Origin of the sequence: Micromonospora sp. WMMB235, from assembly GCF_001855515.1 — a bacterium.
Lineage (GTDB): Bacteria > Actinomycetota > Actinomycetes > Mycobacteriales > Micromonosporaceae > Micromonospora > Micromonospora aurantiaca.
Map to the genome: position 1 here is coordinate 3,849,764 of NZ_MDRX01000001.1, position 109,416 is coordinate 3,959,179.

At 71.7% G+C, this 109,416-nt stretch carries 116 protein-coding genes and 1 pseudogene (2 of these 117 only partly in view); 58 read left to right on the plus strand and 59 right to left on the minus strand.

Going from position 1 to position 109,416, the window contains the following annotated elements:
• Positions 1–699 carry the 3' end of a type VII secretion integral membrane protein EccD gene (gene eccD, locus BFV98_RS16540; protein ID WP_013283766.1) on the plus strand. The gene continues 699 nt to the left of window position 1, outside the view, so the window shows 699 of its 1,398 coding nt (coding positions 700–1,398); its start codon lies off the left edge, out of view; the stop codon is at positions 697–699.
• Here eccD and BFV98_RS16545 read toward each other — a convergent pair.
• Positions 683–1,855 carry a type VII secretion protein EccE gene (locus BFV98_RS16545; RefSeq protein ID WP_013283765.1) on the minus strand — a complete coding sequence of 391 codons (1,173 nt, stop codon included), beginning with the start codon at positions 1,853–1,855 and terminating at the stop codon, positions 683–685. The two genes, eccD and BFV98_RS16545, sit on opposite strands and share 17 nt — an antisense overlap.
• 162 nt (positions 1,856–2,017) lie before the next feature.
• Here BFV98_RS16545 and eccB point away from each other — a divergent pair, with 162 nt between their 5' ends.
• The 8 genes from eccB to BFV98_RS16585 all read left to right on the plus strand — a co-directional run bounded on the left by eccB (position 2,018) and on the right by BFV98_RS16585 (position 8,469).
• The gene (gene eccB / locus BFV98_RS16550) at positions 2,018–3,487 is read left to right on the plus strand and encodes a type VII secretion protein EccB (protein ID WP_071096995.1); all 1,470 of its coding nucleotides are present in this window, start codon (positions 2,018–2,020) and stop codon (positions 3,485–3,487) included.
• A 149-nt stretch (positions 3,488–3,636) separates the two neighbouring features.
• Positions 3,637–3,975, plus strand: a complete 339-nt coding sequence (locus tag BFV98_RS16555; protein WP_230651192.1) for a hypothetical protein — start codon at positions 3,637–3,639, stop codon at positions 3,973–3,975.
• Positions 3,968–5,254: a WXG100 family type VII secretion target gene (locus tag BFV98_RS16560; protein WP_013283762.1), complete on the plus strand. Its 1,287-nt coding sequence runs from the start codon at positions 3,968–3,970 to the stop codon at positions 5,252–5,254. The genes BFV98_RS16555 and BFV98_RS16560 overlap by 8 nt, the downstream gene beginning before the upstream one ends.
• A 159-nt stretch (positions 5,255–5,413) precedes the next feature.
• On the plus strand, positions 5,414–5,821 hold the full coding sequence (locus BFV98_RS16565; protein ID WP_013283761.1) for a hypothetical protein: 408 nt from the start codon (positions 5,414–5,416) through the stop codon (positions 5,819–5,821).
• 158 nt (positions 5,822–5,979) lie between these two features.
• Entirely contained in the window at positions 5,980–6,813 is an 834-nt protein-coding gene (locus tag BFV98_RS16570; RefSeq protein WP_013283760.1) for a hypothetical protein, read from the plus strand.
• 119 nt (positions 6,814–6,932) lie between these two features.
• On the plus strand, positions 6,933–7,268 hold the full coding sequence (locus tag BFV98_RS16575; protein ID WP_013283759.1) for a YkvA family protein: 336 nt from the start codon (positions 6,933–6,935) through the stop codon (positions 7,266–7,268).
• Positions 7,269–7,297: 29 nt separating this feature from the next.
• Positions 7,298–7,711, plus strand: a complete 414-nt coding sequence (locus tag BFV98_RS16580; protein ID WP_013283758.1) for a pyridoxamine 5'-phosphate oxidase family protein — start codon at positions 7,298–7,300, stop codon at positions 7,709–7,711.
• Positions 7,712–7,857: 146 nt separating this feature from the next.
• On the plus strand, positions 7,858–8,469 hold the full coding sequence (locus tag BFV98_RS16585) for a C39 family peptidase (protein ID WP_013283757.1): 612 nt from the start codon (positions 7,858–7,860) through the stop codon (positions 8,467–8,469).
• Between the two features lie 98 nt (positions 8,470–8,567).
• Here BFV98_RS16585 and BFV98_RS16590 read toward each other — a convergent pair whose 3' ends face one another.
• On the minus strand, positions 8,568–8,750 hold the full coding sequence (locus BFV98_RS16590; protein WP_013283756.1) for an antitoxin: 183 nt from the start codon (positions 8,748–8,750) through the stop codon (positions 8,568–8,570).
• A gap of 130 nt (positions 8,751–8,880) precedes the next feature.
• Between BFV98_RS16590 and BFV98_RS16595 the strand changes: the two genes are divergently transcribed.
• Complete coding sequence (locus BFV98_RS16595) at positions 8,881–10,032, plus strand: AI-2E family transporter (RefSeq protein ID WP_071096997.1); 1,152 nt, start codon at positions 8,881–8,883, stop codon at positions 10,030–10,032.
• 12 nt (positions 10,033–10,044) lie between these two features.
• Here BFV98_RS16595 and BFV98_RS16600 read toward each other — a convergent pair whose 3' ends face one another.
• Positions 10,045–10,698 (minus strand): dienelactone hydrolase family protein, encoded by a 654-nt coding sequence (locus tag BFV98_RS16600; RefSeq protein ID WP_030272895.1) that lies wholly within the window; start codon positions 10,696–10,698, stop codon positions 10,045–10,047.
• A gap of 407 nt (positions 10,699–11,105) precedes the next feature.
• On the opposite strand from BFV98_RS16600, the gene BFV98_RS16605 reads away from it, so the two are divergent.
• The 3 genes from BFV98_RS16605 (at position 11,106) to BFV98_RS16615 (ending at position 12,096) form a co-directional block, all read left to right on the plus strand.
• The gene (locus tag BFV98_RS16605; protein WP_013283752.1) at positions 11,106–11,498 is read left to right on the plus strand and encodes a MerR family transcriptional regulator; all 393 of its coding nucleotides are present in this window, start codon (positions 11,106–11,108) and stop codon (positions 11,496–11,498) included.
• Positions 11,468–11,815: a thioredoxin gene (gene trxA / locus BFV98_RS16610; protein WP_071096999.1), complete on the plus strand. Its 348-nt coding sequence runs from the start codon at positions 11,468–11,470 to the stop codon at positions 11,813–11,815. Before BFV98_RS16605 ends, trxA begins: the two co-directional genes overlap by 31 nt.
• A 101-nt stretch (positions 11,816–11,916) precedes the next feature.
• Positions 11,917–12,096 carry a hypothetical protein gene (locus tag BFV98_RS16615; RefSeq protein ID WP_071097001.1) on the plus strand — a complete coding sequence of 60 codons (180 nt, stop codon included), beginning with the start codon at positions 11,917–11,919 and terminating at the stop codon, positions 12,094–12,096.
• Positions 12,097–12,138: 42 nt separating this feature from the next.
• Here BFV98_RS16615 and BFV98_RS16620 read toward each other — a convergent pair whose 3' ends face one another.
• The 6 genes from BFV98_RS16620 to BFV98_RS16645 are packed head-to-tail and all read right to left on the minus strand — an operon-like array spanning position 12,139 to position 18,203.
• Positions 12,139–14,511, minus strand: coding sequence for a glycoside hydrolase family 65 protein (locus tag BFV98_RS16620; RefSeq protein ID WP_013473772.1), 2,373 nt, complete (start codon positions 14,509–14,511; stop codon positions 12,139–12,141).
• Positions 14,508–15,260 (minus strand): beta-phosphoglucomutase family hydrolase, encoded by a 753-nt coding sequence (locus BFV98_RS16625; RefSeq protein WP_071097003.1) that lies wholly within the window; start codon positions 15,258–15,260, stop codon positions 14,508–14,510. Before BFV98_RS16625 ends, BFV98_RS16620 begins: the two co-directional genes overlap by 4 nt.
• Before the next feature lie 47 nt (positions 15,261–15,307).
• Positions 15,308–15,775 carry a DUF4442 domain-containing protein gene (locus BFV98_RS16630; RefSeq protein WP_013283747.1) on the minus strand — a complete coding sequence of 156 codons (468 nt, stop codon included), beginning with the start codon at positions 15,773–15,775 and terminating at the stop codon, positions 15,308–15,310.
• 48 nt (positions 15,776–15,823) lie between these two features.
• A complete protein-coding gene (locus BFV98_RS16635) occupies positions 15,824–16,888 on the minus strand; it encodes an ABC transporter permease (RefSeq protein ID WP_071097004.1) in 1,065 nt (354 codons plus the stop codon).
• Positions 16,885–17,793, minus strand: a complete 909-nt coding sequence (locus BFV98_RS16640; RefSeq protein WP_013283745.1) for an ABC transporter ATP-binding protein — start codon at positions 17,791–17,793, stop codon at positions 16,885–16,887. Before BFV98_RS16640 ends, BFV98_RS16635 begins: the two co-directional genes overlap by 4 nt.
• Positions 17,790–18,203, minus strand: a complete 414-nt coding sequence (locus BFV98_RS16645) for a GntR family transcriptional regulator (RefSeq protein WP_013283744.1) — start codon at positions 18,201–18,203, stop codon at positions 17,790–17,792. The genes BFV98_RS16640 and BFV98_RS16645 overlap by 4 nt, the downstream gene beginning before the upstream one ends.
• A 109-nt stretch (positions 18,204–18,312) precedes the next feature.
• Between BFV98_RS16645 and BFV98_RS16650 the strand changes: the two genes are divergently transcribed.
• The gene (locus BFV98_RS16650; RefSeq protein ID WP_030272899.1) at positions 18,313–18,837 is read left to right on the plus strand and encodes a hypothetical protein; all 525 of its coding nucleotides are present in this window, start codon (positions 18,313–18,315) and stop codon (positions 18,835–18,837) included.
• Between the two features lie 84 nt (positions 18,838–18,921).
• Here BFV98_RS16650 and BFV98_RS16655 read toward each other — a convergent pair whose 3' ends face one another.
• The gene (locus BFV98_RS16655; protein ID WP_083395370.1) at positions 18,922–19,878 is read right to left on the minus strand and encodes a sulfotransferase; all 957 of its coding nucleotides are present in this window, start codon (positions 19,876–19,878) and stop codon (positions 18,922–18,924) included.
• Between BFV98_RS16655 and BFV98_RS32730 the strand changes: the two are divergent.
• Both BFV98_RS32730 and BFV98_RS32735 read left to right on the plus strand, forming a co-directional pair.
• A pseudogene (locus BFV98_RS32730) lies at positions 19,877–20,581 on the plus strand (AAA family ATPase); the annotation flags it as partial. The gene BFV98_RS16655 and the pseudogene BFV98_RS32730 overlap by 2 nt on opposite strands.
• 27 nt (positions 20,582–20,608) lie before the next feature.
• Positions 20,609–20,989, plus strand: coding sequence for a nuclear transport factor 2 family protein (locus BFV98_RS32735; protein ID WP_255368353.1), 381 nt, complete (start codon positions 20,609–20,611; stop codon positions 20,987–20,989).
• Between the two features lie 12 nt (positions 20,990–21,001).
• On the opposite strand, the gene BFV98_RS16665 is transcribed toward BFV98_RS32735, so the two are convergent.
• The 3 genes from BFV98_RS16665 to BFV98_RS16675 are packed head-to-tail and all read right to left on the minus strand — an operon-like array spanning position 21,002 to position 22,889.
• Positions 21,002–21,913, minus strand: a complete 912-nt coding sequence (locus BFV98_RS16665) for an aminoglycoside phosphotransferase family protein (protein ID WP_071097006.1) — start codon at positions 21,911–21,913, stop codon at positions 21,002–21,004.
• On the minus strand, positions 21,910–22,098 hold the full coding sequence (locus BFV98_RS16670; protein ID WP_013283739.1) for a DUF397 domain-containing protein: 189 nt from the start codon (positions 22,096–22,098) through the stop codon (positions 21,910–21,912). The genes BFV98_RS16665 and BFV98_RS16670 overlap by 4 nt, the downstream gene beginning before the upstream one ends.
• Complete coding sequence (locus BFV98_RS16675; protein ID WP_013283738.1) at positions 22,089–22,889, minus strand: helix-turn-helix transcriptional regulator; 801 nt, start codon at positions 22,887–22,889, stop codon at positions 22,089–22,091. The genes BFV98_RS16670 and BFV98_RS16675 overlap by 10 nt, the downstream gene beginning before the upstream one ends.
• A 157-nt stretch (positions 22,890–23,046) precedes the next feature.
• Between BFV98_RS16675 and BFV98_RS16680 the strand changes: the two genes are divergently transcribed.
• Together BFV98_RS16680 and BFV98_RS16685 are read left to right on the plus strand one after the other, a co-directional pair.
• Positions 23,047–23,316, plus strand: a complete 270-nt coding sequence (locus BFV98_RS16680) for a hypothetical protein (RefSeq protein ID WP_013283737.1) — start codon at positions 23,047–23,049, stop codon at positions 23,314–23,316.
• Positions 23,313–23,660 carry a hypothetical protein gene (locus BFV98_RS16685; protein ID WP_013283736.1) on the plus strand — a complete coding sequence of 116 codons (348 nt, stop codon included), beginning with the start codon at positions 23,313–23,315 and terminating at the stop codon, positions 23,658–23,660. The genes BFV98_RS16680 and BFV98_RS16685 overlap by 4 nt, the downstream gene beginning before the upstream one ends.
• Before the next feature lie 47 nt (positions 23,661–23,707).
• Here BFV98_RS16685 and BFV98_RS16690 read toward each other — a convergent pair whose 3' ends face one another.
• The 6 genes from BFV98_RS16690 to BFV98_RS16715 form a co-directional block, all read right to left on the minus strand.
• Positions 23,708–25,021 carry an ABC transporter ATP-binding protein gene (locus BFV98_RS16690; protein WP_013283735.1) on the minus strand — a complete coding sequence of 438 codons (1,314 nt, stop codon included), beginning with the start codon at positions 25,019–25,021 and terminating at the stop codon, positions 23,708–23,710.
• A 157-nt stretch (positions 25,022–25,178) separates the two neighbouring features.
• Positions 25,179–27,362, minus strand: a complete 2,184-nt coding sequence (locus BFV98_RS16695; protein WP_013283734.1) for a bifunctional glycosyltransferase family 2 protein/CDP-glycerol:glycerophosphate glycerophosphotransferase — start codon at positions 27,360–27,362, stop codon at positions 25,179–25,181.
• A gap of 16 nt (positions 27,363–27,378) precedes the next feature.
• Positions 27,379–29,280, minus strand: coding sequence for a DUF5941 domain-containing protein (locus tag BFV98_RS16700; protein WP_071097008.1), 1,902 nt, complete (start codon positions 29,278–29,280; stop codon positions 27,379–27,381).
• A complete protein-coding gene (locus BFV98_RS16705; protein WP_013283732.1) occupies positions 29,277–30,020 on the minus strand; it encodes an ABC transporter ATP-binding protein in 744 nt (247 codons plus the stop codon). Before BFV98_RS16705 ends, BFV98_RS16700 begins: the two co-directional genes overlap by 4 nt.
• Entirely contained in the window at positions 30,021–30,848 is an 828-nt protein-coding gene (locus tag BFV98_RS16710) for an ABC transporter permease (RefSeq protein WP_013473754.1), read from the minus strand.
• A 65-nt stretch (positions 30,849–30,913) separates the two neighbouring features.
• Positions 30,914–32,284, minus strand: coding sequence for an L-serine ammonia-lyase (locus tag BFV98_RS16715; protein ID WP_071097010.1), 1,371 nt, complete (start codon positions 32,282–32,284; stop codon positions 30,914–30,916).
• Positions 32,285–33,124: 840 nt separating this feature from the next.
• Between BFV98_RS16715 and BFV98_RS16720 the strand changes: the two genes are divergently transcribed.
• Positions 33,125–33,328, plus strand: coding sequence for a PspC domain-containing protein (locus BFV98_RS16720; RefSeq protein ID WP_013283729.1), 204 nt, complete (start codon positions 33,125–33,127; stop codon positions 33,326–33,328).
• Positions 33,329–33,408: 80 nt separating this feature from the next.
• Here the strand turns inward: BFV98_RS16720 and BFV98_RS16725 are convergent, their stop codons facing one another.
• The 7 genes from BFV98_RS16725 to pdxH all read right to left on the minus strand — a co-directional run bounded on the left by BFV98_RS16725 (position 33,409) and on the right by pdxH (position 39,336).
• Positions 33,409–34,185, minus strand: coding sequence for a DUF4230 domain-containing protein (locus BFV98_RS16725; protein ID WP_013283728.1), 777 nt, complete (start codon positions 34,183–34,185; stop codon positions 33,409–33,411).
• A 133-nt stretch (positions 34,186–34,318) separates the two neighbouring features.
• Positions 34,319–35,479, minus strand: a complete 1,161-nt coding sequence (locus BFV98_RS16730) for an acyl-CoA dehydrogenase family protein (protein WP_013283727.1) — start codon at positions 35,477–35,479, stop codon at positions 34,319–34,321.
• 31 nt (positions 35,480–35,510) lie between these two features.
• Positions 35,511–35,816, minus strand: coding sequence for a type II toxin-antitoxin system VapB family antitoxin (locus BFV98_RS16735; protein WP_013283726.1), 306 nt, complete (start codon positions 35,814–35,816; stop codon positions 35,511–35,513).
• A gap of 53 nt (positions 35,817–35,869) precedes the next feature.
• The gene (locus tag BFV98_RS16740) at positions 35,870–36,472 is read right to left on the minus strand and encodes a nitroreductase family protein (protein ID WP_013283725.1); all 603 of its coding nucleotides are present in this window, start codon (positions 36,470–36,472) and stop codon (positions 35,870–35,872) included.
• 2 nt (positions 36,473–36,474) lie between these two features.
• Entirely contained in the window at positions 36,475–37,401 is a 927-nt protein-coding gene (locus BFV98_RS16745) for an aldose 1-epimerase family protein (RefSeq protein WP_071097012.1), read from the minus strand.
• A gap of 16 nt (positions 37,402–37,417) precedes the next feature.
• Positions 37,418–38,710 (minus strand): MFS transporter, encoded by a 1,293-nt coding sequence (locus tag BFV98_RS16750; protein WP_013283723.1) that lies wholly within the window; start codon positions 38,708–38,710, stop codon positions 37,418–37,420.
• Positions 38,707–39,336, minus strand: a complete 630-nt coding sequence (gene pdxH, locus BFV98_RS16755) for a pyridoxamine 5'-phosphate oxidase (protein ID WP_047892554.1) — start codon at positions 39,334–39,336, stop codon at positions 38,707–38,709. The genes BFV98_RS16750 and pdxH overlap by 4 nt, the downstream gene beginning before the upstream one ends.
• A gap of 273 nt (positions 39,337–39,609) precedes the next feature.
• Between pdxH and BFV98_RS16760 the strand changes: the two genes are divergently transcribed.
• The 4 genes from BFV98_RS16760 to BFV98_RS16775 all read left to right on the plus strand — a co-directional run bounded on the left by BFV98_RS16760 (position 39,610) and on the right by BFV98_RS16775 (position 44,456).
• On the plus strand, positions 39,610–40,716 hold the full coding sequence (locus BFV98_RS16760) for a citrate synthase 2 (RefSeq protein ID WP_013283721.1): 1,107 nt from the start codon (positions 39,610–39,612) through the stop codon (positions 40,714–40,716).
• Between the two features lie 282 nt (positions 40,717–40,998).
• Positions 40,999–42,126 (plus strand): phosphoserine transaminase, encoded by a 1,128-nt coding sequence (serC, locus tag BFV98_RS16765; RefSeq protein ID WP_013283720.1) that lies wholly within the window; start codon positions 40,999–41,001, stop codon positions 42,124–42,126.
• A 191-nt stretch (positions 42,127–42,317) separates the two neighbouring features.
• Positions 42,318–43,406, plus strand: a complete 1,089-nt coding sequence (sepH, locus tag BFV98_RS16770) for a septation protein SepH (protein ID WP_013283719.1) — start codon at positions 42,318–42,320, stop codon at positions 43,404–43,406.
• Between the two features lie 63 nt (positions 43,407–43,469).
• On the plus strand, positions 43,470–44,456 hold the full coding sequence (locus BFV98_RS16775; RefSeq protein WP_013473747.1) for an aldo/keto reductase: 987 nt from the start codon (positions 43,470–43,472) through the stop codon (positions 44,454–44,456).
• Between the two features lie 85 nt (positions 44,457–44,541).
• Here BFV98_RS16775 and thpR read toward each other — a convergent pair whose 3' ends face one another.
• From thpR to BFV98_RS16800, 5 genes are all read right to left on the minus strand, one after another.
• Positions 44,542–45,105, minus strand: coding sequence for an RNA 2',3'-cyclic phosphodiesterase (gene thpR / locus BFV98_RS16780; protein ID WP_071097014.1), 564 nt, complete (start codon positions 45,103–45,105; stop codon positions 44,542–44,544).
• A 4-nt stretch (positions 45,106–45,109) separates the two neighbouring features.
• Complete coding sequence (locus tag BFV98_RS16785; protein WP_013283716.1) at positions 45,110–45,619, minus strand: hypothetical protein; 510 nt, start codon at positions 45,617–45,619, stop codon at positions 45,110–45,112.
• A gap of 75 nt (positions 45,620–45,694) precedes the next feature.
• A complete protein-coding gene (locus BFV98_RS16790; RefSeq protein ID WP_013283715.1) occupies positions 45,695–46,981 on the minus strand; it encodes an MFS transporter in 1,287 nt (428 codons plus the stop codon).
• 68 nt (positions 46,982–47,049) lie between these two features.
• Complete coding sequence (locus BFV98_RS16795) at positions 47,050–47,499, minus strand: MarR family winged helix-turn-helix transcriptional regulator (protein WP_030274920.1); 450 nt, start codon at positions 47,497–47,499, stop codon at positions 47,050–47,052.
• Between the two features lie 61 nt (positions 47,500–47,560).
• On the minus strand, positions 47,561–49,042 hold the full coding sequence (locus BFV98_RS16800) for an NCS2 family permease (protein ID WP_013283713.1): 1,482 nt from the start codon (positions 49,040–49,042) through the stop codon (positions 47,561–47,563).
• 92 nt (positions 49,043–49,134) lie between these two features.
• On the opposite strand from BFV98_RS16800, the gene BFV98_RS16805 reads away from it, so the two are divergent.
• Entirely contained in the window at positions 49,135–49,398 is a 264-nt protein-coding gene (locus BFV98_RS16805) for a DUF2530 domain-containing protein (RefSeq protein ID WP_013283712.1), read from the plus strand.
• 4 nt (positions 49,399–49,402) lie between these two features.
• Here BFV98_RS16805 and BFV98_RS16810 read toward each other — a convergent pair whose 3' ends face one another.
• On the minus strand, positions 49,403–50,242 hold the full coding sequence (locus tag BFV98_RS16810; protein WP_013283711.1) for a DUF3027 domain-containing protein: 840 nt from the start codon (positions 50,240–50,242) through the stop codon (positions 49,403–49,405).
• Between the two features lie 87 nt (positions 50,243–50,329).
• Between BFV98_RS16810 and BFV98_RS16815 the strand changes: the two genes are divergently transcribed.
• Together BFV98_RS16815 and BFV98_RS16820 are read left to right on the plus strand one after the other, a co-directional pair.
• The gene (locus BFV98_RS16815) at positions 50,330–51,946 is read left to right on the plus strand and encodes an MFS transporter (RefSeq protein WP_013283710.1); all 1,617 of its coding nucleotides are present in this window, start codon (positions 50,330–50,332) and stop codon (positions 51,944–51,946) included.
• Positions 51,943–52,656, plus strand: coding sequence for a futalosine hydrolase (locus BFV98_RS16820; RefSeq protein WP_071097015.1), 714 nt, complete (start codon positions 51,943–51,945; stop codon positions 52,654–52,656). Before BFV98_RS16815 ends, BFV98_RS16820 begins: the two co-directional genes overlap by 4 nt.
• A gap of 55 nt (positions 52,657–52,711) precedes the next feature.
• Here the strand turns inward: BFV98_RS16820 and BFV98_RS16825 are convergent, their stop codons facing one another.
• A complete protein-coding gene (locus BFV98_RS16825; protein ID WP_071097017.1) occupies positions 52,712–53,695 on the minus strand; it encodes an NAD(P)-dependent alcohol dehydrogenase in 984 nt (327 codons plus the stop codon).
• A 117-nt stretch (positions 53,696–53,812) separates the two neighbouring features.
• Here BFV98_RS16825 and BFV98_RS16830 point away from each other — a divergent pair, with 117 nt between their 5' ends.
• Both BFV98_RS16830 and BFV98_RS16835 read left to right on the plus strand, forming a co-directional pair.
• Positions 53,813–54,523 carry a TetR/AcrR family transcriptional regulator gene (locus tag BFV98_RS16830; RefSeq protein ID WP_013283707.1) on the plus strand — a complete coding sequence of 237 codons (711 nt, stop codon included), beginning with the start codon at positions 53,813–53,815 and terminating at the stop codon, positions 54,521–54,523.
• A gap of 34 nt (positions 54,524–54,557) precedes the next feature.
• Positions 54,558–55,388: a 1,4-dihydroxy-6-naphthoate synthase gene (locus BFV98_RS16835; protein WP_013283706.1), complete on the plus strand. Its 831-nt coding sequence runs from the start codon at positions 54,558–54,560 to the stop codon at positions 55,386–55,388.
• Here the strand turns inward: BFV98_RS16835 and BFV98_RS16840 are convergent.
• Both BFV98_RS16840 and BFV98_RS16845 read right to left on the minus strand, forming a co-directional pair.
• Positions 55,349–55,735 carry a cold-shock protein gene (locus tag BFV98_RS16840; protein ID WP_026267952.1) on the minus strand — a complete coding sequence of 129 codons (387 nt, stop codon included), beginning with the start codon at positions 55,733–55,735 and terminating at the stop codon, positions 55,349–55,351. The genes BFV98_RS16835 and BFV98_RS16840 overlap by 40 nt on opposite strands.
• 28 nt (positions 55,736–55,763) lie before the next feature.
• Complete coding sequence (locus tag BFV98_RS16845; RefSeq protein ID WP_013283704.1) at positions 55,764–56,387, minus strand: HAD family hydrolase; 624 nt, start codon at positions 56,385–56,387, stop codon at positions 55,764–55,766.
• Between the two features lie 37 nt (positions 56,388–56,424).
• Between BFV98_RS16845 and BFV98_RS16850 the strand changes: the two genes are divergently transcribed.
• Positions 56,425–58,887: a helicase-associated domain-containing protein gene (locus BFV98_RS16850; RefSeq protein ID WP_013283703.1), complete on the plus strand. Its 2,463-nt coding sequence runs from the start codon at positions 56,425–56,427 to the stop codon at positions 58,885–58,887.
• Position 58,888: 1 nt separating this feature from the next.
• On the opposite strand, the gene BFV98_RS16855 is transcribed toward BFV98_RS16850, so the two are convergent.
• Positions 58,889–59,125, minus strand: coding sequence for a hypothetical protein (locus BFV98_RS16855; RefSeq protein ID WP_013283702.1), 237 nt, complete (start codon positions 59,123–59,125; stop codon positions 58,889–58,891).
• Between the two features lie 121 nt (positions 59,126–59,246).
• Positions 59,247–60,122 carry a L,D-transpeptidase gene (locus BFV98_RS16860; RefSeq protein ID WP_071097018.1) on the minus strand — a complete coding sequence of 292 codons (876 nt, stop codon included), beginning with the start codon at positions 60,120–60,122 and terminating at the stop codon, positions 59,247–59,249.
• Between the two features lie 216 nt (positions 60,123–60,338).
• Here BFV98_RS16860 and BFV98_RS16865 point away from each other — a divergent pair, with 216 nt between their 5' ends.
• Complete coding sequence (locus tag BFV98_RS16865) at positions 60,339–62,018, plus strand: DNA repair helicase XPB (protein WP_047892553.1); 1,680 nt, start codon at positions 60,339–60,341, stop codon at positions 62,016–62,018.
• Positions 62,019–62,065: 47 nt separating this feature from the next.
• Here BFV98_RS16865 and BFV98_RS16870 read toward each other — a convergent pair whose 3' ends face one another.
• From BFV98_RS16870 to BFV98_RS16895, 6 genes are all read right to left on the minus strand, one after another.
• Complete coding sequence (locus BFV98_RS16870; protein ID WP_013283699.1) at positions 62,066–64,972, minus strand: hypothetical protein; 2,907 nt, start codon at positions 64,970–64,972, stop codon at positions 62,066–62,068.
• 150 nt (positions 64,973–65,122) lie between these two features.
• Positions 65,123–66,076, minus strand: a complete 954-nt coding sequence (locus BFV98_RS16875; protein ID WP_071097020.1) for a zinc metalloprotease — start codon at positions 66,074–66,076, stop codon at positions 65,123–65,125.
• Between the two features lie 92 nt (positions 66,077–66,168).
• The gene (locus BFV98_RS16880) at positions 66,169–66,492 is read right to left on the minus strand and encodes a hypothetical protein (protein WP_030274934.1); all 324 of its coding nucleotides are present in this window, start codon (positions 66,490–66,492) and stop codon (positions 66,169–66,171) included.
• A complete protein-coding gene (locus BFV98_RS16885; RefSeq protein WP_030274936.1) occupies positions 66,485–67,342 on the minus strand; it encodes a GNAT family N-acetyltransferase in 858 nt (285 codons plus the stop codon). Before BFV98_RS16885 ends, BFV98_RS16880 begins: the two co-directional genes overlap by 8 nt.
• A gap of 392 nt (positions 67,343–67,734) precedes the next feature.
• Positions 67,735–68,424 carry a TIGR03089 family protein gene (locus BFV98_RS16890; RefSeq protein ID WP_030274397.1) on the minus strand — a complete coding sequence of 230 codons (690 nt, stop codon included), beginning with the start codon at positions 68,422–68,424 and terminating at the stop codon, positions 67,735–67,737.
• A 27-nt stretch (positions 68,425–68,451) separates the two neighbouring features.
• Positions 68,452–69,030 (minus strand): TetR/AcrR family transcriptional regulator, encoded by a 579-nt coding sequence (locus BFV98_RS16895; protein ID WP_013283694.1) that lies wholly within the window; start codon positions 69,028–69,030, stop codon positions 68,452–68,454.
• Positions 69,031–69,118: 88 nt separating this feature from the next.
• Between BFV98_RS16895 and BFV98_RS16900 the strand changes: the two genes are divergently transcribed.
• Together BFV98_RS16900 and BFV98_RS16905 are read left to right on the plus strand one after the other, a co-directional pair.
• Positions 69,119–69,493, plus strand: a complete 375-nt coding sequence (locus tag BFV98_RS16900) for a DUF4267 domain-containing protein (protein ID WP_013283693.1) — start codon at positions 69,119–69,121, stop codon at positions 69,491–69,493.
• A gap of 95 nt (positions 69,494–69,588) precedes the next feature.
• Positions 69,589–70,671, plus strand: coding sequence for a hypothetical protein (locus BFV98_RS16905; protein ID WP_030274399.1), 1,083 nt, complete (start codon positions 69,589–69,591; stop codon positions 70,669–70,671).
• Here BFV98_RS16905 and ligD (BFV98_RS16910) read toward each other — a convergent pair.
• Both ligD (BFV98_RS16910) and ligD (BFV98_RS16915) read right to left on the minus strand, forming a co-directional pair.
• Positions 70,604–71,512: a non-homologous end-joining DNA ligase gene (gene ligD / locus BFV98_RS16910; protein ID WP_071097022.1), complete on the minus strand. Its 909-nt coding sequence runs from the start codon at positions 71,510–71,512 to the stop codon at positions 70,604–70,606. The two genes, BFV98_RS16905 and ligD (BFV98_RS16910), sit on opposite strands and share 68 nt — an antisense overlap.
• Positions 71,502–72,440: a non-homologous end-joining DNA ligase gene (ligD, locus tag BFV98_RS16915; protein ID WP_030274403.1), complete on the minus strand. Its 939-nt coding sequence runs from the start codon at positions 72,438–72,440 to the stop codon at positions 71,502–71,504. Before ligD (BFV98_RS16915) ends, ligD (BFV98_RS16910) begins: the two co-directional genes overlap by 11 nt.
• Before the next feature lie 87 nt (positions 72,441–72,527).
• Between ligD (BFV98_RS16915) and BFV98_RS16920 the strand changes: the two genes are divergently transcribed.
• Positions 72,528–73,520, plus strand: a complete 993-nt coding sequence (locus BFV98_RS16920) for a Ku protein (protein WP_013283689.1) — start codon at positions 72,528–72,530, stop codon at positions 73,518–73,520.
• Positions 73,521–73,568: 48 nt separating this feature from the next.
• On the opposite strand, the gene BFV98_RS16925 is transcribed toward BFV98_RS16920, so the two are convergent.
• Positions 73,569–73,961 carry a PPOX class F420-dependent oxidoreductase gene (locus BFV98_RS16925; protein WP_013283688.1) on the minus strand — a complete coding sequence of 131 codons (393 nt, stop codon included), beginning with the start codon at positions 73,959–73,961 and terminating at the stop codon, positions 73,569–73,571.
• 63 nt (positions 73,962–74,024) lie between these two features.
• Between BFV98_RS16925 and BFV98_RS16930 the strand changes: the two genes are divergently transcribed.
• From BFV98_RS16930 to BFV98_RS16950, 5 genes are all read left to right on the plus strand, one after another.
• Positions 74,025–74,777: an FKBP-type peptidyl-prolyl cis-trans isomerase gene (locus tag BFV98_RS16930; protein ID WP_013473608.1), complete on the plus strand. Its 753-nt coding sequence runs from the start codon at positions 74,025–74,027 to the stop codon at positions 74,775–74,777.
• 139 nt (positions 74,778–74,916) lie between these two features.
• Positions 74,917–75,765: a hypothetical protein gene (locus tag BFV98_RS16935; protein WP_176921775.1), complete on the plus strand. Its 849-nt coding sequence runs from the start codon at positions 74,917–74,919 to the stop codon at positions 75,763–75,765.
• 32 nt (positions 75,766–75,797) lie between these two features.
• The gene (locus tag BFV98_RS16940; protein ID WP_013283685.1) at positions 75,798–76,451 is read left to right on the plus strand and encodes an HAD family phosphatase; all 654 of its coding nucleotides are present in this window, start codon (positions 75,798–75,800) and stop codon (positions 76,449–76,451) included.
• Positions 76,452–76,492: 41 nt separating this feature from the next.
• On the plus strand, positions 76,493–77,629 hold the full coding sequence (locus BFV98_RS16945; protein ID WP_030274411.1) for a glutathione-independent formaldehyde dehydrogenase: 1,137 nt from the start codon (positions 76,493–76,495) through the stop codon (positions 77,627–77,629).
• A 90-nt stretch (positions 77,630–77,719) separates the two neighbouring features.
• Positions 77,720–78,733, plus strand: a complete 1,014-nt coding sequence (locus tag BFV98_RS16950) for an NADPH:quinone reductase (protein WP_013283683.1) — start codon at positions 77,720–77,722, stop codon at positions 78,731–78,733.
• A 180-nt stretch (positions 78,734–78,913) separates the two neighbouring features.
• Here the strand turns inward: BFV98_RS16950 and BFV98_RS16955 are convergent, their stop codons facing one another.
• Positions 78,914–80,548 (minus strand): fatty acid--CoA ligase, encoded by a 1,635-nt coding sequence (locus BFV98_RS16955; RefSeq protein WP_176921776.1) that lies wholly within the window; start codon positions 80,546–80,548, stop codon positions 78,914–78,916.
• 100 nt (positions 80,549–80,648) lie between these two features.
• Here BFV98_RS16955 and BFV98_RS16960 point away from each other — a divergent pair, with 100 nt between their 5' ends.
• Positions 80,649–81,140 (plus strand): NUDIX domain-containing protein, encoded by a 492-nt coding sequence (locus tag BFV98_RS16960; RefSeq protein ID WP_013283681.1) that lies wholly within the window; start codon positions 80,649–80,651, stop codon positions 81,138–81,140.
• 7 nt (positions 81,141–81,147) lie between these two features.
• Here BFV98_RS16960 and BFV98_RS16965 read toward each other — a convergent pair whose 3' ends face one another.
• Positions 81,148–82,815 (minus strand): MDR family MFS transporter, encoded by a 1,668-nt coding sequence (locus tag BFV98_RS16965; protein WP_071097027.1) that lies wholly within the window; start codon positions 82,813–82,815, stop codon positions 81,148–81,150.
• 53 nt (positions 82,816–82,868) lie between these two features.
• On the minus strand, positions 82,869–83,426 hold the full coding sequence (locus tag BFV98_RS16970) for a type 1 glutamine amidotransferase domain-containing protein (RefSeq protein WP_030274416.1): 558 nt from the start codon (positions 83,424–83,426) through the stop codon (positions 82,869–82,871).
• Positions 83,427–83,552: 126 nt separating this feature from the next.
• On the opposite strand from BFV98_RS16970, the gene rfaE2 reads away from it, so the two are divergent.
• Together rfaE2 and BFV98_RS16980 are read left to right on the plus strand one after the other, a co-directional pair.
• Positions 83,553–85,379, plus strand: coding sequence for a D-glycero-beta-D-manno-heptose 1-phosphate adenylyltransferase (gene rfaE2 / locus BFV98_RS16975; protein WP_071097029.1), 1,827 nt, complete (start codon positions 83,553–83,555; stop codon positions 85,377–85,379).
• Positions 85,376–86,248: a glycosyltransferase family 2 protein gene (locus BFV98_RS16980; RefSeq protein WP_013283677.1), complete on the plus strand. Its 873-nt coding sequence runs from the start codon at positions 85,376–85,378 to the stop codon at positions 86,246–86,248. The genes rfaE2 and BFV98_RS16980 overlap by 4 nt, the downstream gene beginning before the upstream one ends.
• Here the strand turns inward: BFV98_RS16980 and BFV98_RS16985 are convergent.
• Genes BFV98_RS16985 through BFV98_RS16995 form a run of 3 tightly spaced genes read right to left on the minus strand, consistent with a single transcriptional unit; the run spans position 86,223 to position 88,427 of the window.
• Positions 86,223–87,380: a glycosyltransferase family 9 protein gene (locus BFV98_RS16985; RefSeq protein WP_013283676.1), complete on the minus strand. Its 1,158-nt coding sequence runs from the start codon at positions 87,378–87,380 to the stop codon at positions 86,223–86,225. The genes BFV98_RS16980 and BFV98_RS16985 overlap by 26 nt on opposite strands.
• A gap of 7 nt (positions 87,381–87,387) precedes the next feature.
• Positions 87,388–87,924: an Hsp20/alpha crystallin family protein gene (locus BFV98_RS16990; protein ID WP_030274419.1), complete on the minus strand. Its 537-nt coding sequence runs from the start codon at positions 87,922–87,924 to the stop codon at positions 87,388–87,390.
• The gene (locus BFV98_RS16995) at positions 87,921–88,427 is read right to left on the minus strand and encodes a DUF2231 domain-containing protein (RefSeq protein ID WP_013473600.1); all 507 of its coding nucleotides are present in this window, start codon (positions 88,425–88,427) and stop codon (positions 87,921–87,923) included. The genes BFV98_RS16990 and BFV98_RS16995 overlap by 4 nt, the downstream gene beginning before the upstream one ends.
• 167 nt (positions 88,428–88,594) lie before the next feature.
• Between BFV98_RS16995 and BFV98_RS17000 the strand changes: the two genes are divergently transcribed.
• Positions 88,595–89,215, plus strand: a complete 621-nt coding sequence (locus BFV98_RS17000; RefSeq protein ID WP_013473599.1) for a pyridoxamine 5'-phosphate oxidase family protein — start codon at positions 88,595–88,597, stop codon at positions 89,213–89,215.
• A gap of 39 nt (positions 89,216–89,254) precedes the next feature.
• Here BFV98_RS17000 and BFV98_RS17005 read toward each other — a convergent pair whose 3' ends face one another.
• Positions 89,255–89,839 (minus strand): DUF3592 domain-containing protein, encoded by a 585-nt coding sequence (locus tag BFV98_RS17005; protein ID WP_071098901.1) that lies wholly within the window; start codon positions 89,837–89,839, stop codon positions 89,255–89,257.
• A 42-nt stretch (positions 89,840–89,881) separates the two neighbouring features.
• Entirely contained in the window at positions 89,882–92,056 is a 2,175-nt protein-coding gene (locus BFV98_RS17010; protein ID WP_071097031.1) for an acyltransferase family protein, read from the minus strand.
• Between the two features lie 129 nt (positions 92,057–92,185).
• Here BFV98_RS17010 and BFV98_RS17015 point away from each other — a divergent pair, with 129 nt between their 5' ends.
• The gene (locus BFV98_RS17015) at positions 92,186–93,013 is read left to right on the plus strand and encodes a TrmH family RNA methyltransferase (RefSeq protein ID WP_013283670.1); all 828 of its coding nucleotides are present in this window, start codon (positions 92,186–92,188) and stop codon (positions 93,011–93,013) included.
• 53 nt (positions 93,014–93,066) lie between these two features.
• Here the strand turns inward: BFV98_RS17015 and BFV98_RS17020 are convergent, their stop codons facing one another.
• Positions 93,067–93,504, minus strand: a complete 438-nt coding sequence (locus BFV98_RS17020) for an Atu4866 domain-containing protein (protein ID WP_236619346.1) — start codon at positions 93,502–93,504, stop codon at positions 93,067–93,069.
• 96 nt (positions 93,505–93,600) lie between these two features.
• Here BFV98_RS17020 and BFV98_RS17025 point away from each other — a divergent pair, with 96 nt between their 5' ends.
• The 4 genes from BFV98_RS17025 to BFV98_RS31945 all read left to right on the plus strand — a co-directional run bounded on the left by BFV98_RS17025 (position 93,601) and on the right by BFV98_RS31945 (position 96,880).
• Positions 93,601–94,461, plus strand: coding sequence for a helix-turn-helix transcriptional regulator (locus BFV98_RS17025; protein WP_036311684.1), 861 nt, complete (start codon positions 93,601–93,603; stop codon positions 94,459–94,461).
• 82 nt (positions 94,462–94,543) lie between these two features.
• Positions 94,544–95,266 (plus strand): hypothetical protein, encoded by a 723-nt coding sequence (locus BFV98_RS17030; protein ID WP_255368138.1) that lies wholly within the window; start codon positions 94,544–94,546, stop codon positions 95,264–95,266.
• 325 nt (positions 95,267–95,591) lie between these two features.
• Positions 95,592–95,894, plus strand: coding sequence for a hypothetical protein (locus tag BFV98_RS31940; RefSeq protein ID WP_143025335.1), 303 nt, complete (start codon positions 95,592–95,594; stop codon positions 95,892–95,894).
• A gap of 740 nt (positions 95,895–96,634) precedes the next feature.
• Entirely contained in the window at positions 96,635–96,880 is a 246-nt protein-coding gene (locus BFV98_RS31945) for a hypothetical protein (RefSeq protein WP_143025336.1), read from the plus strand.
• A 189-nt stretch (positions 96,881–97,069) separates the two neighbouring features.
• On the opposite strand, the gene BFV98_RS17040 is transcribed toward BFV98_RS31945, so the two are convergent.
• Positions 97,070–97,741 (minus strand): HNH endonuclease family protein, encoded by a 672-nt coding sequence (locus BFV98_RS17040; RefSeq protein ID WP_071097034.1) that lies wholly within the window; start codon positions 97,739–97,741, stop codon positions 97,070–97,072.
• A 203-nt stretch (positions 97,742–97,944) separates the two neighbouring features.
• Here BFV98_RS17040 and BFV98_RS17045 point away from each other — a divergent pair, with 203 nt between their 5' ends.
• The 3 genes from BFV98_RS17045 to BFV98_RS31525 all read left to right on the plus strand — a co-directional run bounded on the left by BFV98_RS17045 (position 97,945) and on the right by BFV98_RS31525 (position 101,098).
• The gene (locus BFV98_RS17045; RefSeq protein ID WP_143025337.1) at positions 97,945–98,304 is read left to right on the plus strand and encodes a hypothetical protein; all 360 of its coding nucleotides are present in this window, start codon (positions 97,945–97,947) and stop codon (positions 98,302–98,304) included.
• 344 nt (positions 98,305–98,648) lie between these two features.
• Entirely contained in the window at positions 98,649–99,560 is a 912-nt protein-coding gene (locus BFV98_RS17050; protein ID WP_071097038.1) for a hypothetical protein, read from the plus strand.
• 782 nt (positions 99,561–100,342) lie between these two features.
• Positions 100,343–101,098, plus strand: coding sequence for a DUF5131 family protein (locus tag BFV98_RS31525; protein ID WP_083395371.1), 756 nt, complete (start codon positions 100,343–100,345; stop codon positions 101,096–101,098).
• Here BFV98_RS31525 and tcmP read toward each other — a convergent pair.
• Complete coding sequence (tcmP, locus tag BFV98_RS17055; RefSeq protein WP_071097040.1) at positions 101,082–102,206, minus strand: three-Cys-motif partner protein TcmP; 1,125 nt, start codon at positions 102,204–102,206, stop codon at positions 101,082–101,084. The two genes, BFV98_RS31525 and tcmP, sit on opposite strands and share 17 nt — an antisense overlap.
• 300 nt (positions 102,207–102,506) lie before the next feature.
• Here tcmP and BFV98_RS31950 point away from each other — a divergent pair, with 300 nt between their 5' ends.
• Both BFV98_RS31950 and BFV98_RS17060 read left to right on the plus strand, forming a co-directional pair.
• On the plus strand, positions 102,507–103,289 hold the full coding sequence (locus BFV98_RS31950; RefSeq protein ID WP_143025339.1) for a hypothetical protein: 783 nt from the start codon (positions 102,507–102,509) through the stop codon (positions 103,287–103,289).
• A 760-nt stretch (positions 103,290–104,049) separates the two neighbouring features.
• A complete protein-coding gene (locus BFV98_RS17060) occupies positions 104,050–104,619 on the plus strand; it encodes an HD domain-containing protein (RefSeq protein ID WP_071097042.1) in 570 nt (189 codons plus the stop codon).
• Here BFV98_RS17060 and BFV98_RS17065 read toward each other — a convergent pair.
• Both BFV98_RS17065 and BFV98_RS17070 read right to left on the minus strand, forming a co-directional pair.
• Positions 104,607–105,077 (minus strand): NUDIX hydrolase, encoded by a 471-nt coding sequence (locus BFV98_RS17065; RefSeq protein ID WP_071097044.1) that lies wholly within the window; start codon positions 105,075–105,077, stop codon positions 104,607–104,609. The two genes, BFV98_RS17060 and BFV98_RS17065, sit on opposite strands and share 13 nt — an antisense overlap.
• Positions 105,078–105,081: 4 nt before the next feature.
• Entirely contained in the window at positions 105,082–105,840 is a 759-nt protein-coding gene (locus BFV98_RS17070) for an XRE family transcriptional regulator (RefSeq protein ID WP_071097046.1), read from the minus strand.
• A 180-nt stretch (positions 105,841–106,020) separates the two neighbouring features.
• Here BFV98_RS17070 and BFV98_RS17075 point away from each other — a divergent pair, with 180 nt between their 5' ends.
• From BFV98_RS17075 to BFV98_RS17100, 6 genes are all read left to right on the plus strand, one after another.
• Positions 106,021–106,341, plus strand: coding sequence for a hypothetical protein (locus BFV98_RS17075; RefSeq protein ID WP_030500671.1), 321 nt, complete (start codon positions 106,021–106,023; stop codon positions 106,339–106,341).
• Positions 106,342–106,585: 244 nt separating this feature from the next.
• A complete protein-coding gene (locus BFV98_RS17080) occupies positions 106,586–107,014 on the plus strand; it encodes a DUF3307 domain-containing protein (protein ID WP_071097048.1) in 429 nt (142 codons plus the stop codon).
• 34 nt (positions 107,015–107,048) lie between these two features.
• The gene (locus BFV98_RS17085; RefSeq protein WP_071097049.1) at positions 107,049–107,231 is read left to right on the plus strand and encodes a hypothetical protein; all 183 of its coding nucleotides are present in this window, start codon (positions 107,049–107,051) and stop codon (positions 107,229–107,231) included.
• A gap of 106 nt (positions 107,232–107,337) precedes the next feature.
• On the plus strand, positions 107,338–108,276 hold the full coding sequence (locus BFV98_RS17090) for a hypothetical protein (protein WP_255368139.1): 939 nt from the start codon (positions 107,338–107,340) through the stop codon (positions 108,274–108,276).
• Between the two features lie 86 nt (positions 108,277–108,362).
• Positions 108,363–109,235, plus strand: a complete 873-nt coding sequence (locus BFV98_RS17095) for an FtsK/SpoIIIE domain-containing protein (protein WP_071097051.1) — start codon at positions 108,363–108,365, stop codon at positions 109,233–109,235.
• Positions 109,232–109,416: the 5' portion of a hypothetical protein gene (locus tag BFV98_RS17100; RefSeq protein WP_071097053.1), read on the plus strand. The gene runs 25 nt beyond the window's last position; the window shows 185 of its 210 coding nt (coding positions 1–185); it begins with the start codon at positions 109,232–109,234; its stop codon lies off the right edge, out of view. Before BFV98_RS17095 ends, BFV98_RS17100 begins: the two co-directional genes overlap by 4 nt.

The window sequence follows — 109,416 nt, forward strand, 5'->3', positions numbered from 1 at the left end:
CCGCTCTTCCTCGGCGCGGTGGGCGTGGGCGCGGCGGTCGGCCTCGGCGCGGTGCTCAGCCTGGCCTTCGACATCGGCGCGGCGGCGGCTGCGGCGGTGGTGTCGACAGTCGCGTTCGGCGCGCTGCCCGCCCTGCCGATGCTCGCCTACCGCCTGGCCCGGCTGCCGGTGCCGTCCATCCCCACCGGCCCGGACGACCTCAAGACCGACACCGAGTCGGTGGACGGGCCGTCGGTGCTGCGCAACAGCGAGCGCGCCGACGCGTTCCTCACCGGTCTGCTCTGGACCGTCTCGCTGCTGGTGCTCGGCGGCGAGGTGGTGCTGGCCGAGAACGGCCGGCTCCCGGCGGTCCTGCTCTGCCTGGTGCTGGCGCTGCTGTCGCTGCTGCGGGCGCGCCCGTTCCTCAGCCGCGCCCAACGCACGCCGGTGCTGCTGTCCGGCACCGTCGGCCTGGGGCTGGTCGCCGCCGCCACGTTCGCCGCCGGCTCGCTGGCGGTACGCCTCGGGCTGATCCTGGGCGGCCTGGCCGTGCTGGCCGTGATCAGCCTGGTCTACGGCCTGACCGTGGCCGGCAAGCGGATCTCCCCGGTCTGGGGCCGGACCCTGGACATCGTCGAGATCCTGCTCATCATCGCGCTGGTGCCGCTGGCCGTCTGGGTCTGCGGCGCGTACGGCTGGATCGTCAACCTTCGACCGTGACGGTCCCCATCGCGGTGCCGACCGGCGCGGTGGCGTAGACGCCGGGGCCGTGCTGGCCGTCCAGCGGGCGGGCCGGCACGCCCGCGCGCCGCGCCATCTCGCGGACCGCCTTCACCAGCGCCTCGGCGTGCCCGTCCATGGCTGCCACCCGCAGCAGCGGCGGCACCCGCCGGCCGCCCGGGAGCACCACGGCGGCGACCGTGTGCGAGGGCGCGGAGGTGGCGGTGACCGCGTCGACCAGCGCGCCGAGTGAGCCGTTGGGGCGTACCCGCAGGGCCAGGCAGCGCTGCGTCCAGCCGCCCCCGCGCAGGCTGGTCCACGTCTCCACCGGGGACTCCGGTGCCAGGTCGAGCCCGGCCCCGGACACCACCGCCGCGTGCAGCTCGTTCCGGTCGAGCACCCGGTGACCGAGGCCGGCGGCGTTGAGCGCCTTGCCGAGCCGGCCCACCCCGGCCGCCACCGTGCGGTGCACGCCGCGCAGGCCGCCGCCCCGGCTCACCGCCTCGGCCCGCGCGTCGGACACCGACAGGCGCAGCGCCACCCACACGGTCCGGTACGCGGACGGCGGCGCGCCGGGCGCCGGGTACCAGACCAGGGTGTGCGAGACGACCTGGGTCTGGGTGACCGGGCCGGAGAAGTCGGCGAGCACCGCGAGCACGCGGTCCACCACCGCCGCCTCGATCGAGCCGGCGGGCGCGCCGGGCCGGCCGGTCAGCGCCAGCGCGGCGAACCAGCCCCGGTCGTCCTGCCCGATGCCGAGCCGGGTGCCGCGCTCGGTCAGCTCCACCACTGTCAGCTCCGGGGCGAGCGCGGCCAGTCTCGGGTCACCACCGGGCGCCGCGCCCCGGGCGCGGTCGCGGCGCCGGCGCAGCCGGCGGCGGAGCATCAGGTCCTCGTACCACCAGCGGCCGCCCCGGCGCGCGAACGCCGCGGCCACCGCCAGCAGCGCCAGGACGGCGACCACCGCGAGCAGCCACGCCGGGCCGGCGGTGGCGAACCAGACCGCGAGCGCCGCGCACTCCACCACCACGAGCTGCCCGACCACGACCGGGCCGAGGCGTCCCCGGCGGCGCTTGTCGGCCGGGGTGACCGGCCGGTCCGGCGGTACGGCGGGAGTGGTGGCGGTACGACCGGGTGGCGCCTGGAGCTGCGTCATCGGTGTGCGTCCCTTCTGGACATCCTGGGCATCCGCCGGGCGGGTGCGGTCGTTCGGTCGGCGGACGGGGTCCGGCGCACCCCCGACGGCCCCTTATCGTAGGGAAGCCCGCGGCGCTGTTCGGACCTGTCGCCGCGGACCCACCCCCGCCGGAGGTTAGTCATGCGGACCCGCCGCGATCAGGTGCAGGCGTACCGCTTCGTCACCCGCCGCATCGTCTCGGCGCTGCTCTCCGGTGATCCGGAGACAAACGATCTGCCGATGCGCCGCCTCGGCATGGCGGTGTTCGGCAGCGTCATCGCGGCCGCAGTGGTGCTCGGCGGCGTGGGCGCGTACGGCCAGCTCACCAGCAACTCCGCGCCGCTGGAGCCGAACACGCTGGTGATCGAGCGGGAGACCGGCGCGACGTACTACTTCGGCGAGGACAAGGTGCTGCGCCCGACGCTCAACTACGCCTCGGCGCGGCTGATCGTCAACGACGCCGCGGCGCAGCCGCGCACCATGTCCCAGGCGTCGATCAAGGACCGCCCACGCGGGCGGCTGGTCGGCATCGTCGGCGCCCCGGACGACCTGCCGGATCGCAAGTCGCTGGTCGGGCTCCCCTGGTCGGTGTGCGACGTGCCGGACCCGAACGACCCGCAGCGCTCCACCACCCACCTGGTGATCGACCGCGCGCTGCCCGGCGGCACGGCGCTCACCGACCGGGCCGTGGTGGTGCGGACCGGCGACGCGCGTTACCTGCTCACCGATGGTTCCCGGCTGCGGGTGGCCGGTGACGAGCAGGCGCTGGTGGCGTTGAAGATGGCCGGCGCGACGAACCTGACCGTCGGGCAGCAACTGCTGAACGCGGTGCCGGCCGGGCCGGTGCTGCGCAAGCCGGCGATCGCCGGGGACGGCGGCGCGAGCGGGCTCACAGTGGCCGACCGGCCGGCCCGGATCGGCCAGGTCTACCAGGCCGCCGGCCAGTACTACGTGCTCACCCGGCAGGGCCTGGCGACAGTCCGCGAGGTCACCGCGCTGCTGCTGCTCGGCGGGGGTGGCGAGGTGACGCAGATCACGCCGGATGAGGCGGGCCGGCTCCTCACCGACCAGCGGCTGGACGCGGACGGCCTGCCGGCCCGGCTGCCGACGCTGCACGAGGTCCGTCCGGGACGGACGGTGCTCTGCGCCACCTACCGGCCCGGCCCGGCCGGTCAGCCGCCGACCACCACGCTGGAGGTCTTCGACTCCCCGCCGGCCGAGCTGACCTCGGCGACCGCGATGCCCGCGCGGCAGGGCGCCCGGGACGCGGTACGCACCGCCGAAAGCGTGCTGCTGCCCGGCGGCAAGGGCGTGCTGGTGCAGGCCACGGCCGGGGAGAGCGGCAAGGCGGCGGCCGGTTCGACTGTCTACCTGATCACCGCGCAGGGCATCCGCTATCCGCTCGGCACCGCCGGGGGCGACGCGAAGAGCGCGCTCGGGTACGGCGACGTGACGCCGCTCGCCGTACCCGCCTCGCTGCTGGCGCTGGTGCCGACCGGACCGACGCTGTCCCGCGAGGATGCGATGACCTACTTCGATGCGTCGACGCCTCCGGGGGCCACCGCGACACCGTCGGCCGGTGGCGCGGAGGCGCAGGTCCAGGGCGGTTGACAGGCCCTGCGGCGATCCGAAGTGGAGGATCTCCGTCACGGGTCGCCCGGGTTGGCTCGCTTCGACTAACCTGAGTACGGCGAACGGTTATCGACGATGACTACGGGGATGCAGCCATGACGGGGCGCACGACAGTAGACGTACTGTCCTTGGAGGACTTTCACCAGCGGCTCGAGCGGCGTCTGCACGAGGCGGAGTCGGTGTTGCGCAAGCTCAACACCCAGATGCAGTGCCGCCCGCCGGCCCTCGGCACGTTCACCGACGCGACCGACAACGCACGTCGCTACTCCGAGACCCACCAGAGCTACGTCAACCACGTCGACCGGCTGCGCCGTGCGATCCTGGCCGCCCGCGAGGCGACCCACAAGATCATGACGAACTACAAGACCGCCGAGGCCCGCAACGCCGCCGCCGCGGCCGACATCGCCGCCGCCCTCTCCGGGCTGAACGAGGCGATGAAGCAGCCGAAGGAGGACCCGCGTGTCTGAGTACACCCGGCGCTACGAGCACGTCAGTCACGAGGAGCTCTACCAGGGCGTCAACGCCGGCGATCCGAAGCAGATCGAGGCGCTCAGCGCCCAGTGGACCTCCCTCAAGGGCACGCTCGACGATCTCGGCCGCGACCTGACCGCCGACCTGGAGGCGCTGGCGAAAACCTGGACCGGCGACGCCGCGCGGGAGTTCCACCGCCGGCTGGACATGGTCGTCCGCTACTCCGGCAACCTCGCCGAGGGCATGACGGGTATCCGACAGGGCCTCGACATGATGTCCAGCGAGCTGCGGGCCGCGCAGTCCAAGGCGGAGAGCCCGGAGAAGACCGACGACAACGACAAGCTGCTCTCCGGCGCCGGCAAGGGCTTCCTGATCGGCGGCGCACCCGGCGCGGTGATCGGCGGGATCGTCGGCCACCAGCAGGACAAGGCCGAGCAGGAGAAGGCGCACCAGCGGATGGTGCAGGTCGTGGCCAAGCTCGCCGAGGGCTACGACTTCTCGGCGTACGGCCGGATCGTCGTACCGGACCCGCCGGAGACCGAGCTGCCCGGCCACACCGGCAACGGTGACCCGACCCTGCAGAACGGGCCGTCGGTGAAGACGCCGTCGTCCGGCCCGAGCCTGGGCAGCTTCGGCCCGGGCGCCAACGCCACCGCCACCACGTCGGGCGTGCACCACACGGCCCCGACCGGCGGCACGCCGGGCGAGGGCACACCGGGTGCGGGCACTCCGGGCGGCCAGCCGGGCGCGGGCGCTCCGGGTTCGGTGCCGACCGGCGGCACCGTCGACCCGACTGGCACCTCGCTGGCCGGCGCCGCGCCGCTGACCAGCACCGCGGGCGGTCCGACGATCGGCGGCGGCCCGGGCTTCGGTCCCGGCGGCGCCGGACCGACGACGATGAGCGCCGGCGGACCGGGTGGCGGGCTCTACGGCGCCCCCGGTGTGCTGAGCACCGGCTCGCTCGCGGGCACCGGCGCCAACTCGGCGTCCTCGGCCCGCTTCGGCGGCATGTCCGGCGCGGAGAACCGCTCGGCGGCCGGCACGGGCCGGCTCACCTCCGGCCGTGGCCTCGTGGTCGACGCCGGGAGCAAGTCCGCCGAGCGCACCGGCGGCGCCACCGGGCGGCCCGCAATGGCCGGCCGCAGCGGCGTGCTGGGTGGGCGCGGCGGCCACGGCGACGACGAGTCCGACGGCCGGCTGACCTGGCTCACCGAGGACGAGATGGTCTGGGGCGACGGAGACGCCGCTCCGCCGCCGGTGCTCGGCGGCAACTGACCCGGCATCCACTGGACGGCGCGGCACCTCGGCAGGGGCGCCGCGCCGTCGCACGTCCGGCCCGCGTGGGTCTCCGTCCACACCGACCCGTGGGGTGGCTCACGTAAACCGCAAGATCCTTGAGCTGCGGGATCGTCCGTCGACCGATAGGTTGAATAGGTGCTGCCCGTAGCGTTCGCCCCGTCCACCTGGACGGCGACGCTGCGCCGGATCGCCCGCACGGCTGTGGCCGGCCTGGTGCTGATCGCCGGCCTCCAGGGCATCACCGCCGCACCCGCCCACGCCGCCGCGGCCTCGCACGCCACAGTCGCCTCGCACGCCGTCGCCTCGCACGTCGCGGCGATCGAGCACGTCGCGACGCGGCAGGCGGTCACGGCCGGCGCCGCGGAACTCACGGCGGCCGACGCCACGACCGCCGCCCTGCGGACCACCGGCCCCGGCACCCGCCCGGCCGGCACCGAAGGCCTTTCCGCCGACTCCGCCGGGCGCGTTCCCGGCGTCGAGGTCGTCGCCGCCGCCGACCCAGGCCGGGCGCACATCGCCCGTCGCGGTCCGCCGCGCGCCTGACCGGGCAACCCTTCCGGTACGCCCCGGCGCGGTCCCACGGGCCGCACGCCTCGCGCCCTGCCGCGCGTCCCGTCGCGTCCGAGTCACGACGCGCACCCGCCCGGATGTCCGGGCCACAACCGTCGATCGTCCTACGTTCCACCCACGAGGTGCTGGTAATGCAGACCGTCTTCTCCTCCGTCCTGCCCGACATGCCCGCGGCCGCCGTGATCTGGCTGGTCCTGCTCGCCGTGGCCGCGACAGTGGTCGCCGCGCTGATCGTCCGCCCGTCCCGGTTCCGTTCGGAACTGGTCGACCGGATCAGTGACGCCGCCCGCCCGAGCAGCATCGAACGCGCCGAGCGCGCCCGCGTACGGGACCAGGAGCGGATCCGCTACGCCGACGAGGTGGCAGTGGCCGCCTCCCGTGCGACGGCGACCGCCGAGCGGAGCCGCGCCGAGTGGCTGACCGCCCAGGAGGAGGCCGAGGCTGCCTGGCAGGCGTACCAGGCGGCCGAGGAGGACGTCCGGCGCCTGACCGCCGCCGCGGCGCTGCCGCTGCCCCGGACCGCCCGGACCCCGGCCGAGTACGCGGACCGGGAGCGCTGGCTGCACCGGGCCGCGATGGACGCCCAGTGGCGCGACGAGATCACGGTGCGGCAGCTCAGCGACATCCTCGGCGGCAACGGCTGGGATCCGAGCCGGCACCCGGTGGAGCAGGAACTGCTGCTGCGCCGGCTCGTCCGGGACAACATGGCGGCACGGCACCGGGCCGCCGCGCAGCGGGAGCAGGCCGCCTGGCAGACCGCCGAGCTGGCCGCGGCGGCGGCGCAGAGCCTGCGCGACGAGGCGTTCGCGGCGCTGCACCCGGTCGCCGAGCCGCAGACGGAACTCTCCATCGTCGGGTTCGCCGGGCCCGAGGCCACCCGGGAACTGCCGACCGGAACGGCGAGCCCCGAGGTCACCCGCGAGCTGCCGCCCGTGGCTCGCGGCCGGGCGGCCGTCGCGGCCTGAAAGCCCGTCACCGGCAGCGGCCCGACAGGCCGTCGCCCGGTGCGGGCGCCGAAGGCGAGCGCCCCCGCGGCGGGGACGACCGCCGCGCGTGGCGGGCTCGGCTCGGCTAGCGTGGTGGCGTGTCCCGTGAAGCCTGGGTGCTGGTCGTCCTCGCCGCCGTCCTCGCGGCGGCCATGCTGGCCGGGGCGGTGCTGCTCGCCATCCGGGTGGTCCGCACCCGCCGCATGCTCGGCGCGCTCGGCGCCGGCGGCAAGGTCGCGTTCTACGGCGCGCTGATCTACACGATCCTGCCGGTGGACCTGCTTCCCGACCCGATCTACCTGGACGACATGGGCGTGCTGGCCGGCGCACTGTTCTACCTGGGCCGGCTGGTCGCCAAGCACCGCGCCGAGCAGCGGGCCGCCGGGGAGTCCCCGGTGGCGACGTTGCCGCCCGGCGCGGCGCCCCGCCGCTGAGACGTCACCGCACGGAACGAGGAGACGACATGGCGGCACGGCATCGGTTGGATCCGAGCGACGAACGGGTGGCCCGCTTCTTCGCGGATCGGCACCTCGCCACGCTCACCACACCGCGTGCCGACGGCACCCCGCACGTCGTACCCGTGGGGGTGACCTTCGACCCCGCGGCCGGGCTGGCCCGGGTGATCACCTCAGCCGGGTCGGCCAAGGCCCGGCACGTCGCGGCGGGCGGGCCGGACGGCGTCCCGGTCGCGGTGTGCCAGGTCGACGGCCGCTGGTGGCTGACCGTGGAGGGCCGGGCGGTGCTGCGCCGCGACCCGGAGTCGGTGGCCGAGGCCGAGCGCCGGTACGCCGAGCGCTATCGCACGCCGCGTCCGAATCCGGAGCGGGTGGTCATCGAGATCGCGGTGACGGGGCTGCTGGGAAGCCTGCCCGACTGAGGCGTCTGTCCGGTTCCGCGGTGGCCCCGGTCACGCCCGGAAATGGGCTGCCGCGGCAGGGCGGTTGAACTCTCCGTACGCCGAGCGCCACTCCTGGTGCCGCGTCTCCCGCACGGAGCCGTCGACCCCCGAATGGAGCCTCGACCATGAACCCGATCATCCGTAAGTGTGTGCTGTCCGTCGCCGGTCTGGCCGCGGCCGGTGGTGCCGTCGCCGGTCCGGCCGCCGCCGCCCACGCCGCCCCGGTCAAGGGCAAGGGTGACCGCGCCGCCGACTACGAGTACCAGGCACAGCCGAACTTCTTCTACTGCGGTCCCGCCTCGACCCGGATCGCGCTGTCGGCCGAGGGCAAGGACGTGAGCCAGGACGAGCTGGCCGCCAAGCTCGGTACCACCGAGAACGGCACCGACTCGGCCATCGACATCACCCGGGTCCTGAACGAGTACACAGGTGGCAAGTACCGGACCACCGAGATCCGCGACGACGTGGCCACCCGGGAGCAGGTGGACCGCCTGCGCACGGACATCCGTACCGCTGTGGACGACGACCGGCCCGTGGTGGCGAACATCCTGGGCGGCGCCCGGGACGTCGACGGGGTGGAGCACAGCTACCCCGGCCACTACGTGACAGTCGTGCGGTACGAGGGCGACGGCGACCGGGTGCTGATCGCGGACCCGGCCCGGCCGGACGTGCCGACGTACTGGATGGACGTGACCGAGCTGGCCAACTGGATCGCCGGCCGCGGTTACAGCTCCTGACGGACGGGCCGGTCTCCCCTGTGGAGGCCGGCCCGACACGACGGCGGCCACGCTCCCCACAGGGGGGTGGCCGCCGTCGTGTCCGAAGCGGGTGTACGTCAGCGACCGGTGTCGCCTTCGCCGGTGCGCTGCTGCGCCATGTCGACGCCCTTGTCGATCTGGTTGTCGTACTTGCCGCCGGTGCGCTTGTCCGCAGCGTCACCCGCCTTCTCGATGCCCTGGTCGACCTGCTTGTCGTGCTTGTCCGCGAAGTCCTTGGCCTTGTCCATGAAGTCGCTCATGTCGGATCTCCCTTCGATACGTTGAATGCCTTCCCTAAGGCCGGGGGTACAAACGCCGGGTGGGCGGTTGCGGCCCTGGTGTCGGATCGGCTCGCGTCGGGTACCAACGGCCTCGATCGAGGAGGGCGACGTGGACGACGACGCTGGTATACCCGGGCGGGCACCGACCGCCGGACCGCGGCAGACCTGGGCCGGACTGCCCTGGCCGGTACGGACGGCGGTCACCTGGAGCGCCTGCCTGCTGGTGGTGACGGCCGGGCTGTGGCTGCTGGGGCAGATCGCCGTGCTGCTCGCGCCGCTTGCGGTGGCGCTGGCCGGCACGCTCTTCCTCGCCGCGCTGCTCGACCCGGTCCTGGTACGCCTGCGCCGGCTGCGGGTGCCGGCCGGGGTCGCCGCGCTGCTGAGCATCCTGCTGCTGCTCGGCATCCTGGGCGGTGCCGGCGTCCTGGTCTGGAACCTCACGGCGAGCCAGTTCGGCGAGCTGAGCCAGCAGCTCGACGAGGGGTTGCAGCGCACCCGGGACTTCGTCACGTCCAGCCTGCCGGTCACCGACCAGCAGCTCGACCGGCTCGTGGAGCAGATCCGGCAGGGCCTGAGCAGCGGTGCGCCCGACCCGGTCGCCGGGGCACGCAAGGTCGCCGAGGTCGCGGGCGCGGTGCTGCTCGCCCTGGTGCTGCTGTTCTTCCTGCTCAAGGACGGCCGCTCGATGTGGCGCTGGGTGCTGCGCCGGCTGACCGGCCCGCGCCGGGAGCTGACCGCCGAGGCGGGACGGGCCGGCTGGCGGACGCTCGGCGCGTACAGCCGGGGCACGATGATCATCGCGGCCATCGACGCCATCGGCATCGGGCTGGCCCTGGTCGTGTTGCGTGTCCCGCTGGCCCTGCCGCTAGCCCTGATCACGTTCCTCGGCGGGTTCGTACCGATCATCGGCGCCACGGTGGCCGGTGCGGTGGCGGTACTCGTCGCGCTCGCCGCGAACGGCCCCACCACCGCGCTGCTGACGCTGGCCGCGGTGATCGCCGTGCAGCAGATCGAGGGCAACCTGCTGGAACCACTGGTCATGCGGCGGCAGGTGCAGCTGCACCCGGCGGTCATCCTGGTGGTGGTCACCGCCGGCACGCTCGTGGCCGGGGTCGCCGGGGCGTTCGTGTCGGTGCCGATCGCGGCGGTGCTGTGGCGGGTGCTGGACACCGTGCAGCGGCACCGCGCCGCCGAGCGGAACGGCACCGGCGTTCCCGCACCGACCGCCGACCCGGGCCGCGCCGCCGAGGCAGCGGGCTGATTCCGCCGCCGGTCAGGCGGGGTGCGGCTGGCGCAGGTGCGTGGTGAACCACGTACCTGCCTGGTCGGCCACCTGCTCCAGCGTGCCGGGCTCCTCGAACAGGTGCGTGGCACCGGGCACGATCCGCAGCTCGGCCACCTCGCCCAGCGCGTCCCGGGCCTGCTCGTTGAGCACGATCACCTGCTCGTCCAGGCCGCCGACGAGCAGCAGCGTCGGTGCGCGTACCGCAGTCAGTGAGCTGCCGGCCAGATCGGGCCGGCCGCCGCGGGAGACCACAGCGCCCACCCGGTCCGGCCGGGCCGCGGCGGCGACCAGCGCGGCGGCGGCGCCGGTGCTGGCGCCGAACAGCCCGATCGGGAGCCTCCCCAGTTCCGGGTCGGAGCCCATCCAGTCGACGATCCCGGCGAGGCGCTCGGCCAGCATGCCGATGTCGAAGCGCAGCTCGGCGGTGATCTCGTCCCGGGCCTCCTCGTCGGCGGCCAGCAGGTCGACGAGCATCGTGCCGAGCCCGCGCTCGTTGAGTGCACGCCCGACGGCCATGTTGCGCGGGCTGTGCCGCGAGCTGCCGCTCCCGTGCGCGAACAGCACCACCCCACCGGCTCCCGCCGGCACCACCACGTCCCCGACGAGTCCGCCGTCCACCACAGGCACCGAAACCTCACGCATTCCCCTCACCGCCCCTCCCGCTCTCTCCCCCTCCCCTCACGCATACCCCCCACCCCGACGATCATGAAGTTGACGGCCCAGAAAGCGCTCCCCCACCCCGCCAACTTCATGATCAATCCCACCGGGGAAGGCCCCGGGGCAGATCTTGGTACGAAACGGCCCCTGGAGGGGCCATTCCGTACCAAGATCCACAAGGGCAGCACCCCAACCCCGCACCCCGCCCCGGACAGGGTTGATCATGAAGTTGGCGGCAGATTCCGAGATCGAAAACGCCGCCAACTTCATGATCGACGGGGACAGCGGGGAAGCCCGGGGGACAGCGGGGGGTAAGCGCACGCGGGCGGGGTTGCGTTGACGTCGGCGGCAAGGTTTAGCGTCAACCTGGCAGTGAGGGACGGGGGCGGCGGATGCGGATCGGGGAGCTGGCGCAGCGGGCCGGTACGAGCACCCGCACCCTGCGCTACTACGAGGCCCACGGGCTGGTCCGGCCGAACCGGTCCGCCAACGGGTACCGGGTCTACGACGAGGCGGAACTACGTGTCGTCCGTGAGATCCGCTCCCTGCTGGCGATCGGCTTCGGCCTGGACGACATCCGCCCGTTCGTCGCCTGCCTGCGCGCCGGAAACGACTCCGGTGACGTCTGCCCCGATTCGGTGGCGGTGCTGCGGCGCAAGCTCGCCGAGGTGGACGACTACCTCGACCGGCTGGGTGACGTCCGCCGCCGGCTGCACGACCAGCTCGCCCACGCGATCGCCCAACGGGAGGAAACATGCCTCAGGACACGGGGACCGGCCGGCTGAACCCGGTCACCGACGACACCTTCGCGGCCACAGTGCTGGCCGCCGACCGGCCGGTGGTGGTGGACTTCTGGGCCGAGTGGTGCCCGCCGTGCCGGGTGGTGTCGAAGCACCTGGCCGAGCTGGCCGAGGAGTTCGGCCACGCGCTGCGCTTCGTCACTCTCAACACCGACGAGAACCCGGCCACCGCACGCGCCCACCGGATCATGTCCGCGCCGACCATGCTGGTGTTCCGGGGCGGTGAGGTGGTCGGCTCGATCGTCGGCTCCCGCCCCAAGGACCACCTGCGGCGCAGCTTCGCCCAGCACGTGGACGGCTGAGCCCTCGCCTGGACGGCTGAGCCCTCGCCTGGACGGTTGAGCCGCCGCCGGGCGGGAACGCGCCGGGTGACCACGGACCCCGACCGATCGCGAGGATCGTCATGGCGAAACAGGACAGGTCCCGGGAACAGGAACTCACCGACCAGGAACGCCGTAAGCAGGAGCTGAAGGACTCGCCGGACTGGGCCGACCGCGCCTCGACGGCGCGCACGTCCGACGATCCGCGGGCCACGGCGCCGCGCGACGCCGGCGGGCGTCCGTCCAACGGCCGCCAGTTCTGAGGTACGCGTACCGAGCGGTCCCGCCCTTCGTGGCGGGGCCGCTCACTCCATGCGTTCGGGCAGGTGCATCAGCGGCGCGCGGCCCTGCGGCTGCTCCGGTTGCGGCCCCCTCGGGTGTGTCGGCGGCACCGCCACGGTGACCGGCTGCGCGGAGGTGACCTGCAGCGGCTCGCCGTGGTGCCGCAGCTCCACTACGGTGTCCGGGCCGCCGTTGCGCAGCGAGTACGTCGTCTGGTGCGGCCGGACGTCGACCCGCAGCCGCATCCCGTGCCACTGGAGCGAGAACTCCAGGCGGCTGAGGCGGCTGGAGAGCCGGGGCGCGAAGGAGAGCATCCCGTCGTGGTCCCGCAGCCCGCCGAACCCGGCGACGAGCGCGATCCAGGCACCTGCGAGTGATGCCATGTGCACGCCGTCGCGGGTGTTCTCGTTGAGGTCGTGCAGGTCCATCAGCGCGGCCTCGCGCAGGTAACGGTGGGCCAGTTCGAGGTAGCCGACCTCGGCCGCCAGCACCGCCTGGGTGCAGGCGCTCAGCGACGAGTCGCGTACGGTGCGCCGCTCGTAGTAGACGAAGTTGCGCAGTTTCTCTGCGGCGCTGAACGCGTCGCCCCGCCAGTGCATGGCGAGCACCAGGTCGGCCTGCTTGACGACCTGCTTGCGATAGAGGTCGAAGTACGGGTAGTGCAGCAGCAGCGGGTACTTCTCCGGCGGCGTGTGCTCGAAGTCCCACTCCTGGAAGCGGGTGAACCCCTCCACCTGCTCGTGCACCTCGGTCTCCGCGTCGTACGGGACGTGCATGTCGTTCGCGGCGTCCCGCCAGGCGGCTGCCTCCTCCTCGGTGACGCCGAGGTCGAGCGCCTGGTCCCGGTAGCGCATCGCGCAGTCCGCGGCGGTACGCAGGTTCCGCTGAGCCATCAGGTTGGTGTAGACGTTGTCGTTCTTCACCGCCGTGTACTCGTCCGGGCCGGTCACGCCGTCGATGTGGAACCGTCCGGCGCGGTCGTGGTGGCCGAGCGAACGCCACAGCCGGGCGGTCTCGATCAGCAGTTCCAGCCCGATCTCCCGTTCCAGCGCCTCGTCGCCGGTGACCAGCACGTAGCGGCGCAGCGCGTCGGCGACGTCGGCGGCGATGTGGAACGCGGCGGTCCCGGCGGGCCAGTACGCCGACGACTCCGGCCCTTCGATGGTGCGCCACGGGAAGGCGGCGCCTTCGAGGTTCAGCGTGCGGGCGCGTTCCTGGGCCTGCGCCAGCGTGTCGTACCGCCACTGCAACGCGTCGCGCACCGCGCCGGGCTGCGTGTACGTGAGCACCGGCAGCACGAACATCTCGGTGTCCCAGAACGCGTGGCCGTCGTACCCCGGGCCGGTGAGGCCCTTGGCCGAGATCGGCCGTCGTTCCGCGCGGGCGCCGGCCTGGAGGACGTGGAAGAGGCCGAACCGGACGGCCTGCTGCACCTCGGGGTCGCCTTCGACGCGCACGTCGGCGGCGTCCCAGAACGCGTCCAGGTATTCGCGCTGGGCCCGGCGCAGCCCGTCCCAGCCGTCGAGCCGGGCCGCTGCCAGCGCCGCGCCGACCTGGTCGCGCAGGGCCGGGAGGGACCGGCGGCTGGACCAGCCGTACGTGAGGTACTTGACCACCCGCAGCGTCTGGCCGGGCTTGAGCACGCAGCCGATGGTGGTGCGGACCCAGTCCTCGTACCCCTCGCTCTCGATCGTGGTGCGTTCGGGCCCGTCCACGTCGTGGCCCATCGCGGCGGCGACCCGCAGGCCGCTGACCTTGGTGCGGTGGATGAGCTGGCCGCCGTCGTCGGTGGTCAGCTCCTCCTCGGCCTGCAACGGCGACTCCAGGACGGCGGCGACCCGCGGGTCGCGGCTCTGCGGCGGCAGCGACTCGTTGGCGACCAGCTCGGACTGGAGGATCAGCCGCAGCGGCCCGTCGACCGGCTCGACCTCGTAGTGGATGGCCGCCACCGAGCGCTGGGTGAACGACACGAGCCGGGTGGTGCGGACCTTGACCTCGCGGCCGGCCGGGGAGCGCCAGTGCAGTTCCCGCTGGAGCGTACCGGCACGCATGTCGAGGACCCGCTCGTGGGCGAGCAGTTCGCCGTAGCGCACGTCGAGCGGCTCGTCGTCCACGAGCAGCCGGATCAGCTTGCCGTTCGTGACGTTGACGATGGTCTGCCCGGATTCGGGGAAACCGAAGCCCGCCTCGGCGTACGGCAGCGGGCGCAGCTCGTAGAACGAGTTCAGGTAGGTGCCGGGCAGCCCGTGCGGCTCGCCCTCGTCGAGGTTGCCACGCAGCCCGATGTGCCCGTTGGACAGCGCGAACACCGACTCGGACTGGGCCAGCACGTCCATGTCGAGCTGCATCTCCCGGACGTGCCAGGGCTCGACCGGGTACGCCCGTTCCCGGATCACGCGGCCGGCTCCGGGGCGAGCAGGTCGGCGAGGTCGGTGACCACCACGTCGGCGCCGTGCGCCAGCAGTTCGTCGGCCTGGCCGACCCGGTCGACGCCCACCACGTACCCGAATCCGCCGGCCCGTCCGGCGGCGACGCCGGCGAGGGCGTCCTCGAAGACGGCGGCCTGCGACGTTTCGACGCCGAGCAGCCGCGCGCCTTCCAGGAACGTGTCCGGGTGCGGTTTGCCGCGTAGCCCGTTCGCGCGGGCGACCACGCCGTCCACCCGGGCCTCCAGCCAGCGGTCCAGTCCGGCGGCGTGCACCACGGCGGCGCAGTTGGCGCTGGCCGAGACGACAGCGCGGCGCAGTCCGGCCGTGGTGGCCGCCTCCAGGTAGCGCACCGAGCCCTCGTACACCTCGACGCCGTCGTGCTCGATCCGCTGGAGCAGGACGACATTCTTGCGGTTGCCGAGGCCGTTGACGGTGTCCGCCTCGGGCGGGTCGTCCGGCGATCCCTCGGGCAGCGTGATGCCGCGCGAGGCCAGGAATGTGCGCACCCCGTCGGCGCGCGGTCTGCCGTCCACGTAACGGTTGTAGTCCGGTCCGCTGTCGAACGGGTGGAACGGCTCGCCGGTTTCGGCCGACCGGCGTCGCAGGTACGCGTCGAACGTCTCCGCCCAGGCGGCGTTGTGCACCTTGGCGGTCTGCGTCAGCACACCGTCCAGATCGAAGAGACAAGCGTTCACGTGCGCGGGGAGGCCCAGCATCGCTTGAATCTATCCAGCCCTCGCCCCGGGCAAACCCCGTTCGGGGCTCAGCGGTTCGGGCGGAGCGTCCAGATCACTGTGAGCGAGGAGGTGAGCGTGCCGTCCTCGGTGTGGACCTCCACCTCGACCGGGAACTCCGGCCGCCGCCCGGCGTCCAGCTCCGCAAGCACCTCGGCGGGTACGCCGCCGAGCCGCGCGGTCGCCAGCACCGGCCCCACCGCCACCTTGCGGTAGCGGATGGTCGCGGTCACGGCCAGGGGTACGGCCCGGTCGAGCGCCTGCCCGAACGCGGCCAGAACAACCGCGCCCGAGGCGGTCTCCCCCAGCGTGAACATGGCCCCGGCGTGCGGGCCGCCCACGTGGTTGTGGTGCGCCGGGTCGTCGGGGAGCCGGACCACGGCCCGGACCCCGCCCTCGGCCTCGGGCGCCACCTCGACGAACTCGATTCCGAGCGTGCGGGCGAACGGCACGGCGTCGAGGAGACCGGCCGCCACCTGGCGAGAGTCGATGCTCATGCCCGAACGCTACTCGCCAGTAACAACACCGGCAAGGCCGATCCCTGGTCAGCCCGCGCTCAGGTCGGTACGGCGGACGATCCACCAGACGACGAGGAGTGCCAGCGCGGTCAGGCCCAGATAGCCGCCGGCGACGATCAGGTGGAACTCGGGGATCCGGCTGCCCGGCTGGTACTGGAGGTGCTGCTGCAGGTTGTGCTCGACGAAGCAGGCGAGCGTCCGGCCGGTGCCGTTGTCGGGTGGGCAGAGGCGTTGCAGCTCGACCCCGGTGAGCTCACGCCCGGAGGCGTCGAACGCGCCGGACGGCCCGTCGATCCCGTAGTCGATCATGCCGCCCTTGACGACCAGGGCGTTGTCGCGCAGCACACCCACGCCCGGCCCGCCGATGACGCGGTGCGCGGTCAGCGGCTCCATCAGCGTGGGGTAGCGCCACCGGACGAGATAGGTCAGGCCGACGAAGCCGACGATCACGCCGAACACGGCCGGGAGCGTGCGCTTGATCGCGGCGCCGAGCGCGACACCGACCGCGAACCAGCAGAGGCTGATCACCGCCGGAAGCATCGCGGTGTTGAGGAACGGCCCGTACTCGAACAGGCTCACCGGTGCGACCCGGGCCTGGAGTCGCTCCAGGTGGTCGCTGACACCGGCGACGGCCGAGGTCACCGCCGCCACGAACAGGCCGAGCAGGGCCAGCCGGGTCCAGAGCCACCGCTGCGGGGAGACGTCCTGGCTCCAGGCCAGCAGCAGGGTGCGCTGCTCGTGTTCCCTGGTCAGCACCGGGACGCCGACGAACACACCGATCAGCAGCGGCATCCACTGCACCACCTGCGACAGCACGGCCAGCGTCAGGACCAGGCCGGATGAGCCACCGAGCCGCCGGCCCTGCGGCGACTCCTCCGCGCAGAACGTCTCGTGACACTGGTGCCACAGGCTCGTCAGCTCCACCGACAGGTAGGTCATCCAGCCCACCAGGACCGCGGCCAGGACCAGCGTGCCGATCACCGTCCAGCGGTGCTGACGCCAGGTCAGCCAGAGCAGACCGCGTACGCCCCCGGCGTACCCGGGGTCGCTCCGGCGGTTCATGGGTGCGGACAGCTGGCCGACCGGGCTCATGCGGCTGCCTCCCGCTCGTGCGGCGCGGCGGCCGACGCTCTGAGGTGGGTCAGGATCAGCTCGTCCAGGGTGATGGGCTGGGCGGTCCAGCCGGGTGCCACGACGGCGTGGGCCGCCGGTGTCGCCGGCCGCCGGAGGACGAAGGTGGACTGGCGGCCGGTGTGCTGGGCCTGGACGACCGTGCCCGGCCCGGGTGGCTGGTCGGCGCGGGGCCCGGTCAGCCGGACGTGGCTGTCGAGGAGTTCCTCGACGTCGCCGGCGAGGACGGGCCGACCGGCGTCGAGCAGCAGCAGGTGGTCACCGACGCCGCTCAGCTCGGCGACGATGTGGGTCGACAGCATGACAGTCATGTCGTCGTCGGCGACCTCCGCCAGCAGCTCGCCTGTCACCTCGACGCGGGCCAGCGGATCCAGGTTCGCGAGGGGTTCGTCCAGCAGCAGCACCGCCGGGCGGGAGCCGAGCGCGACCGCCAGCGCGACCTGCGCCCGCTGCCCGCCGGACAGCTTGCCGCAGCGGCGGTCCAGCGGGACGGCGAAGCGGTCGAGCCATGACAGCGCCCGCCGCTGGTCCCACACGCGGTTGGTCGAGCGGCCGAAGCGGAGCATGTCCGACACGGTGAAGTCGCGGTAGAGCGGCTTGTCCTGGGCCAGGATCGCCACCCGGCTGCCACCGTCGGCGGACCCGCCCCGCACCACCTGCCGGCCGTGCACCGACACCGTGCCGCCGGTGGCCGCCAGGGTGCCGGCGATGATGCTCAGCAGCGTCGACTTGCCCGCGCCGTTCGCGCCGACCAGCGCGACGACCCGGTTGGCGGGCAGCGCGAACGAGCACTCCCGGAGCGCCCACACGGCGCCGTAGCGCCGGCTCAGGTCACGCGCCTCGACGGCGACCGGCTCGCCGCTCACGCCGCGCCCTCCGCGTTGTCTCTCCTCGCGGGTGCCGCGTTCGCCGCGATCACCGAGGCGAGCAGCGCCTGGACGTCCTCGTCCTCCAGACCGGCCTCCCGGGCCTGGCCGAGCCACCGGGCCAGGCTGCCGCGCAGGCGGGCCATGACGTGGGGATCGGCGTGCCCGAGCGTCCCGCTGACGAACGTGCCCGCGCCCTGCCTCGCCTCCACCAGGCCGGACAGCTCCAGCTCCCGGTAGGCCTTGAGCACAGTGGTCGGGTTGACGGTGCACGCGGTCACCACGCTGCGCACGGTGGGGAGCTGGTCCCCGGGCCGCAGCGTCCCGATCCGCAGCGCCTCACGGACCTGCCGCACGAGCTGGGCGTACGCGGGGACGCTGCTGGACCGGTCGACATGAAAGTTGATCACCCTGGTGACCCTCCGTCGGATTGTTATGGTTAAGTAGAACACCAGTTAAGCGACATGGCAACGACCGGACGGCGTTTCGGAGGCTGCCGACTCCGGGTAGCGAGTGGCCATGAACCGCGATCTCGCGCGCGGGCTGACGGTGGCGTGGGCGCTGCCGGAGTTCCGCGACGGGCTGCGTCACCTCGTCGACCTCGACGAGGTGACGGTGCTGCTGGCCGCGCTGTCCCTTCCGGACCGCGACCGCGAGGTCGAGCGCAGCGCCCTGGGCCTGCTGCGGTCCGGGCTCGACAGCACCGAGGTCCGGGAGGCGGTGTTGCTGCTGCTGGAGCGGGACACCGTACGCCGGCCGCTCGTCGCCGCGGCGGTGGAGCCGCTCGCCGACCGGCCCGGCCTGGTCACCGCCGTCACGTCCGCGACCGAGGACCCCGGGGTACGCCACGAGGTACGGGCGATGCTGGACAGCGCCGGCGTACGCGAGCTGATCTGGCGGGCGGTCGACGATCAGGTTGGCGACAACCGGTTCGGGCTGATCCGCCGGGCGGCGGTGCTGTTCGTCAGGCACCCGAGCGCACGGCGCCTGGGGTGGGCGCTCCGCCGGCACGGCGTGCTCCGCGAACTGCGCCACAGGGCGTGACACCTGATCTGCGGTTGCCCGGTCGTGTCACCTCCGAGATCTTCGGGCCCTACTGTCCCGGCTCCTGCTGAGGTCGCTCGGCCGTCACTCGTATCCCATCGCGGGGATGATCTCGCCCAGTTCCCGCTCGACGTACGCGCGGGTGTCGGCGTCGAACTGGTCGTCGCGGTGCGCGAGCTTGTCCGCCTGGAACGTCGACGCGGTGACGGCGTCCTCGACGCCGAGCCGCTCGAACAGGGCGCGTCGCTGCCCGGGCCAGTCGGCCGCCAGGTCCTCCGCCTTCACCTCGACGTATCGCCGGGTCGTCAGGTCGGCCGCGTTCCTCCAGGCCAGCCACCTGTCGTAGACCGGCAGCAGGTAGGCGAGCGCACCGTCGACCGTGGACGGAGCCCACGGCTGGGCCAGGTGGGAGGCGAGCACCGAGATCGGGTGACGCTTGATGTGCACGATCGTCGCCTCGGGCACCAGTTCCCAGAGGAAGTCCAGGTAGAAGAGGTTGAACGGCGTCTTCTCGCACCAGGTCGGCTTGCCCGCGTCGGCCGCCGCCCCGCCGAACAGGGTGTCGACCAGGCCCCGCAGGACGCCGATCAGTTCGCTCCGGTCACGGAAGTACCTCGGGACGACCCGCCGTCGGCTGGCCGGCCCGAACGGCCCGGCGGGCCGGTCGCCGTCGCCGAAGCCCTCCGCGGGCGCGGGCTCCTCGAAGGCGTGCGCGATCACCTGCGGCCAGAGCCGGTGTACGGCGTCCCGATAGCGCCGCTCGCCGACCAGCTCGGGCACGGTCTTGCCACGGTCGTCACGCCGGCCGGGCACGCGTACGGTGAGGAAGTCGCTCAGCCGGTGCAGGGCGTCCTCACCGACGATGGGGTCGTACCGGTCGGTGAGCGCGTCGGCCAGATCCCGCAGGCCGCCCGGTTCGACGAGGAACTTGGTCTCCATGGGGATCCGGTGGATCAGCGGATGCTGGCCGATGACGTCGGCGATCCGCGACGTGCCCGAACGGCCCGTGCCCGCGACGAAGACCGGTGAGGGGGACGGCATGGACGGCAGTCAAACTCCCGGCCCGGCGCAGGGGCAATCCAATTATCCCCGCCGCGATCAGCTGATCGCCCTCCTGGCCGACGCGGTCGGGTCCGTCACAGTGGCGCACCCGACGCGGGTCGCCGTCGACGGGCCGCCCGCCGCCGGAAAGACCACGCTCGCCGACGAGCTGGCCGCCGTCCTGCGCGCCCGCGGCCGGTACGTCATCCGGGCGACAGTCGACGACTTCCTCTTCCCCCGGGAGCGGCGCTACCGACGGGGTGAGTTCTCGGCGCAGGGCTGCTACGTCGACACCCACGACCACGGGACGCTGAAGCGGGTGCTGCTCGATCCGCTCGGCCCGGGCGGCGACCGGCGCTTCCGGCACACGGTCTACGACCACGCCACCGACGCGGTGCTGTCCCCGCCGCTCACCACCGCTCCCGCCGACGCCGTGCTGGTGTTCGACGGCGTCTTCCTCCTGCGCCCGGAACTGCTCGACCGGTGGGAGCTGCGGGTGCTCGTGTCGGCCGCGCTGGACCGTACCGTGGAGCGTGCGGTGGTCCGGGAGAGCCCGGTGTCGTCCCGGGCCGACGTCGAACGGCGCTGGCGGGAGCGTTACCTGCCCGCCCAGCGGCTCTACTTCGCCACGGCCCGCCCGGCCGAGCACGCCCACGTCGTCGTGCACAACGACGATCCCCGGCAGCCGATCTGGGAGACCCGGACACACCCGGATGGCAGGCTGGCGACCATGGACAGGAATCGGGTGGCCGCCTGGATCGCGGCGTACGAGCAGGCGTGGCGCACACCGGGAACGGCGGCGCTCGGCACGATGTTCACCTCCGACGCGAGCTACCGGCAGGGGCCGTACCGGGATCCGGTCGTCGGCCTGCCCGCCATCACCCGCATGTGGGACAGCGAGCGCGACGGACCCGACGAGGTCTTCGAGATGACATCGGAGATCGTCGCGGTCGACGGCGACACCGCTGTGGCACAGGTGCAGGTCCGGTACGGCGACCCCGTCCACCAGGAGTGGCGCGATCTCTGGATCATGCGGTTCGCCGAGGACGGCAAATGCTTGTCGTTCGAGGAGTGGCCGTTCGCGCCGGGGAAGCGGGCCGCCGCCGGGTGAGAGACCGGCCGTCTAGTCGGCGGATATCTCCCCGAGAACGCGTTGCGCCTCGGCCGATTCCTCCGCGTCCTCGGGGTCGTCGACGGTGCGGGAGTAGGTGGACAGCGTCTTCCAGAGCGCCCAGCCACGTCCGCGCGCCCAGGTCGCGTCGTCCACCGACAGCCGCTCGCGGAATGCCGCCCGGCCCTCGACGCTCAGCAACGTCCAGGCGATCGCCAGGTCGCAGGCCGGGTCACCGACGCCGCATGTCCCGAAGTCGATGACGGCCGCCAGCCGGCCGTGCGCGAGCAGCAGGTTTCCCGAGGCGATGTCGCCGTGGAACCAGCGATCCACCCCGTCCCAGCGGGCACCGACCGCCCGCGCCCAGATCTCGCGTACCAGCGCGGCATCGACGTGGCCGTCCAGCGCCAGGAGCGCATGCTCGACCTTCTTGTCGTACGTGCGCAGCGTGCCGCCCCGGAACCAGTTGTGGACGCCCGGCTGCGGACCACCGGCGGCGTCGACGTCCTGCAGGGCCGCGAGGAATCCGGCCAGGTCGAGGGCGAACCGCACCGGGTCGGCGATCCGGTCCACGGCCGCGGTCTCGCCGTCGAGCCAGCGGTAGATCGACCACGGATACGGGTAGCCCGCACCCGGCTCGCCCTTCGCCAGCGGTGCGGGGATGGGCAGTGGCAGCCGATCGGCGAGGGCCGGGAGCCACAGGTGTTCCTTGTCGACGGCCAGGGCGTACTCGGCAGCGCTGGGCAGGCGCACCAGCAGCTCGGGGCCGAGGTGGAAGGTCCAGTTGTCCCAGCCGCCCTTGGCGACCGGTTCGATCCGGAGGGCGGCCAGGTGTGGGAACTGGTCGGCTACCAGGCGACGCACCTGCTCCACGCCGACGGCGGTGCGTCGTGGCGGGGGACCGAGATCCGGTACGTCACTCACGCCCGTTTGGCGTACGCGACGAACGCCGCCCAGCTCGACGGCGTGAACGTCAGCGCCGGCCCCTGCCGGTCCTTGCTGTCCCGCACCCCCACCACACCGGGCAGGTTGTCCGCCACCTCGACGCAGTTGCCGCCGTTACCGCTGCTGCGGGTGCTCTTGCGCCAGGTCGCGCCGGTCAACTCCATCGCTTCGCCGCCTCCGTGATCGCCGCCAGAGTCGCCCCGTGCGGCATCGCCTCCGCGCGAATGGACTCCCACGTCTGCCGCAGTGAGTTCACGTCCACCGTGCGCTCCACGATTGTGCCGTGCAACGGGTTATCCAGATAGCCCAGATCGTCGCCGTCGGCCGGGGTGGCGAGCACGAAAGCACCGTTGAGCCCCGGATAGGCACCGACCGTCTCCGGCACCAGGTGCAGGTGCACCCGGGGCCGCCGTGCCATCTCGATCAGGTGCTCCAACTGCTCCCGCATCACCTTCGGCCCGCCGACCGGGCGAGCCAGCGCCGCGTGGTCGAGCACCACCACGAACTGCGGCGGCGTGGGGCCGTCCAGCACCGCCTGCCGGGCCAGCCGGGCCGCCACCTGCTGTTCGACCGCCTCGCCGACGAACTGCGCGGCCCCTTCGTAGAGCGCTCGGGCGTACCCCTCGGTCTGCAGCAATCCGGGCACCACGAGTGGCTCGTAACTGCGTAACGCCGTCGCCTCCTGCTCGATGCTCACCCACTCGCGGAACCACGGCATCAGCGCCTCCTGCATCAGCGCGTCCCGGATCCGCACCAGCAGGCCGCCGCCGTTCAGCACCTCGTCGCAGCGCTCGGTGAACTCGGCGCGCGGCGCCCGGCGGCACTGCTCGACGGCCGCCACCAGCGACGCCGAATAGCTCACCCGCTCACCCAGCGCCTCCTGGGTCAGCCCGGCATCGGTGCGTAACCGGCGCAGCTCGCCGGCGAACAGTTCCCACAACGGCACACGGATCATCTGCACACCTCTGCACACGGCTGCACACGGAAATCGGCCGGTCGGACGGCCAGGAAGGTGGGGGTGGAACGCCTTCCGACCCTAGCGGCGCGGTGACGAGACTGTCACGCAGTGGAGCCGAATTCGTCCGGTTCCCGCTACCGAGAGGAGTTGCGCCGTGCGACTGCGCTGGTTCCGCTGCCGGGGTGCGTCGGCACCGACGCTGCCCCACCGGGTACGGGGCGACAACCTGCCGGAGTGGATGCGGCAGCCGACGCGTCCACTGCCGACGATGGGCCCGGGCCGGGTCGGCAACCTCACCCCGGCGCAGCAGTGGCGGGCGAACGGCGGTCGCTGGTCCGTACCGGAGCAGCGCGGGAACGGCGGCGGCCATCGGTCCGCCCCGGAGAGGCGCCCGGGAGACGGCCACCACGAGGAGCGCCGGTGATCAGCCACCAGCTCGGGCAGCCGCCGGACGGGCCCAGGCCGGATCGCCCCCGGCCGTACCCGTTGCACGCCACCCCGCACACGCCGCTGCGTCCGATGTGGTGTTGCCGGGCCTGCGGCCAGCCGTGGCCGTGCCCGATGGCCCGCCTGCTGCTGCGCAGCGAGTACGAGGACAACCGGATCGGGTTGTCCATCTACCTGTGCGGGCTGCTGTACGAGGCCACGCGCGACCTCTACCGGCTGAACCCGAACGACGCGCCGGCCCCGGCCGACATGTTCGCCCGCTTCGTCGGCTGGGGCCCGTACCGCCGTCACCGGCCCGTCCCTCCGGGCGGCGACTGTTAATAAGGGGCCCTTCCTCTACCGGAGGCGTTAATAGGGTGCCCCTCCTTTCACCGCCAGCCGACGTCGATGCGGTCGCCTCGCTCGTCGAAGAAGTGCAGCGCGTCCATCCGTACCTGCACGGCGAGCGGGTGCCCGGGCGACACCTGCGGGTACGGCGCGAGCCGTACCGCCAGTTCCGCCGGACGACGGTGGTGGCGGCCCGGGTCGGGCAGCACGCTCGTGCGGTTGCCGGCGCCCCCGCCGGCCTCCGGGGCCGGGGCCGACGACTCCGCCGCGCGGCCGGTGAGCCGCTGCATCACCTGGTTGAACCGGCGCAGGCCGCGCTGGCCCGGTGCGGCCTGCTCGACCGGCGTGCCCATCTCGTCGACGACGATCGCGGTGGCGCCGATGTCGAGGAACGCGAGCGACTCGTGACCGTGGTGCTCCAGGTAGCGGATACGCCCGTGCAGCACGTCACCGGCGGTGTCCGGGGCGACCGGGGTGAGCGCCTCGGCGCGCATGCCGACCACGATCCGCTCACCGTGGTAGTGCGCCACCGCACGGCTGCGGATGTCGTCCCAGGGCAGGTAGAGCGACTGCTCGCCGAGGTTCAGCGCGACGTACCGGTCGAGGTGGACGTAGACCGACGCCTCCAGCAGGTTCATCCGGGGGCTGCCCAGGAACGCGGCGACGTAGAGCGTCGCGGGACGGCCGTACACCTGGGTGGGGGTGCCCACGTCCTGGAGCACGCCCTTGCGCATGATGGCGACGCGGTCGGCCATGGTGAGCGCCTCGGCCTGGTCGTGGGTGACGTAGATGGTGGTGACGCCCAGCTCGCGGGTGAGGCCGGAGATCTCCGCCCGCAGCTCGGCGCGCAACCCGCTGTCCAGGTTGGAAAGTGGCTCGTCCATGAGGAACAGGCCGGGCCGGCGCACTATCGCCCGCCCCATGGCGACCCGCTGCCGCTGGCCACCGGAGAGCTGGCTGGGCTTGCGCCCGAGCACGTCGCCGATGCCGAGCGCGCTCGCCACGTCCTGGATCCGCTCACCGCGCGGGCCGGGCTCGACGCCGCTCAGGCGCAGCGGGAAGCCGATGTTGTCGCCGACCGTCATGTGCGGATAGAGCGCGAAGTCCTGGAAGACCATGGCGATCTTCCGGTCCCGCGGTGGCAGGTCGTTCGCCAGCTCACCACCGAGCATGATGGCGCCGGAGGACGGATCCTCCAGTCCGGCCACCATGCGCAGCACTGTCGATTTCCCGCAGCCCGACGGGCCGAGCAGCACCATGAACTCGCCGTCGTTGACGTCCAGATTGATGGTGTCGACCGCGACTGTTCCGTCCGGGAACACCTTGGTGACATCCTTGAGCGCGACGGTCGCCACCGCCACCTCCCCAGCTACTCGCCCCAAACCCGGGAATGACTGTGACCAGGATCATCTGATTCGCACATCGGGTAAACGTGCCATGTTCAGCTCGTGACAGTCCTATTAACCGGTATTCGCCGGGCTCCGCAGTTAAGTGACCTGCCGGTAACCACTTTTACGGCGTTTCGCCGAGGAACACGCGGCGCACCACGCGCTCGGCGGCGTGCCCGTCGTCGAGCGCGCAGAACCGCGACCGGAACGCCGTCCGGGCCCGCTCGGCCGCCTCGTCGTCGACCGCGCCGGAACGGAACACGTCGAGCAGGCCGGGGAAGTCCAGCGCGACGGGCCCCGGCGGCTCGGCCAGGAGGTCGAAGTAGACGCCCCGGGCGACCCGGTAGGCGTCCCAGTCCGGCGCGTAGACCACTATCGGCCGGTCCAGCACCGCGTAGTCGAACATCGCCGAGGAATAGTCGGTGACCAGCACGTCCGCCGCCAGGTAGAGGTCCTCCACCCGGTCGTACGCGCTCACGTCCAGCACGCCGTCCGCGGCCGGTCCCCGGGGGTGCCGCTCCCGGTCGTGGAAGTAGTGGCTGCGCATCAGCAGCCGGCCCCGGGGCCCGAGCACGTCGAGCATCCGGTCCGGGTCGAACGGCGGCCGCCACCCGGGCAGGTGCTCCCGGTGCGTCGGCGCGTAGAGCACCACGTACTCGTCGGGTGCGATGCCCAGCGCGGCGCGGACCTGGCCGCGGTCCTCGGCGGTGGCCAGCGCCAGCCGGTCGTTTCGTGGGTAGCCGACCTCCAGCGTGGTGTAGTCCGCCGGGTACGCCCGCTCCCACATCTGGGTGGAGAAGCTGTTCGAGGTGATGCTGTAGTCCCAGCGGTCGACGCGGCGCAGCAGGCCGGCGAAGTTCATCCCCATCGCGCCCACCGGGTAGCGCTGCTGGTCCAGGCCCATCACCTTCACGGGCGTGCCGTGGTGGGTCTGCACGTGCACCGAGCCGGGGCGCTTGCGGACGAAGTCCGGGAAGTTGACGTTGTTGACGAGCCAGCGGGCGCGGGCCAGCACGCGGTGGTACTCGCGGCTGCCGGCCACCACGTACTCGACGCCCGGCGGCAACGTGGCCACCCGGTCGCGGCGGACGATCCACACGCCGCGCACCTGCGGCGCGAGCCGTCGGGCCGCCTCGTAGATCGCCGCCGGGTTGCACGAGTAGCCCCGGTACCAGTAGGCCGCGTACACGGCGAGCGTCGGGTCGATCGGCCGGTGCAGCTCGGCCCGGTAGTACTCGCCCAGTGCCAGGTCACGGGCCCGCCGGGCGGTACGCCGCACCACCGGCGTCACTCGCCGCCGCGCCCGCCGCGCGGTACGCCGGGCCGTCTCCCCCGCCTGGTGCGCCTCGCGCAACGCGCTGAACGTCCGCCAGCGCCCGGCCGCCACCAGCCGGTGCTTGAGCCCTTCCGGGCCGGGCGGGACCGGGTAGCCCTCGGGCGGCAGGAACCGCACGTAGTCGGCGTGCATCTGGGCGAAGAACGGTGCCCGCAGCTCGGGCGCGATCCGGGCGCCGTTGCCGAGCACCGTCAGGTAGTGCCAGATCATCCGCTCGAAGACGGCCGGTCGCAGCCCGGTCACGTGCCAGCGGTCCATCAGCCCGAACACGCGGTGCCACTGGGCGAAGACCTCGAAGTGCCGGTCCCCCCGGGTCTTCGTGATCGCGCCGGTGCGGCGCTGCCGGTAGTTCAGGCAGATCCGGTCGAGTACGCCGATCCGCCCGGCCGCCATCAGCGCCGGATAGCTGAACGAGACGTCCTCGTACCAGCCCGGCTCGAAACGCAGCCCGCGTTCGAGCAGGAACTCCCGGCGCACCACCCGGTTCCACGCGGTGTGCAGCAGCTTCAGCGTCTCCGGCCGGTCCCGCAGCGTGAACGTCGTGGCGCCGGGCGGGTCGGGGAACACGTCACGCATCGCGCTGCGGGTGCCGATGTTGTTCCAGTGCGCCCGGACGTGATCGACGATCAGCACGTCCGGCGCGGTGTCGCGGAGCCGGTCCGCGACGTGCGGCAGGCAGCCGGGCACCAGCCAGTCGTCCCCGTCGACGAACCACACGTACTCGCCGACGGCCCGGTCCAGCCCGATGTTGCGGGCCGGACCGAGCCCGACGTTCTCGGCGAGGCGTACCGGGCGGACCCGGGGGTCGCGCAGCGCATACTCGGCCAGGATCTCGCCGCTGTCGTCCGGCGAGGCGTCGTCGACACCGATCACCTCGATGTCGCCGAACGGCTGGCCGAGGATCGAGTCGAGACATTCCCGCAGGTAGCCCTGCACCTTGAAGGCCGGCACGACGAAGCTGATCAAGGTCACCCCGGCCCGCCCTCCGTCAGCCCGGCGAGCGCACACCCCCACGGGCGCGGGCCGGCAGGACCACCCAGGCGAGGACCACGCTCGCGACAAAAACCACGAGAAGGTACGCACCGATTGTAGCTAGAGCGATACTCGCATATCCGGCGATCAGCCCGATTGCCAGCAGCAGCGAACGCCCCGGCCAGCCCAGCGTGGCCGCGTGCAGCGGCGGCGCCGACTGCCGCTTCTCCAGCCGCGCGGTCAGGTCGTAGTGCAGCAGCGTAAGCACCAGGACGTACCCGAAGATCAGCCACGCCGGCGCCCGGCCCGCCACCCCGACCGCGATGGCGAACAGGTACTCGGCGGCCCGCAACGCGGCCGGCACCAGCCAGTCCAGCGACCCGTCGTGCGGCGCCCGCGACGCCTGGGCGGCCCCCAGCAGCAGCACCAGCGCGAGCACCGGCACGAAGACCGGCAGGTCCCCGCCGCCGTGCACCGCGAGCAGCGCCCACACCAGCGTCCCCGCCGCGCCGAGCGCGCCGAGCACCGCCAGCAGCAGCGGCCGTCGCGCGGTCGGCAGCGTGCGCACCAGCAGGCCGTCGTCGCGGTGCAGACCCGCGTCCACAGTGGTCAGCACCGGCACCCGCATCCACCGCGCCCGCAAGGTCCGCAACCCCCCGGTGTACGCGAACGCCAGCGTCCCCCAGACCAGCACCGCGACCAGCGCCACCAGCGGCCCGAACAGCGCGGCGGCGATCGCGATCAGCGCCCACCGCTCACCGATCGGGAACACCACTGTGCGCTTCAGCCAGTACGACACCGAGCCCGTGTCCGCCTGCACCCGCGTCGACGCGGCGTTCAGCTTCCCGCCGATGCCGCCCGCGTCCGCGGTCACCACCTTCGGCCGCCGGGCTGCCTCGTCGTGCAACGCGCCGTACCACGTGTCCGTCATGTGCCGCACGGTCTGCAACGTCATCGCGGCGAGCGCCAGCGCCCAGCCGTACCGGAACCCGGCGTGCGTGGCGCCGAAGCCGAGACCGGCGTAGACCACGTACTCCTTGAACCGGTCGGCCATCGTGTCCAGCCAGCCGCCCCAGGCGCTGAAGTGCCGGGTGTAGCGGGCGAGCTGCCCGTCCACGCAGTCGAGCACGAAACCCAGGTAGAGCAGGACCGCGCCGGCCACCAGCGCGGGCCGTCCACCGGCGCCGAACAGCACCGCCGCGGCCACCGCGAACGCCACCGAGACCATGGTGACCCCGGTCGGGCCGATCCCGATACGGGCCGCCGCCTTCGTGACGTACGGGGACCAGGTGCTGACGAAGAACGTGGTGAAGAAGTCGTCCCGCTCCTTCACCGACAGCTTCAACTCGGCGCGGTCCTCGTCGACGGCGGCCACCGCCGACTCGGCCGCCACCCGCTGCGCCTCGTCGCCGACCCGGTGCGCCACGAGCAGACGTACCCGATGGGCGAAGATCAGCGTGCCGCGGGCGGCGAGGTCGGCCACGAGCCGGTCCACCGCGTCCAGCGGCCCACCGCCTGCGGCGCGGCGGGCGGCCTCGGCGAGCGCCGGCAGGTCCGCCGCGCCCACCCGCAGCGCGCCGCCGAACACGCCGCTCGCCTCGGCGGCGCCGACCTCGACCACCTGCCCGCGCTCCTCACGCACAGTGGCCTGCCCGGGAGCGGGCGGATCGGTGAGCACCAGCGCCACCGTCGGCCCCACCGGGCTGGTCGCGAGATGCTTGAGTACGGCGGTGTGCGCCACCAGGTCAGCGCCGCTGACCAGCACCGGGCCGGACGCGGCGGCCACCAGATCGGCCAGCTCGGTCAGGTCGGCGGCGATGCGCACGTCGTCCGCCCCGGCCCGCCGCCACTGCGCGGCCAGCCGTTCGGTGAGGTGGCCCGCCGCCGGGTCGGCGGCGAGCACGATCGCGAGCGTCACCGCTTCGCCGCGTCGGCGTAGGCGGCCAGCGCCTCGTCAATCGTCCCGTCGACGATCAGCCGTCCGGCGTCGAGGTAGAGCCCCCGACGGCAGAACCGGGTGAGGTCCTTGTCGTTGTGTGACACCAGCACCAGCGTGCGCCCTTCCGCGAGAAGTCGCTCGATGGTCGCATAGCACTTCGCACGGAACTCCGCGTCCCCGACCGCTGTCACCTCGTCCACAAGCAGCACCGGGTGCGGCAGGTGCGCGATCACCGCGAAACCCAGCCGCACCTTCATCCCCGACGAGTAGTGCCGCACCGACGTGTCGATGGCGCGTTCCACCTGCTCACCGGCGAACGAGACGATCTCGTCGAAGTGCTCCCGCAGGTACGCCGACGAGAGGCCGTGCAGCCCGCCCACCAGGTAGAGGTTCTCCCGGCCGGTCAGGTCGCCGGAGAACCCGGCGGACAGTTCGAGCAGCGGCGCCACCCGGCCGTGCACGCGGATCGAGCCCTCGTCCGGGATGAGCACACCGGCGATCAGCCGCAGAAGCGTGCTCTTGCCGGTGCCGTTGCGGCCCACCACGCCCACCGTCTCGCCCGGCTCGACCCGGAACGACAGGTCACGCAGCGGCCAGAACCGGCCCGCGTCCGGGTCGCGGGCGCCCCGGTGCACGATCAGCTCCCGCAGCCGCAGCTGACGGCGCCGGTTGCGGACGAACCGGATGCCGAGCCCGTCCGCCTCGATGATCGGGGCCATTCAGAGTTCCTTCAGCACTGCCGGTTCGAGGCGGTGGAACGCCCACCAGCCCAGTGCCAGCACCAGCACGCTGCCGGTCACCGTGATCGTGAGCAGGCGGGCATCAGGGAACTCGTCCGGATACCAGACCGCGTGGTGCAGCTGGAAGATCCCGACCAGCGGGTTCAGCTCGTACCCGATCTTGAGCCAGCCGGGCATGCCCGATTCCCGCACCAGGTCGAGCGGGTAGATGATCGGCGTCGCGTAGAACAGCAGCCGGATGACCAGCCGCATCGTGCGTTCGATGTCGCGCATCAGCACGTTGCCCGCCGACAGCAGCAGCGCCAGGCCCACCAGCAGCACGAACTGCACCGCCACCGCCAGCGGCAGCGCGAGCAGGCTCCAGCCGGGGCGGATCTTCCCCTGGCTCGCGTAGATCGCCGCGACGGCGGCCAGGATCGGCAACCCGGCCAGGTACTCGGCGAACCGTCCGGCGACCCGCCCGATCGGGAAGATCGGCCGGGGCAGGTTCATCGTGGTGATCAGCCGGGACTGCCCGGTGAGCGCGTTCGCCGCCTCGGTCAGCGCCGAACTCGCCCACATCCAGGCGAAGATCCCGGTGATCAGGAACAGCGGGTACGACCCGGCCGCCTCGCCGAGGTGCCGCCGGGTCGCGCCGGAATAGAGCACGCCGAAGACGAACCAGTAGATCAGGCCCATGCCGAGCGGCTCGATCAACGACCAGAAGTAGCCCAGCACCGACTGCTGGTACTTCACCGCGAGATCCCGGCGGACCAGGATGCGCAGCGAGGTGCGGGCGGACCAGAGCGCCGCGACGCCTGACGTCACAACGCCATGGTCGCGCTTTTCCGTGCCGGCGCGACGGCCGACAGCGCCGGGTCACCCCAACGGAGTCAGCACTCGATCACGTTGACGGCGAGCCCGCCCCGCGCGGTCTCCTTGTACTTGACCTTCATGTCCGCGCCGGTCTCCCGCATGGTCTTGATGACCTTGTCCAGCGACACGTGGTGCACCCCGTCGCCCCGCAACGCCAGCCGGGCCGCGGTGATCGCCTTGATGCTCGCCACCGCGTTGCGCTCGATGCACGGAATCTGCACCAGGCCACCCACCGGATCGCAGGTCAGCCCCAGGTTGTGCTCCATGCCGATCTCGGCGGCGTTCTCCACCTGCTCCGGCGTACCGCCGAGCGCCTCGGCCAGCCCGGCCGCCGCCATCGAGCACGCCGAACCCACCTCACCCTGACAGCCCACCTCGGCCCCGGAGATCGACGCGTTCTCCTTGAACAACACACCGATCGCGCCCGCCGCCAGCAGGAACCGGACCACGCCCTCCTCGGAGGCACCCGGAACGAACCGGGTGTAGTAGTGCAGTACAGCCGGGATGATCCCGGCGGCACCATTAGTCGGCGCGGTGACCACCCGCCCGCCGGCCGCGTTCTCCTCGTTGACCGCCAGCGCGAACAACGTCACCCAGTCCATCGCGCGCAGCGGATCCTGGCTGCCGGTCTCCGCCTCCAGGCCGCGCCGCATCTCGGCCGCGCGCCGCCGGACCTTCAACCCACCCGGGAGTACGCCGTCACGGGTGCAGCCGTTCTCCACGCACTCGCGCATCACCCGCCAGATCTCCAGCAGCCCGGCGCGCACGTCCGCCTCGCTGCGCCAGGACACCTCGTTGGCGAGCATCACCTCACTGATCGACAGCCCGGTCTCCGAGGTGACGGTCAGCAGCTCCGCGCCGGTCAGGAACGGGTGCCGTACCCGGGTGCTGTCCGCCTTGATCCGGTCCGCCCCGGCCGCCGCCTCGTCCACCACGAACCCGCCACCGACCGAGTAGTACGTGCGCGTCCGCACCTCGCCCCCGGCCGCGTCGTACGCCGCGAACGTCATCCCGTTCGGGTGATACGGCAACGACCGCCGGCGATGCAGCACCAGATCCGTGTCCGGATCGAAGTCGACCCCCTGACTGCCGAACAGGTCGAGCCGCCGCTGCGTGCGGATCCGTTCCACCCGCGGCCCGACCGAGTCCGTGTCGACGGTCTCCGGGACCTCACCCTCCAGCCCCAGCAGCACCGCCCGGTCACTGCCGTGCCCGTGGCCGGTCGCGCCGAGCGAGCCGAACAGCTCCGCCCGTACCCGCGCCACATCCGCTAGCTGACCGTCGGCCTTCAGACCCGCCACGAACGTACGGGCGGCCCGCATCGGCCCGACGGTGTGCGAGCTGGACGGCCCGATACCGACGCTGAAAAGATCGAAAACACTGATCATTTGCTGCTTTCCTCGCCGTCGTCCCCGTTGTGCGGATCCGAGCCGGTGCGTGGGTGCCGCGCCCGCCAGGCGGGTAGACGGCCGGCGCCCGGGGTGGGGGCGCCCGACCGGCGAGCCTACCTCGCCCCCGTGAATACCCGCCCCCACTCCGCCACATACCCGCCCCGGCGCACGCGTCCGCCCCCTCCCCGTTCCACTCCCGCCGTCGCCCACCCGCTCCCTCCCGCCCGCTCAGGCCCGCGCCCGACCCGCCCGCCCTCGCGCTACTGCCGCCGACTCCCGCCCCGCCCCTCCCCGTCGATCTTGGAGTTATGGCGCCCAGGATGCCCGAATAACGCCATTCGCGAGGTGCCACAACTCCAAGATCGACGCGCCGTGGCCTGCCCCCGGGGAGATCTTGGTACCGGATGGCCCCTATAGGGGCACTTTCCTACCAAGATCTCCACTGATCCCAGTCAGCGGAACGCCAGTCCCGCGAGGCGGAAAGCGCTCGACGCAGCACCCTCGCCGAGCAGGCCTCCCGCCCCACGCCACCCCCACCACTCCCGCGATCTTGCAGTTGCGGCCCTGAACAACTGCGCGAATCGGGCACAACGGGGGCCGCAACTGCAAGATCGCGAGGGCTGCGCGGGGCAGCGCGAGGGCCGCACGGGGCGGCGCGAGGGCGAGCGAGGGCGGCGCGAGGGTGAGGCGAGGAGCGGGGGCGTTGGTGAGGAAGCGCCGGGGTAAGCACCTACGGGTGCCCGGGTCGCCGATCCTCCTCGGGGCTGAGGGCGCGACGCGTACCCCTTTCTACCGTGGAATCAGCGCGGCGGATCGCCGCAGAAGTGGGAGACGACGATGAGTCGCAAACTGGTCCGGCCCCGCCAGGGGCGCATGATCGCCGGTGTCTGCGCCGGCCTGGGGCAGCGGTTCGGCATGTCGGCCGGCATGGTCCGGCTGCTGTTCCTGCTGTCGCTGCTGCTGCCCGGCACGCAGGTGATCGTCTACCTGATCCTGTGGATCCTGATGCCGAACGAGGACCGCTACCTCGCCACCCGCTGACGCGACACGAGCCGGGACGCCGGCACACACGCGACGCGCCCGCCCCGGATCATCGGGGCGGGCGCGTGGCGTCAGAGCGGTCAGGGAGCGGTGTACGTGACCGTCACCTTCTCGTACCCGAGGGAGCGCAGCAGCCCTTCGAGCATCTTGCGGGTGTTCTCCTGGGCCCGGGCGGTGAGCCCGCTGTCCCGGGCGGCAGCGGTGATGCGGTCCTCGGCGAGCTTGTAGACCTGCTGCTGCCGGTTCGGGTCGCCCGCGACCAGGTCGTTGAGCCGGTTGATCAGGCCGCGCTGCTCGGCGAACACGTAGCTCTTGTCCATGTCCAGATCGGTCTCGCCGAGCTGCGGCGCGGGAAGCTTGATCTCGGCGGACTTGCCGTCCTCGGAGACCACCACGGCACCGTCGGCGATCTTCCCGAAGTCGACGTACGCCTCGACCCGGCCCGCCCCGACGAACAGCGTGCGCTCGTTGAGCAGGAAGTCGGGCACGTTGCGCCTGTCGTTCTGCACGTCGACCACGACCTGGAAGTTGCCCTCGGCGGCGACGTAGCGGCTCAGGTCACGGATCGACTTGAGCAGCGGCGGCTGGCTGCGGTCGGTCTGCTCCTTGGCGAACGGGTTGCGGAAGTCGGGCAGCAGACCGGTGGCCTGCACGCCGAGCAGCACCACGACCGCCAGCGCCGCCGCGCCGAGCACCCAGAGCAGGCCGCGCGCCGGGCCGCCACCCGACGCCGGGGCACCGGGGGCGTACTCGCGGTCGTGGTCGGGCGAGCCCTCCGCCCGGTCGCGAAGGGACTCGCTGGTGGGGTAGTCCGGGAACTCCCGGGTGGGCTCGTTGATGTCACCGTCGCGGGCCATCGCCCTCACCGTCCTCGTCCGACACTTCCTCGTCCGACACATCGATCCTCAGCCGACACATCGACTGACAATGACGGTACGGCCACCGTGCGACAGTCGCTCGCCGAGCGACCCGATCGGGTGAAGCCGCAGGTCAGGCGAACGCGGACAGGCCGGTGAGCCGCTGGCCGATGACGAGCTGGTGGATCTCGGAGGTGCCCTCGTAGGTGAGCACGCTCTCCAGGTTGTTGGCGTGCCGCATCACCGGGTACTCCCCCGAGACGCCGTTGGCGCCGAGGATCGTGCGGCACTGCCGGGCGATGGCGAGCGCCTCGCGGACGTTGTTCAGCTTGCCCACGCTCACCTGGTCGGGCCGCAGCGTGCCCGCGTCGGCGAGGCGGCCCAGGTGCAGCGCGAGCAGCATGCCCTTGTTCCACTCCACCGCCATGTCGGCGAGCTTGGCCTGGGTGAGCTGGAAACCGGCGAGCGGGCGGCCGAACTGGGTGCGCGTGGTCGCGTACTCCAGTGCGGTCTCCAGGCAGTCGCGGGCCGCGCCGAGCGCGCCCCAGACGATGCCGTGCCGGGCCTCGGTCAAGCATCCCAGCGGCGCTTTGAGCCCGATCGCCTCGGGCAGTCGCGCGTCGGCCGGCAGCCGGACGTCGTCGAGGGCGATCTCGCCGGTCAGGGACGCGCGCAGCGACATCTTGTGCCGGATCTCGCGCGCCGTCACCCCCGGCGTGTCCATGGGTACGGCGAAGCCGCGCACCCCGTCGTCGGTACGCGCCCAGATCACGCCCACGTCCGCGATCGGCGCGTTGGTGATCCACAGTTTGCTGCCGTTGAGGATCCAGTCGTCGCCGTCGCGGCGGGCGCGGGTGGCCATCGAGGCGGGGTCGGAGCCGTGGTCGGGTTCGGTGAGCCCGAAGCAGCCGATCGCCTCACCGGCCGCCATGGCGGGCAGCCAGCGCTGCTTCTGCTCCTCGCTGCCGTAGCGCCAGATGGCGTACATGGCGAGCGATCCCTGCACCGACACCAGCGAGCGGACGCCGGAGTCGCCGGCCTCCAGTTCCAGGCAGGCGAGCCCGTACGCGACCGCTGACGCGCCGGCGCAGCCGTAGCCGGTCAGGTGCATGCCGAGCAGGCCGAGTTTGCCGAACTCGCGGGCCAGTTCGCGGGCCGGAACCTGGCCGTCCTCGTACCATCCGGCGATGTGCGGGCGTACCCGGTCGGTCACGAGCCGGCGCACGACGGTGCGGATCTGCCGCTCCTCGTCGCTGAGCGACGCATCGATGTCGAGCAGGTCGAGAGGAGTCATGGCGTCACCTTAACCAAGACTCAGGGAGGCGTCACTCGCCCTGGTCACCGAGCACGAGCACCCGCGCGTGGATCTGGTTGCGCTGCTGGAGCGCCGCGCGCAGCGCCCGGTGCAGGCCGTCCTCCAGGTAGAGGCCGCCGTTCCACTGGACGACGTGCGGGAAGAGGTCGCCGTAGAAGGTGGAGTCCTCCGCGAGCAGCTTGTCCAGCGCGAGTTCGCGCTTGGTGGTGATGAGCTGGTCAAGCCGCAGCGGGCGCGGCGGAATCTCGGCCCACTGCTTCAGCGTGAGGTTGTGCTCCGGGTAGGGACGCCCGTCCCGGACCGCCCTGAAGATCACGGCGTGCTCTCCTCCCCAGGCCAGGCTGACAATGTGGATGTCAGCCTAACCGCTCAGGTCCACCGTCCCCGCCGCACCACATCCTGCACCGGACGCCGCCCTCGGCGCAGCGACGGTGACCGGTGGTCGACAGCTCGGTAACCTACTGTGATCGCACCGATCGGGTGCAGTTCCGGCGGTACCCCGAACGCCTCCCGGTACGCCCCGATGCGCTGCGGCGGGATGCCGAAGAAGCAGGCGCCCAGCCCTTCGTCCACGGCGGTGAGCAGCATCAGCAGCGCCGCGAAGCCGGTGTCCACGTACCAGTAGGGCACCGGCCAGCGGTCCTCGGCGCGGTCCGACCAGCCCTTGTCCGCCTCGGCGTAGCGGTCCAGGTAGGCGTCGCGGTTGGCGTGCGGCACCACGATCAGCGGCGCCCGGCGCATCCCGGCCAGCCAGCGTTCCCGGCCGCCGCCACCAGGCGTGGTCGCGGCCCAGAACCGTTCCCGGTCCTCGGGTTCCTCCAGCACCAGGAAGCCCCAGCCCTGCGAGAACCCGGCCGACGGGGCCCGGACGGCGTGGTCGAGCAGCCGGTCCACCACCTCCGGCGGCACCGGCCTGTCTGGGTCGTAGTTGCGCACCATCCGGCGGCGCCGGACGACGTCGGCGAACTCCACGCTCAGACCTCCGGGCGGACGCCCCAGGCGCCCCGCCAGGTCTGCCCCGGCTCCAGCATGATCAGGTCCTTCCCGGAGCGGAACGCGTCGGGCGGGCACGTCATCGGCTCCACCGCCACGGACCGGCGGTGCCGTTCCCCGCCGAGCGTGTCGCCGGTGAACACCTGCCACCAGCCGAACTCGCGGTCCGCCCAGATCCGCAGCCCGGACGAGCCGTCCGGCGCGCTCAGCACCACCGCCGAGCCGCCGTCGGCGTCCCGCTCGACGTCACCGAACGCGGTGTCGAGCACCAGGTCGCCGATCGGGCGCGGGCTGGTGAAGTCGAACTCGGAGCCGGTCACCTCGGCGGCGGCGACCGGCAGCAGGCGGCTGTCCACCAGCACCCGCCGCCGGGCCGGTACGTGCAACCGCAACTCGTCCACGCCGACCTTCGGCAGTTGCAGGTAGGGGTGCACGGAGAAGCCGAACGGCGCGGGCTCGTCGGAGACGTTCGTCGCCTCGTGCTCGGCCCGCAGGCCGTCCGGGCCGACGCTCCACCGGGCCCGCAGCCGCAGTGCCCACGGGTAGCCGGGGCTCGGCGGCAGGTCGTAGCCGATGGTCACGCTGTCCGCCGACTGCTCGATCGGCTGCCACCGCACCCAGTTCACCAGGCCGTGCAGGGCGTTGTGCCGCTCCGGTTCGGTGAGGTCGAGCTGAAACGACCGTTCCCCGACCGTGTAGACGCCGTCCCGGACGCGGTTCGGCCACGGCGCCAGCACCTGCCCGGCCGAGCCAGGGCAGACCTCGTCCTCGGCGTACCCGTCGAGGTGGTCCACGCCGTCGTAGCGGTAGGCCCGCAGGCCGCCGCCCACCTCGACCACGACGGCCTCGTGGCCGTCGGCCGCGATGGTCCACTGTGTACCGGACGGAGGCTGCACGTCGATCCCCATGTCGGCGACCCTACCGTCAGTGCCGGTCCTCGGCGGGAGTGGTCGAGCGATAGCGCAGCAGCGCCGGGAACGCCACCACCAGCAGCACCGCGAGTACGGCGGCGGCCAGGCCGCCACCGACCATGGCGAAGCCGGTGCCGAAACCGGCGGCCATCGCACCGGCCCGCAGGTCGCCCAGACGCGGGCCACCGGCCACCACGACCGTGTTCACGCCCTGGAGGCGGCCACGCATCCGGTCCGGCGCGTAGACCAGCAGCATCGACTGGCGCAGCGTGGCGCTGACCAGGTCGGCGGCGCCGGCGACGCCCAGCAGCACCACCGCCACCCACAGCTGCCCGGCCAGCCCGGCGAGCGCGATGGCCACGCCCCAGCCGACCACCGCCACTGTGAGCGCGAGGCCCTGCCGTCGTACCCGGCCGATCCACCCCGAGGTCAGGCCGCCCAGCATCGCGCCGATGGCGATGGAGCTGTAGAGCCAGCCCACCGCCGAGGCACCGCCGAAGCGTTCCTGCGCCAGCTCCGGGAACAGCGCCCGCGGCATGGCCAGGATCATCGCGATCAGGTCGATGGCGAAGGAGAGCAGCAGCACCCGCGTGGTCGCCAGGTAGCGGAAGCCGTCGACGATGCTGGCGAACCCGGCCTTGCGGACACCGCCGTCCGGGTCCGGCGCGGGCGGCATCGCGGGCAGCCGCAGCGTGGCCCAGAGCGACGCGGTGAACAGCAGCGCGTCCGCCGCGTACGCGATGGGCAGCGCCACCCCGACCTGCCAGGCGGCGAAGATCAGGCCGGCGGCGAGCGGGCCGAAGACGGCGGCGGCGGTGAACGTGGTGAAGTTCAGCGTGGTGGCCGCCGGGACCAGCTCCGCGGGCACCAGCCGGGGCAGGATCGCGCTGCGGGCCGGCGAGGTGATCGCGAAGGCCGTCGACTGGAGGCCGACGAGCAGCAGGAGCAGCAGCGGGCTGCGCGCACCGGCCAGCGACTGCACCAGAAGCCCGAGCGTCGAGACCCAGAGCACGCAGCCGCCGACGAGCAGCACGCGGCGGCGGTCCCGGGCGTCGGCGACCGCGCCGCCCCACAGCCCGAAGATCAGCAGCGGTACGAAGCCCGCGATGCCGAGCAGACCGACCCAGAGCGAGCCGCCGGTCAGGTCGAACATCTCCACCGGCACCGCCACGGCGGTGAACTGGAACCCGAACATGGCGATCGCGTTGCCGGTCCAGACCCGCCGGTACGCGGGCACGCGCAGCGGACGCAGGTCGATCGCCCAGCGGCGCGCGCCCCGCCGCCGGGTCTGCGTGACGTCGGTCACGGCGCGAGCCGCTCGACGACGAAGAACCCGTCCCCGGTACGCCGGAAGCGCAGCCGGTCGTGCAGCCGGCTGGCCCGGCCCTGCCAGAACTCGACAGTCTCCGGACGGACCCGGAACCCGCCCCAGTACGGCGGCGCGGGGATCGGGTCCACGTCGGCGAACCGCTCGGCCGCCGCCCGGTACGCCGCGTCGAGCGCGGTCCGGTCCGGCACCACCGTCGACTGGGCGCTGGCCCACGCCCCGAGCTGCGAGCCGCGCGGCCGAGTGGCGAAGTACGCCTCGGTCTCGGCCCGGTCCACCTGCTCGACCCGGCCGGTCACGATCACCTGCCGCTGCATCGGGAACCAGGGGAACACCAGGCTGGCCCACGGGTTCCCGATCACCTCGGCGCCCTTGCGCGAGCCGTGGTTGGTGTAGAAGACGAAGCCCTCCGGGCCGTATCCCTTGAGCAGCACGGTGCGCCCGCTGGGCCGGCCCCGGTCGTCGGCCGTGCCGAGCACCATCGCGTTCGGCTCGGGCAGCTGATGGGCCACCGCGTCGGCGAACCAGCGGGCGAACTGGGTGTGCCAGTCCGGCGCCAGGTCCGTCTCGGTCAGGCCCAGGTCGGCCGCGTACTCGTTACGCATGCCGGCCGGGGCGGGTGTGTCGCCTGTCACTGTGGTCGTCCCTCTCCCGGGCGTGCCGGCGTCCCCCGACGCTGGCCAGGCCCCGGTACCCAGTCTTCTCCTCCCCGAACGGGCGTCCACCGGCGGGGATGTCGCGTGGCGCACAGTGGCTGTGGGTCGCGCAGCGCGTTACCCACCGGGCAAGATGTCACGAACCACATCCCTGAAGGGTCGCCTGAGCTGCGGGGCTCGATCAGCCCGCCCGGGCGCGCCGAGCCGAAGCCAGGAGACGACATGTCCGATTTCAAACCGGGCCTGGAGGGCGTCGTAGCCTTCGAGACCGAGATCGCCGAACCCGACCGCGCGGGGGGATCACTGCGCTACCGGGGCGTGGACATCGAGGACCTGATCGGCCAGGTCTCGTTCGGCAACGTCTGGGCACTGCTGGTGGACGGCCGGTTCGGCCCGGGCCTGCCGCCGGCCGAGCCGTTCCCGGTGCCGGTTCACTCCGGTGACATCCGCGTCGACGTGCAGTCCGCGGTCGCCATGCTGGCCCCGTACTGGGGGCTCAACCAGCTTCTCGACATCTCCGACGAGCAGGCCCGCGAGGACCTGGCCCGGGTGTCGGTCACCGCGCTGTCATTCGTCGCCCAGTCGGCGCGCGGCCTGGGCCTGCCGGCCGTGCCGCAGAAGGAGATCGACAAGGCGGAGACCATCGTCGAGCGGTTCATGAAGCGCTGGCGCGGTGAGCCCGACCCGCGGCACGTCAAGGCCGTCGACGCGTACTTCATCTCGGCCGCCGAGCACGGCCTGAACGCCTCCACCTTCACCGCCCGGATCGTCGCCTCCACCGGCGCGGACGCCGCGGCCTGCATCTCCTCCGGCATCGGCGCGCTCTCCGGCCCGCTGCACGGCGGCGCCCCGTCCCGGGTGCTCAGCATGCTGGAGGCGGTCGAGCGCAGTGGCGACGCCGACGGATACGTCAAGGGCGTCCTGGACCGGGGCGAGCGCCTGATGGGCTTCGGCCACCGGGTCTACCGGGCCGAGGACCCGCGCGCCCGTGTGCTGCGGCGTACCGCCAAGGAGCTGGGCGCGCCCCGCTTCGAGGTCGCCGAGGCGCTGGAGAAGGCCGCGCTGGCCGAGCTGCAGGCCCGCCGCCCGGACCGCGTCCTCGCCACAAACGTCGAGTTCTGGTCCGCGGTGGTGCTGGACTTCGCCGAGGTGCCGGCGCACATGTTCACCTCGATGTTCACCTGCGCCCGGATGGGCGGCTGGTCGGCGCACATCCTGGAGCAGAAGAAGCTCCAGCGGCTGGTCCGGCCGTCGGCCACGTACGTCGGCCACGGCCCGCGCAAGCCGCAGCAGGTCGAGGGCTGGGACGCCATCCCGCACGGCGTCTGACGTGTAAGGAAGGGGCCCCGCTTAACGCCTCCGGTAGAGGCGGGGCCCCTTCTTAACGCCCGCCTCCGTGCCCACGAGGCGCTGCGCCGCTGTGGCGCACGACTCAGCGCCGACAGTGGGACCAGCCGCCGGTCCGGGCCGCCCGGGTGGGAGGATGAAGGCCGGCAGCGCTGCCGGCCGGGTTCGGACCCCGGCCGCCTCGTGCGCCCGGCGCACGCCCGGCCATCGGTCCGCGCCCGCACCAAGGGCCCGTCCCGCCCACGCGGAAGGATCAAGACAACCGTGGCTGACGCACCGACCATCCGGATTCCCGACGAGATCAGGCCCGCCGACGGACGATTCGGCTGCGGCCCGTCCAAGGTCCGTCCGGCCGCGGTCTCCGCCCTCTCCGACGTCGCCACCAGCTACCTGGGCACGTCGCACCGGCAGAAGACGGTCCGCGACCAGGTGTCCCGGCTGCGCCGCGGCCTGGCCGAGTTCTTCTCCCTGCCCGAGGGGTACGAGGTGGTGCTCGGCAACGGCGGCACCACCGCGTTCTGGGAGGTCGCCACGTTCGGCCTGATCCGCGACCGGGCCCAGTTCGCCAGCTTCGGCGAGTTCGGCGCCAAGTTCGCCAAGTCGGTCAAGGACGCACCGTTCCTCGGTGAGCCGACCGTGCGCAAGTCCGACGCGGGCAGCGCCCCGTCGCTCGTGGCCGAGGCCGGCGTGGACGTCTACGCCACCCCGCACAACGAGACCTCCACCGGCGTCGCGGTGCCGATCAGCCGGGTCGCGGGCGCCGACGAGGGCTCGCTGCTGCTGGTCGACGCCACCTCCGGCGCGGGCGGGCTGGACGTGGACGTCGCCCAGACCGACGTCTACTACTTCGCCCCGCAGAAGTGCTTCGGCTCCGACGGCGGGCTCTGGCTGGCCCTGATGTCGCCGGCCGCGCTGGCCCGGGCCACCGAGGTCAAGGAGTCCGGCCGGTACATCCCGGCCTTCCTCGACCTGGTCACCGCGATCGACAACTCGCGGCTGGAGCAGACGTACAACACCCCGGCGCTGGCGACCATCTTCCTGGCCGCGGAGCAGACCGACTGGATGAACTCCCAGGGCGGGCTGGCCTGGGCGGCCAAGCGCACCGCCGAGAGCGCCGGCATCGTGTACGGCTGGGCCGAGCGCTCGTCGTTCGCCACGCCGTTCGTGTCGGACCCGGCGCTGCGGTCCAACGTGGTCGCCACCATCGACTTCGCCGACGAGGTGGACGCCACGGCGATCGCCAAGGCGCTGCGCGCCAACGGCATCGTCGACACCGAGCCGTACCGCAAGCTGGGCCGCAACCAGCTGCGGGTGGCGCTGTTCCCGGCCGTCGAGCCGGCCGACGTCGAGGCGCTCACCGCGTCCATCGACTACGTGGTGGAGCGACTCTGATCACGTCGTGACGGTGCGTGGCCGTCGGGGCCCCGGCGGCCACCCACCGTGATCGTTACCGCAGCTCAGTCACGACATGCCGGGGTGTCGCAGTCCCCATCGGCGGGTAGATGAGCGTACGGTGGTGCGAGACGCCCGGGTGGCCGGCTCCCGTGGCGTGACGGCCAGCGAAGCGGGACGGAGGCAAGCCCATGCGCCCAGTACGCTTCGTCGCCCTCTCCGAGGACGGCCAGGCCCTGGTGCTCGCCGACGAGGTGGGGCGCCTGCTGGCGCTGCCCATCGACGAGCGGATCGCGTCGGCGCTGCACGCCGAGCCGGGCGCCCCGCCGCTCGCTGTGGTGCCGAGCGCCACCGACCCGACGCCGTCGCTGTCCCCACGCGACATCCAGGCCCGGATCCGGTCCGGCGAGTCCGCGGAGGACGTCGCCCGCATCGCCGGCGTACCAGTCGACCGGGTGCTGCGTTACGCCGGTCCGGTGCTCCAGGAGCGGGCCATGCTCGCCCAGCACGCCCGCCGCACCCGGCTCAAGGGCGCGGAGAAGCCGACCCCGCTGGCCGAGGTCGTCAACGGCCGGCTGGCCCAGCACGGCATCGACACCGAGAAGATCTCGTGGGACGCCTACCGCCGCGACGACGGCACCTGGCGGATCATCGCGACCTGGCCGTCCGGCAAGGCCACCGCCCAGGCGGTGTGGGACCTGGACAAGACCCGGCAGAACGTCGCCCCGCACGACGACATGGCGCAATACCTGTGCGCCGAGCGGCCCACGCCGATCCTCGGCCAGGAGCCGGCGCCGGAGCGGGGCGGTCACGCGCTGCCCGGTCCGTCGCGCGGCGAGCCGAGCCGGGGTGGGCACGGCCTGCCGGCCGCCTCCGAGCATGCCCGTCCGGGGCGTGACCCGATCCGCGCCGGCCGGGACGCGCTGCTCGCCTCGCTGGACCGGCCGCTCGGCGGCACGTCCGGGCGTGGTCTCGACACCCGCTCCCCGGCTGCGCTGGCCGGGCAGGAGGCGCCCCGTCAGCGGGCCGTCGCCGGTGGTGCCGCCGCGCTGCTCGGTGGTGGGCAGGGTTCGGCCTTCGACGACGACTCGGACGCGCCGAAGGAGATCCCGGCCGTACCCTCGCTGGCCGTGCTGCGGCCCCGCCGCACCGGCCCCGCGGCGGCGACCGGCGGTGCGGCAGCCGAGTCCACCGATGCCGGTGGCAAGCCGCGCAAGCGGTTGCCGAGCTGGGACGACGTGCTGTTCGGCACCGGCCCGGCGGCCCGCGAATCATCCTGATCCACCGCTCCACCCTGGCTCGTTGAGAGGGCACTCTAAGTGCCGGCGTGCCAGGGTGGAGTCATGGAGTACACGAACCTGGGACGCACCGGTCTGTCCGTGAGCCGACTCTGCCTCGGCACGATGAACTTCGGTCCGCAGACCGACGAGCCGGACAGTTTCGCCATCATGGACCGGGCGCTCGAACACGGGATCAACTTCTTCGACACCGCGAACGTCTACGGCTGGAAGCTCGGTGAGGGCGTCACCGAGCAGATCGTCGGCCGCTGGTTCGCGCAGGGCGGCGGGCGCCGCGACAAGGTCGTCCTCGCCACCAAGGTGTACGGCAAGATGGGCGAGTGGCCCAACGAGCAGGGCCTGAGCGCCCGGCACATCATCCGGGCCTGCGAGGACTCGCTGCGCCGGCTCCAGACCGACACGATCGACCTCTACCAGATGCACCACATCTCCCGGACCACGCCGTGGGAGGAGATCTGGCAGGCGATGGAGACGCTCGTCGCCCAGGGCAAGGTGCTCTACGTCGGATCGTCCAACTTCGCCGGCTGGCACATCGCGCAGGCGCAGGCCGCGGCCGGCAAGCGCAACTTCCTCGGGCTCGTCTCCGAGCAGTGCATCTACAACCTGCTGACCCGGTACGTCGAACTGGAGGTCGTCCCGGCCGCGCAGCACTACGGGCTGGGCATCATCCCCTGGTCGCCGCTGCACGGCGGGCTGCTCTCCGGCATCATCCGCAAGATGGCCGAGGGCAGCGCGGCGCGCGGCACCACCGGCCGCTCGGCCGACGCGCTGGCCGAGCACCGGAACACCATTGAGGCGTACGAGAAGCTCTGCGCCGACCTGGGCCACGACCCGGCGGATGTGGCGCTGGCGTGGCTGCTGTCCCGGCCGGGCGTGACCGCTCCGATCGTCGGTCCGCGCACCATGGACCAGCTCGACCGCAACCTGGGCGCCCTCGACGTCCAGCTGGACGAGTCGACGCTGACCCGCCTCGACGAGCTGTTCCCGCCGGTCGGCAACGGCGGTCCCGGCCCCGAAGCCTGGGCCTGGTAGGTGTAAGGAAGGGCCCCTTCTTAACGCCTCCGGTAGAGGAGGGGCCCCTTCTTAACGCCCCGCCCGCATCAACTCCCCGCCCGCATCAACTCCCCGCCGCCAGCGCCCACGCGGCGACGGGGGTGTAGCGCGGCGTACGGCCCAGGTGGCTGCGGATCAGGAGCACCTCGCCGGCCGTCCACTGCGGCCCGGCGTAGTCGTGCAGCGTGTGCACGTCCGAGCGGACGTCGGCCTCGGGCACCCGGTCGCCGGGGCGGGCGATGGTCAGGTGCGCCCGGAACGGCTTGTCGTCGCAGGGCAGCCCGGCCTCGCGCAGCCCGCCACGGATCGACAGGGCGAGCGCGTCGAGCGCCTCGACCTCGCCGCGCACGTCGACCCAGAGCACAGTGGACCGGCCCTCACCGAAACAGCCGCCACCGGCCAGGCACAGCCGCGGGGAGCGAGCCGTCCGGGCGGCCGAGGCGAGCGCGTGCTTCACGTCGGCCAGCCGGTCGTCCGGCACCTCGCCGAGGAAGGCGAGCGTGAGGTGCAGGTTCGCCGGGTCGGCGAGGCGGGCGTGGCGGGCGGCCGCGACCCGCAGGCCCTTCATCCGGGCGGTCAGGTCCGCGACGACCACGGCAGGTGGATAGATCGCCGCGAAGAGACGCACCCGGTCAGCGGTGCCGCTGGTGGTGCGCGGCGCGCGCGGCCGGCAGGGTCAGCCCGGCGGCGTGCAGCAGCCCTTCGACGCGTACCCGTTCGATCTCCCGGTCGACGCCGTCCAGTTCGGCCAGGTGTTCGGCGATGCCGAGCGCGTGGCAGGCGGCGCGCAGCCGTTCGTCGTACGCCTCGATGACCGCGCCGTGCCACACCACGCTGCGGTCGGCGGCGGCGAGCCGGTGGCCGCCGAGCCGGCGCAGGTCGGTGGCGAGTTGTTCCAGCGGGCGGCGGCCGTCCTTGTCGAACTCGGTGAGGTCGATGTCGCGGGTCAGCGCCTCGGCCTCGATGGCCCGGTCGAGCCGCGCGATGGTACGGCGTTCCCGGCGCTGCTCCCGCCACTCGGCCCATCCGCAGGCGACCCGATCGATGATCTCGTCGGCGCAGAACAGCAGCGCGAACAGGGCAGGCAGGCAGCAGACGGCGAGGATCGCCAGCGCCAGCAGCAGTCCCTGCCCCACTTCCACACATCGACGCTAAGCCCTGCCGCACCGGCCCGCCACCCGTTTGGGTAATCGGGCCGGTACGACCGGCTATCAGGGCTACTTGGCGCCGGGCGAAACCACGTAGAAGCGGGGCATCGGCAGCACCCGCATCCGCAGCCGGGCGCCGGAGCGGCGCAGCTGCCAGGTGAGCGCCAGCAGCGCGGCGGTGAGCGAGATCAGACCGCCGGCCCAGATGCTCGCGCCCGCGCCGTACGTCTCGGCGACCCAGCCGATCAGCGGCGCGCCGACCGGGTTGGTGCCCAGGAACACCAGCACCCACAGCGCCATCACCCGTCCCCGGAAGGACGCGTCGACACCGAGCTGTACGCGCTGGTTGGCGGCCTGGGCAAAGTAGATCATGAAGAACCCGGCGGGCAGCAGCAGCGTCACGACCATCCAGTACGCCGGGGCGAGCCCGACGAGCGTGCCGAAGATCGCGCAGCCGATCGCGGCGCCGAGCACGAGCCAGACCGAGGGCCGGCTGCGCCGTCCGGTGCCGGCCAGCGCCCCGACCAGCGCGCCGGCCGCGAGGGCGGTGCTGAACAGGCCGAACGAGGCGGCACCGGTGTTGAATACGGTCTTCGCGAGCGCGGCGAGGGTGAGCTGGAAGTTGAACAGGCTCATCCCGATCACCGACATGAGGACCATCGGCAGCAGGATGTCCGGGCGGCGTGCCACGTACCGGAGGCCGTCGACCACCCGGGCCTGGTCCCGCTCGCCGACCGGCGGCAGGTCCTTGCGGTGCAGCTCGTCGGTACGCATCCGGACCACGTTGACCAGCGGGGCGATCGAGCTGAGCGCGGTGACCAGGAAGACCGGGCCGACGTCGACGACGGCGATGGCCAGGCCGGCGACGGCCGGGCCGACGATCCGGGCGGAGTTGAACACTGCCGCGTTGAGCGAGAGCGCGTTCGGCAGCAGCGGCATGCCGACCAGCTCGGAGACGAACGCCTGGCGGACCGGCGTCTCGACCGCGTTGGCGACGCCGAGCAGGGCGGCGAACGTGAAGACGTGCCAGAGCTGCACCAGGCCGGTGAGGACCAGGATGCTCATGGCGAGCGACAGCACGGTCCAGAAGGCGTTGGCGACGAAGAGCAGCATCCGCTTGTCGTAGCGGTCGGCGAGCCGGCCGGACAGCAGCGTGAGCAGGAGTACGGGGGTGAACTGCAACGCGGTGACCACGCCGAGCGCGGTCGCGGAGTTGTCGCTGAGCTCGAGGACGAGCCAGTCCTGGGCGATGAACATCATCCAGACGCCGATCAGTTTGATCAGCTGCCCGGTGGCGAAGAGTCGATAGTTGCGGACTCGTAGGGACTGGAACATCGTGCTCAGCTTGGCCTGCACTCTAGGTGCGCCTCCTCGCGTCGGTACGCTTCATCCACAGCTGACGAAGCGAACCGCGGGCGGCGGTGTCAGGCGCGAGCGATGCCCTGGAGGATGTCCGCTGCTCGCCGTAGCGTCTCGCGTTCGTCCTCGGTCAGCGCGGCCAGCCGGGTGGCCAGCCACTCGTTGCGGGCCCGCTCGAACTGGTCGAGTACGGCCCTTCCCCCTTCGGTCGCCGCCAGGATGACCTGCCGTCCGTCGGTCGGATGGGGGGTGCGCTGCACGAGGCCGCGCTCCTCCAACTTCGCGACGATCTTCGTCATCGTGGGCGGCTGCACCCGTTCGACATCAGCCAGTTCCCGTGGCGTGAGGGCGCCCGCCAGGTTGAGGCTGGTGAGCGCCGACAGCTGGGTGACCGTGAGGTCGCCGACCGGCCGGGCTTGTCGTACCCGCCGGTTGAGCCGGGTGATCGCATCTCGCAGCTGAGGAGCCAGCTGCGCCGGTGGCACGCGTTTCGCCGTCACCGTCCGCTCCGTCACACTAGTTAGCCTAACTAATGAGCCTGGCTAACGACATGCGTTATGACCAGGCTCACCAGCGTCAGAGCAGCACGGACTCGACCGGCCCGCGCAGGAAGTACACGATGAACAGCACGGCGACCCCGTACAGGAGCGGGTGGACCTCCCGGGCCTTACCCTTCGCCACCTTCAGCAGTACGAAGCTGATCACACCGGCCCCGATGCCGTTCGAGATCGAATAGGTGAACGGCATCAGCGCGATGGTGAGGAACGCCGGGATGGCGATCTCGTAGTCGGTCCAGTCGATCGTGCGGACCGCCGTCATCATCAGGAAGCCGACCACCACCAGCGCCGTCGACGCGGCCTCGAACGGCACGATCAGCGACAGCGGTGCCAGGAACATGGCGAGCAGGAACAACGCGCCGGTGACCAGGTTGGCCACGCCGGTCCGCGCACCCTCCGCAACGCCTGCGGCGCTCTCGATGTACGACGTGTTGCTGGACACCGAGGCCGCGCCACCCGCGGCGGCGGCGATCGAGTCGACCAGCAGGATCTCCTTGGCCTTCGGCGGGGTGCCCGTCTCGTCGAGCATGTCCCCTTCCTGGCCGATCGCGACCATCGTGCCCATGGTGTCGAAGAAGTCCGTGATCAGCAGCGTGAAGATGAACATCAGCGGCACCAGCCAGCCGACCCGGCTCCACGAGTTCAGCACGTTGAACTGGCCCAGCAGCGACAGGTCGGGCAGGTCCACGATCTGTTTGGGCAGCTCGGGCACGTTCAGCGCCCAGCCCTTCGGGTTCGGCTTGCCGTCGACGAAGGACGGGCCGACGTTGGCGATCGCCTCGACCACGATGGCCAGCACGGTGGAGGCCAGGATGCCGATCAGGATCGCGCCGCGGACCCGGCGTACCACCAGGACCAGCGTGATCAGCAGGCCGACCACGAAGACGAGCATCGGCCAGCTGACGATCTTGCCGTTGATGCCCAGCCCGACCGGCACCGTGGAGTTCGCGGCGTCCGGCACGCGCCTGACGAAACCGGCGTCGACCAGGCCGATGATGGTCAGGAACAGACCGATGCCGACGCCGATCGCGGTCTTGAGCTGCGTGGGCACCGAGCGGAACACCGCGGTACGCAGTCCGGTGAGCACCAGGATGCCGATCAGCACACCCTCGATGACCACCAGGCCCATCGCATCCGCCCAGGTCATCTGGGGCGCGATCTCATAGGCGACGAGCGCGTTCACGCCCAGACCGGCCGCGAGCGCGATCGGGAACCGGGCCACCACGCCCATCAGGATGGTCATCAGGCCGGCGACCAGCGCGGTCGCCGCGGCGAGCGCCGGGATGGCCAGCGAACGGCCGTCGCCGTCCTTACCGCTGCCCAGGATCAGCGGGTTCAACACCACGATGTACGCCATCGTGAAGAACGTGGCGAAGCCGCCTCGCAACTCCCGGCTCAGCGTCGACCCGCGCGCCGAGATCAGGAAGAAGCGGTCGAAGGCGTTTCGTGGATGCGCGGGATCGGGCGGTGTGCCGTGATCCGGCGGCGGGGCAATGGACATGGTTCCTCATCTGGTCATCGGCCGGGTTTTGTCGCGCGCATCGTCCCAGATCACCTGGCAGGCAGGGAAGAACGATCACGTAGGCTGGGCCGGTGTCACAGGAGCAACAGCCGCGGCCGGAGCCGCTCGACCCGCCGATGGTGCCGTTCGCCGTCGCCGGGCTGATCGCCTGGGCGGTGGCCGGCCTGGTGCTGCTGATCTTCTTCCGGGACTGGCTCACCGAATCCGGGCGTCAGAACTGGCTCTGGACCTGTCTGGCCGGTTTCCTGTGGGGCTTTCCCGGCTTGGCGGTGATGATGCGGCACGACGCCAACCGGCGTCGCCGACGCGCTGCCGAAGCGCAGCGAGCGCGCTGACCCGTCAGGGGTGGCCGTACGGCTCCGCCGGTTCGGCCGCCTCCACCGAGCCCGGGGCCCGGCTGACGGTCATGGCCTCGACCGCGCTGTCGTCGTAGACGGTGGGCAGCTCGTCCACGGACGTCTCGGCCGCTTCGATCATCGTCTCCGAGTGCGCGCCGCAACCGTGGTCGGCGCTCACCACCCGGCCGTCGTCAGGGGCGTAGAAATTGCCGCAGGCACCGAACGCCAGGCGCAGCGAACCGGCGAGCGGCAGGTAGAAACCGCAGGTGCCGCAGCGTGCGGCGGCCGGCGCGGCGGCCGAGATCGCGGCGTCCGGGCCGTGGTCCCCGTCGTACCACCGCTGGGCGGCCTCGGCGCGGCCCTCCCGGGACAGCACCCGGGCCCGGCCCAGGCCCAGCTCCCAGGCGGTCTCCTCCACTGCGGGGTCGTCGGAGAGCAGGTAGCCGGGGGCGAGCCGCTCGTCGTCGGCCGGGGTGGGCAGCAGGTCGCCCGGACCCAGGTCGCCCGGCTTGAGCCGCTCCTGCCAGGGCAGCCAGCCCGGAGCGAGAAGCGCGTCCGGGCCGGGCAGCAGCACCGTCTCGCAGATGGTGACGTGCCGGCTGCGCGGCACCCGGGTCACAGTGACGGCCCAGCGCCAGCCGCGGTAACCGGCCATCCGGCATTCGAAGTAGTGGGTGACGACCCGGTCGCCCTCGGCGACCGCCTGGAGATGATCGCCGATGTCGGTGGGCTCCACCTCGGTGATCGCGTCGCGGGCCACCTCGACGGCGGCGGCGCAGACCTGGTCGAGCCGGGGAGCGCGGGCGGAGGCGGGCCTGGTCACCTGACCATTGTTCCCCATGCCCGTCCACGGGCGACAGGCACTCCCCGGAGTCATTCTCTCCGGGTGATGCGGCACACGCGGAGCGGATGGGCGAGGATGGGACGCATGGCGCTGTCCTCCCGCTCCGGCCGCTCCTTTCTCGGGCGGACCGTCGGCACCGGCATCCGCGCCACCCGGCTGCTGCTGCGGGGCTCGCTGCACGGCGGACGCTGGATGACCCGGCGTGCCGGCACCGCCCGGGCCCGCAGCGCCGGCAACGAGGTGGGCATGGTCCGCCTGTTCGACCTGCACGCGCTCTCCTGCGCCGGTGACACGCTCATCGCGATCGGCCTGGCCGGGACGATCTTCTTCGACGTGCCGCTGGGCGAGGCGCGCAACAAGGTGGCCCTCTACCTGCTGGTGACCATGGTCCCGTTCGCCATGCTCGCCCCGGTGGTCGGCCCGCTGCTCGACCACTTCCGCCACGGCCGGCGGTACGCGTTGGCCACCACCATGCTGGGCCGGGCGTTCCTGGCCTGGTTGATCTCCGACTACATCGGCGGCTTCGGGCTCTACCCGGCGGCGTTCGGCGTGCTCGCGCTCTCCCGGGCGTACGGGGTGGCCCGCTCGGCGGCGGTCCCCCGGCTGCTCCCGGAAGGGCTGGGGCTGTCCCAGGTCGGGGCGCGCGCGAGCGTCTACGGCACTGTGGCCGGCGCGCTCGTCGCACCGATCGGCCTGGCCGCGTTCTGGTTCGGGCCGCAGTGGCCGCTGCGGGTCGCCTCGGTGATCTTCCTGATCGGCATGGTGATCTCGCTCCGGCTGCCGCCGAAGGCCGACTCCGAGCCGCCGGAGCGGATGCCGCACCCGCTGCGCGCGCTGCGCCGCCGCGACGGCGAGCGCCCGCTGGGCCGGGGTCGCCCCAGTGGCCGGCTGGTGATCGCCACGCTGATCGGCGCGGCGGCGCTACGCGGGCTCTACGGCTTCCTGCTGCTGTTCCTGGCCTTCGCGATCAAGGCCGGTGACCTGACCACCGACTTCTTCGGTCGCGACCTCGGCGCCCAGGGCGCGCTGGGCCTGGTCGGCGGCGCGCTGGCGGTCGGCACGTTCCTGGCCACCGCGCTCGGCACCCGTCTGCGCATCCACCGGCCGACAGCGCTCCAGTCCAGCGGCACGATCGTGGTGGCCGGTGTGGCGGTGCTCGCCGCGCTGAAGTTCTCGCTGCCGATGGTGGCGCTGCTGTGCCTGGTCGCGGCGATGATGAGCGGGATCGCCAAGCTGGCGGTGGACGCCTCGATCCAGGAACGCATCCCGGAGCGGCTGCGCGCCAGCTCGTTCGCGCACTCGGAGACCGCGCTGATGCTGGCGTTCGTGGCCGGGGGCGGGCTCGGGCTGGTGCCGTTCACCGGCCTGATCGGGGTGACCGTCGCCGCCGCGGTGGCCGCGCTGGTGGCCGTACGCGGCGTGCTGGTCGCCGGCAAGCTGCGCGGTGAGCATCTGGCCGGCCGGCCGCTCGGCGACGAGGAACTGGCGGCGGAGCAGGCGACCCGCGCCGAGAAACCGGCCACCACCTCGTTCGACGACCCGGCGCCCACGTCACCGGCGCCCCAGCGTTCCGGCCCGCCGCCGGACGACGACGGGCTGGCCCCGCCCGGCTTCCACATCTACCGGCCGTCCTCCTCCGTGGGCGGGCCGGGCGGCGTCGAGGACACCGAGCGGCGCGACCCCCGGGGGCCGGTGGCGTGACCGGTCTGCTCGTGGTCACGGCCGTACCGGCCGAGGCCGAGGCGATCCGTGCCGGCCTCACCGCACCGGCAGCGCCGAACGGGACTGCATCGCCGGACGGGACTGCATCGTCGGACGGGACTGCACCGCCGGACGTGACGGTGCTGCCGGTCGGGGTCGGCCCGGCCGTCGCCGGGGCCGCCACGGCACGGGTGCTGGCGCTGGCCGAGGCGGCCGGGCGGCCGTACCGGGCGGTGGTCAGCGCCGGCATCGCCGGAGGGTTCGTCGGCCGGGTCGCGGTGGGCGGCACTGTGCTCGCCGACCGCAGCGTCGCCGCCGACCTCGGTGCCGAGTCACCGGCCGGGTTCATCCCGGTCGAGGACCTGGGCATGCCTCCCGAACTACTCGGCGGCGGCCGGATCGTGCTCGCCGATCCGGGCCTGCTGGCCCGTCTGCGCGCCGCGCTGCCCGCAGCCACCGTCGGCACCGTGCTCACCGTCAGCACGGTGACCGGCACCGCCGCGAGCACGGCGGCCCTCGCCGAACGGCACCCGGACGCGGTGGCCGAGGCGATGGAGGGGTACGGCGTGGCGGTCGCCGCCGCCCAGGCCGGTGTGCCCTTCGCCGAGCTGCGCACCGTCTCCAACCCGATCGGACCGCGTGACCGGAGCGCGTGGCGGATGCGGGAGGCGTTCGCCGCGCTCACCGCCGCGGCGGCCGCCCTTCAGTGATCCATCCACCTGTGGACAACCCTGTGGATAAGTCGCCGGGCTGGGGACGGCGGGCTCAGATCGTGATGACGACCTTGGCTCGCGCGTGCTCGGTTTCGAGGTAGCGGACGGCCTCGGGCACCTCGCGCAGCGGATGCGTCCGGTCGACCACAGGCGTGAGCCGGCCCGCCTCGGCGTGCTCGCGCAGCACGTCGAGGTGGGCCCGGCCGGGTGACGTGGCGAGGACGACGACGCGCTGCCTGACGACCGGCGCGAGCAGCCGTCCGCGCGCCAGCAGCCCGATCGGGCCGAGCAGGCTGCCGCCCCGGTAGACGCCGCCACCGGAGAGCACGAGCGTCCCGTCCGGCGTGAGCGCCCGCCGCAACGCGGTCAGGGGGCGGTTGCCGACCAGGTCGAACACCACGTCGTGGCGGCGCCCGTCGCGGGTGAAGTCGTCGCGGGTGTAGTCGACCACGTGGTCGGCGCCCAGGGAACGGACCAGCTCGACGTTGCGGGTGCGGCACACGCCTGTCACAGTCGCGCCGAGTGCCTTCGCCAACTGGACGGCGAGCGTGCCGACGCCGCCGGAGGCCCCGTTGATCAGGACGCGGTGGCCGGGCCGGACCTGCCCGGCGTCGCGCAGGCCCTGGAGCGCGGTGACCCCCGCCAGCGGCAGTGCTGCCGCCTGCGCCGCCGTCAGGTTCGCCGGCCGCGGCGCGACCAGGTGCTCGGGCACGCACACGTACTCGGCGAACGCGCCGTCGGCCTCGCCGAGGTCACCGAAGACGGTGTCGCCGGGGCGTACCTGCCGCACCTGGGCGCCGACGGCCTCGACCCGGCCGGCGAAGTCCCGGCCACGGATGCGGGCGCGGGGCCGCGCGAGGCCGAGCGCCAGCCGCGACAGCCGGGGGTCGCCGCGCATGACGTGCCAGTCGTACGCGTTCAACGCGGCGGCCTCGACCCGGACGAGGACGTCGCCGGGGCCGGGCGCGGGCGTCTCGACGTCGGCGAGCACGAGTGTCTCCGGGGGGCCGTACCGCTCCTGGACGATCGCCTTCATGTCGCCACTCCCTCCCAGGTGTACGGCGTACACCATCATGGGACAAGGCTAGGTGTACGCCGTACACCAGTCAAGACGGTTACTGTGTCAACGGCCACCGGGAGGACTGGGGACGACATGGCGGAGCAGACGGAGACGGTGCGCCGGACACCCCTGACCAGGGATCGCGTCCTGCGTACCGCAGTCGTGCTCGCCGACCGGACCGGCATCGAGTCGCTGAGCATGCGCAACCTCGCGCAGGACCTGGGCGTCGTGCCGATGGCCCTCTACAAGCACGTGGCGAACAAGGACGAACTGCTCGACGGCATGATCGACATCGTCGTCGCGGAGATCGACCCGCCGGCGGCCGGCGACTGGAAGCAGTCGATCCGCCGGCGCATCCTGTCGGCGCGGCAGATGCTGCTCCGCCACCCGTGGGCGTCGCTGGCGATCGAGTCCCGGACCACGCCCACGCCGGCCGTCCTCGCGTACCTCGACTCGACAGTGGGCGCGCTGCGGGCGGGCGGGTTCTCCACTGACCTGGCCCACCACGTCATGCACGCGCTGGGCAGCCGCGTGCTGGGCTTCAGCCAGGAGCTGTTCGACACCTCCCGGCAGGCGGGCCGGTCCGGCGCGACGAGCGCCGACCCGCCGGCGGACCTGCCGCCGGAGGCGGCCGCCCGGTTCCCGCACCTCGCGGCCATCGCCACCGCCGCGTCCCACGACGACGACTCGGTGGTCGGCCCGGGCTGCGACGACCAGTTCGAGTTCGAATTCGCGCTGGACCTGCTGCTCGACGGCATCGAGCGGCTGCACCGGAACGGCTGGACGTCACACCGGACGGGGTGACGGGCCGCCCGGCCGCCGGGGTTACGGTGGGACCGTGGCGCTCTCCCTGGCGATCTCCCCCTGCCCCAACGACACGTTCGTCTTCGACGCCCTGGTGCACGGCCGGGTGCCGGGCGCGCCGGCGGTCGAGGTGACCTACGCGGACGTCGACGTCACGAACACCGCCGCCGAGCGGGGCGCGTTCGACCTGGTGAAGGTCAGCTACGCGGCGCTGCCCTGGCTGCTCGACGACTACCACCTGCTGCCCTGCGGCGGCGCGCTCGGCCGGGGCTGCGGGCCGCTGGTGCTGACCCGTGGCGACCGGACCGACCTGTCCGGCGCGACGGTGGCGGTGCCCGGCGAGCGGACCACCGCGTACCTGCTGTTCCGCCTCTGGGCGGCCGACCAGGCACCGGCGCGGATCGAGGTGGTGCCGTTCCACGAGATCATGCCGGGCGTGGCCGCCGGCCGGTACGACGCGGGCCTGGTCATCCACGAGGCGCGCTTCACCTACCCGCGGCACGGGCTGACCGCCCTGGTCGACCTGGGCGAGTGGTGGGAGGGCGACACCGGGCTGCCGATCCCGCTCGGCGCGATCCTGGCCCGCCGGGGCGCCGTCGACCCGGTCGACGCCGCCGCATGGATCCGCGAGTCGGTACGCCAGGCGTGGGCCGACCCGGAGGCCAGCCGCGAGTACGTCCTTACGCACGCTCAGGAGATGGAGCCCGACGTGGTGGACCGGCACATCGGCCTCTACGTCAACGAGTTCACCGCCGACCTGGGAGAGGCCGGCTTCGCCGCCGTGGAGGCGCTGCTGGGCCGGGCCGCCGACGCCGGGCTCGTCCCTCAGACCTCCAGCTCGCGCGCCACCGCGTGGACCAGCTGAGCGATCTTCTGCGCGGTCTTCCGATCCGGGAAGCGACCCCGGCGCAGGTCCGGCTGGACCTTCGCCTCCAGCACCTTGATCATGTCTTCGACCAGGCCGTGGAGTTCCTCGGCCGGCCGGCGGCGCAGCTCCGCCACGGACGGCGGCGCCTCCAGCAGCTTGACCCCCATCGCCTGGGCGCCCCGCCGGCTGTCGACCACGCTGAAATCGACCCGCTGGCCACCCTTCAGGTCGGCGACACCCGCCGGTAGCGCGCCCTTCGGCAGGAACACGTCGCCACCCTCGTCACTGGTGACGAACCCGTACCCCTTGGCGGCGTCGTACCACTTCACTCGACCCGTCGGCACCTGTTGAACCCCGCTCCACTCGAACCGTCTACCCCTCCAAGGCTAGCCCGATGATCCGGTCCAGCGCCCTCGGGAATTCGACGAGATCATCAAGCACCAGGTACGCCCCGGCCTCGGTCAGTTCGTCGGCCGAGCACGGGCCGGTCGCCACTGCCACGCCCGGGATTCCCGCGGCTCGCGCGGCGGCCATGTCGGCCACGTGGTCGCCCACGTAGAGCGTCGCGCCGTGCTCGCGCAACGCGACCGCCTTCTGCTCGGCGAACACGTCCCCGGCCAGCTCGTCCACCGGTAGCCCGAGGTGGTCCAGGTGCAGCTTCGCCAGCCGGCCCATCTTCGCGGTCACCACCATCGTCCGCCCGCCGCGCGCCTGCACCGCGCGCAGCGCGGCCTCCGCACCCGGCATCGGCACGGTCGGCGTGATCGCGTACGCCGGATACAGCTCCCGGTAGAGCGTCACCGCCTCCTCGACGCGCTCCGGCGGGAACCAGTGCGCCAGCTCGGTACGCAGCGGCGGGCCCAGCCGGGAGACGGCCAGTTCCCCGTCCACGTGCACGCCCGTGCGCGCGGTGAGCGCCCGGAACGCGGCGGCGATCCCGGGCCGGGAGTCGACCAGGGTCATGTCGAGGTCGAAGCCGACCATCAGCGGAGACATGCCGAGAACCTACCCAGCGGGCTAGCGTGGTACGACGATGACCACCTCACTCGCCGACCACCTGCGGGCCCTCCCCGACGAGTCGCTTGCCGCCCTGCTCCAGCTGCGGCCGGACCTCGTCGTGCCGGTGCCGGCCGACGTGTCCGCCCTCGCCCTGCGCGCCCAGTCCCGGGTCTCCGTGGCCCGGGCGCTCGACGGGCTGGACCAGTTCACCCTCCAGATCCTCGACGCCGCCCGGCTCACCCGCGGTCCCGAGGGCGCCACCTCCACCGACCAGATCCTCGCCATGGCCACCGCCGGGCCGCAGCCGCCCGCCCCGACAGCGGTCCGCGCCGCCGTCGACCGGCTCCGGGCCCGGTTCCTGCTGTACGGCCCCGAGCACGACCTGTGCGTGGCCGGCGGCATCGACGAGGTGTCCCCGTACCCGGCGGGGCTGGGCCGGCCGGCGGCGGAGCTGGACCCGCGCGCGGCGGCGCTCTGCGCGGACCCGGCGAGACTGCGGCGGACGCTGCTGTCCGCGCCGCCCTCGGCCCGCGCGGTCCTGGACCGGCTCGCCGCCGGGCCGCCGGTCGGGACCGTGGCCCCCGGCGCGCTGGAGGCCCCCGCCACCGGCGCCGAGGACGTGCTCCCGCCCGACCTGGTGAACGGCGGCGCGCCGACCGGCTCGCCGATCCGCTGGCTGGTCGAGCACCGGCTCCTGGTCCGGATGTCCGGCGGCCGCAACGGCACCGTCGAGCTGCCCCGCGAGGTGGGGCTGGTGCTGCGCCGCGACGCCGGTCCGCTCGGCCCGCTGCGCACCAGCCCGCCGGTGGTGTCCGGCCCGCCGCGCGAGGTGAAGTCCGTCGACTCGGCCGGCGCCGGGCAGACCATGGAGGTGGTCCGGCACACCGAGGCGATGCTGGAGGCGCTGACCGCCGAACCGGCACCGGTCCTGCGCTCCGGCGGCGTCGGCGTACGGGACCTGCGGCGGCTCGCCCGTGGCCTCGGGCTGGACGAGCCGACCACCGCGCTGCTGTTCGAGGTGGCGTACGCGGCCGGACTGACCGGCGAGATGGAGCTGACCGGCGCGGCCACCACCCGGTACGGCGGCGACCAGCAGATCCTGCCCACCGGCGGATACGAGGTGTGGCGCGCGGTGTCGCTGGCCCAGCGCTGGGAGCAGCTCGCCCGCGCCTGGATGTCGATGCCCCGCCAGGCCGGCCTGATCGGGCAGCGCGACGACCGGGACCGGCCCATCTCGGTGCTCTCCGCCGAGGCGGAACGAGCAGGGGCGCCGGCCGCCCGGCGTGCGGTGCTCGCCGTGCTGGCCGACCTGCCACCCGGCACCGCCCCGACCACCGACGAGGTGCTGGAACTGCTGGACTGGCGCGCGCCGCGGCGGGCCCGGGGGCGGGAGACGGCGCACCGGGAGGTGCTCGCCGAGGCCGCCACGCTGGGCGTGACCGGGCTCAATGCGCTCACCTCGTACGGGCGGCTGCTGCTCGCCGAGCTGACCGAGGCCGACGAGCGCGGTGACGACCCGCTCGGGCTGCGCTCCGACGCCGAGTCGGGCGACGCGTCGACGACAGTACGGGCGCTGGACGGGCTGCTGCCCGCCCCGGTCGACCACGTGCTGGTGCAGGCCGACCTGACAGTGGTGGTGCCCGGCCCGCCCGACCCGGCGCTCGCCGCCGAACTGGACGTGGTGGCCGAGCACGAGTCGGCGGGCGGAGCCAGCGTGCACCGGGTCACCACGGCGAGCATCAGGCGGGCGCTCGACGCCGGCTACACCGCCGACGACCTGCACGCGCTGTTCCGCCGCCGCTCGCGTACCCCGGTGCCGCAGGGCCTGACCTATCTGGTCGACGACGCGGCCCGCAAGCACGGCGGGCTGCGCGTCGGGTCGGCCGGCGCGTACGTGCGCAGCGACGACGAGACGCTGCTCAGCGAGGTGCAGGCGGACCGGCGACTGGAGCCGCTGGCGTTCCGCCGGCTCGCGCCCACGGTGCTGGTCACCCCGTACCAGGTCAACCGGATGCTCACCGCGCTGCGCGACGCCGGGTACGCCCCGGTGCCGGAGGACGCCAGCGGAGCGACTGTGCTGGCGCGGCCGAAGACCCGGCGGGCGCCGGCGCGTACCGCGATCGGCCGTGCGGTCGACCCGCTCGCCACGCCGAAGCTGCCGATGCCCCGCCTGCTCGGCGTGGTGGAGCAGATCCGCCGGGGCGAGGCGGCGGCCCGGGCGGCGCGGCGGGCCCCGGCGGTGGTCCGCGGCGCCCCGGCGGCCGGCGGTCCCGCGCCCGTGTCCGGGCACGGCGACGCGCTGGCGGTGCTCCAGCAGGCGGTACGGGACAAGGCGCTGGTCTGGGTCGGCTACGTCGACGCGCACGGGGCGACCGCGTCCCGGCTGGTCCGGCCGGTGTCGATCGGCGCCGGCTACCTGCGCGCCGAGGACGACCGGACGGAGATGCTGCACACGTTCGCGCTGCACCGGATCACTGCGGCGGTGCTGGAGGAGTGAGCTACTCCCCGTTGCGGCGCAGCGTGCCGATCACCGACACGGCCAGCAGCAACGCGAACGCGGCACCGGCCGACTCGCCCACCGAGTCGACGAAGCCCTGCTGCTGCACCAGCAGCCCGAACAGGAACCAGCCGAACACCCCCGCCGCGGCGGCCGCGTAGGCGAGCACGACCGCCGTGGGCACCTCCTGCTGCCGCGTCCGTTCGTCCTCGGGAAGCACGTCCTGGTCAACGGTCATGGCAGTCCCTCCCCGTCCCGGCATGGACCCGGCTTCCAGGGTTACACCAACCGGACCGCGCGGACAGGGGTTAAAACCCTGATCCGGGCGGTCCGGTCACGGGTGGGACGGGTTCCGGGGCTCAGGTGCCGGGGCGGCGGCCGATCACGACCACGCGGGTGCCGACCGAGCCCAGCTCCCACAGGCGTACCGCGTCACGGTGCAGCAGGTTGACGCAGCCGTGCGAGCCGATCGCGCCGTTGTGCAGGTAGGTGGTGGTCTCGTGGAAGCCGATCCCGCCGTTGAACTGCTGCCAGTACGGCAGCCACACCTCGTACGGGTTGGACCACTCGCGCGGGTTCTTCCGGCCCACCGAGTACGTGCCGGCCGGGGTGGCGTAGCCGGACATGCCGGTGCGGGTGACTGTCGGGCCCATCACCACAGTGCCGCCGCGCATCGCCCAGACCGTCTGCCGGGTCAGGTCGACGCAGAAGGTGAGCCGGGAACCGGCCCTGCACCGCGCGGTGTCGGTGGCGGCGAGCCGCTTCGCCACGTCGTACGTGGTGGGGCCGGCGCGACCGGAGGACGGGCTGATCCCGTACCGGATCTGGAACTTCTTGATCGCCGCGCAGTCGGCGGCGGACTGCTCGCCGTCCACGGTCAGCGTCCCGAAGCCGCCCAGCCTGGTCAGGTACGTCTCCACGGCCTGCTGGTGCTCCCCCTGCGGGCACCCGGCGGACGCGCTCGGCTTCGGCTTGGGCTTCGTCGTCTTCGTCGCCTCCGGCGACCGGGAGGGTTTCGGCGAGGCCGTCCGGCTCGGCTGCGCCGACGGGGACGTGACCGGCTGATCCGGCGTGGGCGACGCGCTCGCCCCCGATGCTCCCTCCGTCAGCCCGACCGGGCCGGGGGTGCTCCCCCCGGCGCCTTCCGCCTGCGGATCGAGCGCACAGGCGCCGACACCGACCAGCACGACCACCGCCAGGGCGGTGACCCGGGCGAGAAACCGGACACGCTGCATGGGCCCTCCCTGGACAGTTGTCCCGCTTGCTAGACGTGTGGGACGAGTATGACGTTGCCTGTCCAGCGAGACTTTTTTGCGGCGCCCTCCGGCGTGCAACACTGGATGGTCGGCCTGCGGCAGGTCAGCCGGGGTGCGGACGGGATGCCGGGCGACCGGGTTCCGGGCGACGAGTTTCCGGGCAGCGGGTTCCGGGCGATGCGAGAGGACGCTGGCGTGAGCGGTGGACCACTGATCGTGCAGTCGGACAAGACGCTGCTGCTGGAGGTGGATCACCCCGACGCGCAGGCGTGCCGGATGGCGATCGCGCCGTTCGCCGAGCTGGAACGTTCCCCCGAGCACGTGCACACCTACCGGCTCACGCCGCTTGGCCTGTGGAACGCCCGGGCCGCCGGCCACGACGCCGAGGGCGTGGTCGACTCGCTGATCAAGTATTCGCGCTACCCGGTGCCGCACGGACTGCTCGTCGACGTGGCCGAGACGATGGACCGGTACGGCCGGCTCCAGCTCGCCAACGACCCGGTGCACGGCCTGGTGCTGCGCGCGCTCGACCGGGTGGTGCTGATCGAGGTCGCCAAGAGCAAGAAGCTCGCCGGCATGCTCGGCGCGAAGCTCGACGACGACACCGTCGCGGTGCACCCGTCCGAGCGGGGGCGGCTCAAGCAGGCGCTGCTCAAGCTGGGCTGGCCGGCCGAGGACCTGGCCGGGTACGTGGACGGCGAGGCGCACCCGATCGAGCTGGCCGAGTCCGGCTCCGACGGCGGCAAGCCGTGGACGCTGCGGTCGTACCAGCGCGAGGCGGTCGAGGCGTTCTGGGCCGGCGGGTCCGGCGTGGTGGTGCTGCCCTGCGGCGCCGGCAAGACGCTCGTCGGCGCGGCGGCGATGGCCGAGGCGAAGGCGACCACGCTGATCCTGGTCACCAACACGGTGGCGGGACGGCAGTGGAAGCGGGAGCTGATCGCCCGCACGTCGCTGACCGAGGAGGAGATCGGCGAGTACTCGGGCGAGCGCAAGGAGATCCGCCCGGTCACCATCGCCACGTACCAGGTGCTCACCTCACGGCGCGGCGGCGCGTTCACCCACCTGGACCTGTTCGGCGCCCGCGACTGGGGCCTGGTCGTCTACGACGAGGTGCACCTGCTGCCCGCGCCGATCTTCCGCTTCACGGCGGACCTCCAGGCCCGTCGCCGGCTCGGCCTCACCGCGACTCTGGTACGCGAGGACGGCCGCGAGGGCGACGTGTTCAGCCTTATCGGCCCGAAGCGGTACGACGCGCCGTGGAAGGACATCGAGCAGCAGGGCTGGATCGCCCCGGCGGAGTGCACCGAGGTACGGGTGACGCTCACCGACGCCGAGCGGCTGGCGTACGCGACGGCGGAGGCCGAGGAGCGCTACCGGATGGCGGCGACCGCCCGCACGAAGCTGCCCGTGGTGCGGGCCCTGGTGGACCGGCACCCGTCCGAGCAGGTCCTCGTCATCGGTGGGTTCCTCGACCAGCTGCACCAGCTCGGCGAATACCTGGACGCGCCGATCGTGCAGGGCTCCACCACGAACAAGGAGCGCGAGCGGCTGTTCGACGCGTTCCGCTCCGGCGAGATCCGCACCCTGGTCATCTCCAAGGTCGGGAACTTCTCCATCGACCTGCCGGAGGCGGCGGTGGCGATCCAGGTGTCCGGCACGTTCGGCTCCCGGCAGGAGGAGGCGCAACGGCTCGGCCGGGTGCTGCGCCCGAAGGCCGACGGCCGGCAGGCGCACTTCTACACGGTGGTCTCCCGGGACACCATCGACACCGAGTACGCCGCGCACCGGCAGCGGTTCCTGGCCGAGCAGGGGTACGCGTACACCATCGTGGACGCCGACGACGTGCTCGGACCGTCGCTGCCCACAGTCGACTGAGCGACCGGTGGGCCGCCCCTTCCGGGCGGCCCACCGTCACGACCGGGTCAGGAGTAGTTGACCAGGAAGTAGTAGCTCGTCGTGTCGGTCCACACCCCGTCGGCGGTCCGGCCGCGCACCCGCATGGTGTACGAGCCGGCCGAGGTCGGGGTGAAGGTCGCCGTGGCGACTCCGGCGGCGTTCGCGGCCACTGTCACCGGCTGCCCGTCGTCGACCGTGTACTCGAACTCGGTCACACCCGGGCTGCCCTGCGTGAAGGTGAACTCACCGGCCACCCCCACACCGCCGGACCACTGACCGGCCGGGTAGGTGCCCGACGCGACGAGCGGCGCCGTGCCGACCAGGAACGGGTAGTCGGTCTGCGGCGTCTGGTCGCCCGAGGCGGTACGGCCCCGCACCGAGATGAGGTTCGCGCCGTTGCGGTCCATCGTCACAGTGATGTCCGTGACAAACGCATCAGGCTTCTTCGGCACGCTCTGCCAGGCGCCGCCGTTGAGCTGGTACTCGAAGGTCGTCACCTCGCTGATCTCGGTGTACACCCCGAACGTGCCGACCGACCCGACCCCGCCACGCGGGCTGTACTCGTCGTACGCGCTGCTGACGTTGACCCGCGGCTCACGGACCCGGAAGTAGTACCGGCGCTCCGGGCTGACCGTGCCGTCGGCCGTCCGGCTGGTGACCGTCAGCAGCGTGTAGCCGGAGTGCGTCGGCGTGATCTCGATGGTCGCCCGGCCGTCCGCGCCGGCGGCAACCACCTGCTCCTCGCCGCTGTACTCCAGGACGTAGCGGTACTCCGTCACGCCGGGACGGCCGGGGTTGAAGGTGAACCGGCCGGTCTGGCCGGGCTGACCCGCCGAGTCGTTCTCCGGGTAGTCGCTCGACGTCACCACAGGCGCGTCGCTGACCTCGAAGGTGTACGTCCGCGTCGGCGAGAAGGAGCCGTCCAGGAACCGGGTACGCACCGTCAGCGTGTTGCTGCCGGAGCGGTCCGGCGTGAGCATCACCCGGGTCCAGCTGGAATCCGTGTCCACGACCTGCTCGGGCCCGTCGTTGAGGCGGTAGACGTAGGCGTCGACGTCGGGCATCACGGTGTCGAACTGGAACTCACCCGGCATGCCGACACCGCCCCAGGCGCCGTACTCGTAGTAGGTGCTGGAGTAGACGGACGGCTTGGTGTCGATGACGTTGAACTGGTGCTCCTGCGTCTCCGAGACCGTGCCGTCGGCGCTGACGCTCCGCACGGTCAGCGCGTACCAGCCCGGCTCGGTGGGCGTCCAGTGCAGCACCGCGGTGCCGTCCGCGGCCGCGTCGACGCGCAGCAGATTGCCGTCACCGAACGAGTACTCGTACGCCACGACAGCGGTCCGGCCGGGCCGGAACGTGAAGCTGCCGGGACGGTCCACCACGCCGTCGTGCTCGGGGAAGGAGAAGTCGGCCGACTCCACGGTCGGCAGGTCGCGGACCGACACGTTCTCGGTGTACCCGCCGACGAACTCGCTGCCGACGTAGCTGCGTACCTCGACCTTGACGAGGCCCGCCTCGGCGAACGTCACCGGGATCTCGGTCGGGCCGTCGGGGTTCACCGGCACCCTGGTCTCACCGCCGGCACCGATCCGGTAGCCGAACTCGGTGACCCCCTCCACATTCGTCGACACGGCCAGCTTGCTGGGCAGCCCGATGCCGGCCATCGTCACCTGCACCTCCGGCGCGGTCGACTTCACCCAGAACTCGTAGCGGACCGTCTCGGACGAGTTCGACGCGCTGTCCACACTGCGCACGCTCAGCGAGTCGGAGAACGAGGTCGGGGTGTATTCGAGGGTCACGTCCGCACCGGGCGCGGGCGCGGGGATGTAGTTGTACGCGTCGCCGAAGCGCCCCCAGTAGTAGCCGACCACGTCCGGCGAGCCGTTGGCCTTGAACGTGAACGTCCCCGGCACTCCCGCCCCGCCGTGCGGCAGGCCGTCGTTCGGGTACTTCTCCGAGGTCACCACGGGGGCGGCGGGTCGCTGCGCGTCCACCTTGACGTAGCACGGCTCGGCCCACGGCGAGAAGTCGTGATCGTCGTAGGCGCGGGCGGTCCAGGCCACCACGGTCCCGTGCGGGTACTGCGACATGTCCCAGTCGAGCTTCGAGAGGGCGCCGCCGTAGCTGTAGCCGAACTGCTCGGCGCGCTGGTCCTCGTGGCCGACCGGCCATGCCGCGAACTGCCCCCGGTAGTTGGCGTCGTTGCTGTCCGCGTCCGCGCCCTTGACCATCAGGCCGTGGTTGCGCGGCCCCACCGGCTGCGGCTCGGTCTTGGTCCCGCAGGCCCAGGCCGGGAAGTCGATCCCGATCTGCCCGACCGTCGGCGCGTGGTTCGCCTCGCTGTTGATCACCGGGAACGGGCGGAGCTTGCGGCCGTGGGAGAGCTTGCCCTCGGAGCCGTGCGGCACCCGGATCTCGACGGTGAGCGTCTGCTTGCCCTGATCCGCGAGCTTCTGGAGGGCGGGCATGATGTCCCACGCCAGATAGCCGGGGCAGGCCGCCTCCCCGCCGGCCTGCACCGTGCCGAGCAGCTCACGACGACGCGGGCTCGACGCCCAGCTCGTGGTCGCGGTGATCGGGTCGGTACGCCACAGCTCGACCGGCTGGGCGGTCGCGCAGTCCGCCGCGGAGCGCTCCGCGACGACCAGGTCCGCCTTGTGGACGACGGTCCCGCGGAAACGCGAGATGTCGAAGGTGAAGTAGGACCGGGACTTGTGCTTCGTGCCGGTCGCGTCCGTCCAGGCGCCGACCGGCGCGTCCCCGTCCGTGTTGACGAACGACTTCCTCGGCTGTTGCGAATCCGTGTAGGCCCAGCCGGACTTGCCGGTGGTCCGGTGCTCGTAGGCCTGCGCCGGAGCGGTGTCGACACTGATCAGGCCGGCACCGAGCACAATGCCCAGTGACGCGGCGAGCATTCTTCGTGCGCGCACGACGATGCCCCTCCCCCCGTTGGACAACGGCGTGCATCGCCGTCGAGTCGCATGAGGGTATCGAGAAGGGACGACATCTGAGTACGCCGATTCGGGTGGGCTCCGGTCGACCGGGCGGACCGCGTCGTCACGGCCCGCCCGGTCTCGCGGTCAGCCTCGTCCGCCGGCGCGGAACGCGACCCAGGCGTCGCTCATCCGGTCGGCCTGGCCCGGGGTGAACATGTTCATGCAGGAATCCTGCGTGTAGTCCATGAAGTTGTGGATCGGGTCGAGGCCCGGCGCGGTGCAGGTGTCCGCCCCGATCGGGCAGTTGAACTGCGGCGCCGCCTCACGCGGGGTGTCGGCCACGAAGTCGCCGGACGCGGAGCAGCCGTGCGCGAACGTGTGCTCCAGCATCAGCCAGTGCCCGACCTCGTGCGTGAGCGTGTCACCGAGCGCGTACTTGCCGGCCGTGCCGCCCGGCATCGACTCGTCGAGCATCACCACGCCGTCGATGTAGTCGCGGCCGTTGTTGTAGCCCTTCGGGAAGTACGCCCAGCCGAGCAGCCCGTCACCGATGTTCGCCGCGTAGACGTTCAGCGTGCGGGAGTCGCCGGTGTAGAGCGCCTTCTTCATGTCCCGCTCGCTCTTGCCCGGCACCACCGTGTACCAGGAGCTGTTGACGGTCCACGTGGTGTCCACGAGCGAGAAGCGGAACGGCGTGTCCGACGCGTCGGCCGCGGTACGACCCGCGAACGAGTCGTTCAGCACAGTCATCTGCGCCAAGATGAGCGTGTTCCAACGGGCCTTCTCGGCCGCGCTCAGCTCGTGGTCCGAGATCATGTGGAAGATCGTCGGCACTGTGACGCTGCCGTTCGCCAGGCGCGGCGAGTCCTTGATGACGCCGTACGCCTTGGCCTCGTTCGTCGAGTAGAGCTCGGGCTCCTTGACGGTGGCGCCCTCGCGTACCCGGGCGGCGCTGTGCGTGTCGGCGCCCGGGTCGCACTCGGCGACCGCGGGAGAGGCGGCCACGGGTGCGGTCGTGGCGGAGGCTCCTCCGGCGGTCAGGAAGGTGGCGGCGGCAGCGACGAGCACTGCCAAGTGGATCGTCGGTTTCCTGTGCATCGTTGCACCTTTCGAGAGGCATGAAAGGAGTACCGACGCGGGGTTGTCAAAGCTGCGGATCGATGACGTCGTCGTTCCGCCATGAGACCACGTCACCGGGCGTCCGCAACAGCCCCCGGCGGCTCGGTCGATGTCACGGCGCCGGCGATGGCGCGCGCCACGCACTCGTAGTCACGCACCAGCGGCCCGACCAGCTTGGGGTCCGGCTCGAACGCGGCGACCAGTCCGCGTACCAGATCTCTGAGCCGGTCGTCCGGGCCGAGCCGCCGCCCCCGGTGCCGGCGGGCGACGCTGCGCCACCGGCGCAGACCGACGTCGGCGAGCCGTTCGTGGAGTTCGGGCGCGGGCACCGGGCAGCCGTTCGCCCACAGGTCGGCGAGGGCCCGCAGAACCGCCTCCCGCGTCGGGTCAGCCATGCAGATAGCGGGCGCGGCGGCCGAAGTCGCGGAAGCCGAGCCGCCGGTACAGCCCGGCGGCCGGGTTGTCGTCGTTGACGCAGAGCCACGCGGCGTCCGCGCCCGCGTCGGCGAGGCCGCGCAGCACGCGCGCCACCAGGTACGCGCCGACCCGCCGCCCGCGCCACCCGGGCACCACGCCGACCTGGTCGATCCAGTTGTCGAGCACGGTGACGAAGCCGGCCGGCGCACCGTCCGGGCCGCGTGCGAGCAGCGTCAGCTCCGGGCGGAAGTCCTCGTCGTCACGCAGGTCGCCCAGCCACTCGGCGGCCTCCGGCTCGACGAATCCGGGCCGGTCGGCGAACGACGCGCGGTAGGTGGCGAACAACTCCGGTCCCAGCGTCGCAGGCTCCACAGTCACGCCGTCCGGCGCGGCGACCTCGGGCAGCGCGTCGAGGTCGTGCCGCAGCACCCACTCCAGGAACGTCCGCGTGTAGCCACGCGCCGCGAACAACTCCTCCGCGCCAGCGGTCCACGTCTCCGTGGTGACCAGCAGGCCCGCATCGCCCGCCTGCTTCTCCGCCCGGTCCAGCAGCGCGCCGCCGAGCCCGCGCCCGCGCCACGCCGGGTGCACGAGGCCGGTGGCGGTGGCGGGCGTCCGTCCGGTGCCGACCCCGACGGCCGCGACCAGGTCGTCGCCGGACCAGACGCCGTGGGTACGCGTCTGGAGCAGCCGCACCCGCACCAACGGGGTACGCCCGAACAGCGGCAACCCGCCGTCAGTGGCGAGGCACGCCTGCGCCAGGCCGGTCAACGCGGGCAGGTCGTCCTCGCCGAACTCCCGCCAGACCAACGCATCCGTCCCGTCCACGCCCGCTCCCGCCACCCCGCCCGACCCCCACGGTCCAGCACCCCGACGCAGTAGGCCCCACCCCTCCCCCCGAGGTCAACCACTTTCCCCACCCACCCCGACCCTCCGGGCCACCCACCTTGAGACAGACGCCCCACGGACCGGGATCGGCCGAGATCTCGGAAGCACCCTCCGCGATCTTGGAGTTGTGGCACCTCACGAATACCGCTAATCCGACCATCTGGGCGCCACAGCTCCAAGATCGACGGAAGCCGCCCCCACCACCCCGTTGATCATGCAGTTGCTGCCCTGACAAAAGTCGCAACCCGGGCATCAGGAGGGCCGAAACCGCAAGATCGACGAGAGCGAGGGCGGTAGGCGCGGCGCGGGCGGGGAGGGCGGGGAGGGCGGGGCTAGGGGGTGGGGGTGGCGTGGATCAGGACCGTGGCGCCTGCCGACAGGGGGGCCAGCAGCCACTTCAGGGGCTGCTCGTCCTCGGTCGGGTCGATCACGAGGCGATCACCTTGGTGCAGGTTCATCTGGGTGGCGATCTCGGCGGCCAGACGCCGCCACGCGCCGAAGCTGGTGCCGTCCGGCGTGGCCGGGTCGGACGGGTCGACGGCGGTGTAGTCCGGCGGGTCGGTCGGGTGCCGCAGCACCTCGGCCGACCAGTCCAGCCAGCCCGGCGGCACCTCGTCGAGCGGGCCCGGCCCGGTGCCCACCAGGTAGCGGTGCGTCCCCTCGGGCACGTCCTCCAGCCAGTCGTCGAGGCGTTCCGGGGTCACGAACACCGCGTCGTAGGGCCGGTCCGCGCCGGGTTCGAGCACCGGCAGCCCGGCCAGCGCGCGGGGACGGAACGACACGGTCAGCCCGATCGACCAGGCACCGATCAGCACCGCCGCGGTACGCCAGTGCGGCGGCAGCAGCACCGCCACCCGGTCACCGGGGCGCAGCCCGCACCCGTCGCGCAGCAGCCCGGCACTACGGGCCGCCCACCGGCCCAACTGCGGCCCGGTCAGCTCGGTTCGCTCGCCGGTGGCGTCGTTGCAGTAGGTCAGCAGTGGCTCGTCGGTCGCGACGGCGGCGGGTGCGCGGGTGGCCATCGGATGTACTCCTCCCTGGCGGTCAGCTCACCCTAGCCGGGCGAACCGGTCGACCAGGAGGGCCAACCGCCGCTCGTGTTCGTCCCGCCGCAGACGGCCGCCGCGCATCAGCGTGACCTGGCCGTGCAGCGCGCTCCAGAACGTCTCGGTGAACGTCTCCAGGTCGTCGTCGCCGGTGAACGGGCGCAGCGTCTCGGCCAGTTCGGCGAAGGCCCGGACCAGCTCGACGGGTGTGTCCTGGCTGGCGAAGGAGAGGGCGACGGGGAGGGTGAAGATCGCGTCGTAGAGCGCGGGCCGGCGTTCGGCGAACGCGGCGTACGCCGTGGCGATGGCGGCCACCGCGGCCCGCGGGTCGGTGGCGGCGGCCCGGGCGGCGGCGAGTTCGACTGCCAGTTCGGCGCAGCCCTCCAGAGCGACGGCCGCCATGATGGCGTCCTTGCCCTTGAAGTGGCTGTAGAGGACGGGCTGGCTGTACTCGATCTCGGCGGCGAGGCGGCGGGTGGTGACCGCGTCCCAGCCCTCCGACTCGGCGAGGTCCCGGGCGGCGGTGATGATCGCCCGTTCGCGGTCCGCCCGCTCCCGCTCCCGGCGCGCCTGAATCGACATGACCGGCACTCTAGCACCGCTAGCCAATCTATCGGCGCTCTGCTAGCTTCGCTCTCATCCCTAGCAGCGCTAGAATCTTGGAGTCGGCATGCTCACCCTCGTCGCCTACGGGCTCGCCATCGTCCTCAGCCTCTTCATCGTCCTGATCGGCGCGCGCTTCCTCCTCGTTCCCCGAGCCGCCGCCGCCGGCTACGGCGTCCCCGCCGCGGAGGGCACGGGAGATCCCGCGTACCTCACGATCAAAGGGCTGCGTGACCTCACCTACGGCCTGGTCGGCCTCGCCTTGATCGCCTTCACCAGCGCCGACGCCGTCGCCTGGTTCATGCTCGTGGTCGCACTCGCCCCGCTGGGCGACACCCTCATCGTGCTGCGGCACGGCGGCTCCCGGGCGACCGCCTTCGGCATCCACTTCGCCACCGCCGTGGTCGTCCTCCTCGACGCCGCGCTGCTGTTCGCGCTCTAGCCGGGCCCACCGGTCCGCGACCGTCGACTTTGGTCGCGGGCCCGGTCGTCCGACGGCCGTATCGGGGGGCCGGGTGGCTGCGGGACCGTGCGGGCATGACGACCGAACCCCCGCGCCGGCGGCTGGTGCCGGCGATCGCGCTGCTGCTGCTCGCCCCGTGGACCGCCGAGTGCTCCTGGGGCGGCTTCACCCTCACCGGCATGCCGTTCGTGGTGCTGGTGCTCGCCCCGATGTACGGCGGGGCCGCGCTGCTGATCCGCGAGACGGCCCGGCGGTTCGGGCTCGGCTGGCCGGGGATCGCGCTGCTCGCTGCCGCGTTCGGCGTGATCCAGGCCGGCTTGGTCGACCAGTCGTTGTTCAATCCGGGGTTCCTGGACGACACCGAGTTCGCCGACACCCGGGCCGCGGCGGAGGCCACGCTGGTGCCCGGTCTCGGGTTCAGCGCGAGGCAGGCAGTCGACTACGTGGGCAACCATGTGGTGCTGACCGTCTGCGCGCCGATCGCGCTCGTCGAGTCGTACCTCGGCGCGGGCCGGCGGGCGCGGCCCTGGCTGGGCCGACCGGGGCTGACCGCGGCGGCGCTGCTCTGGCTCGGCGGCAGCCTGCTGGTGTTCGCCGACGACGGTGGCCGCAAGAACTTCCTGGCCTCGCCGGTCCAGTTGGCGGTCGCCACCGGCGTGGCACTGGCCCTCATCACCGCCGCCCTGCTCCGCCACCGGCACGCCGGGCCACCGCCCGACGCGCCTGCGCCCGCCGGGCCGACGCCCGCAGGCCGACCGCAAACCGAAGCCGGCCCGCCCCGGCCGCTCCGGCCCGCGCTGGTCGTGGCGGCGGCGTACGTGGGTTCCACGATCGCCCCGGGATGGCCGGGAGTGGTGCTCGCCCTCGCACTCGCCGGGATCGCCGCCGCCCTGCTGACGCGCTGGTCCCGGCGACCCGGCTGGGGGCAGCGGCACGTGCTCGCCACCGGTTCGGCAGGCCTGGTCGTCGCCGCGGCGCTCGCGTACGCCGTGCCGACCTATGCCCCGGCGAGCCCGGCGGCGGCGCTGGTGGGTGACGTGGCGATCAGCGTGATCGTGCTGCTGCTGGTGGGCGGCGCGTGGTGGCGGGTCACGGCAGTTCGGGACCGCCGTCGAGCAGCGGCGCCAGCAGGTCGCCCTGCTTCTCCACCCGCTTGAGCACCTCACCAGCGGTGTACGGCCGCGTCGACGGCCGCTTCCCCGCCGCCCCGGCCTCCACCTCGTCCCAGGTCAGCGGCGTGGACACCGAGGGCACCGACTGGGCCCGCAGCGAGTACGGCGCCACAGTCGTCTTCGCCGCGTTGTTCTGACTCCAGTCGATGAAGATCTTGCCGGGGCGCAGGTTCTTCGCCATCTTCGACACGACCAGCTTCGGGTGTGCCTGCTCCAGCTCCTGCGCGATGCGCTTGGCGTAGTCGGAGACGACCTCGGCGTCCTGCGTACCGGCGATCGGGCAGCAGAGCTGCATGCCCTTCTTCCCCGACGTCTTCGGGAACGAGGAAATCCCGTCGGAGGCCAGCCGGTCGCGCATCAGCAGCGCCACCCGGCAGCACTGCTTGAGCGCGGCCGGGGCGCCCGGGTCCAGGTCGACCACCATCATGTCCGGGTGGGCGCCGATCTTCCACTGCGGAGCGTGCAGCTCAAGCGCGGCCAGGTTGGCCAGCCACACGAGTGTGGGCAGCTCGTCGCAGACCACGTAGTCGATGGTCTCCCGCCCCTTCGTCGACCCGGGGGCGGGCAGGTTCTCGGTGCGTACCCAACCGGGGGTCGCGGCGGGTGCGTTCTTCTCGAAGAACGAGCCGCCGTCGACGCCGTTGGGGAACCGGATCCGGGTCAGCGCGCGGTCGCGCAGGTGCGGCAGCAGCACCGGGGCGATCCGGGTGTAGTAGTCGATCACCTCGCCCTTGGTGAACCCGGCCTTCGGGAACAGCACCTTGTCCAGGTTGGACAACTCCAGTGAGCGCCCCTCGACCTCGACCTTCAACCGCTCAGAGGGCATCGTCGACCTCCTCGGGCGGCTTGTCCGGGCGCAGGCGCAGGATGCGCGGGAAGCGCAGCCGGCCGTCCGGCGTGCGCTGGCCGTACTTGACCTCCACCACGATTCGGGGAGTTACCCAGATCGCGCCCCGGGCATCCTCGCGCGGCACGTCGGCGGCGAACGGCGAGTCGGTGGAGCGCAGTGGTTCCAGCTCGCGCAGCAGTTCCCGTTCGAGCGCCGCGCCGATCCCGCCGCCGACCCGCCCCCGGTAGACCAGCCGTCCGTCCGGGCCGGGCACGCCGACCAGCAGGCCACCGACGCGCCGCGCGCCGGGCCGCCAGCCGCCGACCACGAAGTCGGCGGTGACCTCCAGCTTGACCTTCACCCAGTCCGGCGAGCGCACGCCGGGCCGGTAGAGCGAGTCGACCCGCTTGGCCATCACCCCTTCCAGCCCGTGCTCGCCGGCCGCCGCGTAGGTGGCCGGGCCGTCGCCGAAGACCGGCGGCACCGCCCACCGGGCGGCGCCGAGCCCGAGCGACTCCAGCGCCGCCCGCCGCTCCCGCCACGGCCGGGCGGTCAGGTCGACGCCGTCGAGCCGCAACAGGTCGAAGATCATGTACGTGACGGGTACTGTCGCCGCCAGCCGCGCCGCCTTGGCCGGGTTGCGGACGTGCATCCGCTCGGCGAGCGCGGTGAACGAGGGCTGCCCGTCGGTGAAGAGGACGACCTCGCCGTCGAGCAGCGCGTCGCCGACCTGCTCGGCCAGGTTGAGCAGTTCCGGGTACGCGGTGGTGATCTCGACGCCGGAGCGGGCGTAGAAGTGCCTGTCGCCGCGCGAGATGTCGGCGAGCGCGCGGACGCCGTCCCATTTGAACTCGTACGACCAGGCGGCGCCGGCCGGGAGCTGCCCGGTCGTCGCGAGCATCGGCTTCAACGGCGCGCCGGGCACCTCCTGACTGTAGTTGCGCACGGAAGCGCGTGCGTCCCGTTCGATCGTTTGCGATTCTGGTTGTCAACCGGGGAGAGGAGCGCGGGAATGCGGGCGATCTGGAAAGGAGCGGTGTCGTTCGGCCTGGTGTCGATCGGGGTGAAGGTCTACTCGGCCACCGAGGAGAAGGACATCCGTTTCCACCAGGTGCACCGTGAGGACGGCGGCCGGATCCGCTACAAGCGCACCTGCTCGGTCTGCGGCGAGGAGGTCACCTACGACGACATCGCCAAGGGGTACGACATCGGCGGCGGCGAGATGGTGATCCTCACCGACGAGGACTTCGCCGACCTGCCGTTGAGCACGTCGCACGCGATCGACGTGCTGGAGTTCGTACCGGCCGAGCAGGTCGACCCGATCCTCTACAACAAGGCGTACTTCCTGGAGCCGGAGGGCTCGGCGACCAAGCCGTACGTGCTGCTGCGTGACGCGCTGTCCGACTCGGAGCGGGTGGCGATCGTCAAGGTGGCGCTGCGCCAGCGGGAGCAGTTGGCCACGCTGCGCGTCCGCGAGGGCGTGCTGCTGCTCAACACCATGCTGTGGCCGGACGAGATCCGCCGGCCCGACTTCGGTTTCCTGGACGAGGACCTGAAGGTACGCCCGCCGGAGCTGGCGATGGCCAGCTCGCTGATCGACTCGATGGCCGGGGAGTTCGAGCCGGACGCGTTCACCGACGACTACCGGGCCGCGTTGCAGGAGGTCATCGACGCGAAGGTCGAGGGCCGCGAGGTGGTGCAGCCGGAGGAGGAAGAGGCCGCTCCGGCCGCCGCCGTGGACCTGATGGCCGCGCTGAAGGCGTCGGTGGAGCGGGCCCGGGCGGCCCGGGGCGAGGCGCCGTCCGGTGGCGGCGCCGAGCCGACGCCGATCTCGTCGGCCCGCTCGGCGAAGAAGGCCGCGAAGAAGGCGCCGGCGAAGAAGACCGAGCCTGCGAAGAAGACCACTGCCAAGAAGGCGCCCGCGAAGAAGACGGCGGCGAAGAAGGCCGAACCGGCCAAGAAGACCGCCGCCAAGAAGACGCCCGCGAAGAAGAAGACCGCCTGACGCGTACGGCGATCGCCCCGCCCCCGGTGGCGGGCGGGGCTCCGCCGTTCAGCCGCGGCCGAGCTTCTCGGTGGGGGTGACGCGGACGATGACGCGCTCCTCGCCGGGGCGGCGCCAGGGGTAGGTGTCCTGGCCGAGGTACTTCTTCGCCATCCGGTCGATGTGCTCGTCGGCGCCTTCGGTGACGAACTCGACGGTGCCCTTGATCCAGAGCGTGCGGAAGTCGTCGGCCTTGTCCGCCACCGACACCGCGACCACCGGGTTGCGGGACATGTTCAGGTACTTCTGCCGGCCCTTGGCCGTGTTGAACACGATGTGCTCGCCGTCGGTGTCGACCCAGACCGGGGTGACGTGCGGGGTGCCGTCGGCCTCGATCGTCGCCACGTGCGCGAGCTGCGGCTCGCCGAGCAGGGCCAGGTCTTCTTCGCTGAGGATCGCCATGGTCGGAACGTACCCCGTGTGGTGCCCCCGTATCGGGCATCGTGTCCGGATCGTGGCGGCCGTATGGGCACGCTGGGGCTCCGGGCGGGTACCGTGTGCGCTGGCCTCGGCGGCGGCCCGCCGGGGGCGCACCCACCCACCCTGCAGGGAGTCGACGTGAGCGAGCGTGTGGAGAACCGGTCGGCGGGCCAGGCCCCGGCCACCAAGGCACAGCGGCGGCTGGCCGCCCAGCTGGCCGAGAAGAAGGCAGCCGAGGCGCGTCGCCGCCGGCAGTCGATCCTCGGCGCGGCGGTCGGCGTGCTCGCGGTGGTGGCCCTGGTCGGCGGCCTGGTCTGGCTGAACAGCGGGGACGACGACAAGACGTCCACCGCCGGCTCCTCGGCCAGCCCCACCGCGCCGGCCGAGCCCACCGCGGCGCCCGCTCCGGAGCTGCCCGCCGGTTTCGACCCGGCGCTGAAGACCAAGCCGACAGTGCAGGCCGGTACCGGCGAGCTGAAGAAGCTCACCGTCACCACCCTGGTCAAGGGCACCGGCCCGGCGGTGAAGGCCGGGCAGAACATCACCACGAACTACGTGGGCGTGTTCTACAAGGACGGCAAGCAGTTCGACGCGTCCTGGGACAGCGGCCAGCCGGCCACCTTCCAGATCGGCGTGGGCCAGGTCATCAAGGGCTGGGACCAGGGCCTGGTCGGCGTGCCGGTGGGCAGCCGGGTCCAGCTGGACCTCCCGGCCGAGCTGGCGTACGGCAACGACGCCGCGGGCGGCCGTCCGGCCGGGCCGCTGCGCTTCGTCGTCGACGTGCTGGCTGCGCAGTAGATCACTCCGGGCTTCCGTCCGGTCACCCAGCGGCAGTAGGTTCATGGTCACCACGGGCGGCACGTTCGCCCGTGGTGATCTGCCCACCGACGCGGAGGTGCACGTGGCGGCGCTGGACGAGTCCGGGGTGACCCGGCAGATGTGGACGCTCTACGAGCCGGTCCACGCGGTGACCTACTTCCACCCCCGGGCCCGGGCCGCGTTCGAGGCGGTCGGGCTGCGGGGCTACTGGCGCGGCTACTTCGCCGGCCGGGCCGCGCCGCTCGGGCCGGTCGACGCGCCGACCGTCACGGCCTCCTTCTTCAGCTTCGCGCCGGCCATGGTGGCTCGCGCGCTGCCCTCGGTGTGGCGCCTGGCCACCCCGGAGGAGACGCTGCGGGCCCGGCTCACCGGTGGCGTGCAGGCGCTCGCCGAGTTCACCTACGAGCTGCCCGAGTCGCACCTGGTCGAGGCCGCCGGCCTGCTGGAGGAGGCGGCCGGCCGGGTGGACGTCGCGGGCCGGGTGCTCGGCGCGGTCAACGCCGCGCTGCCCCGGGGCGAGTACCCGCTGGCCCGGCTCTGGCAGGCCGCCACCACGCTGCGCGAGCACCGCGGCGACGGCCACGTGGCGGCGCTGGTGACGACCGGGCTGGAACCGGCCGAGGTGGTGGCCTGGCGGTGCCGGGTCGACCAGTCCCGCGAGTTCCACCAGCCGGCCCGGGGCTGGACCGACGAGCAGTGGACCGCCGCCGAGCAGCGCCTGGTGGACAAGGGCTGGCTGACCGCCGACATGGACCCCACGCCGTACGCCACGGAGACGTTCCGCGTGGTCGAGGAGGCCACCGACCGGGCCGCCGCGGGTCCGTGGCGGGCGCTGGGCGCGGAGCGTACCGGCCGGCTGCGGGAGCTGCTGGAGCCGATCGCGACGCGCTGCCGCACGATCATCCCGGCCAAGGCCCCGATCGGCCTTCCGGCTCAGCGTTCGGCCGGAGCGGCGCTGCCACGGTGAGTCCGGCCGCCGGCTGGGGCAGGATGGTCGACGTGGTGGACGCGGTGCTCTTCGACCTGGACGGCGTGATCGTGGACTCCGAGCCGGTGTGGGAGGAGGTCCGGCGGGCGTACGTGGCCGAGCACGGCGGCGTCTGGCAGCCGGACACGCAGCGCCGGCTGATGGGCATGAGCACCGCCGAGTGGGCCGAATACCTCAGCGGTGAGCTGGGCGTCGACAGGTCGGCCGAGCAGGTCGCCACCGAGGTGGTGACCGAGATGGCCCGGCGGTACGCGCAGCACGTACCGCTGATCGACGGCGCGGACGCGGTCGTGCGCCGCATCGCCGCGCGGTGGCCGCTGGGGCTGGCCAGTTCCTCACCGACCCGGCTGATCGCGGCGGCGCTGGACGCGACGGGCCTGGCCGGCGCGTTCGGCGCGACGCTGTCGACCGAGGAGACCGCCCGGGGCAAGCCCGCCCCCGACGTGTGGCTCGCGGTGGCACAGCGGCTGGGCGTCGACCCGGCCCGGTGCGTGGCGGTGGAGGACTCGTCGAACGGGGTCCGCTCGGCGGCCGCCGCCGGGTGCCGCGTGGTGGCGGTGCCGCACGCGTCGTACCCGCTCGACCCGGACGCCGAGGCGCTCGCGGCCGTGCTGCTCCCCTCGATCGGCGCGCTCACGCCCGAGGTGGTGGCGGGGATCGACTGAACCACCCACCCGCCGCCGCCACCCGGCCTACGGTCGGTGACATGAGGGCTGTGGTGTACGAGGGGCCGCACGAGGTGGCCGTCAACGAGGTCGACGACCCCCGGATCGAGGATCCGAACGACGTGGTCGTCCAGGTCACGACGACCGCGATCTGCGGTTCGGACCTGCACATGTACGAGGGACGGACGGCCGCCGAGCCGGGCATCGTGTTCGGCCACGAGAACATGGGCGTGATCGTCGAGACCGGGCCGGGCGTGACGAGCCTGCGCGTGGGCGACCGGGTCTCGATGCCGTTCAACGTGGCGTGCGGGTTCTGCCGCAACTGCCGGGAGCAGCGCACCGGTTTCTGCCTGACGGTAAACCCGGGCTTCGCCGGCGGCGCGTACGGCTACGTGTCGATGGGGCCGTACCGGGGTGGGCAGGCCGAGTACCTGCGGGTGCCGTTCGCCGACTTCAACTGCCTGAAGCTGCCGCCGGGCACCGAACACGAGAACGACTACGCGATGCTCGCCGACATCTTCCCGACCGGCTACCACGGTGTGGCGATGACCGGGCTGCGGCCGGGCGAGAACCTGACAGTGATGGGCGGCGGGCCGGTCGGGCTGATGGCCGCGTACTCGGCGGTGCTGATCGGGGCGTCCGAGGTGTTCGTGGTGGACCGGGTGCCGGACCGGCTGCGGCTGGCCGAGTCGATCGGCGCCACAGCGATCGACTTCAGCGCGGGCGACCCGGTCGAGCAGATCCGGGACCGGACCGACGGGGTGGGGACCGATCACGGCGTGGACGCGGTGGGATACCAGGCGTCCGCGCCCAGCGGCGAGGAGCAGCCGGCGCTGGTGCTGAACACGCTCGTGGAGGTGGTGCGCGCGACCGGGGCGATCGGCGTGGTCGGGCTCTACCTCTCGGCGGACCCGGGCGCCCCGGACGAGCACTCCGCCCGGGGTGAGTTGCTGTTCAAGGTGGGCAAGCTGTTCGAGAAGGGCCTGCGGATCGGCACCGGGCAGGCGAACGTGAAGACGTACAACGCGTACCTGCGGAACCTGATCACGGCGGGGCGGGCGACGCCGAGCTTCGTGGTGAGCAAGGAACTGCCGCTGGACGCGGCGCCGGAGGCGTACCAGCGCTTCGACCGCCGCGAACCGGGCTACTCGAAGGTCGTGCTCAAGCCGGCCGCCTGACGAGCCGTCGTACGGTGGCCGGGTGCGCCCGGGCCGAATGTTCGGGCGGCTGCCGGGTAGCGCACCCGGGAGGACGGCGGAGGGACGGCGATGAAGGCGATCGTGTACGAGCGCAGCGGGGACGCCTCGGTGCTCCAGGTGGTCGAGCGGCCGGTGCCGGAACCCGGACCGGGCGAGGTGCTGGTCCGGATGGCCGTGTCGGGGGTGAACCCGACCGACTGGAAGGCCCGCCAGGCGTGGCCGCTGCCGGCCGGCTGGCAGATCCCGCACCAGGACGGCGCCGGGGTGGTCGAGGCGGTCGGTGAGGGCGTGGACCGGACGCTCATCGGTGAGCGGGTCTGGGTGTGGGAGGCGGCGTGGCAGCGGCCGTGGGGCACCGCCGCTGAGTACACGCTGGTCCCGGTCCGGCATGCGGTGCCGCTCGGTCCGGCCTCGTTCGACCTGGGCGCGGCGCTCGGCATCCCGTTCATGACCGCGCACCGCTGCCTGACCGCCGGCGAGTTCATGCCGGACAAGCTGCACGCCGGCGCGTTGAGCGACCACGTGGTGCTGGTGCAGGGCGGCGCGGGGGCGGTGGGCAACGCGGCGATCCAGCTCGCCCGGTGGGCCGACGCGTGCGTGATCACCACGGTGAGCAGCCCGGAGAAGGCGCAGCTCGCGGCGGCGGCGGGTGCCAGCTTCGTGATCAACTATCGCGAGCAGGACGTGGTCGAGGAGGTCCGCAAGGTCGCGCCCGACGGGGTCCACACGATCGTCGAGGTGTCCGCCGCCCGCAACGCCGCCGCCGACGTACGGATGCTGCGCACCGGCGGGGCGGTCTGCGTGTACGCCGACGACGGCGGTGGCGAGGTGACGTTGCCGATCCGGCCGCTGATGGGTCCGAACGCCCGCTGGCAGTTCGTGCTGATCTACACCGCGCCGAAGGTGGCGAAGGCGCAGGCGGTCACGGACATCGCGGCGGCGGTGGCGCAGGGCGCGATCCGGGTCGGTGAGGAGGCGGGGCTGCCGCTGCACCGGTATCCGCTGGCGGAGGCCGCCGCCGCACAGCAGGCGGTGCAGGACAGCGTGGTGGGAAAGGTGCTGGTGAGCACCGCCGACGAGTAGGCGACCGGATTTCCCCGACAGCCGGACAGACGCGAACAAGTTTCGCAACAATGACGGTGCGGGTCACCCCGTAACGGACGGGCGGCCCCGGCGCGGTGCGAACGCCGGGGCCGCCCTCTGGGAGGAATGTCCGTTGGGAACGCGTTCCTACCCGTGTAGGCGACGGTACGCCGCGAAACGTTACGACGCGGTCAGTTCCCGCACGTCGAGCCCGCCGTCGGCGTACCGCGAGCGCACCACCTTCTTGTCGAACTTGCCGACGCTCGTCTTCGGCACCGCGTCGATGAACGCCCAGCGCTCCGGCAACTGCCAGCGGGCCACCGAGCCGGCGAGGAAGTCCCGCAGTTCCTCCGCGGTCACCGAGGCGCCCTCGCGGACCACCACAGTGGCCAGCGGCCGCTCGTCCCAGCGCTCGTCAGGTACGCCCACCACGCACGCCTCCAGCACCGCCGGATGCGCCATCAGGGCGTTCTCCAGCTCGACCGAGGAGATCCACTCCCCGCCCGACTTGATCACGTCCTTGGCGCGGTCGGTGAGCGTGATGTAGCCGTCCGGCGAGAGCGTGCCGACGTCACCGGTCCGCAGCCAGCCGTCCCGGAACTTCTCCTCCTCCGGGGCGTCGTCGCCGATGTACCGGGCGGTCACCCACGGCCCGCGTACCTCCAGCTCGCCCACCGACGTCCCGTCGGCGGGCAGCGGCTCGCCCAGCGGCCCGACGATCCGCGCGGTCACACCCGCCGGGACGCGCCCCTGCGTGTAGCGGTAGCGCCAGGCGTCGTCGCCGGTCGCGCCGGCCGGTGCCCGGGAGACCGAGCCCAGCGGCGACATCTCGGTCATGCCCCAGGCGTGGATGACGTCGATGCCGTACCGGTCGTGGAACGCGTGCATCAGCGCCGGAGGGCAGGCCGATCCGCCGACGATGACCTCCTTCAGCGAGGAGAGATCCACCTCGTGCGCGTCCAGGTAGGCCAGCAGGTCGTTCCAGATGGTCGGCACCGCCCCGGCGAGCGTGGGGCGCTCGGCGGCGATCATCGCGGCGATCGGCTCGGCCTGGAGGAACCGGTCCGGCATGATCAGCGAGGCGCCGGAGAGGAACGCCGCGTACGGCAGGCCCCACGACATCGCGTGGAACATCGGCACGATCGCCAGTTCCCTGTCGTTCGGGCCGAGCCCGAAGCCCTCCGGCATGCAGACCTGGAGCGAGTGCAGGTAGATCGAGCGGTGCGAGTAGGCGACGCCCTTGGGGTTGCCGGTGGTCCCGGAGGTGTAGCAGAGGGCGGCGGCGTCACGCTCGTCCACCTCCGGCCAGTCGAAGTGGTCCGGGCGGTCGGCCAGCAGCGCGTCCCAGTGGTGCACTGTGATCCGGTCGCCGGCCGCGGCCAGCAGCGGCGCCGGGCCACCGCCGCCGACCACCACCACGTGCGCCACGGTGGTCATCTCGCCGATCACCCGGGCGAGCAGCGGGATGAGCGTGGTGTCGACGAGGACCACCCGGTCCTGCGCGTGGTTGGCGATGTAGGCGACCTGGTCGGGGAAGAGGCGGATGTTGAGCGTGTGCAGCACCGCGCCCATGCTCGGGACGGCGAAGTAGGCCACCAGGTGCTCGTTGTTGTTCCACATGAACGTGCCGACCCGCTCGTCGCCGGTCACCCCGCACTCGTCGCGCAGCGCGTGGGCCAGCCGGGCGGCGGCGCGGCCGACCTCCGCGTACGTCATCCGGCGGGGTTCGGCGCCGGTCCAGGTGACCACCTCCGCCGCGCCGTGCACGGTGGAGCCGTGTTCGAGGATCCGGGCGACCTGGAGAGGGGCATCCATCATCGTGCTACGCATGGGTAACAACGTAGTGGCGGCGGTCACATCTGCGGAACCCCCCGGAATCGCCGAGGTGATCACGGATGATGCGTAGATTGTCCGGGTGAGCATCTCGTGGGCCGACTCGTACGTGGGGCAGCTCCGCGCCCTGGCCGGTGACCGCACCCTGATGTTCGTCGGCGCCCGCGCCGTGGTGCGCGACAACGCCGCCCGGGTGCTGCTGATCCAGCGTTCCGACAACGGCCAGTGGGCCCTGCCGGCCGGTGCCATGGAACTCGGCGAGTCGATCGCCGACTGCGCGGTCCGGGAGGTCCGTGAGGAGACCGGGCTGCGGGCGCTGCGGGTCAGCGCGTTCGCGCTCTACACCGGCCCGGACCGCACCCACACCAACATGTACGGCCACACGTACCAGGTCTTCACCACGGCGTTCCGGGTCGACGAGTGGGACGGCGAGCTGGCCCGGTTCACCGACGAGACCACCGACTCGGGCTTCTTCCGCCCGGCGGACTTCCCGCACCCGCTGTCGTCGAGCGTGCACGAGACTCTCGCCGACCTCGACGTGTTCGAGCAGACCAACCGACTGATCCTCAAGTAGCCGCCGGTCACAGCATCGTCTGCGACTTCGCCTCCATGTCGGCGGCGGCCTCGTCCTTCGACTCCTTTGTCAGCGGCTTGCCGCCGGGCGCGGGCGCCTTCCCGCCGAGCGGGTCGGCACCGCCGGTGGCACCCTGCGGGCCGGTGCCGCGCAGCTGAAGGTTCGGCATGGCCAGCGTGACCAGCACGGCGATCACGGCGATCAGCCCGGTGGTCAGGAAGACCAGGTGCAGCGACTCGACGAACGCGGCCTGGACGGCGGCGCGTACCGGGGCGGGCAGCGCGAGGATCGCCGCCGGGTCGTTGATCGAGAAGTCCCCGCCGGCCGTCACTGCGGCCCGCTGCTCCGGCGGGAGCTGCGCCAGCGCACCGGGCAGCCGCGCGGACATCTCGGCGGTGAGCCGGGACGACAGCACCGCGCCGAGGATGGCCACGCCGAACGATCCGCCGAGCGACCGGAAGAACGTCGCAGACGAGGTGCCCGCACCCAGGTCGCGGACGCTCACCGCGTTCTGCACGGCCAGGATCAGCGACTGCATGCACAGGCCCAGCCCGACGCCGATCACCACCATGTAGCCGAACGCGAGCCAGAGCGAGGTGGCCACCTGGAGCTGCTGGAACAGCAGCATGCCGACCACCAGCACGGCCGCGCCCGCCACCGGGAACCACTTGTACCTGCCGATCCGGCTCATCGCCCGGCCGGTGAGCACCGAGGTGACGATGACGCCGGCCATCATCGGCAGCATCAGCAGACCGCTGCGGGTCGGCGAGGCGCCCTTGACGATCTGGAGGTAGAGCGGGATGAAGATGATCGACCCGAACATCACCAGACCGAGCACGAAACCCGCGCCGTTGGCGAGCGCGAACGTGGCGCTGCGGAACAGCCGCAGCGGCAGGATCGGCTCCCTGGTCCGGGCCTCCTGGACGACGAACAGCACGCCCAGCACCGCGCCCGCGGCGAACAGCCCGACGATCACGCCGGAGCCCCAGGCGTACTCGGCGCCGCCCCAGCTCAGCGCCAGCAGCAGGCAGCTCACGCCGGCCACCAGCAGTGCCGCGCCGATCCAGTCGACTGTGTGCTCCCGCCGCTCGAACGGCACCAGCCGCATCACGTGCCAGCAGACCACGATGGCGAGGATCGCCAGCGGCACGTTGATGTAGAAGATCCACCGCCAGTTGTTCTCCGCGAAGTAGCCGCCGACCAGCGGTCCGGCCACCGACGACACACCGAACACGGCACCGAACAACCCCTGGTAGCGGCCACGCTCCCGGGGCGACACCACGTCCGAGATGATGGTGAACGCCAGCGTCATCAGGCCGCCCGCGCCCAGGCCCTGCACGCCCCGCGTGACGATCAGCTGGGTCATGTCCTGCGACAGCCCGGCCAGCAGCGAGCCGAGCAGGAACATCCCGATCGAGAACAGGAAGACCGGCCGGCGTCCGTACAGGTCGGCCATCTTGCCGTACAGCGGCGTCGAGGCGGTCGAGGCCAGCAGGTACGCGGTGACCACCCACGAGTAGTGGTTGATGCCGCCCAGCTCGCCGACGATGGTCGGCAGCGCGGTGCCGACGATGGTCTGGTCCAGCGCCGCCAGCAGCATGCCGGTCATCAGACCGAACATCAGCAGGCGGATCTGTCGGGCGGGCAACGCGGGACGGGCGGCCTGGGCGGTCATCCCGCTTCCTATCCCACCGGGGGCGGATCATGCCCCCGGTGGGCGTACGAGTTTCATCGGGCGGCGTGCCGCCCCTCGGCGAACTCCTCGACGATCTTGGCGCAGAACGCCGGCAGGTCATCCGGCTTGCGGCTGCTGACCAGCCCGTTGTCGGTGACGACCTCCTGGTCGACCCAGTTCGCGCCGGCATTGGTGAGGTCGGTGCGCAGGCTCGGCCAGGAGGTGATGGTGCGGCCCCGCACCACGTCCGCCTCGACGAGCGTCCACGGGCCGTGGCAGATCACGCCGACCGGCTTGCCCGCGTCGAAGAACGCCTTGACGAACCGGACCGCCTCCGGGTCCGTCCGCAGGAAATCGGGGTTCGCCACGCCACCGGGCAGGACCAGGCCGTCGTACGCCCCGGCGTCCGCCTCCTCGGTGGTGACGTCGACCTGGTACTGCTTGCCGTGGTCGAGGTGGTTGAAGGCCTGGATCGTGCCGGACTCGATGGAGACCAGCTCGACCTGGGCGCCGGCGTTCTCCACCGCCTCCCGGGGCTTGGTGTACTCGACCTCCTCGACGCCGTCGGCGGCCAGGAAGGCGATGCGCTTGCCCTGAAGTGTCGCTGCCATGCTGTTCTCTCCTCTCCGGGGTACGTCTGAGACGGTTCCCCCGCCCGATGCCGCGAAACCGGACGCATCGGGTGGCCCGCGTCGCACCAAGGTTTGGCCCGACTGCCCGGGGGGATCCGCAGAGGCATGGCAGGAGCAGCAGCGGAAGAGCGCCGGCTGGCCACCGTCGTGGCGAGCTGGCAGCAGCGTCCCGTGCTGGTCGTCGGGGACGCCATGCTGGACGAGTGGCGGTTCGCCGAGTCGGAGCGGCTCTGCCGCGAGGCGCCCGCGCCGGTCCTCACCCTGCGGCGGCGGATCTCCGCTGCGGGGGGCGCCGCCAACACGGCGGTGAACGTGGCGGCGCTCGGCGGCCGGGCCGCGCTGGTCGCCCCGGTCGGCGCCGACGTAGCCGGCGACGAGCTGCACGACTGCCTGGACCGGGCAGCGGTCTGGGACCGCACGGTGAGCCAGCCCGGCCGGCCCACCCCGGTCAAGCGGCGGATGCTCGCCGGCAACCAGATCCTGCTCCGCGAGGACTCCGGCGGTCCGGAGGACGGGCTGGACGCCGACGGCGTGGCCCGCCTGCTGACCGCGCTGCACTGCGCCACCGAGGAGCTGCGGGCGGTGGCCGCCGGGCAGCCGCTCACGCTTGTGGTCTGCGACTACGGCCTGGGCGCGCTGCCGTCGGCGGTACGCGCCTGGCTGGTCGCCAACCGCGACCGGTACGGCACCGTGGCGCTCGACGCGCACGACCTGGCCGACTGGCGCGGGCTGAACCCGACAGTGGTGACGCCGAGCTTCGCCGAGGCGACCCGGCTGCTGGCCCGCGCCGCCGCCGGGTTCGCGCACGCCGAGCGGGGCGCCGTCCCCAGCGGTGACGTGCACCTGAACCACCCGGCGGAGGCCGACGGCCCGTCCGAGCTGATGGTGGGCGCCGCGCCCGGCGGGTCCGGTGAGCGCGTACCCGGCAGCCCGCACCCGACCTCCGGTACGCCCGCAGCCGAGGTCCCCGCCGGCCCGACCGGCGAACCGGTGCCGGGCGAGGAGCGGGTGGCGCTGACCGGCGACGGGCTGAGCGTCACCGGGACCGGCGTGACTGTGAGCGCGGCGGCCGGCGCCGGCGTGGACCGGGCCGTGCTGGCCGAGTCACGCCTGCCCGAGCTGCGCGAGCACACCGGCGCCGACGTGGTGGCGGTGACCCTGGACACCGAGGGCGCGGTGGTCGGCGGCGCCGAGGGCGAGCCCCGGCGCAGCCACAGCACCCCGGTTCCGGCCAGTCACGCGGTGGGTGCCGGGGACGCGTACCTGGCGGCCATGACGCTGGCGCTCGCCGCCGACGCGGGCCTGCCCACCGCCGCCCAGCTCGCCCAGCTCGCCGCCACCATCACTGTGGCCGACACCGGCACCTGCGTGTGCCGCCGGCAGGACCTGCTGGCCGCGCTCGGCACCGGCGCGGACGAGGGCGGGCATCCGGCGCTGGTCGGCGCCGACGAGCTGGCCGCCCTGGTGGACGAGCACCGGCAGGCCGGGCGGTCGGTGGTGTTCACGAACGGCTGCTTCGACGTGCTGCACCCGGGGCACGTCCGCTACCTGACCCAGGCCCGCGCGCTCGGCGACCTGCTGATCGTGGCGGTCAACTCGGACGGCAGCGTACGGCGACTCAAGGGCCCGGACCGGCCCGTCAACCCGGTCGAGGACCGGATCGCCCTGCTGGCGGCGCTGGCCTGCGTCGACCACGTGGTGGTCTTCGAGGAGGACTCGCCGGCCCGGCTGATCGAGGCGGTCCGGCCCGACGTCTACGTCAAGGGCGGCGACTACCCGCCGGAGATGGTGCCGGAGGCGCCGCTGGTACGGCGGCTGGGCGGGCAGGTGCGCACGCTCGGGTACGTGCCGGACCGCTCCACCTCGGCGATCATCGACCGGATCCGCGCCCACCCGGTCGGCGACACGGTCGGCGAGGGCAGGCCGGCGTGACCCGTCCGCTCGACCCGGGCACGCCCGGACGGTTCCGGCACCACCGGCGGCTCGACGTGCTGATCCCCACCCGCAACCGGCCCGCCGAACTGGCGGTCACGCTGTCCGGGCTGGCCGCCCAGGAGGGCGTACCCGGGTTCGGGGTGGTGGTCAGCGACCAGTCCGACGGCGATCCCGCGTACGCCCACCCGGCCGCCGCCACGATGGTGCGGGCGCTGCGGCACCGGGGGCATCCGGTGCTGCTGACCCGGCGGCTGCCCCGTCGCGGCCTGGCCGAGCACCGGTCGTACCTGCTGGCCCAGTCGGCGGCCGACGCGGTGCTCTGCCTCGACGACGACGTGTGGCTGGAACCGGGCGCGCTGTCCCGCCTGGTCACCGCGCTCGACGAGTTGGGCTGCGGGTTCGTCGGCAACGCGGTGCACGGCCTCTCCTACGCCGACGACGTCCGCCCGGAGACGCACCAGCACTACGAGGAGTGGACCGGGCCGCCGGTGCCGGAACGCATCCAGCCCGGCACGCCGGAGTGGCACCGGGCGTCCATCCACCCGGCGGCGAACCTGCTGCACGTCACCGAGAAGCTCGACCTGGCGGCGGACGAGTGGCGGGCGTACAAGATCTCCTGGATCGGCGGGTGCGTGCTCTACGACCGGGCCAAGCTCGTCGAGGCCGGCGGCTTCGACTTCTGGGAGCGGCTGCCCGAGCGGCACCAGGGCGAGGACGTCGCCGCGCAGCTCGCGGTGCTGGAGCGCCACGGCGGCGCCGGGGTGCTGCCCAGCGGGGCCTATCACCTGGAGTCGCCGACCACAGTCACCGAACGCGACGTGGAGGCGTGGGAGGTCGTGCTCAGCGAGTCGCCCGCGGAGGTGTGAGCAGCTCGCGGGCCGCCTCGACCACCTCGGCGACTGGTACGTCGGCCACGAACGACACCCGGTGCGGGCACTCGCCGTCGCCCGGCCGGTGCGGGTAGATCCCGGGTGTGCAGTCGACGCCGCAGACCGGGCAGTGGGTGGTCCAGGCGGCGATCGGGCGGTGCCGCCCGCGCAGCGGCGACGCCCCGTTGATCAGGTTGCCGACCCAGAAGACACCCACTGTCGGCGCTCCCACGGCGGCGGCCAGGTGCAGCGGGCCGGTGTCGTTGGAGACCACCAGCGCGCAGTCCGCGTACGCGGCGGCGAGCGCGCCCAGGCTGAGCGTGCCGACCTGGGGACGCACCGGCACCCCGGCCGCCGCCACCACCGCGTCGACCGTCTCCTGCTCGGCCGGGGTGCCGGTGACCAGCACCTCGTACCCGTCTCCGGTCAGCTCGCGGGCGACCTCGGCGAAGCGTTCCGGCGGCCAGCGCCGCCGCGTGTCGGTGGCGCCCGGGTGCAGCGCGACCCGCGGCCGGGTGGGTTCGCCGAGCACGGCGGCGGCCTCCGCCCGGTCGGCGGCGGTGACCGCGAGCGACGGGGTGATCGTGGTGGCGGGCGCGCCGACCAGGGCGGCCACCTCCAGGTAGCGGATCACCTCGTGCTGGTAGTAGACGTAGCGCAGCCACCGGTCCAGCGGCGGCGCGCCCTCGGCCCGCAGACCGGCGGTGACCCGGGCGCCCAGCCCGGCCACGAACGGGTTCGAGTTGCCGCCGCCGCCGTGCACCTGCAACGCCAGGTCGAACCGTTCGGCGCGGGCGGCGGCCAGGAACGCCGGGACGTCACCCGGCGACTCGCCGGGCCCCGGGTCGCGGATGCCGGGCGCCGCCGGCACCACCAGCACCCGGTCCACCGGGCCGGGCCGGTCGCGCCAGAGCGCCGCGTGCCACGGCGCGCCGAGCAGCACGATCTCGGCCGACGGGTACGCGGACCGCAGCGCGTCCAGCGCGGGCAGCACGAAGATGAAGTCACCGAGCGCGTTGGCGCGCAGCACGGCGATCCGTTCGACGTCAGGGACGCGCTCGCCCACCGGCCCGAGCGCCGACGGCTCCAGGTCGCGGCGCGGCGAGCGGGAGTCAGGCGGGCTGGTCACGCGGCCCCTACGGCCTGTCGATCTCGTCGAGCGCGGTGTCCGGGTGGTGCAGCTCCCGGTCCGCGGCCGGGTCGGCGGGCATCGGCGTACGGTCGGCGCCCGGTCGCGGGCCGGTCCGGCCGACGGTGATGGTGCGCGGCGCGGGCCGGGTCGCCCGGGGCAGGCGGACCCGGAGCAGGCCGTGGTCCATCACCGCGTCGATCCGGTCCGGGTCCACGCGGGACGGCAGGTCCACGCGGTACTCGAAGCCCCGGGTGGTGAACCCGCCCGGGATGCCGTGGTCGGCGTTCACCTCGGCCTCCGACCGGGCGCGTACGCACAGCTCCCGGTCGTCCAGCTCGACGGCGACCTCCTCCGGCGCCACGCCGGGAAGCCGGACGACTACCTCCCAGCCGTCGGCCGTCTCGGCCAGATCCACGTCCTGGCTGCCGGAGCGTCCGCCGACCAGCCGGCTCAGCTCGGAGCGCAGCGACTGGAGTTCGCCCATCGGATCCCAGCCCTGCTGGCGACCACGCCAGCCCCGTCCGCTGCCCTGTTCCGTCATCGCGCGTCTCCGATCCGCTGTGTCGCCGAGGAGGGTCGCAGCGAGCTGGGCGCGTTGAGATCGTGCTCCGGGTCGACGCCGACACCGAGCCGGTCCACCAGTTCGCCACCGAGCCACGCGCTCACGCCGAGGATCGCCAGGGCGACCACCTCGATGGCGACGAGCGCGCCTCCGGCCGCCCGGGAGTCGGCGTTGAGCCGGACCGCCCAGACCGCGGCGAACAGCAGGATGACCGCCACGTTGGCGGCGGCGTGGGTGACACCGACCCGCTTGGCGCGGGTGCCGGCCGGCAGGGCGAGCAGGTCGAACGCCCCCGCCGCCGCGGCCAGCAGGCCGCCGATCAGACCGACGGTGATGTTCCAGTACGCGACCTCGGCCAGGAAGCCGGGCCCGCCCACGGTGTCCACCACGTCGAAGATCACCGCGGTCACGAAGAGCGCCACCGGGAACATCACGAGCATCGGATGCACGGGATGGCCGAGCACCTTGAGTCGGCTCTCCATCTCGGCCTCCATCCGTCGCGTCCGGACGCACGCTGCGAACCGGTCCCTACCCGCCGGCTCCGGGGGCAAACCCGGCGCTCGACGCGCTCTCCTAGGCTGACAGTGGCGGATCACGGCCCGTCGCGGGCCGGAACCGTCGTCGAGGTCAACGGACGGGGGAGGAAGACGTGACGACCCGGGAGATCACCAGCGAGGCCGAACTACGCGAGCTGATCGGCACACCGATGCCGCGAGCGGCCGCCAAGGACCGCCGTACGCTGCACGAACGCGACCGGGAGTGGCTCGCCGCCTCGCCGTTCTGCCTGATCGCCACCGCCGGCGCGGACGGCACCTGCGACGTCTCCCCCAAGGGTGACCCGCCCGGTTTCGCGCTGGTGCTCGACGACACCACGATCGCGATCCCGGAGCGGCCCGGCAACCGGCGGGCCGACGGCTACCGCAACGTCCTGGCCAACCCGCACGTCGGGTTGATCTTCCTGATCCCCGGCCGCACCGACACGCTGCGGATCAACGGCCGGGCCCGGCTGATCTCCGACGCGCCGTGGTTCGCCGACATGGAGGTGAAGGGCCACCGGCCGCTGCTCGCCGTCGAGGTCGCGATCGAGCAGATCTTCTACCACTGCGCGAAGGCGTTCCTGCGCTCCGAGCTGTGGCAGCCGGAGACCTGGCAACCGGACGTGTTGCCGACGCGGGCCCGGCTGATCAAGGAGGTGGAGGCCCCGGCGGAGAGCCTGGCCGACCTGGAACGCCACTACGGCCCGGCCTACCTGGAGACGCTCTACCGCTGACCCCGTCGCCGGCGGCCGGCACCGAGCGTTGCGCTCGCGTCAGCGCCGGGCGTTGCGCTTGCGTTTGCCCCGGCCGGTGTAGCCGCGACCGTCTCCGACCGGCGTCGGCGCCACCCGGCGCGGCCGGTCGCGGCGCGCCGCGTCGTGGCTCGCCCGGCCGGCGCGGTCGCCTGGTCGGGCGGCGCGCCGGATGCGGGACAGCGTCAGCACCACCCCGGCGCCCAGGGCGAACAGCCCGACCACACCGAGTACGCCCTGCACCCGCCCGCGATGCCCGCTGAGCTGCCCGAAGTCGGTGACGAAGTCGTTCGGGTCCGCCGGGTTGACCCAGATCGGCACCTCGGTGCCCGCGGCCCGGCACACCTCGAAGCAGGGCACCTCCTGCGAGTGCGTCCGGCCGTCGACCGCGTAACTGAAGTACATGGTGCGCGACGAGGAACTCCGGTTGCCACCGCTCTCCGTCACCTGGTCGACCACCGTCGCCTGTGCGGGCGTACCCCGCTCGCGCAGCGTCACCCCCCAGTCGTCGAGCGCCATCTGGGTATGGAACGGCAGCCAGAGCAGGGCGCCACCGGCGACCGCCAGCAGCACGTACGCGAGGCTGAGCCAGAGCGGCCGACGCATGATCACGCCGCCATCGTGGCCGGGCGCCGCAACCCCGGCGACCTACCCGGCCGGGGTGAAGCGCGCGGGCACGCCGACGTCGGACAGGGCACGGGCGAGGTGCGGCGCGGTCGTCTTCACGTACGCCGCGCCGATGTGCGAGCCACCCCGGTAGATGAGCACGTTCCCGAACACCACAGGGCACCTGTCGGTCGGGCAGACGGCGTCGAACAGGTCGATCATCTTGACCTTCGGCGCGCCCGCGACCGCCTGCCGCTGCATCCGGTAGGCCGGGTCCTGGTCGTGCTTCTCCCTGTCGAACGCGCAGGCGGACAGGCGCTTGCGGTTCTTGTCGGCGCACGCCACCGCCGCGCCCGGATGCGGGTTGTTGGCGAGGACGACGACCTTGGTCCCCACCGAGTCGAGCTTCTTCCACGAGGCCCGTACGCCGGACACCATCGCCGCGACGGTGGCGCGCTCACCCCCGCTGTCCAGGGCCGTCGACGCCGACTGCGAGGTGACCACGTAGTCGGGGCGCTCCTGCACCAGGCGGTCCAGCAGCGCACGGTTCCACTCGATGCAGTCGGTGTACGGCTTGCCGGACCCGTCGCCCTTGAGCACCTGGGCGCTGGTGAAGGCGCATCCCGCCTTCGCCATGATCAGCAGCTTCCAGTCGTTCTGGGCGGCGAGCACCTGGAACGCGGGCAGCCACTGGTCCATCTTCGAGTCGCCGACGAGCGCGACGGTGGTGGACCCGTTCGGAACGCCGTACGTGCAGGACAGCACCTCGGCGCCCTCGACCTGCTGGAAACACTTGTCCCGGTTGGTGTCCGGCACGTCCATGAAGCCCTGCCGGATCTGCAGCGGGTCCGGCGTGATCGCGTCGAACCGCTCCGGGACCGGGCCGATCGGCGCCGTGCCGGGCGCTGTCGACAGCAGCGCCGCGCCCGGGGCGTACCGGCCCTTGGTCGTGGTCGCGGCGGCGGCCCACGCGCCCATCAGCACCAGGACCAGACCGGCGCAGATGCCGGCGAGCGTGAAGTTGCCGCCCAGGCTCAACGCCAGACGCGGCGACGTGGAGATCTTCCGCGAGTACCGCAGCGGGTTCTCGACCAGCCGGAAGGTGAGCCAGGCCGGGATCACCGAGGCGAGCGCCACCACCAGGCCCTCGGTCACCGACAGGTCACCGAAGTGCGCGGCGGCCACCACGAGCATCGGCCAGTGCCACAGGTACAGCGAGTACGACAGGTCACCGATCCACTGGAACGGACGCATGCCGAGCACCAGCACCGGCCCTCGGGAGCCGGCCGCGGCACCGGCCGCGATCACCGCCGCCGTGCCGAGCGTGGGCAGCGCCGCCGCGTACCCCGGCCATGCGGTCTTCCCGCTGACCAGCAGCGCCGCCGCCACGATCGCGGCGAGGCCGAGCCACCCGAGAACGACAGCCACCGACCGGGGCATCCGCGCGGCGCGGACCGCCAGCAGCGCGACCGCCGCGCCGACCGCGAGCTCCCACAGCCGCGTGGTGGAGACGAAGAACGCGCGCTCGGGCGAGTTCGCCGTCTCGACGATCGACCAGACGAACGACGGCACCGCCAGCACCGCGAGACCGACCCACAGGACCGGCCGTACGTTCGCCCGCCGGAGCCTGCGCGCGGCGAGGATGGCCAGCACGATCAGCAGCGGCCAGAGGAGGTAGAACTGCTCCTCCACGGCGAGCGACCAGAAGTGCTGGACCGGCGACGGCGCGACGTCCTCGGCCAGGTAGTCGACCGCGCGGTCGGCGAACCGCCAGTTGACGACGTAGGTCGCCGCGGCGGCGATGTCGCCGCCGATGACCTGCCACTCACCCCGGGGTACGAACAGCCGGACCGCGACGGCGGTGGCCGCCAGCACCACAGTGGCCGCGGGCAGGATCCGCTTGGCCCGGCGCGCGTAGAAACCGGTGAGCGAGACCCGTCCGCTGCGCTCGATCTCCGAGATGAGCTGCCCGGTGATGAGGAAGCCGGAGATCACGAAGAAGACGTCGACGCCGACGAAGCCACCGGGGATGAACGGCAACCCGGCGTGGTAGAGCAGCACCAGCCCCACCGCGACAGCCCGGAGCCCGGCGACGTCTGCCCGGAACCGGCTCGGCGTCGCCTCCCTGCCCGGCTCGCGTCCGGTCGCCGTGCCGGCCGGTTCCTCGGCGGGCGAACCTTCCCGATCGGCAACTTTCGTCAACGGCGGGGAAGTCATCGCGATCCTCAAACTCTGCGGGCTGGGGGCGAGGGAACGATAGCGGCTGGTCACTCGGCGGGACAATCGCGCCGCGTCACCACCTCACCGGCGCGTGACCTCGAACCCGGATGCGGTTGAATCGGCTGCGTGGCGAAGACCCTGACGATCACCACCCGCAACGCGAGCTTCCAGCAGTGGCAGGCGCTGCTGACCAACCGCACCAAGCGGCAGCGTTCCGGGGAGTTCCTGGTCCAGGGGGTGCGCCCGATCACGGTGGCCCTGGAACAGGGCTGGGAGATCCGTGCCCTCCTCCACCCGGACCGGCAGCCCCTGTCCCGCTGGTGCCGCGACCTGCTCGACCGCTCCGACGCCAGGCGGGTGGCCCTCGCGCCGGAGCTGATGCGGGAACTGAGCGGCAAGGAGGAGGAGTCACCCGAACTGCTCGCAGTCGTGGCGCAGCCCGCTGACGACCTGGCCCGCATCCCGGTCGGGCCGGCCATGCTCGTGGTGGTCTTCGACCGCCCCAAGACCCCGGGCAACATCGGCACGCTGATCCGCTCCGCTGACGCCTTCGGCGCCTCCGGCGTGATCATCACGGGCCACGCCGCCGACCCGTACGACCCGAAGGCGGTCCGGGCCACCACCGGGTCGCTGTTCGCCCTACCCGTGGTGCGCGTCCCCAGTCACCGCGACGTCCTGGACTGGGTCGCCGCGGTGCGCGCGGACGGACTTCCGCAGGTCCAGATCATCGGTACGGACGAGCACGGGGACGTGGACGTCGCCGAGCACGACCTGACCGGCCCCACTCTCCTGCTCATCGGCAACGAGACGCACGGGCTCAGCAAGGGCTGGCAGGAGGCCAGCGACCGGATGGTGCGCATCCCGATCGTGGGGGCGGCGAGTTCCCTGAACGCGGCGGCGGCCGGGACCGTGGCGCTGTACGAGGCCGCCCGGCAGCGCGCCGAGCGCCGGTAGCGGTTGCGCCGCCACCGGACGCCCGACGCTCCCCTGTCCGTCGTCGTTCTCCCCTACCCGGACGGGCGGGTGGACGCCCGCCCCGCGACCGCCTGCCGATGGGCCGCACTGCCCTCCCGATAGAACAGGTAGCCGCCGTGGTGCAGGACGTCGCCGTCGAACCGGCCGTCGGCGGTGAACCCGCTGTCGTCCCAGTAGTCGATGTGCTCGCCGGTCACCTCGTACCGGCCGGTGTAGGCGCTCGCCCGGTCGCCGCGCGCCTCGTCGTACCGGCCGTCGGGCAACAACTCCTGCCGGATGTGGCCGTCGGCGGTGACCCACATCCCGACGTACGGATGAAGGGCCTCGGAGACCGAGGGCCGCGCCGGCGTCGCGGACGGGGCGGCCTGCGGTACGGGCGGTGTCTCCGTGCCGCAGGCGGTGAGCGCCGCCGTCAGGAGGACGGTGGCGGCCTTGCGGTGGCTGGTGCCGGACATCTGTGTGGATTCCATGAGTCCACGGTGCGGAGTACGGCCGGTCGCAACCAGGGTGCGTCACACCCCGGCTGAGCCTCCTGGCGGCCGACCGCCCGCGGTTATGTTGGGGTGGTGGACGGCAGCAATCCGCTCGGCGAGTTCCTGCGCGCCCGGCGTGAGACGACCAGCCCGGCGGAGGCCGGCATCGTCTCCTCGGGCCGGCGCCGGACGCCGGGTCTGCGGCGCGAGGAGGTCGCCCAGCTGTCCGGGGTCAGCGCCGACTACTACGCCCGCCTGGAGCAGGGGCGGGAACAGCACCCGTCGGAACAGATGCTGAACGCCCTGGCCCGCACCCTCGGACTCGACGCCGAGGAGGCGGCGCACCTGCACCTGCTGGCCAGGAGCGGCCGCAAGCCCGCCCGCAGGGGTACGCGGGAGACCGTCCGGCCGAGCCTGCTGCGCCTGATGGACGGCTGGCTGCACACACCCGCGCTGATCGTCGACCGCAGGATGGACGTGCTGGCCGCCAACCGGCTCGGACGCGCCCTGTTCGCCAAGCTGTTCGAGGCCGACGAGCCCAACCTCGTCCGGTTCGTCTTCCTCGACTCGGCGGCCCGTTCCTTCTATCCCCACTGGGACCGGGTCGCTCAGTCCAGCCTGGGCGCGCTGCGGGCCGCCGCAGCCGACATGCTCGACGACGCGCGGCTCACCGAACTGGTCGGGGAACTCTCGCTGAAGAGTCCGGAGTTCCGCCGGCTGTGGGCCCGCCACGACGTACGGGGAAAGACGCACGAGGCGAAGCTGTTCCACCATCACGACGTCGGCGAGCTGACCCTCACGTACGACTCCTTGACCGTCGCCGGGGCGACGGGCCAGCAGCTGGTCGTCTACCAGGCCGAGCCCGGCAGCCGGTCGGCGCAGGCGCTGGCGCTGCTGGGCACGGTGGCCGCCGACCTGCCCGCCCCGGGCAGAAGAACTCGGGCGGCCTCGTAACGGCGTCTACGGCCGACACGCTAGCGATGATCCCGACTGTTCTCCTGATGGGATTTTCCAGCGACGCTAGGACGATCATCCGATGCGACAGGAGCATCCGCAGCGCGTACCCGACCCCACCGACCGGCCCGGTGTCGAGGGCAGGTGGGCGGTCGCCCGCTGGCGGCGCGCCCTTGCGGTTCTCGCGCCGATGGTCGCAGCGGTGCTCGGCGCCGCGATGGCCACGCAGTGGGAGGTCGGCGGCGGCCGAGCCGTCAGCTCTCTCCCCGCTCCGGCGCGATGGATGGCCGAGAACCTGCCGTTGTTCGACGGTGGGGAGCCGGCCTGGATCTGGCGTGGTCCCTTCTTCGTGTCGGTGCTGCTGACGCTGCCGCTCGTCTGGACGGTGACGGGCCACGCCACCGCGACGCCTCGGCGCCTCACGAGGTACGGGCTCCTCGCCGCGGCCATCGCGATCGGCCTGGAATACAACAGCCCCGGATACGGGTGGATGTTCGACCTCGTGGCCCTGCTGACGGCGCTGGCGGGCACCGTCTGGTGCGGGCTGCAGGGGCTGCGTCGCGGTGTGCTGCCACGCCGCGTCGCGTGGGCGCTCATCGCGGCACTGCCGTTGACGCCACCGGCCGGCTTCCTCACGTTCTGGTACCTGCCGCCTGGCCTGACCATGGGCGTACTGCTGGCCTGGGCGGCTGCCGCCGGCTGGCCCGGCCGGTCGAAGCAGCCGCGGCGCGGACGATTTACGGACCGGCACCCGTCGGCGGAGGGGCGATCGCCCTCGGGGAAACGGCGAAGCCCAGGTCGATGACCTGGGCTTCTGTACCGAGCCGCCTGACGGAATCGAACCGTCGACCTACGCATTACGAGTCTGTCGCGGCCTGGTGGCCGTTGTGGCCCTGGTCCCCGCCGACCTGCCGCCGCGGTCCGGCCGAGTCCGTCGCCGTTCGCAGGCTTGGCTGCTCGCGTGGCTGCTTCGGCCGGCGCGACGCTAATGTTTCGGGAGTCTCATGAGCGGATGGGAGCGACCCACGCGCGGGCACACAACACGGCAGCCTGCTTCTATATCGCTCTGCCTGGTCTAGCAGGTACCAGAGGTGCGGCCAGGGGGACCAGGAGTGATGGACTGTGCGTCGATGGGCGGCGAGAAGCTCAGCACCTGCCCGAGAGTCGCGTATCGAGTGATGCCACACCTCAAGGACCCAGCGTCGGGGCACGACTTTGCGACGGACGTACAAGCCGAGGGTGTCGTACATGCCGACCGCCCGGTTCATCAGGTAAAAGTTCTCCGAACGATCGTCGGGGAGCTGCTGCGATCTTCCGGCATCAAACAGGAGCCGCCGCCCCTGCTGTATCTCGGGGGAGATGAGCTGCTCGTGCATGTACCTGTAGGCGTCCCGACGCTGTTGACTCCGCTGCACGAGAACTGTGCTCAGTGACAGGCCCACAGCCAGGGTCGCGATCACGACACCGAGTAAGTCCTTGTAGGTATTCACCCACTCCATCAGGCCAACGTAGAGACGGAAGGCAACAAGCCCGCCTCTGACAGACACCAAGCCATCTCGAGGGCTCTCGGTGTCTCGCTAAAACTCTGGGTGGTCATCATTCCGCGCCGGTCCCGGATCTCGCGGCAGCGGCGGACCTGCTCACCACGAGTCCGCTCCCCCGCACCGGCTCAAGACTTGACCCTCGCCCTGCCGGGCGGCCGCGTCTACGGCTGTCCGCTCACACTCGCTCGGTTGCCACCATCGGCTGCTCGACCGCCCACGCCTTGAGCATCGGGTGCTCGGCGGGTCGCTGGCTCACGTTCCGAGCCGACCCGCGTCGACGCTTTCGCTTGCAGCTCGGTCAACACCTGCCATCAGTCAACGCTGAGTACATAACACTGTCGCCAGGCCGACACCGCCCAAGAACAGATAGTCATCGATGGCGTCATGCACTATGCAATTTGCATCCGGACATCACCGACCAGCAACTACAGAGCGCAATTGACTCCGCCTGCTTAGTGGCTTTTGCACGCTTTCAAGGCAACCCAAAATTAGGTGTCGCACCTCTAGTGCGACGCGCCAAAGTTGCAGCCATCCCACTACTCGGGACACCGATCTAGGGGCGTCACCGGCGTCGAGAACACACGTTGTATCCGAGGGCAGGAACGCTCGGGTCGCATCTCGGTACACCGGTGACCGAGAAGGACAAGGAGGGGCCGGAAGAGGTCCCCAGAAGAGAGAGTTCCGTCAACCCGGAGTCGCAGCCAGCGGCGCCAGGTCAGGCCGAACGAGGGCTGGCAGCATCGGCCATCGCGTGCGACCTTGCAGCGGATTTGCTGGAAGGGATGGGACGCGATGGCCTTGCCGTCGCCGCCAAGGCCATCGCCCACCTGCTACACCTGATCGCAATGTTTAGCAGGCACAACGATCGGGCGTAGCGCTATCTGACACGGGGTCGGCAGCCAGCCGGCCCCGTGTCATTCGTAGTCAAGAACGACGACTTCGTCTAGACGTAACGAGCATGAGACAGATCAACTGTGACTTCCTGCTGCTCAGCGCGGCCTTCCTTGACGGGCAGAGCGTTGGTGCTCCTGATTCCGTATGGACGGGTGTGACCGCTCTCGCGGTTAGGAGGTGCAGGTGTTGAGCATGCTTTGCAGCGCGGACTTCTCGGTGGATTGGAGCGTCAGGCCCCAGTTGTACTTCACGGTGATCCACATTTTGCTGTAGGTGCAGCGGTACGACGTCAGGGGAGGCTGCCACGTCGAGGGATCCTGGTCGCCCTTGGACTGATTGACGTTGTCGGTGACCGCGATCAGTTGCGGGCGGGTCAAATCGTTGGCGAAGCTCTGCCGGCGGCTCGTCGTCCAGGAGCTGGCTCCGGATCGCCATGCCTCCGCGAGGGGTACGACGTGGTCGATGTCGACGTCGGAGGCCGCGGACCAGGTCGCACCGTCGTAGGGGCTGTACCAGCGGCCGGAGGTAGCGGCACAGGAGCTGTTGACCACGACGGACGTGCCGTCGCGCTTGAGCACCTGCTCGCGGGTGTTGCAGGTGCCAGTGACGGTGATCCAGTGGGGGAACAGGTCCCGCGAGTAGCCGGCCGTTGAGCCTTGGGCTGCCACTGTCAGGGCGTTGAGCTGCGACTGCGCCGTCGCCTTGGATGGGATGCCGGGTGGGGTGGCCGAAGCCGATTGGCCGTTCACGACGGCGAGAACGGCACCTACGAGGGCGGCGACAGTGATTGTCGCGGCACGGTGCCTGGCACGCGTGGTGAGGGTAACGGGCGTGTTCGGCATGGCTGCGGCCTTTCGTCAGGGAAACAGCAACCTTCCCGGACGATCATGTCGATCGATTGGCATCCCTGTAAAGAGCAGCTGTCCGGTTGTCGAGCATCGCGCCATCATCGCCGTGTGGCGGCAGCCTGCTGAGCTTTTGCCGATCCTGCTCGGGTGTTACTCAGGGCAGCGGTGGCGTGACAGTCGTTGGTATCTTCTGCGGCATGAGCGGGGGTCGGGGTTCTGGTAGCCGTAGTAAGCGGCGGCAGGTCAGTGCGGAGGATCGCGCTGCTGCGGTGGAGGACTACCGGGAGTCGGTCGGCCGGTTGCAGTACACCGCTTACCAGAACCTGCGGCAGGCGATCGCCTACGCCACCATCTTCGTGGCGGTCATCGCCGTCTGGATGCTGTTCATCGGGCAGGCCACTGCGGCGTCGTTCCCGTGGTACGCCGTGTCGATCCTCGGCGGGGCGTTCGGCCTGGCCACGTATTTCGTGCGGGAGCCGCGGCCGAGGTTGTACGTGCTCGCGGTCGCCGTGGTCCTGGCCGTGGTGGGCGTGACCGGCATGTTCCTCACGAGCTAAGGCGGCAGCCATGACGCTGTCGTCGAGCCGGACGCTCTTGTCGGGTTCGCCCGTCAGGTCGACCGGGCCGCCTCCGACGTGTGGGAGATCCGCGCCTACCTCAACCGCCACGCCGACGTGGCCACCGGCGGCGAGCAGATTCAGATCGCCAAAGCCGGCTGGAACCCGCCCAAACGACTGCATCGACCTCGAACGGGCGGGATCAGCCGTACGTCCGGTCAGTCTTCCACAGGCGTGACAACCAGCGGCATTAAGCTTGTCGCAGCCATGATGGACGGTGGTAGCGGCCCTCCGACGCGGGCTAGCTGGATCAACCACGCGAGCAGTTGGAGGCAAGACGCTCTATGCAGGACATCGACACCCTGCGGCACGAGATGCTGGATCGGATCTACACGGAGGCCGGGGGAAGCACTCACAGGTATGTAGAGTTGAACGGCTTTGCTGCCGACATCGGCATCGAAGTTGATGTCGCGTACAGCTTGGTCAAAGACTGCTCCATGCGAGGGCTTGTAGAAGACGCCTCTACGTTCGGTGGTCCCAGCGCAGCGCTGACACCAGCAGGTATACGGGAGGTACAGGCTCGACGCCGCCGCCGCGCAGACCCGGCCCTGAGGTCGGCCGCAGCACGGAACAGTCTCTTGCGCTGGTTTTACGCGCAGGATCTAGCTGACGTACACATGCCGCTTACCAACAAGTTCCTTGAATCGGATGAATCGACCTTCGAAGGCGAGCGGTTCGGCTCGAACGAGATCGAGCGGGCGGCGGAGTTCCTGGCCGGACGAGGGCTGATTAAGGGAGTCTCCGCGTCGGGCGTGCGTGGGCCGCTACGAGCCAAGATCACGATCGAAGGCCAGGATTGCGTAGAGCGCCACGGAGGTAACGTGTCTGAGTACATACGGGATCAACGCGGAACTGCTCCGTCGATCAATACGAACATCGGCACAATCAACAGCAGCGGCGCGCTGGCTGTGGGAAGCACTGGGGTAACCCAGAGCGTGACGGTTGGGGCTGATCCGGCCGCGCTCGCAGAATTCGCAAAGACACTCCTAGCCGAGCTGGCCAAGCTTCCCCTGCCGGCAACCGTCGCCGAACAGGCCCACGACGCCCTGCGCGAGGTTGCTGAAGCGGGTGAAGACACCAGCAGAGCAAGCAATGCCTTCCAGCGCTTCGTCGGCTATCTGGTGGATGCTGGAAAGCCGGTCGTTACGGCCGCCTTTATGATCGCGGCCCAGCACTACGGGCTGCCGTCGGCGTAGTGCTTAGCCCGGGCGGTCCACGGCCACTGTGGCCGATCGCGTGCCGCTCCTGAGCAATCACCCGCTTGGGCCCGTCGTCCGCTGTACTCGACGAGGCGTGGGTCGCACCGCGACTCGAAGCCACCGGCACGGAGTGGCCCAGGACCACGTTCGCTGCGGACCGGTAACATGCAGAAGCCCTCGTCGCACCTAGCGTGGGTCTGGCGGCTCCGTTCGATTCGGGCGTCACCGCAATGCTCGTTGTCCTACTCACGTTCCTAGCCGGGGTTCTGAAGCACCTGGTCGATGACTCCACGAAGCTCGACGAGTCAGCTAACCCGACGGCAAAGAAGGCGAGGACCGACATGGGAGCAAACCTGAAGAGGGTGGCCCTCGGCCTCCTCGACACTACCCACAACATGGGCTGCGCGGTGTCCAGTGGTCTGGCCCAGGCCAGCCAGGTGCGACGACGTCAAGGACCTATGGCCCTTATGTTCACGAAGCAAACCACCAGTTTACCAACTACAGGTAAAGGCCTTCCTTGCAGCCTGGTGGTCGGGATGCTTACGCTGCGCCACCTCGGCAAACGTCGTCACCGATGGTCGTCGTTGATCAACAATGATCGGCCTGCGACGGCCTGGCGACGGCCTGGCCGAGTCACACCGTGCCCTCCGCCCGTTGGGACGAGCGAGACATGCGCAACTGCCGCATGCGTCGGCTGATCGACAAGAAAGATCGTCTGCATGTCTTTCAATCCGTACGCATGTTCGACAGTATTGACGTAACCAACCCAGGGAGTGGTCATGGCAGATAAAAGCGCCATCGAGTGGACCGAAGCGACCTGGAATCCCACGACAGGCTGCGATCGGATCTCCGCGGGCTGCGACAACTGCTACGCCCTTAGCCTGGCGAAGCGCCTGAAGGCGATGGGGTCTGCCAAGTATCAAAACGATGGCGACCCGCGCACCTCTGGACCTGGCTTCGGCGTCACGCTTCACCAGGACGCGCTGAGCATCCCTGCGCGCTGGCGGGAGCCGCGAACAGTGTTCGTCAACTCCATGAGCGACCTGTTTCACGCTCGCGTGCCGATCGACTACGTGCGCCGCGTGTTTCAGGTCATGGCTGACACTCCGCGCCACACTTACCAAGTGCTCACGAAGCGAGCATCACGGCTGGCCCGAGTCGCGGACCAACTCGACTGGCCACCGAACGTATGGATGGGTGTCAGTGTGGAGACGGAGCAGGAGTTGCCAAGAGTGGATCACCTCCGCACAGTCCCAGCAGCTGTCCGATTCATCTCCGCAGAACCACTGCTCGGCCCCCTCGACCGCATCGATCTAACCGGCGTCCATTGGCTGATTGCTGGCGGCGAGTCTGGGCAGGGCGCCCGTCCTGTAGACCCCGCATGGATCAGAGGCCTACGGGACGAGTGCGCCAAGGCAGGAACGGCCTTCTTCTTCAAGCAGTGGGGAGGGAGGACCCCAAAGGCAGGCGGCCGGCTGCTGGACGGCCAGACCTGGGACGAGATGCCGACGAGGGAACTTACGTCGGCTCGATGAGGGCCTGGAGCAGCTTCTTGCCCTTCGGGTTAGTTCTGGTGGCATCAGGGTAGAGCCGCGTCCACGCCTTGCGTAAGTGAGTCTGCCGAGCCTGACCGGCGGCCCCTCCGTAGACCTCGCTGTACCGCTTGCTGATCACAAAAGGTTTACCTTCGGCGAGCAGTCGACGTAGGTTCGCCTCGATCTCGTTGATCCAGCCATCCTCTAGCGCCTGCTCACTCGCCAGGAAGCTCGCCTCATCCGCAAACAGGGTGTCGGCGTTCTCGATGTCGTACACGGCCTTGCGCCACTGGCCGAGGCCGAGAGACAGGGCTTCGGCGAACTCGCTGAATCCGTCGCGGTGACGAGTAAGGAAGACCAGGTAGTAGACGGGCTTGTGGTGAGCACGGTTACGTACCGGGGTCACCCACCAAGCGCATCGTTGATTGGCAGCTAGCCGGCGCGTGTACTCGACGACCACGGCCATCTCGGCACGCTCCTTGTCGCCTCCGTGATCGAGCCAGACCTTCTGCCACCAGTCCCCGCCGCACGCAGCATCCATCCGGGCGAGAGTCGCTGGCTTTCCGGCGTTCTCCTTGGTACTCGTGAGAAGTCCGGCCACCCGCCGTAGGCCAACGGCGCTGAAGTTGATGAGCAACTCGGTAGCTGGGGGGTGTCCTGGCCGCTGCGCGAACACTTGCGCCGCCTTCGCGAACGGAATCATAACCCCGAACGGATCGAGGTAGACGAGTGCGGGAATGCCCTTCACCAGGGTCAACAGGTCGTCGAGGTGATCCTCGATGCTGCCGGCATAGACCTGCATTGGCAGACCTTTACCTTCCGCCGCGACCACCTGCTGAAGCTTGGCCAGTGACTCCGGGTCACTCTCGACGAAGTAACCCTCTAGCTTCCGGTTGATCGGTTGGAGCTCCCGCGCCTTTCGCAGCAAGAGGGCAGGAGAAGCCTCCTCGCCGTTGTCGTACCTCCCCTCCCCCGCATACCCGTCAATAACCGCAACCCGATGGTCAGGCGAGTACAGGCCGGTTTTCCCCACGAACGGACTGATGTACTTGTCGATGATGGCGTGCTTCAAGATCGCTGCTGGCTTTTTCCCGTCGAAGAACCCCATGCGTCCCCCACTCGGCGCACCTGCCCACCGATTTGACTCATAGTAAGCAGTCGATGTCGTTGGGTCATTATGATCCACTGACACAGGCCCGAGGCACCTACTAGTGGGGTCGATTTCTGTCAGGTGGACGACAGCCCAGCCCCTACCCGCCTCTACAGTGCAGCCCTTGTTGCCCCTGCCACCACAATCTTGGGCATGATCCCTCGCCATCGCCCCGCCAGTGCCACCGTCCACCGGCCCTCTCCGAGGCGTTCTGCGCGCCTGGAAAGCCCAGAGACTGAGGCGGCGAACGTTCCCACGTTGGGCAGATTCGGCGGCGAGGGGTGGCTGGCGGGCCTACTAACCCTCATCCCAGTAACCCTTGCAGGACTCTCCCTCCTCACCGCTTCCAACGGAAACATCACGGTATTCAAGACACTCGTTACAACCCTGAGTGTGCCTGCCATCCTCATCACTAGCTATGTCACCGCACTCCCAGTCTTTATTCCCATAGCTTTTGCCATTCACGCCTTTGTGACGAGTCGCACCGACTGGCCGATCAACAGCAGGAGTGACCGGTTAGTAATGTCTCTCTGGGGGCCGTTCATTGTCGTCAACATCTTGATTATTCCGCACGGGATCCTTGAGTGGGTCCCTATCTCCATCGCTTCCGCATTCGGTATGACCTTCACCGCAATCACGCCATTCCTTCGGGAGAAGCGCCAGCGTGGAGCTCAGGTGAGGTTGTTAAGGATTGGAAATAGGCGCCTAGCGCGCATAGCCAAGGAGGCGCTGAGAGACATACCTCTGGCGGCAGCAGCCCTCCTCGTGATTGAAATGGTGATTCTTAACGGCATGTGGCTCCCTTCGGAAGTAATTGCGATAAAAGGCCAGTCTCCGGTCAGCACTGGATACGTCCTGCAGGAGAAGGAGAACCAACTTCTCATTTACTGGGCGGACGACAGAGGTGTCCAGCGGTATCGCGCTGACCAGGTTGAGTACAGGCAGATATGTGAAATGAAGCACCGCAAGACGTATTCCTTGTTGCGCAGCCCGTCTCCTCGCCCCCGTCAGCAGTCATGCCCTCCGCCCAATCGCCGTTAACCCCCAGAACGTTAAGGAGATTCATTGGTTGTCGTTGCCTGCTCCATTGCGGCCATGCCCTAGTCAACGACGCGGCACCACCCGCCAGGATTGCCCGTGGTCGACCCTGCTTCAGTTGGCGGCGGCAGCCTTGAGCAGTGTTGCCATCCCGTCTGCCGTCGACCCGCCTCTTGGGGAGCGGACCGCCGCCCGGCCCGCCACGTCAAGACGGCCTTGACGCACGTTCGGACGCTGGCGGGTCGGGCGGTGTTCTGCTCGGCTTGCCCGGGTCGACGGCAGACGGGATGGCTCCCCACCCCGACCACCCACAGACCGCAAACCGCCGACGGACCCCCGGCCATCCTGGAGCCGGAGCGCCCCCGCCGGAGGCGCAGTAGGCGCAACCCCGCCACCGGGCCGGCAGCCGCCGACGGACCCGGCGTGCGCTCCCCTGCGCCGCGCGGGCTCGATGTCCGCGCGGCCCGGCCGGCTGCCGGCCCAACCCCTCATTGGTCAAGCTGCCTATCGTCATGCGGCGGCCTACCGGGCTACCCGCCCTCCGCGCCAGCCGCCGGGCGTGTTGCGTGGCCGAAGTCGGAGCGCCAGCGGAGCAAGGGCACGCGCCCTGGCGGCGGCGCGTGCGGCCCGTCAAGGGCCGCCTTGAAGACGTACAGAAACTTTGAACCACTTCGCTGGCACACGCTGGCAGCCGGCCGCCTCGTGTCGTCGGCCAGCGGACACGGGATGGTGCGGCCCGAGTGCGCTCCGTACCCTGGGCGGCATGGCCGCCCTCGTCGATGCCGCTCGGGAAGTCGCGCGACAGTTGTTGGAGACCCCGTTGCCCCGCCGTTGGAGTCACGTCCAGGCGGTCGCCGCCAAGGCGGACCGGATCAGCGTGGCGGTACCGGTCGAGGATCGTGATGTGCTGGTGGCGTCGGCCTGGCTGCACGACGTGGGTTACAGCCCGGACCTGGTCGACACGGGCTTTCACTCCCTCGACGGTGGCCGCTGGCTACGGCGTAAGAGGTACGACGAGCGGATTGCCGCTCTGGTAGCTCATCACTCCTGTGCCTGGCTGGAAGCCGAGGAACGTGGGCTCGGCGAGGTCCTGGCCGCCGAGTTCTCTCGGGAGGAAACCGCGGTGACCGATGCTCTCTGCTTCTCGGACATGACCACCGGGCCGGACGGTCAGGACTTCGAGGTCCTGGAACGGCTGGCGGAGATCCGATCGCGGTACGGGCCGGAGCACTTGGTGACCCGGTTTATCGGTCGAGCAGAGCCGGAGATGGTCGCTGCCGTGCAGCGGACTCAGCGCCGGCTCGCCAGCAACGCTCAGCGTCAGCCGATATAGGGCTGCGGTCCGTTCTCGTAGCCGTGGGTGATGCGAAGCAGAGTTGATGGGTGGATGTCGTACGTGGGCAGCTCGTCGCGGGTTACCCACCGGACTTCGCGTGACTCGTCGCTCGGAGTCGCGGTGCCGCTGACGGGTACGGCGCGAAAGCAGAGCGAGAACTGCTGTCGCACTTCGCCGTCCGAGTAGGCAACTACGTGGCCTGGGTCGGAGTAGACGCCGACAATGCCGGTCACCTCGACCGTGATACCGGTCTCCTCCTGGGCTTCCCGGACCGCTGTCTCTGCGACTGACTCGCCGATCTCCTGGCCACCGCCAGGCAGGGACCACAGGCCGTTGTCGGTGCGCTGGATGAGCAGCACTCGATCTCGTACGTCTCGGACGAAGACGGAGACGGCCACGACGATGCTGTTGGCCTTCGGCGCGTTCGGGTCGTGGTAGTGCTCAGTCCTCGCCATGGATCTAGGTTGCCACCTCGTCGCCCGGATGTGACTTCGAGGAGGCAAGAACCCTGTCGAAGCTGTCGGAGTAGGTGCGGAAAAGGTCGCCGCCATTGAGCTTGCGTAGGTGCATCACGGGGGCGTGTGGCGCCGGGAACCCGAGTACGTGCATGTTCACCAACATTTCGTCATCGAACCGGTAGATCGAGTTGTACAGCGTCGTGTCGTGACAGCGCACCTTGACTCCCGGAACGCCATCGAGCCGGTTGTAGTACTGCTGGACCTGGCGGATCTTCGCCGCCATAACACCGGGCGCGCCCTCCTCGACGCTCTTCCGCTCGATGGCAGCGCTGGATGGGTCACCGAGCAGAACCGTAACGGCAACTCCGTCAGTCGCCTTCTGGCGCAATGTGTCGATGAGTCTCGGGTCCTGCTCGACAAGGAATAGGCCGGCGTAGGCCAGGATGTCGATCCGCTCCTCGGCCCGCTCGATCAGTTGATGCCACAGGTCGTACGGCACCGAAGAACGCCGGGAGTAGAGCTGAACCATCTCGCTCTGGCCGATCCTCGACGCCTTCTCCGGGGTCACTGCCTTCGGCCACAGGTAGGGCACGTCTTGCCGCACTATCGCCGCGATGGCGTGCTGGTGGCGAGGGTATGGCGTGCGGTCCTGCGTGATCCACCGTTCCACCGTCTTCGGGTCGACGCCGATCCGCTCGGCCACCGCGACCGGAGTCAGGCCGTTTCGCAGGATGGCGTCACGTAGCCGATCGTTTGCCATCGAACCCTCCTCAAGGGACGACTAGGGACGCATTGATGCTATCTGAGACGTCCCTTAGTCGTCCAGCCCATCGGATGGGCCGTCTCCTGGAATCGAGGATTCTCTTTCCCAGAGAGGCCACGAGCAAGAGTCCACCGGGGACAAGCTCAATCCACTGGCCCGAGACACAGGAGGTTTGTTGTGAAGCTGTACGTGGACACCGCGAGCAAGCAGGTCCAGGTGACGAAGGACCCGGAGCCGAAGAACGACCAGAACGGTAACCAGCGGTCGGAGAAGAACACTGGCCGGCTCATGTGGTCGACCCAGGTCTTCGTTCTCGACGAGACCGGCGGCGAGATCATCACCATCACCACGGCGGGTGAGAAGCCGAGCGTGACGGTGGGGCAGCTCGTCGCTGTCGAGCAGTTGGAGGCCATTCCGTGGGCGACCAACGGGCGCAACGGCGTCGCGTTCCGTGCCGTGTCGCTGAAGCCGAAGGCTGGCACCTCGGCGGCGAAGTAGTTCCTCGTTCCACCTGCAACTGTGTGAGCTTCTGGTGTCTGACGCGCATCGCGCGTGAAGCGGTCTGAGTCCGCTGAACTGTTCCGATCTGGTCCGGGAGCGTTTCTGGCTCCTACTCTCCCGGCCCTGGCAACCCGTGATTGCCGTTCTCGAACGTGTGGCGCGGGGTCGGTACTGGCTCCTACACCTGCCGGCCCCGTCTGCCCTTCCAACCTGTCTGCCCTCAACGTAGGGAGTGGTTGTCATGCTCGTTTCCGCCGTCGTGTTCGCCGTCGTCGCGGCGACCCTCTACGCCGGTCACCAGGTGGCCGATCACGTGTTCGGCCAGTCCGACAAGCAGGCCGCCCACAAGTCCGCGCCCGGCTGGCACGGCTGGAAGCACCTGCTCGGCCACGTCGTGGCCTACCACCTCGTGGTGATCGTCATGCTGGCGGTCACCATCGCCGCGCTCAATCTGCCCGTCACCGCCGGCGGCCTGGCTGCCGGGCTGGGCTTCTCCGCGATCAGTCACGCGTTCCTCGACCGGCGCTGGCCGGTGCGCTGGCTACTCACCCACACCGGAAGCGGCGACTTCGCCGACCGGCAGGCCCCGATCTGCGGCATGTACCTGGCCGATCAGTCCCTGCACGCGGCGTGCCTGTGGGTGTCCGCGCTGCTCATCGCCTGCCTGTAGAAACCCCATCCCTGAACACCGGAAGGAGCCCGTCATGGGCCGCACGTACCTGTTCAGCGAGGACGCCAACGGCCGCGTCCGTGAGGTCAAGGTCGACCCGAAGCACCTCGACAAGCAGCTCCGGGAGGAACGCGCCGCCGGGCGCACCCCCACCGTCCTCGACGAGGACGAACGCATCCGCTTCGGCCAGCTCACCAACGACCTGAACAACCGCTGACCTGACCGGCGGAAAGGAAAACGAGCGCGGGGCCGGTACTGGCTCCTACACCTGCCGACCCCGCTCTCTCCAACCCATCCAGCCCAATCACTGGGGAGGACGTGTCGTGTCCAAGTCTAGCCCTCGCCGCTCCTTCGGACGGAAGTCCAGCGGCACCATCACCGTCATCGAGGCCAAGGTTCACCGGTCCTCGGCGCGGAACGCCCGGTTGGCGTTCATCCTCACGGCGGTCATCGTCGGCCTGTTGTCGGCCGTGGTGGCCGCTTCCTCCATCCACCCCATCCTCGCCCTGCTCACCGGCGCTCTGGTCGGGGTTCCCCTCGGCGGCCTGGCCTGGCTGCTCGTCCGGATCTGGCCGGTGCTGCGGCTGTTGTGGTGGTGGACCCCGGAAATCGGGATCACCACGCTTCTCGGCGTCTGCTGGGTGCAGCTGGTCAACCACACCTCGACCCCGGTCACCCTGCTGGTGGTCGCCCTGGTCGTGGGCGTCCCGGCCGCTGTGCCGGTGTCCCGCCGGTTCCTGGTGGCCTGGACCTGGTGCCTGATCGTCAGGCATCGGCTGCGCGTGTGCTTCGCGCAGTTCATCATCGCCAACCAGTCCGGCAGCCTGCCGCTCATTCTGTGGGCTCGTCCCACGCCCGTCGGTGAGCGGGTCTGGGTCTACCTGCGCCCCGGCCTGTCCCTGGCCGACCTGGAAGGACGCCTCGACCGCATCGCGGTCGCCTGTCACGCCTCCACTGCCCTGATCGAGCGGGCCTCCGACCGTAACGCCGCCTACCTGCGGTTCGACATCAAGCGCCGCGAGGTGCTGACCGCTCAGGTCGGTTCCCCGCTCGTCGACGTCATCGACCCCGACACCCCGGCAACCGAGCGGATCCCGGCCACCGTGCCCACCGCCCTGGACCTGCCCGACATCGACGCCCCAACCGTCACCCTGCCCACCCAGGGCAGACCGGTCGCCAAGAAGCCGGCCACCACCGCCAACGGCAGCAAGCCCGCGGCTTCCACCGCCAGCGACGTCGACGACGTCTCCGACTGGATCTGACCCACACCCAACCCGGTCGCGGAGAGCCCTACGGGTTCGTTCGTGTGGCTCTCCGCGCCCACCAACTGCCCAAGGAGGGCACACCTATGACCACCACACCCGCCCCGACTTCCGGGGTTCCGGTGGGGCCTGGCCTGTCGATGTTCGACCCCATCTTCGTCGGCATCGACGAGTTCGGTCACCCCGTCTACATCACCCTCGCCTACCGCAACCTGCTCGCCGGAGGCGAACCCGGCGGAGGCAAGTCCGGTCTGCTCAACACGATCGCCGCCCACGCCGCCCTGTCCGTCGACAGCCGCCTGGTGCTGCTGGACGGCAAACTCGTCGAACTCGGCCAGTGGGAGGACTGCGCCGACGCGTTCATCGGCCCCGACATCACCGCCGCCCTCGACATCCTCCGCCGCCTGCAACTGGTGATGAACAACCGCTACGCCTGGCTACGCGCCCACGGCCGCCGCAAGCTCACCGCCGCCGACGGCCTGTCCGTCATCACCGTCCTCGTCGACGAAATCGCCTACTACAGCGCGACGGTCGGCTCGAAGCAAGAGCAGGAAGAGTTCGTCGCTCTCCTGCGCGACCTGGTCGCACGCGGGCGTGCCGCCGGTATCCCGGTGGTCGCCGCCACGCAGCGGCCCAGCTTCGACATCATCCCCACCTCGCTGCGGGACCTGTTCGGCTACCGCGCCGCGTTCCGCTGCACCACCCCGAACACCTCCAACATCGTGCTCGGGCACGGCTGGGCCGAGCAGGGCTACACGGCCACCGACATCGCCCCCACCAACCAGGGCGCCGCCTACCTCATCGCCGAAGGCGGCACCCCGAAGCGCATCAAAGTCGCCTACCTGTCCGACGCCCAGATCGCCGGGATCGCCGACTACGCCGCCTGGATCCGCCGGCCCCGACCGTTACCGACCCTGATCCCGGACCTGACCCGGGTGGACTTCGAGGTAGCGGCATGACCACCCGCGAACACACCTACGCCAAAGCCAATCAACAGCGTGCCGCCCGGTACGTCGAGATCTGGATCGTCGCCCAACCAGCGGAGATCGCCTCGATGGTCCAGGTCGCCTCGGCCAGCGGCCGACTCGTCTACCTCGGCCCACCCCACGCGGTGGGCGGCGACGACACCCGCCAACGCCG

Bases quoted from the DNA above. Each gene is read 5' to 3' on its own strand.
- BFV98_RS16545 (WP_013283765.1), bottom strand. From the start codon at position 1,855: ATGACGCAGCTCCAGGCGCCACCCGGTCGTACCGCCACCACTCCCGCC.
- eccB (WP_071096995.1), top strand. From the start codon at position 2,018: ATGCGGACCCGCCGCGATCAGGTGCAGGCGTACCGCTTCGTCACCCGC.
- BFV98_RS16570 (WP_013283760.1), top strand. From the start codon at position 5,980: ATGCAGACCGTCTTCTCCTCCGTCCTGCCCGACATGCCCGCGGCCGCC.
- BFV98_RS16580 (WP_013283758.1), top strand. From the start codon at position 7,298: ATGGCGGCACGGCATCGGTTGGATCCGAGCGACGAACGGGTGGCCCGC.
- BFV98_RS16585 (WP_013283757.1), top strand. From the start codon at position 7,858: ATGAACCCGATCATCCGTAAGTGTGTGCTGTCCGTCGCCGGTCTGGCC.
- BFV98_RS16590 (WP_013283756.1), bottom strand. From the start codon at position 8,750: ATGAGCGACTTCATGGACAAGGCCAAGGACTTCGCGGACAAGCACGAC.
- BFV98_RS16600 (WP_030272895.1), bottom strand. From the start codon at position 10,698: ATGCGTGAGGTTTCGGTGCCTGTGGTGGACGGCGGACTCGTCGGGGAC.
- BFV98_RS16605 (WP_013283752.1), top strand. From the start codon at position 11,106: ATGCGGATCGGGGAGCTGGCGCAGCGGGCCGGTACGAGCACCCGCACC.
- trxA (WP_071096999.1), top strand. From the start codon at position 11,468: ATGCCTCAGGACACGGGGACCGGCCGGCTGAACCCGGTCACCGACGAC.
- BFV98_RS16615 (WP_071097001.1), top strand. From the start codon at position 11,917: ATGGCGAAACAGGACAGGTCCCGGGAACAGGAACTCACCGACCAGGAA.
- BFV98_RS16625 (WP_071097003.1), bottom strand. From the start codon at position 15,260: ATGCTGGGCCTCCCCGCGCACGTGAACGCTTGTCTCTTCGATCTGGAC.
- BFV98_RS16630 (WP_013283747.1), bottom strand. From the start codon at position 15,775: ATGAGCATCGACTCTCGCCAGGTGGCGGCCGGTCTCCTCGACGCCGTG.
- BFV98_RS16635 (WP_071097004.1), bottom strand. From the start codon at position 16,888: ATGAGCCCGGTCGGCCAGCTGTCCGCACCCATGAACCGCCGGAGCGAC.
- BFV98_RS16650 (WP_030272899.1), top strand. From the start codon at position 18,313: ATGAACCGCGATCTCGCGCGCGGGCTGACGGTGGCGTGGGCGCTGCCG.
- BFV98_RS16655 (WP_083395370.1), bottom strand. From the start codon at position 19,878: ATGCCGTCCCCCTCACCGGTCTTCGTCGCGGGCACGGGCCGTTCGGGC.
- BFV98_RS32735 (WP_255368353.1), top strand. From the start codon at position 20,609: ATGGACAGGAATCGGGTGGCCGCCTGGATCGCGGCGTACGAGCAGGCG.
- BFV98_RS16670 (WP_013283739.1), bottom strand. From the start codon at position 22,098: ATGGAGTTGACCGGCGCGACCTGGCGCAAGAGCACCCGCAGCAGCGGT.
- BFV98_RS16675 (WP_013283738.1), bottom strand. From the start codon at position 22,889: ATGATCCGTGTGCCGTTGTGGGAACTGTTCGCCGGCGAGCTGCGCCGG.
- BFV98_RS16705 (WP_013283732.1), bottom strand. From the start codon at position 30,020: ATGGCCCCGATCATCGAGGCGGACGGGCTCGGCATCCGGTTCGTCCGC.
- BFV98_RS16715 (WP_071097010.1), bottom strand. From the start codon at position 32,284: ATGATCAGTGTTTTCGATCTTTTCAGCGTCGGTATCGGGCCGTCCAGC.
- BFV98_RS16720 (WP_013283729.1), top strand. From the start codon at position 33,125: ATGAGTCGCAAACTGGTCCGGCCCCGCCAGGGGCGCATGATCGCCGGT.
- BFV98_RS16725 (WP_013283728.1), bottom strand. From the start codon at position 34,185: ATGGCCCGCGACGGTGACATCAACGAGCCCACCCGGGAGTTCCCGGAC.
- BFV98_RS16730 (WP_013283727.1), bottom strand. From the start codon at position 35,479: ATGACTCCTCTCGACCTGCTCGACATCGATGCGTCGCTCAGCGACGAG.
- BFV98_RS16745 (WP_071097012.1), bottom strand. From the start codon at position 37,401: ATGGGGATCGACGTGCAGCCTCCGTCCGGTACACAGTGGACCATCGCG.
- pdxH (WP_047892554.1), bottom strand. From the start codon at position 39,336: ATGCGTAACGAGTACGCGGCCGACCTGGGCCTGACCGAGACGGACCTG.
- BFV98_RS16760 (WP_013283721.1), top strand. From the start codon at position 39,610: ATGTCCGATTTCAAACCGGGCCTGGAGGGCGTCGTAGCCTTCGAGACC.
- sepH (WP_013283719.1), top strand. From the start codon at position 42,318: ATGCGCCCAGTACGCTTCGTCGCCCTCTCCGAGGACGGCCAGGCCCTG.
- BFV98_RS16775 (WP_013473747.1), top strand. From the start codon at position 43,470: ATGGAGTACACGAACCTGGGACGCACCGGTCTGTCCGTGAGCCGACTC.
- BFV98_RS16800 (WP_013283713.1), bottom strand. From the start codon at position 49,042: ATGTCCATTGCCCCGCCGCCGGATCACGGCACACCGCCCGATCCCGCG.
- BFV98_RS16810 (WP_013283711.1), bottom strand. From the start codon at position 50,242: ATGGGGAACAATGGTCAGGTGACCAGGCCCGCCTCCGCCCGCGCTCCC.
- BFV98_RS16815 (WP_013283710.1), top strand. From the start codon at position 50,330: ATGGCGCTGTCCTCCCGCTCCGGCCGCTCCTTTCTCGGGCGGACCGTC.
- BFV98_RS16825 (WP_071097017.1), bottom strand. From the start codon at position 53,695: ATGAAGGCGATCGTCCAGGAGCGGTACGGCCCCCCGGAGACACTCGTG.
- BFV98_RS16830 (WP_013283707.1), top strand. From the start codon at position 53,813: ATGGCGGAGCAGACGGAGACGGTGCGCCGGACACCCCTGACCAGGGAT.
- BFV98_RS16845 (WP_013283704.1), bottom strand. From the start codon at position 56,387: ATGTCTCCGCTGATGGTCGGCTTCGACCTCGACATGACCCTGGTCGAC.
- BFV98_RS16850 (WP_013283703.1), top strand. From the start codon at position 56,425: ATGACCACCTCACTCGCCGACCACCTGCGGGCCCTCCCCGACGAGTCG.
- BFV98_RS16855 (WP_013283702.1), bottom strand. From the start codon at position 59,125: ATGACCGTTGACCAGGACGTGCTTCCCGAGGACGAACGGACGCGGCAG.
- BFV98_RS16860 (WP_071097018.1), bottom strand. From the start codon at position 60,122: ATGCAGCGTGTCCGGTTTCTCGCCCGGGTCACCGCCCTGGCGGTGGTC.
- BFV98_RS16875 (WP_071097020.1), bottom strand. From the start codon at position 66,076: ATGCACAGGAAACCGACGATCCACTTGGCAGTGCTCGTCGCTGCCGCC.
- BFV98_RS16880 (WP_030274934.1), bottom strand. From the start codon at position 66,492: ATGGCTGACCCGACGCGGGAGGCGGTTCTGCGGGCCCTCGCCGACCTG.
- BFV98_RS16890 (WP_030274397.1), bottom strand. From the start codon at position 68,424: ATGGCCACCCGCGCACCCGCCGCCGTCGCGACCGACGAGCCACTGCTG.
- BFV98_RS16895 (WP_013283694.1), bottom strand. From the start codon at position 69,030: ATGTCGATTCAGGCGCGCCGGGAGCGGGAGCGGGCGGACCGCGAACGG.
- BFV98_RS16900 (WP_013283693.1), top strand. From the start codon at position 69,119: ATGCTCACCCTCGTCGCCTACGGGCTCGCCATCGTCCTCAGCCTCTTC.
- BFV98_RS16905 (WP_030274399.1), top strand. From the start codon at position 69,589: ATGACGACCGAACCCCCGCGCCGGCGGCTGGTGCCGGCGATCGCGCTG.
- ligD (WP_071097022.1), bottom strand. From the start codon at position 71,512: ATGCCCTCTGAGCGGTTGAAGGTCGAGGTCGAGGGGCGCTCACTGGAG.
- BFV98_RS16920 (WP_013283689.1), top strand. From the start codon at position 72,528: ATGCGGGCGATCTGGAAAGGAGCGGTGTCGTTCGGCCTGGTGTCGATC.
- BFV98_RS16925 (WP_013283688.1), bottom strand. From the start codon at position 73,961: ATGGCGATCCTCAGCGAAGAAGACCTGGCCCTGCTCGGCGAGCCGCAG.
- BFV98_RS16930 (WP_013473608.1), top strand. From the start codon at position 74,025: ATGGGCACGCTGGGGCTCCGGGCGGGTACCGTGTGCGCTGGCCTCGGC.
- BFV98_RS16935 (WP_176921775.1), top strand. From the start codon at position 74,917: ATGTGGACGCTCTACGAGCCGGTCCACGCGGTGACCTACTTCCACCCC.
- BFV98_RS16945 (WP_030274411.1), top strand. From the start codon at position 76,493: ATGAGGGCTGTGGTGTACGAGGGGCCGCACGAGGTGGCCGTCAACGAG.
- BFV98_RS16950 (WP_013283683.1), top strand. From the start codon at position 77,720: ATGAAGGCGATCGTGTACGAGCGCAGCGGGGACGCCTCGGTGCTCCAG.
- BFV98_RS16955 (WP_176921776.1), bottom strand. From the start codon at position 80,548: ATGGATGCCCCTCTCCAGGTCGCCCGGATCCTCGAACACGGCTCCACC.
- BFV98_RS16965 (WP_071097027.1), bottom strand. From the start codon at position 82,815: ATGACCGCCCAGGCCGCCCGTCCCGCGTTGCCCGCCCGACAGATCCGC.
- BFV98_RS16970 (WP_030274416.1), bottom strand. From the start codon at position 83,426: ATGGCAGCGACACTTCAGGGCAAGCGCATCGCCTTCCTGGCCGCCGAC.
- rfaE2 (WP_071097029.1), top strand. From the start codon at position 83,553: ATGGCAGGAGCAGCAGCGGAAGAGCGCCGGCTGGCCACCGTCGTGGCG.
- BFV98_RS16990 (WP_030274419.1), bottom strand. From the start codon at position 87,924: ATGACGGAACAGGGCAGCGGACGGGGCTGGCGTGGTCGCCAGCAGGGC.
- BFV98_RS16995 (WP_013473600.1), bottom strand. From the start codon at position 88,427: ATGGAGAGCCGACTCAAGGTGCTCGGCCATCCCGTGCATCCGATGCTC.
- BFV98_RS17005 (WP_071098901.1), bottom strand. From the start codon at position 89,839: ATGCGTCGGCCGCTCTGGCTCAGCCTCGCGTACGTGCTGCTGGCGGTC.
- BFV98_RS17010 (WP_071097031.1), bottom strand. From the start codon at position 92,056: ATGACTTCCCCGCCGTTGACGAAAGTTGCCGATCGGGAAGGTTCGCCC.
- BFV98_RS17020 (WP_236619346.1), bottom strand. From the start codon at position 93,504: ATGGAATCCACACAGATGTCCGGCACCAGCCACCGCAAGGCCGCCACC.
- BFV98_RS17030 (WP_255368138.1), top strand. From the start codon at position 94,544: ATGCGACAGGAGCATCCGCAGCGCGTACCCGACCCCACCGACCGGCCC.
- BFV98_RS31940 (WP_143025335.1), top strand. From the start codon at position 95,592: ATGGGCGGCGAGAAGCTCAGCACCTGCCCGAGAGTCGCGTATCGAGTG.
- BFV98_RS17040 (WP_071097034.1), bottom strand. From the start codon at position 97,741: ATGCCGAACACGCCCGTTACCCTCACCACGCGTGCCAGGCACCGTGCC.
- BFV98_RS17045 (WP_143025337.1), top strand. From the start codon at position 97,945: ATGAGCGGGGGTCGGGGTTCTGGTAGCCGTAGTAAGCGGCGGCAGGTC.
- BFV98_RS17050 (WP_071097038.1), top strand. From the start codon at position 98,649: ATGCAGGACATCGACACCCTGCGGCACGAGATGCTGGATCGGATCTAC.
- BFV98_RS31525 (WP_083395371.1), top strand. From the start codon at position 100,343: ATGGCAGATAAAAGCGCCATCGAGTGGACCGAAGCGACCTGGAATCCC.
- tcmP (WP_071097040.1), bottom strand. From the start codon at position 102,206: ATGGGGTTCTTCGACGGGAAAAAGCCAGCAGCGATCTTGAAGCACGCC.
- BFV98_RS17060 (WP_071097042.1), top strand. From the start codon at position 104,050: ATGGCCGCCCTCGTCGATGCCGCTCGGGAAGTCGCGCGACAGTTGTTG.
- BFV98_RS17065 (WP_071097044.1), bottom strand. From the start codon at position 105,077: ATGGCGAGGACTGAGCACTACCACGACCCGAACGCGCCGAAGGCCAAC.
- BFV98_RS17070 (WP_071097046.1), bottom strand. From the start codon at position 105,840: ATGGCAAACGATCGGCTACGTGACGCCATCCTGCGAAACGGCCTGACT.
- BFV98_RS17080 (WP_071097048.1), top strand. From the start codon at position 106,586: ATGCTCGTTTCCGCCGTCGTGTTCGCCGTCGTCGCGGCGACCCTCTAC.
- BFV98_RS17085 (WP_071097049.1), top strand. From the start codon at position 107,049: ATGGGCCGCACGTACCTGTTCAGCGAGGACGCCAACGGCCGCGTCCGT.
- BFV98_RS17095 (WP_071097051.1), top strand. From the start codon at position 108,363: ATGACCACCACACCCGCCCCGACTTCCGGGGTTCCGGTGGGGCCTGGC.